We start from the raw sequence: 115,343 nt of genomic DNA, 5'->3' as shown, positions 1-115,343 counted from the left end.
AGCCAGAGAAAGAAGGGTCAGTCCCCATGTGTTGTCTCTTCTCTCGCAGGCTTCTTCTTTTCTGGATTCCCTGATCATGTTTACGCCCAGGAAAAAAAGAAGCAGAAAGGCTACCCAATGATCATAAGCTTCTATTAGAGAGAGTAAACGTATGCCCGCCATCCACCCCGCAAGAGGCATAAGGAACTGAAAACTTCCGCAGGCGATTCCCATTCGAAAAGCCGCCCCAGGGGTTAAAAGAGGCAAACAGGCCCCTACGCCAAGGGAGACAGCAAAGGCATCCATGGAAAGAGCCGCTGCTGTTAAAAAAAGTTCGATTACAGACATGGAATTCCATCCCTTCAACAAATGGCTTATACTATTCTATCCTAAAGCCACATCTAATATCATCATTACTATAAAACCCAATATAACTCCCATGGTGGCCTGGTCGCCATACCCTCCCTGCTGGGATTCAGGTATCACCTCTTCCACCACTACAAAGATCATGGCCCCTGCCGCGAAGGCTAAAGCATAAGGCAGAATGGGACGTGCCATAACCACGGCTACAGCCCCTATTACCCCGGAAATGGGCTCTACTATCCCTGAAAGCTGACCATACCAGAAGCTTCTCATGGGAGAGACCCCATCTCTGCGAAGGGGCAAGGACACAGCCATGCCTTCAGGGAAGTTCTGGATGCCTATGCCTAAAACAAGGGCCATTGCGCCAGCTAAAGATGCAGAAGGAATGCCAGAAGCCACAGCTCCAAAGGCAACGCCCACGGCCATTCCCTCTGGAATGTTATGGAGAGTGATAGCCATGACAAGCAGTGTTGTTCTTTTCCAGGTCGTTTCGATCCCTTCAGCCTCTTCTCGCAGCTGCCCTAAATGGAGGTGGGGCAATATTCGGTCAACAATCCGGAGAAAAACTCCCCCCAAGAGAAAACCTACCGCTGGAGGAAACCAGGGCCACATGCCCATTTCGGCGGACATCTCAATGGCAGGGGCAAGGAGAGACCAGTAACTCGCGGCTATCATTACTCCTGCTGCAAACCCCAGCATGACATCAAGCATTTTTTTACTCGGATCTTTTCTAACAAAAACAGCCGCCGCTCCCAAAGCCGTCAATCCCCATGTAAAGAGTGTTCCTATTAAGGTTTGTACAATAGGGCCGGCAGATGCAAAAAAGTCACCCACGACTTTACCACTCCATTTCTCATGAATATTGCGGATTCTTGTTCCAGTAAAAAGTCCGCTGTAAAAAATAGAAAATATCATTATATATAATAATACTACTCAAGAAAGAAGGCACATAGAATGAAGAAAATTCTTTTTTTATTCGTATTGGGAGTATTTTTTTTCGTTCCTTCTTTATCAGTCCAGGCCGCTGAAGAATTTCTCTACATTTGCGGACCGTGCAGCAGAAACTTTGTTCCTATTGCAGAAGACGTTATTCAGGAACTTGCATTAGAAGACAACGTTCATATAAAACTTGTTTCCTGCCTCGGAGCCTGTACCGCTTCTCCTGTCGTTGAATTTAAAGGAGAAATATATGGCCACATGACAAAGGAAAAGCTCTTTGCGCTGCTTAGATCGTATTTTACCCTCTAATGGAATACTATCACTAGAATACTGTAAGTCCCGCTATTTCTAAATAGATGATAAAGAGGGGAAGAAAGCTTTTAAGCTTTCTTCCCCTCTTTATTTAGCAAAAAACTATATGCCTCTGATTATACGGTGATAATTACTACTTCTTTTTCGCGGCAACCTCTTCGTGGATACGATCAAGTTCGTCAAGAATGACCTGGGTCATATTCTGTCCGGGGTATTTCTTTTCAAGCCATGGCGTGCAAAGCTCTTCCCAGATTCCGGACATGCGGGCCTTGTCTCTGAAGACCTGCCGCTCTTCATCGGTCAGACGAATGATCTCAAAGCCTTCCTGCTTCTCTAATGTCGCTATATAATCTTTTTGAGCCGCTTCCTGAATCTGCAGAAGATACTCATCTGCCTCAAGAGCCGCCTTGCTTACGGCTTCCTTGAGATCGTCAGGAAGAGAGTCCCAAAGCTTCTTGTTCATGACGATATTCTGAGCGTCCCATGCAAATTGAAGGTCTGTATAGTAGGGAGCCACTTCGTAGTGTCTCTCGTCAACCAGTGAGGGCCACATGGTCCAGCAGCCATCTACGACCTTTCTTGCCATGGCGTTATACAGCTCGCTCCATGGAATTGTTTCCAGGGTCATGCCCGTTCCTTCTCCCATGTTCGCGAGGCATCTTACGAAACCAAGAGAAGAAGACACTCGCAGTTTCAAGTTCTTGAAATCTTCGGGAGTGCGAATGGGCCTTTTGCTGTTCGCTATGCCGTAAGGACCCTGGGCAACGTTGAAAAGAACGTGGAAGCCCACTTCTTCCCACGCATCCTCCATAACCTTGAACAAAATGCCGCCGGCTGGAGAGTATGCCAGTCTCGCCTCATCAAAGTTCTCCACTGTCCAGGGCATCCAGTTCAGCATGCCCCCCGGCACCAGATTGACATAGGGAGAGAAAGTGCCAATGGCGATGCTGCCTTCCTGGACGGCGTGATATGACTCGTCGTGGTTGCCAAGCAATCCGTCGGGATAAAATTTGATTTCAATCCGACCGCCTGAATACTCCTTGACCTTATCGCAGAAAAATTCATATCCCTTGTTACTCAGAGGTCTTGACCAGGGTTGAGTAAAACTCCATTCATATTCAGCTTTGGCAAAAGCCTCGCCTCCAACAAGAAGGCTAAAAACACAGAGAATAAGCGCCCAAAAAAGTACGACCTTTTTCACTTTGCCACCTCCACATTTAGTAAATTGCAACATTAATTATAATACACAATTTTTGAAGTATTGGCAAAATATATTTTCATAATTGTTAATTAATTTATATTTTTCCAAAACGGAAATGTTAATAAACTCTTAAAAGCTTCCCGAGGGCCCGAGGAGTAAATAAATCGGAAGGAGACTGATCCGCAAAAAGAGAGTGAGGGCCTACAGAGCCCATGCTATTACTTCTTGACATTTTTTGACTAAACGTGCCATTATAAGCGAACGGCTATATAATATGAACTGTTTTTCAGTCAGGAGGATTAAGAAATGAGCGAAGCTGTTGTTGCTCTTGAAATGAACTATGACGAGTGGCTTGAGTTTTGTACAGAAAAACTCGGGCTTCAAAGATACAGAACTGATCAGATTTGTCAGTGGATATATGAAAAAAAGGTCTTTAATATCTACGATATGACGAATCTCGGAAAGGATCTTCGTGAGGATCTTGCTTATAAAATTTTAATTTTACCGCCAAGCCTCGTGAAACAGGAAACATCAAAAGATGGCACACGAAAATTCTTATGGCAGCTTCAGGACGGTCAGAGAATAGAATCCGTGCTCCTGTCTCACGGAAATCACAACACCGCCTGCATATCGAGTCAGGTTGGTTGCCCTTTGGCTTGCGCCTTCTGCGCTACGGGAAAGGGTGGTTTTGTACGAAACCTTACTCCCGGAGAGATCGTCGGCCAATTTCTGGCCATGGAAAAAGCCGCTGGACAGAACATTACCAATATAGTCTTTATGGGCATGGGTGAACCCCTCCTCAACCAGGAAGCTCTTTTCAAGAGCATAAAGATATTAAACCACCCCAAGATGAGAGGGCTCGGCGCCCGCCACATGACAATTTCTACCGCCGGCATTGTTCCCGGCATAAGAGCTCTTACAGAGCTGGAAATCCCTGTGAGGCTTTCTGTTTCTCTTCATGGCACAAATGACATGTTGAGGAATAAACTTATGCCTATCAATCAACAGTATCCCTTGGGATCCCTTATAGAAGCCCTTCGTGACTATCAGCAAAAAACTGGTGATCGCGTTACCATCGAATACGTGATGATCGATAGGGTAAACGACAATACGGAACAAGCATATGAGCTTGCTGCCCTTATGAATGGACTTTCTATTTACGTGAACCTTATTCCCTATAACCCTGTAGATGCTACATATAGGCGTTCTTCCCAGGAACGCATCAAGGCCTTTGGGAAGATCCTCAGTGAACTGAACATTGAATATGAAATCCGTCGGGAAAAAGGATCTGATATCAATGCCGCATGTGGTCAGTTACGAAGACAAAATGAAAAAAGTTCACGTTTATAACCTCAAAGATCTGCAAAATGGAGTTACTGCCCAGATCGTTCAAATGCCTAGCGGAGAATGCCGCTGTCGCCTGGAGGCCCTTGGGCTTCGGGAGGGAAAGATCATTGAAAAGGTTTCGGGCATGCCTTTTCATGGCCCCATTACCATTATAGTAGACGGCAGGCAGATTGCCATAGGGTGGCGTATCTCATCACGGGTGATAGTTAAACCTCTCAGGGAGTTTGGCCATGGGGCCTGAGAACCCTGCACAAAAAACCCTTCTTCTCATTGGAAACCCCAATGTAGGGAAAAGTGTTATCTTTTCTCGCTTGACCGGAGTACGGGCCATTTCATCTAATTATCCAGGAACCACAGTGGGCTTTTTGGAGGGATGGCTTCGTTACAATTCCGAAGTTTACAGGATTATAGACGTTCCTGGAGCCTACACTCTTGATCCCACGAATGAGGCGGAACAAGTTGCCCGCCGCATGGTAGATGAAGGGGCGGATCTGGCGATTATAGTACTTGATGCCACAGCTCTCGAACGAAACCTCTATCTGGCCTTTCAAGCCATGGAGCGAGGCATCCATACTATTGTGGCCCTTAACATGGTGGATGAGGCCCGGCATCGAGGCATCAGCATTGACGTTGAAAAACTTGAGAAGCTTCTAGGGGTACCTGTCGTTCCTACTGTAGCCTTGTCCGGGCAGGGAATAAATCGCATCATCCAGCGTATTCCCGAAGCCCGAAAAGGGCATATCCCTCCCCTTACGAGTGAGGAACGATGGAAACGAATCGGCCTAATTATAGAACAAACTCAAAAACTAACCCATCGCCATCATACCCTAAGAGACAAACTTGAAGACCTTTCAGTGGATTCATTCTGGGGAGGCGTAATAGGGGTTCTGGTTATCGCCCTGAGCTTTTATGTCATACGCCTTATTGGAGAAGGGCTTATCAACACGTTGCTTAACCCGATAACAGAGAGAGTTTGGATACCAGCCCTGATGAAGTTCTCTCCTATTTTAGGCAAACACCCTATACTGCATCAGCTCCTTATAGGAACCCTGATCCATGGGACTGTGGATATGGAGCAAAGTTTCGGTTTGCTTTCTACAGGACTTTACGTACCCCTTGTTATGGTGCTGCCCTATGTGCTGTCCTTTTACCTGGCTCTCAGCTTTTTGGAAGATGTTGGGTATTTGCCGCGCTTTGCCGTTCTTTTTGACGCCCTGTTCCACCATTTAGGCCTCCATGGCTATGCAATAGTGCCAGCTCTTCTTGGCCTGGGCTGCAACGTTCCTGGCATTTTAGCCACGAGGGTTCTCGAATCAGAGCGAGAAAGATTTATTGCCGCCACCCTTATTTCGATAGCCATCCCCTGCGCCGGCCTGCAGGCAATGATCGTAGGGGTAATAGGACATCTCGGCGGCAAATATGTGATCATAACCTATGGAGTCCTCTTTTCGGCCTGGGTTGTTATAGGGAGGATCCTCCATGCCCTTTTGCCAGGGCATAGTCCTGAGCTCATAGTGGAAATTCCCCCCTACCGGATCCCTTCGGTCCGTGACCTGTTCTTTAAACTCTGGTTTCGTCTGAAAGGATTCATTATGGAGGCCATCCCCCTGGTCATGGGGGGTGTGCTTCTTATTAACCTGCTTTACATGACAGGCGTAATTAACGGAATTACACGCTTTTTCAGGCCTGTTTTCACAGGACTTCTTGGTCTGCCGGCAGAAGCGGCCGGTCCCATTATTATGGGGCTCCTGAGAAAAGACGTTGCTGTTGGAATGCTCTCCACACTCAACCTGACGCCTCAGCAACTTATAGTGGCCACTGTAACGCTGGCCATGACCTTTCCTTGTATAGCGACCTTCATCGTGCTCTGGAAGGAACTTGGGGGCAAGAAACTTGCCGGAAGCCTGGCTATAATGATTTTTTCAGCCCTTACCGCCGGATCCCTTCTTCGGATCGTTCTAAACCTGTGAGTTTAACGCTCCCTTTTATGACGGTGCAAAACCCAAAGGGCGTAGAAAACAAGAGTACTCACTCCAAAAACGATAATGTAGGCCGCGGCGTACCCTTCTTTTGCATAGGATCCTGGTTCAACTCCAGGGAAAAAATCAAGTATGGCTCCTGTCCCCCACTGATAAATAATTACAGACAAATATATAAAGGTATTAACCACGCCCATGACCGCTCCCCGCAAATGAGATGGAGCCACTTCATTGATCTTCGCCGCGTAACATACCGCCCCTCCGCCCGTACACATTCCTAAAAGAAACCCTGCCGATGCCGCAAGATATATGGGAAAATGAAAGAAAAGAAGTCCGGTAATGAGGGCCAGGGAAAGAGAAAAAACAATTGAAAATGCATAAAGCAGAAAATTCCTGATCTTTTCAGAACGACCCAGAAACCCAGACAAAAGGGTTCCCATGACAACTCCCACTCCTATTAGACTCGCCCAGCCTCGGCAATCGGCGAAAGGACGTTCATAAACGGCAGCAAACCAGGAAACAGCCCATAGAGCCTGAAGAGAAAGGATGGATGCCATAGAGAGACTCCATAAAAGGCTTATGGAGCGGCCAACTGGTGAGCCTGTAACAAAACGGAAGGCTTCCTTAAAGTTTTGCAGCAAACTATGGGAAAGGAATCTCTCTTTTGAATAAACAGGGTCGTCTTTTCTTTTCAGAAACAGCAAGGAGGAAAGAAAAAGGCAGAATATAGCGAGGAAAGTTGAAACGACCGGCATACCCCACGTATCAATAGCTGTTCCTAAAGGAGCGACGCCAACCACAGTCCCCATATTGCCAGTGGCTAACGTAATCCCCGAGTAAAAAGCGTAAAGAGTCAAAGGAAAGGCAGCAGCCTGAAAGACCAGAGCTCCCATGAATAGGGGTGAGAAGCCCAATCCCATAAGAAGCCGCCACAGAGAAAGGGTGAAAACTGTCGGTTTGAAAACCATCATAAATCCGCCCAACGCGGTAATAAACAGCCCGGTAGAAGCAACTCTCATGGGGCCGAACTTATCAAGCAGCACTCCACACACAGGCTGCATTGCCCCATAGGCATAAAAATAAAAACTCGCTATAAAACCTGTCATAGCCGCACTAAGACCTAAGGGGGCAGCATAGAGAGGCATGACAACCGCAGGCGCGATACGGAAAAAATAAGACATGAAATAAGCTAATAAGATAATCGCAAAGATGAAGTGAGCATTCCGAACGGTTTTAAGATCTTTTTGAGGATCCAATAGACTCAGCCCCTTCTTCATTTTATAGAAAACGCCCTTTTCAGGTTGCAACAATTATAATGGATTATAAAAGACACTTTTCACATAATAGCACAAAATTATCGGGGCCATCGTAACGACAGCCCCGATAAATGCTGTTTCTATAAACTTACAATTTTATTCGTTCAAATACACTCTCGGCACTCTTTTACCTATCATGTTGGGGAGGGTTGTGAAGATGGTTCCGATCTTGTCAGCGATCTCATCCCCTGTGATCGTTTCTTCTCCCTGCTTTCCAAGGAGAACGACTTCGTCTCCTATTTGGGGGTTCTGAAGAACGCTTACATCCACCAGAGCCTGGTCCATACATATCCGCCCCACTATGGGACATCGTTTCCCGTGTATTAACACTTCCGTACCTTTTCCTGAGAGCTCTCTGGAATAGCCGTCATGATACCCCACCGGTATAACAGCGATTCTTTCATCTGCTGTAGTTTCATATGTCAAACCATAGCTGAGTTTTTTTCCGGCTGGCACGGTACGAATTGCTGATATGGCTGTTTTAAACTCGAAAACAGGCTCTATGGCGATAGAACGTACCACTTCTTTTGACGGGTACATACCCACTACAAGCTGTCCTGGCCTTACGCCGTCCATAACAAACTGGGGCAGCGCAAGAGTAGCGCCAGAATTGCAGCAATGTTTTATAGAAAAAGTAATGCCCCGCTTTTCAAGCTCGCCAATAACTTTTACAAAGGTGGAATGCTGTTCATAAGTGTATGTTAGATCCCTTGCATCTGAAATGGCAAAATGGGTAAAGATCCCCTCCAGGTTAAGCCCTGGCAAATGAGAGATCTCTTCTACCGCATCTGCCGCCTCATGAGGGAAAAAGCCTATTCTTCCCATGCCGGAATCTATCTTGACATGGCCATATGCAGGTTTCTGAAGTCTGACAGATGCATCTGACAGAGCCTTAGCTATTCCTTTATCATTAATGGCAGCTCTTATCCCTAAACGAACATATTCTTCAGCAATGCCATACGGAGAAGGCCCCAGCACCAGTATAGGGGATTCAATGCCCGATTCCCTTAAGGAAATGGCCTCATCACCAGTGGCAACCGCAAAGAAGTCTACCCCCATATCTGCCAAAACCCTGCCTATTTTATCTGCTCCGAGGTTATAGGCGTCACCTTTTACAACGCCAAAGATCCTAACGCTCTCTCCCACATGCTTTCGTATTGCCCGATAGTTATTTCTGACCTTCTCAAGGTCAACTTCCAATCTGGTAGGTCTCCACGACATCTTAAACACCTCCCGCCCATATAATCGTTATGCTGTTTATTTCTTTCTTAAAACCCTACCGGCAGTTTTTCCGGTGCAAACGCCTTTCTCGACGGTTTTAACTCCATTTACAAAGACGTATTCGATCCCTTCCGGATCCTGTTGAGGATTCTCTATAGTCGCCTTGTCCCTTACTGTTTCTGGATCAAATATGACAATATCCGCATCCATTCCTTCTCGAATTATCCCCTTGGTCTGGAGACCATAACGAGCCGCCGGGAACCCAGTCATCTTCCATACTGCCTGCTCAATGGTCAAAACCTTTTCTTCCCTTACATATTTGCAGAGCACCCTTGGGTTCGTCCCAAAGGTCCTGGGATGGGACTTGCCTCCACTTGCTCCAAAAATAGAGTCTGATACGAACATGGCTGCCGGGTGCTTCATAACATACTGCACATCGTCTTCAGACATAGCATTGTAACAAACTGTGTCCGAACCTCCATTGGCCACAATAATGTCGAAAGCCGCTTCTATTGGAGACTTGCCCATAAGCTTCCCGACTTCCGATAGGGTTTTTCCTTCACATTCCGGAGTCTTTGGAGTGTACAACAATGTTATACCTTCACTGCCGCCGCCAAGCAAGTAGTAGTTATCCCAACTTACATCTGTTTTTATTTCTCCCATGACTTGTTTTCTCACAGAAGGATCAGCCAGGCGCTCATTAAGTTTCTGCAAACCGCCCTCTTGAATCCATGCCGGCAATATGGCCCGCAACGTCGTGCTGCTGTAATCATATGGATACAGATCTAACGTCACATCCACCCCATTTGCACGGGCCTCGTCCACTTTCTGCAAGGTAGTTTGTACAAGTCCCCAGTACATCTTACCAGCCGCTTTATGGTGGGAGATTTGTACAGGGATATCATTCTTATGCCCAATGTCTATAGTTTCCATAACGCTTTCTACAACTGCTCCTGATTCACTGCGCATATGAGACAGATACAGGGCATTTTTCTTCTTCAGTGCAGTCGTTAGAGCACAAAGCTCTTCATGGCTCGAGTAAACTCCGGGAGGATAGATCAGGCCGCTGGTAAGACCAAAAGCCCCGCTATCTATGGCCTCTTCCACATAAGCACGCATTTTTTCCATCTCGTCCTGTGTAGGCTGCCTGTTTTCAAAGCCCATGACAGCAAGCCTGACCGTACCTTGCCCGACACATGCGCCTATGTTTGTTCCCAGACTCAATGTTTCCAGCTTATCAAGCCAACCCCCAAAGCTACGCCACGTCCAGTCAAGAGTTGTCCCGCCTTTAAAGAATCCAACATACTGATCAAGCATCTCGACCTTATCATCAGTCACAGGTGCCGGGCTTATGCCGCACTGTCCTATTATTTGCGTAGTTACTCCCTGTTTAAGTTTCGAAAGCATCAGTGGATCCTGCAGCAGAACAAAATCCGCATGGGTATGGCCATCAATAAACCCAGGGCATAGCACCTTGCCTTCGGCATCTACTTCCTCTTTTCCAGTCGCATCAAGAGGTACTTTCCCTACAAAATCAATGCGGCCGTTTGATATTCCGACATCAGCTTTAAACCAGGGACTGTTTGTACCATCAACTACAATGGCATTTCTAATAATGACATCAAAGTTCATTGCTGGTCCGCTCCTTAACTTCTAAAGTGTAGTTAAAAATTGTTATATGCCAATTCCCCATGAAAAAATCTTCTTAATAAAAATCTACCATGGCCCCACCACATTGGGTCCTAAAATAACAGTTGGCAGCCAACATGAAAGAGCTGGGATATACGTCGTCAGAAGAAGAACAGGAATGCCTACGAGTAGAAGAAACTTCATCATGATTGGCACTAATTCTCCATAAGAGCATCCCGACAACCGGGACCCTACAAAAATAGACATGGCAAAGGGAGGCGTTATTACACCAAGACCAACATTAAGAATGACAATAGCGCCTAAATGAACCAGATTAACGTCAAGCTCCTTCATCAGAGGCAGGATAAGGGGCACTGCCAAAATCAAAATGGGAATGCCATCAATGAACATCCCCATGATCAAAAGAAGGATATTGACCATGAGCATGATCATAATCTTGCTCTCGAAAAGCCCCAACATCCAGTTTGCGACTTCCTGAGCCACTCCAAGACGAATCAAATATCGTGCGAAGACGGTTCCAGCTGCTATTAGAACCGCAATGACTCCTATAGAAACAAGGGAACTGAGCGTAGCGTTCCAAAAACCCTTTTTAGTAAGTTCCCTATATGCGAAAAGTCCCACAAAAATACAATAGATAGTAGCTATAGCTCCCGCTTCGTTAGGAGTAAAGATACCGCCGTATATGCCAACCAGAATGATGAGCGGACATCCCAACGCGGGAAGAGCTCCCCATGTAGAACTCATTATCTCCTTCATTCTCTCAGAAAAGGCGGCTGGTGGCAGTTCGTGCTCCGAAGCAATGGCCATATTCATATATTTGGGGCACAAATAAAAATTCAAAACCCCATAACCCAGAGCAATTAAAAGACCGGGGACAACTGTCGCAAGAAAAACAGCCGTCACGGACTGCTGAGCGACAAGACAATAGACGAGGGCTGGAACACTTGGGGGGATAAGATAGCCAAGAAAACTTGAAGAACAAAGGATAGCCGTGGTGTATTGGGGTTCGTATCCATACTTGGCAAGGCGAGGAACCAGCAGAGGAATAAGAGCGGAAATGCAGGGAACTGACGAACCTGTCAAAGCGCTGAGAAAGAGGGTCGCCACGATGGAGACAATTTCCATGCCCCCGCGTATCCTACCAACAAGGGCATAGGAAAAACGAACGATCCGATCAGCCAGCCCCGCTTCAGAAATAAGGCTTCCCGCATACACAAAGAACCCAATTGCCATTAGGACTTCACTAAAGAGAGAGTGGTAAAAAGTTCCTGCTGTAAAAGACAGCGGCATTCCAGCCACTGAAAGTCCAATAAGAGAGCTTCCTATAAACAGCCAACCGAGGGCTACTCCGCCAAAAAGACCTAAGAAGAAAAAAACTAAAGATACAGTTAGACCCAAAGCCATTTATTTTCCCTCCTGTGAAACCGGAATTACGTATTGACGGCGATAATCTATGAACTTAACTACAACATTATGTATAGAGTGAAATATAGAAAGTACAAGCATCATAAACATACACTCAACGAGCCAGCTCGTGTTAAACCACCGTACCAGAGTTCCATACTCCGGATATGTAATTGCGCGCAGCGTAAACTTTAGAACAACTGGCAAAAATGCGAACATAATAACAATCGATATTAAATTCAATATCATAATATATATGGCTCTTGACTTTGCCATGTGTTCTCCCTTAAAAAAGGTTTCTAGAAAGACGTCAACACTTGTGTGACCCTCCACTCTTGTGGTAAGAGCGATAGCCAACAGCATAAAAAACGTAAAAAAGTACAATGCCAAATCTGACAACCACATTATTTCAAAATGCAGCCAATAACGATTTACAACTTGAGCAAAGACAAGAACTGTTGTGAGAACAAGCCCAGCTGCACAAATTGTATTTTCGAATATTTCAATAAGCCTTACAAACCGTAAGTATAAATTCTTCATCCTTACCCCTCCGTGCCCATTAAACTTATAGAAAAAGCTTTTCTATAAAAACGATGACAACACAATATTTACAGATTCCACATGTTAAAGGAATAAAAAGGGGAGAAAGCAGCTCTATATCTCCCCTTTTTATAGCGAAAAGAACTCTTCTAAACTACAAAAACAACAAGGCTAAGAAAAGGCTATTTCTTTGCTTTCGCAGCAACCTCTTCGTGGATACGATCAAGTTCGTCAAGAATGACCTGGGTCATATTCTGTCCGGGGTATTTCTTTTCAAGCCATGGCGTGCAAAGCTCTTCCCAGATTCCGGACATGCGGGCCTTGTCTCTGAAGACCTGCCGCTCTTCATCGGTCAGACGAATGATCTCAAAGCCCTCCTGCTTCTCTAATGTCGCTATATAGTCTTCCTGTGCCGCTTCCTGAATCTGCAGAAGATACTCTTCTGCCTCAAGAGCCGCCTTTTTTATAGCTTCCTTGAGATCGTCAGGAAGAGAGTCCCAGAGTTTCTTGTTCATAGCGATATTCTGAGCATCCCATGCCCATTTAAGGTCTGTAAAGTAAGGAGCCACTTCGTAGTGTCTCTCGTCAACCAGTGAGGGCCACATGGTCCAGCAGCCATCTACGACCTTTCTTGCCATGGCGTTATACAGCTCGCTCCATGGAACAGTTTCCAGGGTCATGCCCGTTCCTTCTCCCATGTTCGCGAGGCATTTTACGAAACCAAGAGAAGAAGACACTCGCAGTTTCAAGTTCTTGAAATCTTCGGGAGTGCGAATAGGCCTTTTGCTGTTCGCTATGCCGTAAGGACCCTGAGCGACATTGAAGAGAATTTTAAAACCAACTTCTGCCCATGCATCCTCCATAACCTTGAACAAAATGCCGCCGGCTGGAGAGTATGCCAGTCTCGCTTCATCAAAGTTCTCCACTGTCCAGGGCATCCAGTTCAGCATGCCGCCAGGAACCAAATTGACGTAGGGTGAAAAAACGCCCATGGCGATGCTGCCTTCCTGAACGGCGTGATATGACTCGTCGTGGTTGCCAAGAAGTCCATCGGAATAAAATTTGATTTCAATCCGACCGCCTGAATACTCCTTGACCTTATCGCAGAAGAACTCATATCCCTTGTTACTCAGAGGCCTTGACCACGGCTGTGTAAAACTCCACTCATATTCAGCTTTGGCAAAAGCCTCGCCCCCAACAAGAAGGCTAAAAACACAAAGTAAAACAAGCGCCCCTAAAAAAATATTCCTTCTCACGTTGCCACCTCCATAATATTAGTTATAATAACAAAATTACTTATAAAACATGCTTTTATAATTATGAATAAATTTAGTATTTAATAACAAATAAGCTACAAATATTTTTTGTTTTTTCATTAATGGATTTTAGGAGTTGATGTGTTGGGGAATATTTGTTGCAGAGCCTAAGGACTTTGGCGCAAAAGCGGGAAAGTGCCTTTTCGTTCTCTACATTCTTCTCCACATTGCCCCGCCCCTGGTACTCTTTGAGGAACGTACAAAGGGCTCCTTTAAAGACCACCTCTTTAGATGCGATGATGTGAACGATGAACCCCCTGACCATTCAGGGGAAAATGCTTTTGTCCGCTCTTTTGTAAAGATTACTTTATATTTGCAGATGTTAAATTTTGCGAGATCCACTTGTTAATGCCGACGTGCTTTTATGATATATGAAGCTTTTCAATTATCAATAGTAAACAAACACAAAACATCTCAAAATGTTTGTGATATAATGCCAAAGCGAAACAGTTCGTTTAGAAAGGAGTTGTTTTAACTGTTATTAAATAACAGCAGCGAAACATTATCCTCCTTTACTGTGGCATCTTTTTTAAAGATAACTCAATTTAATTCCTTCAAGCTCGTCGCTGGCAAATCCGGAATAACACGAGATATAAAAACAGTGACAGTCATAGACAACCTTAGCGGGTGGGAAAACTGGCTATATGGAGGAGAACTGGTGCTGTCTTCTGGTTTTTTCTGGAGGGATAACCCAGAAGAGCTTGAATATTTCATAAGAAAACTTTATACCCATAATGCCGCGTGTCTATGTATAAAAATTGGGCGATTTCTTGATCACATTCCTTCCAATGTGATAAAGGTCAGTGATGAACTTTCCATACCCATAATAACTCACCCCATTAATTATGGTTTTGTTGACATCCTCATTCCTACTCTATCGACTATACTTAAAAACAGAGAACTTGAGCTTCTAAAAAGCTATAAGATTAACAAGTCACTCACAAACATGGTTGCCAATGGGGCCAGCATCTCGCAAATAATAGACGCCCTTCAAATAATGACAAATGTTGATTTTGCCTTTGTCAGTCCATCTAATAATGAATGCTTCCATTCAAGTTTAGACGATAACTTTAAAAACAACATAACAAAATTACCCTTAGAAGAAAATCTCCGCCTTTATAACTGTGAAGAATTAAAATTTGGGCGAAATACCTACGGGTACCTTTTTCAAAACACTTTTAAAAAAGACACCCATTCTACGCCTCTTTTTCTAAAAAACTCTCTTATACATGGCTGCACAATACTTAAGCTCAACCTTCAGCAAAAAGTATCAAATCGCAATATCGAGCGACGTTATAAAGATGAACTTTTTTTTGACCTGCTCTTAAACAGATCAAGTATAAAAGAAGTATCTACGCTCCTTAAAAACTTTTTTGAATGGACACCTGAGGATAAATTTTTCGTGTCTATTATTCGGGTAGAAAGCAATGACGTGACCCTCACTTCTAAAGATGATTTTGACAACATAACAAATGTAGTTTCCTTAAAAATCACAAAGAATATAAAGGAACTGTATGGGAACGCTTTCAGCGCAACCCTGGCCCATTCTATAATTACCATTTCGTCCTCTGAAAAAGAGCTGTCTTTAAACCTTAGGAAAAAATTGGAAGAGCAACTATCTCAACTCTTTAATGAGATCGAGTTAGAGTTTGGCATAAAGCTGATAATGGGAGTGGGCGGAGTTTATGATGACGCCGACAAAATAAGAAAAAGCTATAAAGAGGCACAAGAGGCCTTGAATTTGGGCCACCACTCTTCCATTGTCTTTTTTGATGAACTGGGAGTACAAAAATTACTCCACTCTCTCCCCTTGAATGAGCTCAGATCCTTCTTTAACAATTATTTAGAGGAAGTTTTAGACTACGATAAGAAACACAACCTAGACCTGCTTAAAACGTTGGCAAAGCTTGTCGAAAATAACTGGAACTATAGAAGAACAGCCAAAATTCTGGGCACCCACCATAACACCGTAAAATACAGGGTGGACACTATCCAAAAACTATCAGGCTTAAGCCTCGACGATCACGAAGACCGACTGAACATCGCTTTAAGCATGCGAATTTATCTAAACCACTTATAAACACCAAATAAAGACAAAAGAGCGAGGGCGCCTTGTTATGAAGTGCACCCTCGCTCTTTTTACATCTTAAAAATCAGCTTTTATTTTCTCAGGAGTCTGCCCGCTTTGGCTGGTTTGCAAACTCCTTTTTCAACAACTTGTACGCCATTTACAAAAACATGCTCTATGCCTTCCGGATATTGCTTTGGATTATCATATGTAGCCTTGTCGATCACCGTTTCAGGGTCAAAAACAACCACATCGGCATAATACCCTTCCTTAAGGAGTCCCCTCTTCTCAAGTCTTAATACGGATGCAGGTTTACCTGTCATTTTATGAATAGCCTGACTCATGGTTAGATCTTTATTTTCCCGAACATACTTACCCAGCACCCGTGGGTACGTACCGTAGACCCTAGGATGGGGGTGAGCACCTAAGATGCCATCTGTGCAAAAATTCTGCTCTTCCCTCTGCATTATTTTAGAAATGTGTTCTTCTTTCCCGTAAAAATGCACAAGGCCCGCCGTCATTTCTTCCTCGTATAAAAGGTCGAAAGTAGCATCAAGAGGATCTTTGTTCGCCATTTTTCCTATTTCTAAAAGGGTTTTTCCTACGTACTTCGAATTCTTGTCTGTCTTAACGAAAGTAACATAAATATTTTCGACGCCATTTGCACTTACAAAGTTATCCCAGCCGGGAATTCCCTTTGCGATATCCGTTTTCATTTGTTCACGTTTGTTTTTATCTGCCAATCTTTCTAATGCCTTTTCAGTACCGCCGTTGTGAACCCAGGGTGGCAAGATCACTCCCAGCATTGTACTTCCTGCTATATAAGGATACTGGTCAAAAGAAAGAGGGATGCCGCTTAGATTGGCTTCATCTAATTTCGCCAAAACTGTATCCAGCTTATCCCAATTTCTCTTTCCCCCTACTTTAAAATGGGAAAAATGAACCCTGCACCCTGATTTTGCCCCTATTTCAAAAATTTCATCCATAGCCTCAAGAATGTAATCCGATTCATTCCGCTGGTGGGTCACAAAGAGGCCATCTGCATCTTTGAGAACCTTACATAGCTCAACAAATTCCTGGGTCGGGGCATAACAACAGGGAGGGTATATCATGCCCGTAGACATTCCATAAGCCCCCGCCTCGAGAATCTTGGCTAACAACCTAGACATTTTTGCCATCTCATCATCGGTTGCTTCACGATCATCCAGCCCCATAACACACAGACGTATATTGCCATGGGGAACAAGGTAGGCTATGTTTGGTCCCAAGTCCTGACTATCGATCCGTTCAAAATATTCTTCAGCCGTCTGCCAATCCCATGGTACATCGTAGTGACCTTCCAGTGACCCCATGGTTTTTTTCCACGGTTCCCTGTACTCCGGAATTATAGGGGCCAGAGACATCCCGTCCTGCCCTATCAATTCTGTCGTTACACCCTGCATAACCTTATTTTCTACGGCTGGTTCCTTAAGAACAACAAGGTCAGAATGGCTATGGGTATCAACAAAGCCAGGACAAACCACTTTCCCAGCGGCATCAACACTTAAACCCGTTTGCGCGTCATTCAGATCTCCAATGGCCTCAATACGAGACCCTACTATGCCCACATCGCTTCTTACCGGGTCCCCGCCATCTCCAAGGTAACAAAGTCCACCTTTAATTACTACATCGAAATACATAACCACTACCCCCTTTATGCTTTATAGTCCATGGCGTCGGCATCAACATGGATTTAGCAAAAAATTGTTTTTAAAAGGGGTCTATTTCGCACATTCTTATTATATTTTGAACTCTCACTATATTAGCACGAATAATTTATTTTAGAGCGTACTCTCTATTTGGGTGCCAACTTCACCTTTCAAGGCGGGAATGACCTGATCTAATCTGGCAATGATAGCCCTTCCTCCCCCTTTTTTTACAAAATTGAGTGCTGCCCGCACTTTCGGTCCCATTGAACCAGCCCGGAAATGCCCTTCCTCTATGTATTTTTTCATTTCCTCCAGAGTAACTTTCTTTAAAGGTTTCTGCTGGGGGGTGTTGTAATGAAGAATTGCATGAGAAACATCTGTCAATATTACGAAGATATCCGCCCCTACATCCAGAGCAAGCCGCTCGCCAGCTAAATCTTTGTCTATAACAGCCTCAACTCCATACAATTGTCCCTGATCGTTCCGACAGACAGGGATGCCACCGCCACCAGAGGCAATAACAACCGTTCCCTGGTCTACAAGGGCGCGTATCACTTCTTTTTCTACAATTTCCTTAGGCTCCGGAGAAGGGACTACTTTCCGCCAGCCCCTTCCGGCATCCTCGATCCAGCGTTCACCCCGCTCAGCCATATTCTGTTCCGCTTCTGCCTGAGTATAAAAGGGGCCGACAGGCTTAGTAGGATTTCTGAATGCCTTATCGTGAGGGTCCACTTCAACTTGAGTAACAATACAAACAGCTTCTTTTTTAAGTCCCCGCCCGGCACATTCGTTGCGTATGCTCTGACATAGCATGTATCCGATAAGGCCCTGGCTTTCTGCCCCACAGAAATCAAGGGGCATGGCAGGAATTGCCTCTTTTGCCATCTCGTGCTGTATCAAAATGGCTCCCACCTGAGGGCCATTTCCATGGGTCAAAACTAACTCATACCCTTTTTCAACAACATCTATGAGCTGCTTTACAGTCTTATCAATATTTGTCACCTGTTCCGCCGACGTCCCTTTTTGACCAGGCTGCAAAATTGCGTTGCCTCCCAGTGCGACAAGAATCCTTTTCCCCATGCCCTCACACTCCCGTTTCTCTCATATTTTGAAGGAAATGTCCTCTTTTTTTCATCCCCACATATTCGCAATTTTCTACAATGATCTCCCCCCGGGAAATAGTGCGCCATATTTTCCCAACAACAGAGAAAACTGAGGTTTCATAAAAAGTTGGAGGCCGCAGTGCGCAAGGCGCTTCTCCAGATATAGGGGATAAAATTCAAGAAGAGATGGCAGAAAACCTACCATTAAAGGGAGAAAGGGCCGCCAATATAACAACAGGAATATTGTCCATCATACCAACCGCGATGGTCAATAGCTTTCATCCCAAATTTTCGAGGAAGAGCTTACAAAACATTAGACAACGTCATTCTAGGATAGGGCAGGATATTCAATTAAGCATAGACGTGCGTTGACAAAACGCACGTCTATGCTTTCTCTTTACGTAGATTTGGTTATGTGTTTATCCCAACACAGAACGGATAATTCCCATATAGCCGAGACAGGCCTTCTCAAGCTGGTCTATCTCAATATACTCATCGACCACATGGGCCAGAGATTCCAGGGAACCGCCAAAACCTATGGTTGGGATTCCCGCTTTTCCAGCATAGTAGCTGCCATTGGTACAGAAGGCATAGTGAGAAAGCTCTGGGTTCAAACCTGCCTCGCGCAAACCGCGCATGGCTGCGGCCACAAACCAGTTATCTTCAGGGAAAAGCCATCCTGGCGCGTAACGGGTGGCTTCTATAGAATCGCCTGTATAGCAGGTTTCCCTTCCAACCGCAAGGGATACGTTTGCTTTAAGCTGGGGATTGCGCCCCTTCTCTTCATCAATAATCTTCTGGATCTGGGCCAAAACCTCTGTATCCGTCTCGCCAACCAGAAGCCGGCGGTCATAGGTTACACGGCAGCGTTCAGGCACTACACTGGCTCCAGGATAAGGAGAAGAGATGATATCTGTCAACTCGAGGATTCCCTTGCCAAGGACCGGCTGTTCCTTTGGCTCAAACTCATTCTCTATAGCAGAAAGAAGAGGAACCATAGCCTTGACGGCATTCAAACCTACCTCTGGGTTGGAGGAGTGAGCTGATTTGCCATAAGTTTCCAAAACAACTTCTGCGCGACCACGTTGCCCTCTTTTAAGATTCAGAGAGGACGCCTCGCCGATAACAACACAGTCAGGATTCCAACGCTTGCCTATGGCCTCGGATGCAACCCCTTCAAAACACTCTTCATGGACAGAGCCCGCAACTATGATCTCGCCGTTAAGGTCTGCCTTTTCTTTTTTTATCAAGGCTGCCGCCATGATGGAAGCGGCAAGGTTTCCCTTCATGTCTGATGTTGCCCTTCCATATATACGTCCATCAACTACTTCCGCACCGAAGGGGTCGTGGGTCCACTTGGAGGGATCCACTATATCAACATGGTCCATATGTCCCTCAAAAAGTATTCGACGCCCGCCGCTGCCCAGAACAATGCGCCCTGAAACGTTTCCATAATGATCCCGCTCTACAGAGTCAAATCCTAGTTCTATCATCCTCTGTTCTACAAAATCAGCCATTTCTTTTTCCTGCCCGGAAAGACTGGGCCGGCGTATCATTTCTCTACATAAAGAAACTAAAGACTCACTCCACTCCATAGCCATTGAAATACCTCCTCACAGAAACTGGGACAAAACTATTAAACCAGTTGCCTAACCTTCAAACCTAACCACTCGCCCCGATTTCCCCTTCATAACTACTTCATCATCAACTGCGAGCTTTCCGCCTACCATGACATAAGGAATTCCTTTGGAAAACTGCTTTGGATTTTCGTAAGTCGCGGTGTCGATAACGGTTTCGGGGTCAAAGATTGTGATATCTGCCGCATAACCTTCTTTAAGAAAACCTCTATTTTTCATCTTGAAAATTGAAGCGGGCCGTCCGGTCATTTTGTGAATCGCCGTAGGAAGATCCAGAATCTTACGTTCCCGCACATAACTTCCCAACACTCTGGGGAAAGAACCATATACCCTGGGATGAGGGTGGGCTCCAAGAATGCCATCGGTGCAAACGTTTTGAAGGGGGTGGGCGAGGATTTTTTCAATGTGCTCCTCATAGCCGTAAAAATCGACCAGCCCTACCACCATTTCTTCCTCAAGAAGAACATCAAAAGCCGCGTCAAGTGGATCTTTCCCTCTCAACTTGCCGATCTCGATCATATTCTTGCCTACTACATCGGCATTTTTGTCAGTTTTAACGAAAGTTACAGATATATTTTCCATTCCCGCAAAATCAATGAAGTTATCCCATCCGGGAATGCCATTATGAATATCCTGTTTCATCCGTTCACGGGCCACGGGGTCGGCCAAACGAGCTAGTGCCTTATCTGCGCCTCCGTCATGAACCCAAGGAGGAAGAATGACGCTGAACGTCGTGCTCCCAGCGGTATAAGGGTACTGATCAAAGGAAACTGAGATTTCTCTGGATGCTATTTCCAGTTTCTCCATTACAGCGTCGAAGAGATGAGCATTCTTCTTGCCACAGAGTTTAAAGTGAGAGAAGTGGATGGGGCAGCCAGATTTCCGGCTGATCCTTATTACCTCGTCCATGGACTCCAATATATAATCTGCCTCGCTTCTCTGGTGAATCACCAGAGGAAGACCGTATTTAGTAAGCACCTTTGTAAGCTCGGCTATTTCATCCTCTGACGCGTAACTGCAAGGAGGATAGATCAAACCTGTAGATAAGCCCATCGCTCCATTTAATATGGCTTCTTCCAGGAGATTTTGCATTTTTGCGATTTCGTCCTTTGTAGCTGGACGATTGTCAAGACCCACAGCACACATACGTATATTTCCATAAGGAGCAAGATAGCCAAGATTGGGCCCAAGAGGCTGATCATCTAACCGGGAGAGATAATCGGAGGAACTAAGCCAATCCCACTCCACTTCATATTGCCCTTCCAGGCCAGCCATGACTTTTTTCCATGTTCCGACATACTCCGTCTTAACTGGGGCAAGAGACATTCCATCCTGTCCTATTATGTCTGTGGTTATTCCCTGGGTTGTCTTATTTGCAATTTCAGGTTCTACAAGTGCAACAAGATCAGAGTGGCTGTGGGTGTCGATAAATCCTGGAGCTACTGCTAAATTCCGAGCATCGATCACTCGCTTTGCTTCTGCGTTTTGCAGATTGCCTATTGCCGCTATAACTCCTGCCTCAATAGCCACATCAGAAACAAAACCAGGTTTTCCGTCTCCTGCATAACAGGTACCGTTTTTAATTAAAATATCAAACAAAATAGAACCTCCCCTCAAAAAATTTTCCCATTCTCAGAATTACCATGGTCCCACTATGGATGATCCCAAAAGAATTTCAGGAAGCCAGCATGACAATGCTGGAATATATGTAGTCAGCAACAAAACGGGAATTGAGACCAAAAACAAAAACGGCAACATCGTTTTTGTTAATTCTGCGGCCGGTACCTCTGCCAGTCGTGAACCAACAAAGATTGACATAGCAAAGGGCGGTGTCATGACTCCTATTCCCACATTGACAACCATGATAGCTCCAAGGTGCACCAAGTTTATGCCGAGCTCCTGCATAAGAGGAAGCGCCAAGGGAACAACGAGGATCAAAATAGGAATACCATCAAGGAACATGCCCAGTATCAAAAGGAAGAAGTTTAACATGAGAAGAATGAGATATTTGTTTTCAAACATGTTCAGCATAAAATTGGCCACTTCCTGAGCTACTCCCTGACGGGTAAGGTAGCGGGTAAGGATTGTTCCGCCGGCGAGAAGCAAAGTAGTCATACCAAAAGTACCAATAGTGCTGGAGAGAGCCTTCTTCAGCTTGGCGTTGGTAAGTTCACGATAGACAAACCAGCCTATCAAAAGACAGTATACTGCGGCAATGCCGCCAGCTTCGTTAGGAGTAAAGATTCCGCCATAGATACCAACGAGGATCAGCACTGGACAACCGAGCGCCGGAATGGCAATCTTGCCTGTGTGCAATATATCTTTAACAGATTCTTCAAAAGTGGTGGGAAGCAAAGGTTTTTCTGTGCTTTCAAACGTATAACGCCCCACCATAAAGTAGTTTAGCATCCCGTAACCAATAGCCAGCAAGATCCCCGGAAAGACAGTGGCCAGAAAGAGGGCCGCCACAGACTGCCCCGCCAGAAGACAATAGATCATTGCAGGCACACTGGGAGGAATCAGATATCCCAAATAGCTTGAAGAACAAAGAAGAGCTGTCGTATACACCCTTCTGTAGCCGAACTTCTCCAACCGCGGCACCAGCAATGGAATCAGCGCCGCAATGCAGGGGACGGATGATCCCGTTAAAGCACTAAGGAATAGAGTCGCCACAATACCTACGCCCGTAAGACCGCCTCTGAGGCGCCCAACCAGTGAATAAGAAAAGTTAACTATGCGATCTGCCAATCCTGCCTCTGATATCAACGCTCCTGAAAAAACAAAAAACGCTATAGCCATAATTGTTGATGAATCTAACGAATGAAAAAAAGCATTTGCCATAAAGACCGTAGGGCTCCCCATAACAAAAAGGCCCAAAGCCGTTGAACCTATAAAAAGCCACCCTATGGGGAAACCCAGAACGATCCCCACAAGAAAAGCAATTAGTGTGGTCACCGTACCGAGGTCTAACATCTATTTTGCCTCCCCTTCATTTACTGAAATCCAGCGGAGTTGTTTTAACTCGTAAACATCACAAGCTACATGCCAGCCGTAATGGAGAATCACCAAAACGATCATTACTGCCATTGCGTAAATAAGCCAGCTCATATTGAACCAGCGAACAAGAGTCGCGTACTCCGGGTATCTATACGCTCTTTTAGCAACTCTCATAACAGGACTACTAATAGAAAGCACCATAAGGATGGTGACAGAACTCTTAACGATATCGAAGATCGCCCTTTTCGCCCTGTCATCCCCGCAAAAATGATCGGGGAGAATATCGACAGCAATATGTGTTTTCAGAGCCGCACCATAGGGGATAGCAATATAAATTGTGAAAATGAAGATATAAAGCGCAAAATCAGCAATCCACATAATTTCGAAATGCAACCAGTACCGATTGACTACTTGACAGAACGTAAGAACGATTGCTGTCAAAAGCCCTATAGAACCTAAAATAAACTCTATTTTCTCTACGTGCGAAAAAAATTTTTTCATGGTAACACTTCCTTCTCTATCGAAGTGCAATTCCCCCCAAGATTGCAGAGAGCCTTCCCCCTTGAATAAAAGGGGGTTTCACTGAGGGGAACAGATCTAAAAAAATACAGCAGGTAAATAATGGATAAAACAAGGAGGCAGCCTGAAAGCCGCCTCCTTGTTTTATATCTATTTCTTTCCAGCTAAAACTTTTTCCCTGTTTGCCGCAAGTTCGTCAAGAATCTTTTGAGTCATGTTCTGGCCAGGATAATGTTTGTCAAGCCAAGGAGTGCAAAGTTCTTCCCAAACGCTCAGCATGTTCGCTTTTTCCCGGAATGCGGTTCTCTCTTCATCTGTGGGGTAATAAATTTCAAAATTGGCCTGCTTTTTCAGGAAATCCTGAAATTCATCTGCCATACGCTCTTGAATTGCATACTGATGCTCTTCAGCCTCTAAAGCGGCTTTCTCTATAGCGGCCTTAAGATCATCAGAAAGTCCATCCCAAATGTCTTTATTGATGACAACCTGGTTCGCATCCCACATCCAGTCGAGAGAAGTGTAATATTTCAAAACTTCATAGTGGCGCTCTTCAACAAGTGAAGGCCACATAGACCAGCATCCATCAACTACGCCGCGAGACAGAGCGTTATAAAGCTCTCCCCATGGAACTGTTTCTACAGTCATGCCTGTGCCGGACGCCATATTCTGAAGTCCTCTTACGCAGCCAAGAGAAGAAGAAACTCGCAGTTTCAGGTTTTTAAAATCTTCAGGAGTCTTAATGGGGCGGGTATTGTTTCCAATGCCGTAAGATCCCTGGGATACGGTGAAAAGAACGTGCATGCCAACTTCGTTCATTGCTTCTTCCATAGGCACATACAGGCATCCGTTGGGACGGGAGAAAGCCATCTTGCACTCTTCCCAAGACTCCACTGTCCAGGGCATCCAGTTGAACATTCCACCGGGAACCAGGTTTACATAAGGAGCAACTCCGCATATTTCGACTTCCCCATCCTGTACAGCGTGGAAAATCTCATCAAGAGTACCAAGCTGGTTGTCAGGGAAAAATTCAACCTGAATCCGGCCATCACTGTATTTCTCAATTAATTCGCAGAAAAGCTTGTAGGACTCCCCCTGAGAAGCACGAACTGAAGTCTGTCCAAAACGCCATTTGTATTCCGGCGCTTTCGCGCTTGCCGCAATGGCGCTGCTTAAAAATAAAACAACCAACATGAGAACTAAACACTTACGCAAGAACCCAACCCTAGACATCATATAACGCCTCCTTTTTCTTATGCAGTCCCTCAAGAGGACTGTGGTCCAAGAGCTTTGAAACCCGACAACGCTATTTTTGTGAATTACCACTTGAAACAAATGACATAAAATTCACACATAATCTTCCGGCCCCTTTGTCCTAGGCACGCCCCTTTATATAATCATGGGTAAAGAGGGCTGCCTGGAAAAAGAAGACCGAATATCTTCAGCTCTCTAACTCACATTAAACAAGAAGACCCGTCAATCTGTTGAATTCGTCTATTCTTTCGTCAATGGCGTCAGCCATGCCCTGGATAGAGCCCCAGTACTCATCATAGTCGTACCACTGGGCATTCAGTTCCTCAGACGTGCGCCCCTGCTGCTCGATCCACGTGTAGTACTTTAGGTTATGGACTCGCTTGCGGGCGTAGTAGGAAAGCTCTTCCATGGCATCTATGCCTACTCCAAGAACGTGGCGGTTATGGTCAACAGACGCCATCATCTCTGTGTAGGGCCCTGTCTCGTCGGCCATTTCCTTCACACGGGAACCGTACATCTCCATGGAGTCTGTCAAAACTGTCATGATCACATCGTTCTTGCCAAGTTCATAGTACTTGGCCATCTTGATGGCCATCAGAATGTTTGCCGCACCTGATATGCCTATCAGCGGAAGGCTCTCTATGAACTCTTCGGAAACTCCGTTCTTGCGAAGATACTCATGGCCCGAATCCTCGTTGAAGAGGCGGATCATGGCCATGCTGTCTGCGTCGTCCACATCTATAACCATATCGGTGTTCTTCACGTTATGGATCCAGGGAACGTGCTTGTCGCCTATGCCCTCAAGCCGGTGGGCGCCAAATCCATTCCACAACAGAGTGGGGCACTGAAGAGCCTCCCCTACCGCTATCTTGCTCAGGGGATACTTCTTCTTCAAAAAGTCGCCGCTCGCAAGGGTGCCGCCTGATCCAGATGTAATTACAACGCCAAAATACCGGTCCTTCTCACCGCAAACTTCCTGCAGAACGTCGTACATGGCGTTGCCTGTCACCTCGTAGTGCCAAAGATGGTTCCCAAACTCCTCGAACTGGTTGAAGATCATGATGTTGTCCCGGGTCTTACGAAGCTCCCAGACCTTGTCGTAAATCTCCTTGACGTTGCTCTCCGTGCCCGGAGTACCTATGACCTCTCCTGCCACCGTCTTAAGCCACTCAAAACGTTCAGGGCTCATGCCTTCAGGCAATATGGCAATGGATTCGCACCCAAGAAGCTGGGCGTTATAGGCGCCGCCACGGCAATAGTTGCCCGTGGAGGGCCATACGGCCTTCTGGGCAGTGGGGTCAAACTGTCCCGTCACAAGACGAGGAGCTAGACAGCCAAAGCTCGCTCCAACCTTGTGGGCTCCCGTCGGGAACCATTTGCCGACTATGGCAACTATCCTGGCGTTTACTCCCGTCACTTCACGGGGAATCTCCACGTAGTTGGTCTTGCCGAACAGCCCTCCTTGCTTCTTGGGCTCGTTCTTCCAGGTTATGCGGAAAAGGTTTACTGGGTCTACATCCCAAAGACCGGTGTTCTTAAGACGCTCCTTGATCTTGTCGGGGGTATAACGATCCGGATCCTTCATCTGCTTGAAGGTGGGTATTATTACGTTGCGCTCCTTGGCTCGCTCTATTGCCTTCTTGAGCCCTTTCTCGTGAATGGTCAGATCGATCATTCGCTTTCACTCCTGTTCTAATTATAAATATGCTTACATTCCCGCGTAGAGGGGATATTTGCCACAGAGATCAAGGACCTCGGCGCGGATGCGGGAAAGTACCTTATCGTTCTCTACGTTCTTCGCCACTTCGTCCATCCAGGACGCTATCTGCTCCATCTCGCTGGAACCAAAGCCGCGGGTGGTCACCGCCGGCGTGCCGATTCTCACTCCGCTAGTGATAAAGGGGCTCTGGGTATCGAAAGGCACTGTGTTCTTGTTCACCGTGATGCCTGCCTTGTCAAGGGCTGTCTCAAGGGCCTTACCCGTTACGCCACGGCTCGTGAGGTTGATCAGGATAAGGTGGTTGTCCGTTCCACCGGAAACAAGATGAAAATCATGTTTCAGAAGGGCTTCCGCGAGGGAGGCCGCGTTCTTGACTATTCTGCCCTGGTACTCCTTGAAGGACGGCTGAAGGGCTTCCTCAAAAGCCACTGCCTTGGACGCGATAATGTGCATAAGAGGACCCCCCTGCATACCGGGGAAGATGCTCTTGTCAACTCCCTTGGCAAAGGCCTCTCGGCACATGATCATGCCGCCGCGGGGACCGCGAAGGGTCTTATGGGTGGTGGTGGTGACAAAGTCGCAGAATGGAATGGGGTCTTTGTGAAGCTTCGCCGCCACAAGACCCGCTATGTGCGCAATGTCGAACATCAGCAGAGAGCCTGCCTTGTCCGCTATCTCGCGGAATTTCTCCGCGTCAATCTCACGGGGATAGGCGCTGCCCCCGCAGACGATGAGCTTAGGCCTGTGGGCTAGGGCAAGGCGTTCAACTTCGGCAAAGTCGATGGTCTCTGTATCTTTGCTCACTCCGTAAGGAATGATGTTGTACAGCTGTCCGGAAAAGTTCACCGGGGAGCCATGGGTCAGGTGGCCGCCGTGGGACAAGTTCATGGCCAGAATGGTGTCGCCGGGCTCAAGGCATGTAAAGTAGACTGCCATGTTGGCCTGGGAGCCGGAGTGAGGCTGGACGTTCACGTGGTCGCAGCCAAAAAGCTGTTTCGCTCTGTCACGGGCAAGGTTCTCGGCTTCATCAACTACGTGGCAGCCTCCGTAGTAGCGGTGGGCAGGGTAGCCTTCCGCGTATTTATTGGTCAGCACTGATCCCATGGCGCACATGACGGCGGGGGATACAAAGTTCTCTGAGGCTATAAGCTCGATGCCGTGTTCCTGACGCTCCCGTTCACGGGTTATAACATCGGCTATGGCCCGATCCGTCTTCTCTAATTCTTCCCATGCTTTCTCAAACATATGGTTCCCTCCTACATATAATGAGATGATTTAAACTTTTTAAATAACATTATTACGGATCGAGCGACGCGCCATATCCCTCAAAACCCGTATGGGCCGTTCGATCTCAATACACTCATCAACTACGCGGGCGACCTAAGTCAGAACTTCTTTTGCTATGCCTTCATATCCTTGAAAAGCGAGGAACAAGTCATTTATTTCAATATATTCATCTATGCTGTGAACAAGCCTGCGTCCAGAGGGGCCAAAAACGATAGTAGGAATACCTAGTTCTCCTGCGTAATAACAACCGTTCGTACCAAACCCCGGTGAATCCGATACGCCTCCCTCCATACCCAAAGTTTCAACGGCTCTCAATGCCCTTTTAAGGTAGTCAGACTCTTCGGGCAAGGCCCATGCCCGGGCAAAATGAGTTCCTCTGATAGATGCGCCAGTATAGGTCCGATCTTCTGTTTCTGAGATAAATATTTTCACTTTGATACCGCGCAAAGAATCCTTCGCCCTTTCGATCAGCCCCTTGAACTTTCTTACAACTGATTCAGGAGTATCGTCAGGAAAAACCCGCAAATCAAAGATTGCCCTGCAAATTTCCGGGACAAGCCCTGTTCCCAGGTCTGGGTATGTTCGAAGAGTTGTGAGAACTAAAATGTTTTCGCCAAAGAATGGTTTAAAAGAAGGAGAGTAGGATTGGTGAATAGAAGAAAGAATTGATATCATCGCATCTGCCGCGTTCGAACCAAATTCGGGATTGGAAGAGTGAGTCATTCTACCCTGTGTTTCAATGACTATTTCAGCTCGACCGCGCTGCCCTCTTTTTATTTTCAACTCTGTAGCTTCTCCCAAAACAACAAAATCAGGAGGAAATGCGGACGCTACCGTGCGGGAGGCAACTCCCTCGAATCGTTCCTGAAACACCGTGCCAGCCACAACAAGTTCGCCTTTCAGCTTGTTGTAAAAGTTGTTTTTCAACTCTGCTCCCGCAAGGATCATAGCGGCAAGGCATCCTTTTTGATCCGATGCCCCACGGCCGTAGATGCAGCCATCTTTTATAAATGCCCCGTAAGGATAGTAACTCCAATCCGTAAGGGTGCCCGGATCAATATGATCCATTTGAGACTCTAATAGAAGCCTCTTGCCTGGTGTGGCGAAAAACTGCCTTCCAATGACATTTCCGTAAAGATCTATTGACACCTCATCGTACCCAATAGAACGCATGGTATCAGCGATAAAGGTTGCCACTTCCCGCTCTTTCCCCGAGGGACTTGGTCTTCTTATAAGTTCTTGACATATTCGAACAAGGTCCGATTGCCTTTTTCCGTTAAGAACCATATTGACCCCTCCCTATTTATAAACTAGGATACATCTGTTACTATTTATTTCAATAAACAATAACTAATAACAACCATAATATTTACATTATGTCAAAGAAGGGATGCTTATGAATCTTAATCAGTTGCGGGTTTTTTGCGCTATTGTGGAGGAAGGTTCTTTTCGACAGGCAGGAGAAAAACTTTTCCTTTCCCAACCTTCAGTAAGCCAATATATAGCTGCTCTTGAGAAAAATTACGATGTGAAACTTTTTCTGCGTCGCGGCCGTTCCATTTCTCTCACCCCTGAAGGGCGGACGCTCTACATTCTAGCCCAGGACCTTTTTAAGCTTGTTGACGCTGTTCCGGAAAAGTTTCGGGAAATGCAGCTTCTTAAATACGGAGAGCTGTGCATAGGCACCACCCCTACGTGCGGAAAGACGTTTCTGCCCTTGATTATGTCAGAATATCGCCACAAATTCCCTCACATAAAGGTACAGATCAAAACAGCCAATGAAGAGACACTGCTCACAATGATTGAAAAGGACGAAATAGAGTTGGCTTTCTTTGGCCACAACCCGCTTCTCAGTCCATCGTCAACTCTTACCATGCAGTCTCTCGGCAGAAGTTCTTTTGCCCTTATAGCGCCACCTGATCATCCCTGGGCACAATGGAAAATTATTTCCCCCGCCCAGCTCCTCGAAGAAAATTTTATCTCTTATAGCAAGGATACTGCTCATTATTGTTTTGTAAATGACTTTTTTCTCAATAACAAACTAAAAACCCCTCGCTTAACTCAGGTAGATAACGAGGAATTGCTGCTCCAGCTCGTTACTCAGGGCTTTGGCATGGGGATAGCCATGGAAATAGCCGTACGAAAAGAAGTGAAACAAAAAGAAGTCATCATACTTCCTCTTCAGAATCTTGCTGGGATAAGCCGTGAAATATTTCTTGCCCACTCTACCATTAAGGGACTTACCTACGCCGGGTGGGAGATGGGGAAGATCGCCGAACAGATTACTTTTAGCTTTTTAAACCAGGGCTAAACAATAGCTTTGTATAAAAGGCTAAAAAAACATCTAGGTTGTTCTTTATTTTTGGTTATTAGCCCCATGAATATAAACAATCCTTTATGTACACTATAGATGCTTAAAGATAAAAATCACCACCTCCAGAAGTTACAGAGATTCCCCAGAAATAAGAGAGTTCCCGAAGTGCCCTCGGGAACTCTCTTTTATAATTTCTCCTCTTCAAAAATTTTATAGCAGGTCCTTCAGTTCACCTAACTTTTCTTTAAAGAGATTGAGCGTGTCCTGCAGTGGTTGCGGTGTCGCCATGTCTACGCCAGCGTTTTTAAGAATGTCAATGGAATAGGCGGCCCCCCCCTGCTTAAGGAAATCAAGATAAGATTTTCTCGCCGCTATTCCATCCCCTACGATTCGTTGAGAAAGGGATGTTGCTGCCGCATAGCCTGTTACATACTTATACACATAGAAAGCAGTGTAGAAATGGGGAATACGAGCCCATTCTATGTCAATATGGGCATCTACAGAAATCTCCGGGCCATAGTACGTCACGTTCAGACCATGCCATAATGCTGAAAGCCGTTCTGCTGTCAAAGGTTCCCCTGCCTCCGCCATATTGTGAACCTGCCGTTCAAAATCCGCAAACATGGCCTGTCGATATACTGTTGTTCGAATCTGTTCAAGAGAATAATTCAGCAAATATAGCCGGCTCTGGCGATCAAGAGAACTCTCAAGAAGATGATCTAGCAATAATGCTTCGTTTGTTGTAGAAGCAACTTCCGCGAGAAAAATTGTATAGTCAGCATAAATAAAAGGCTGGTGGCCGTGAGAATACCAAGTGTGAATAGCATGCCCCATCTCGTGGGCGATTGTAAACACATCTTGAATGGTCCCATTGTAGTTCAGCAAAACATAAGGGTGGGTTCCGTAACTGCCCCATGAATAAGCCCCTTTTCGTTTCCCCTGATTTTCGTACACATCAATCCATCCCGCTTCGAAACCATGCTTCAAAACAGAAATATATTCTTCCCCTAGAGGCTCAAGGCCTTTTACAACCATGGCAAGAGCCTCTTCATAGGTGATGTTCTTTTTAATCTCATTGGCGAGGGGGACGTAGAGATCATACATGCAAAGTTCAGGAACATTTAAAATTTCTTTTCTTAAAGCTACATATTCATGAAGAGGCTTCAGGTTGAAACGCACAGTATCCACCACAGAATCATACACAGAGAGGGGAATATGATCGGAATCAAGGGCTGCTTCCAGACAACTCCCATACTTTCTTGACATGGCATAAAATAGATCGCCCTTCACACTAGAACTATACATGGCTGCCAGGGAGTTTCTATATTTACTATAGGTGCCAAAGAGCCCTTCATAGGCTTCTCTGCGAACCTGTCGGTCTTGCGACCGAATAAGCCGTGTATATCTTTCTTCGCTCAGTTCGATCGTATTCCCATCTTCATCGAAGACCTCTGGAAAGACCATATCGGCGTTGGTAAAAAGGGAAAAGATGTTCTCCGGCCCCCTTGCCACCTCGCCAGAACGAGCCAGCAATTCCTCCTCTGACGGAGTAAGGGTATGGGGAGCCATCCTCAAAATATTTTCAAAAAAGAAAGCGTACTGCTTCAAATCTTCAGATTGCCCCAGAAAACCGTCTATGACTCCCTTTCCCCCAGAAAGAATTTCCGGGGTATAAAAGGAAATAGCAGCCGTGAGTTTTGTAAGCAAATAACCAACACGGTCTGCAAGAGCCTGGTAGAATTCTTTTGAAGTGTCTTCATGACTTTTCATCACTGCGTAAGCATAAAGCTTCCCCATTATAATCTCCGCATTTTCCATCAATCGGATTCCATCCAGAAGAGTGGCTGCTGATTCAAGAAGACACCCCTGGTAGGCCTGAAAACGGGGCAATAGTTTTTCCAGGCCATCGAAATCCTTTTCCCACTCATCTATTGAAGGATAAATATCTTCTAATCTCCATATATATGCGCTATCAATTTCTTCTCTTTTTGGCAGAGCGGTAGGAACATCCGGATTTTTTTCTTGCTGATGCCGCATCTTTTTTATCCTCCTATTTAAAAACATCTCCATTAATCAACAAGCACACGAGGGCACTTCACGGAAACGGATACGAAAATATTGCTACTTCATGAAAAATCTACCCATATGGAACGCTTCTCCCAAGTCCGCTCCCAGAGCATAATAACGCCGATATTTTGGGGTGAAGATGATCGGACGGACCTTCTCCGGATCAGGGTAATTATCACAAGTGAGACATTCTTCGTCTGCCAACGTATTTACAACCTTTCCCACTAACATGACATGGGTTCCCAACTCTATCGTTTGCAAAAGTTTGCACTCTATAGAAACAGGGAACTCCTCAATATAGGGAGCGTCAACTTTTTCTCCCCTCATGGGAGTCAAATTCGTTATAGAAAGTTTATCGTGCTCCCGTCCGGAAACCATGCCAAAATAATCAGACTCTTTTACATATTTTTCTGAAGGGATATTCACAGTGAAAGCTTTCCGATCTACAATATTATTGTAGCTATAGCGGATCTTTTGCAAGGAAATAGTAATGCAGGGAGGGACAGAACAACAAATGCCTCCCCACGCCGCGGCCATAACATTTGGCTTGCCTTTTTCATCATAATTTCCGATAATAAGAACAGGAGCTGGATAAACTGGCATATGGATACCTATGGACTTCTTCATTATTACAACCTCCTTAACCTCATCTCGCCTTTCATTATAATAGAGTAAGAGTATATAGAGACCACAAAAAATAAATTTATTCATTAAACTTAGAAAAAACGACTTCATAGCAATTTATCGCCAATAATTCTGTGTATTTACGTTCATATGTACTTAAATCTACTTGCCTAACCAATGCTGACATATATAATAAATACTGAAAGGTCAATTATGGTCAGTAATTAGGAGGTGGAACATTTGAGACGATTTTTAGCGCGTAGACCAATAGAAAGGATGTTTCCAGTAACTCCTTTCGCCACTCCCATGGAAACGATGATGAAGAACATGATGAGGGGTTTTGACGAAATGATGTCGTCCTTTCCATGGAGCGAAGAGCCCTACGAAGCAGCAATGAGCCCTAGGGGGGACATGTACAGAAAAGATGGGAAAATTATCGCGGAACTAGAGCTTCCAGGTATTGATCCTTCTCAGATGGATTTGAAAATATATCCGGACAGGCTTGTTATTACCGCAGAGAAAAAAGACGAACGTCAAATTGAAGAGGAAAATTACTACAGAACAGAACGATATTACGGAAATATTTCGCGGATTTTACAATTCCCTGAAGAGGTTGATCCTGGAACTGCAAAAGCTTCATACAAAAAAGGGATTCTGACAATTGAAGTAACCGAAAAGAAACAACCCGAAGAATGCAAGGTGCTCGAGATAAAGAACGAAGACTTGGAATAAGGGGAGGCGGGCAGGCCATATGGCCTGCCCGCCATTTCTATCTTTGGAGGGGAGTGAAACAATGCAGTATACGGAACCTGTGGAACACCTTGATGATTTGACCCGCAGATGTGCTATGGCATTAAAAAGCATGCAAGAAGAACTGGAAGCTATTAACTGGTATAACCAGCGAGTTGCCGCCACTGAGGACAAAGATCTGAAGGCTCTTCTTGGGCATAACAGAGATGAGGAGATAGAACATGCGGTGATGCTCATAGAATGGCTGCGACGTAACATGCCGGGCTGGGACAAAGAACTCCGCCAGTATCTTTTTACTGAAAGTTCACTGCTCGCAATGGAGGAAGCTGCCACCGAAGATTCCACAGAAAAAAGTGAAATACTTTCGGGAAGCCTCAATATAGGCAGTCTTAAAGAATAGATAAATATACCTTAAAGATTTAATAAGGAGGATTCCTATATGGACATACTCAGAAGATCAACAGTAATGGTAAGTTCTGAAGCGTGGCATGAAATGGATGAACAAGCCAAGCGTGTTCTTGAATCTCACCTTTCAGCCCGAAAGTTTATAGATGTTATCGGCCCTAAGGGTTGGGATTATGCCGCTCACCCCTGCGGCAGGCTCGACATCCCCCATGAAACTTCTGAAGGAAATGTGGCCTACGGAATTCACCAAGTTCTTCCACTTGTAGAATCCCGGGTAACTTTCGACCTTGATCTGTGGGAGCTTGATAACATTACACGGGGCCTGAAAAACCCGGACCTTTCTCCATTGGATGAAGCAGCCCGCCGTATAGCCGCCTTCGAAGAGAAAGCTGTGTACGAAGGCCTCCCATCGGCCGGGATAGAAGGATTATGGGAAACAGCAAAGGATAGAACATTGAAAATAAGAGATACGTCCTCTGCCCGAGGAGTAATGGAGGTTATCAGCTCTGGCATTTATCGTTTCCAGCAAGACGCCATAGAGGGCCCTTATGCCCTTGTTGCCTCCCCAACTCTCTGGAAATCTCTTTATTCTCTCTCTGAATGCTATCCTCTTTTCAAAAATGTCAAGGAGGTTCTTGAGGGTCCCGTTATTCTTTCTACCCATGAAAAAGAATCTTTTCTCGTCTCCATGCGGGGCGGTGATATGGAACTTGTAGTAGGACAGGATCTTTCCCTTGGTTTCATTGGCAATGACTCTCGAAAAGGAACTTTTTTCCTAACAGAGTCCTTTACGTTCAGAGTCATTAACTCAGAAGCCATAATCCCCCTTGCCCTTTCTTAAAAATCTCTTTTGAAAAGGAGCGCGCAGTCGAGTTATATGGAATGAAGGGAGGAGTATATATGGAAATACTGACCAGAGAAGTGTTAAAGGAACTTTTAGAAAAAGGTCAGGGACCTTGCCTCTCTCTGTATATGACAAACCCGTCATCAGGAGACCCCCGACAAGCACAAATACGTTTTAAGTCTTTGCTTCAGGATGGTGAAAAAGCGTTGAAAGACCTTGGAATGAAAGAGCAGGAAGCTGAGGCCTTTCTTGAGCAGGCAAAAAAACTTTTAGTGAACTCTGTTTTTTGGCAGAATCTCGAAAATGGGCTGGCTCTCTTTCTTTCCTCAAATATCTTTAAAATATATAATGAGCCTTTTTCATTTTCAGACCTCGTGGTGGTTGCAGAGAGATTTCACTTGAAACCCCTTTTCCCCCTTTTAAGCGGAGAGGGGAAATTCTTTATCCTCGGCATTAGCCAGAAAGGAGTTCGGCTTCTAGAGGGCACCCGCACAAGCACGAGAGAAATAGATGTGGACAATCTCCCTAAAAATGTATCGGACGCCCTCGGTTTCGACACTCCGCAACGACAACTTCAATACCATGTTGCCGGATCTGGAACCAGCGGCATGAAGGGCACCGTCGTCAGAGGCCAGGTTATGGGAGCGGAAGTAGAAAAAAAATATATTCTCAAATATTTTCAAACAATTGATAAGGGGATTACAGATCTTCTCGAAGGAGAACAGTCTCCTCTCATTTTAGCTGGTGTTGATTATCTCCATTCCATATACAGAGAAGCCAACACTTACCCCCACTTGCTCAACGAAGGCATCTACGGAAACCCCGATGCATACAGCCCTAAAGAACTTGGAGAAAAAGGATGGGAAATTGTTTTTCCCCATTTGAAAAAAGAAGAACAAATCTGGGCAGAACGTTACATCGACATGAGGGGAACGGGCAAAACTTCTTGCGATATCGAAGAAACAGTGACGGCTGCGTTCACTGGAAAAGTTGATACTGTTTTTGTAGCTGTTGGAGAACAAGTCTGGGGCCTTTTTGACGAAAAAACATTCAAGGCCACAGTGCATCCGGAAAAACAACCAGGGGACATAGACCTTCTTGATTTTATAGCCTCCCACACTCTCTTGCGAGGGGGACGAGTCTATGTCCTCACACCAGACCATATGCCTGATGTGACAAATGTCGCATCCCTTTTCAGGTTCTAAAAACAAAGCGGGGCCTGTTCTGGCCCCGCTTTATTCTATGTCATTTTCATATAATTCCCCTATTGTATTTGTACCAAAAAGGAATATAATCCGCTCAAGAACCCACGATTAAATAGCGGCACATCCGCTTAATGGGAGGGAAAAATGAGCCAATAGGCTTACAGAAATTCAGAAAAACTTTTAAGGAAATAGGCCCTTCCTTTGCGGGAAGAAAATCACCATCAAATAGTATCGGGGGTTGAGAACATGGAACGTCGCCATGAGGAGGAACGAGAAAATCCTTTACCGCTGAAGAAGCGGAAAAAAGAAGTTCAAGTTATAGGCATTACCTATAATTTGCGAAAAGATGCTCAGGCCGATGAGCCTGACGATATATATGAAGAATACGATTGCCTGGAAACAGTAGAAGCATTGTCCAACGAAATCGCTTCTCTTGGTTTTCAGGTTTTCTTGTTTGAACAGAATGAGCTCCTTCTACAGAAACTCGACTCTATTGCTCCTGATTTTGTGCTGAATATAGCGGAAGGTCTTGGAAACTACAGGGGGAGAGAATCCCAGGTCCCCTGTATTCTTGAAAGCCTCAACATCCCTTTTAGCGGCTCAGACTCTGCGTCCCTTGCCATAGCTCTGGACAAGGTTCTTACGTCCCATGTCCTTCGGGCTTCAAATATTCCTGCACCCAAAAACTATGTCGCCAAACTGCCACAAGATACGACAGAAAAGAAAGTTATTTTTAACACCTGTCAAAAATATATCATTAAGCCTCGCTGGGAAGGGTCATCAAAGGGAATTTTTCTTGATTCCATTGCGGATACACCAGAGAAAGTAAAGACGTGTATCAAGCGGATATGGGAACGTTACAACCAACCAGCAATTGTAGAGGAATTTTTGCCTGGGATAGAAATAACAGCAGGTGTCGCTGGCAACACTCAGCCCAAATGCATTGGCATGATGTCTATTACACCAGTAACTGAAAATAGCTCTTTTTTGTACTCCCTTGAAGAGAAAAGAAACTATCTGGAACGGATTCGATACTCTGGGCCTGATTCAATGAGCCCTCAACTCAGAAAAAAGATCGGGGATCTTGCTGTCCGCGCTTTCAAGGCCCTCGAACTTCGTGATATAGCACGGATCGATTTCCGTCTCGATGACAAGGGGCAACCCCGGGTTATAGACATCAACCCCCTGCCTGGGCTGTCTCCCGCATATAGCGATCTTCCGATCCTTTATCGGCTCAGCGGAGGGGAATATTCGGAACTCATTCAAACCATCCTTCGCGAGGCCTTCTCAAGATATGGTTTGTGTGCTCCTTGCCTCAACAAACCAGAACTGGTAAGGGAGAAGGCTTGATCATGACCAGTAAGGAACAGCCTACAGAACCTCCAGGTAGCGGTCAACGTCCGGTACTTATTGCCGCAGCCAAAGAATATACCCACCGTCAGGATCTTCTCGACTGCCTTATTTGTCGTGAAGATGTGGGGTGTGTTTTGTCTTCTCAGGGCTACTCTATCTACAATCTTGATATCTTTCCAGCTGACCTTGCTGATCCGAAGCACCTCGTTCAACGCATAAATGAGTACCAACCCCTATGCGTTTTTAACCTCTTTGAGGGTTTTGGTTCAGAGCCGTGGCTTGAAGCTTCTTTTTGTGAAATTCTAGAAAAGAATAACCTCACTTTTACTGGAAATCCTTCTGGAGCTCTGCGGCTTTGCATCGATAAACACACGCTTCATCAACAGTTAAAAACCGCGGGCATTCCTGTGCCCTTAAGCTACTTCTTAAAAGGAAAAGAAACATTGGGAACGTTGGAAAACATCTCTTTTCCCCTTTTTATCAAACCTTGCCGTGAGGATGGCAGTGTAGGCATCGACAAAAAGTCTCTAGTTTTTAACGAAGAGGAATTACAGGAAAGTGTCACAGAAAAACTTGCCAAATTCCCCGACGGCATACTCATCCAGGAGTTTCTTTCTGGACCGGAGTACTGTGTAAGTTTTGTTGACAACGGTCCTTTTAGTCCTGTAGGCCTCTGGACTCTTGATTACAGTCGTTACCCAGAATGTCCAGCGTACCTTTCCTACGATGCAAAGTGGAATGAAAACAGTCCTGAGTGGAATCTCTGGCCAGAAGAAATAGATCTTGACTATTCTCTTAAAGAAACCATTCTCCACATGGCATCCAGGGCAGCTCTGGTGGCAGGCTGCAAAGGTTATTTTCGGGTGGATCTGCGTGAAAATCAGGGACATCTATTCGTGATGGATATTAATCCCAATCCCGCTCTTACCAGAGATAGCGGCATGGCAAGACAGTATATGCAAAAAGGGAAAACTTATGAACAACTTGTAATGAAAATACTTCAACTTGCAATCCTGAATTACAAAAAGAGGGACGATCATGAGAACAACTGATTATACCATCGGTGAACACCTGTCCATAGCAAGGGATACTAAGGCTTTCTCTTCAGAGGAATGTTCCGTTCTCGAAGAAGTGCTTTTTGAGTGGCAAGAAAATCCATCAAAGGACTACTTCCTTTTAGAAGAGCGGCGTAATGGAACCCTCTCCGGATTCATTATTTATGGCCCTACTCCTATGACAGAATTTGCATGGGATCTCTACTGGATCATCGTAAACCCCCGTTCCCAAAGGCAGGGAATCGGCCTGAAGCTTCAGAAAAAAATGGAAGAAGAGATGCTTCAGAACAATAAACAAGCAGTTATACGGGTAGAAACTTCAGGTAAAAGCGGCTACGCCGGTCAGCGCCATTTCTATGAGGTGGCCGGTTATTCAGAAAACGGACGGATCCAAGATTTTTATGGGGAAGGTGATGACCTTGTCATCTACACAAAAAAGATTAAAGCCGCGCGATAGGATGGAAAGAAAACCCTTCCCCCTGCCTAAAGTACGGGACCTCCGAGAAGAGGCCGGGGAAGAACTGTGGAACAACTGGCACTGGCAGATGGCTAACCGTATTACAGAAGCGAAACACCTTGAACAGGTAGTGGATCTCACAAAAAGCGAACTAGCCATGATCAAGCGCAGTCTCAATGTGCTTAGAATGGCTATTACTCCGTACTTCGCTTCTCTCATAAACAGGAACGACCCTTCTTGTCCTATACGGAAGCAGTGCATCCCCACACTGCAAGAAACGCTGATCGTTCAATCCGACCAGCTGGATCCTCTTCATGAAGAAGTGGACTCTCCCGTTCCCGGACTGACCCACCGGTATCCTGACCGCTGCCTGTTACTGGTCACAGACCAATGCTCCATGTACTGCCGACATTGCACTCGCCGGCGGTTCGCCGGGCAAACTGACCTTCCACGAAGTGAAAAAGAAATAGAGGCCTGTATCGACTATATTCGAAAAACTCCTGTCATTCGGGACGTGCTTATTTCAGGCGGAGACCCTTTAACTCTATCAGACGACCGCATTGAAGGGATTTTGAGGGAAATACGGGCCATCCCTCATGTGGAAATCATTCGAATAGGAACCCGTGTGCCAGTTGTCATGCCCATGAGGATTACTGACAATCTCTGCTCTATGCTGAAAAAGTACCATCCCCTCTGGATGAACCTACAATTCAACCATCCACGGGAAATCACTCCAGAGTCAGCAGATGCGTGCCAAAAGTTGGCCAATGCAGGCATTCCTCTTGGGAATCAGTCTGTCCTCTTAAAAGGGATCAACGACTGTCCCTACATCTTTAGGGAACTAAACCAGCAGCTTCTGAAAATTCGCGTTCGCCCATACTATATCTACCAATGCGACCTAAGCCAGGGCATAGAACATTTTCGCACTTCTATAGGCAAAGGTGTAGAAATAATGGAATTTTTGAGAGGGCATACATCAGGACTTGCTGTCCCTACCTTTGTAGTAGATGCACCTGGTGGTGGCGGAAAGATTCCGGTGATGCCAAACTATGTAGTTTCCCGTTCCGATCGAAAAACCGTCTTACGGAATTTTGAGGGAGTCCTTACCGTCTACACTGAACCTGATGACAACCAGAGCCGATGCAACAGGCAATGCCTTTCTTTATGCAACCGGCAAAAGGAATTCTCATCGGGAGGGGTCGCTGCCCTTTTTGAACGGGAAGGAGCCTCCATGGAACCTGAAAACCTCCCTCGCAAAAAACGACGAGGAGAATGGCCCTCTCAGAAAGAAGAAGGGATTTAACCATGTTCAGAATCCGCCGAATCTATGACAACACTCTGCATATCAATAAAGAAGCAGTTGTCCAGGTTCAGGCAATTTTAAAACAGCAATTTCCCGGACTTACCCGAGATGAGATTGAGGCGCTGCCTTTTCCCATTCGAGATCAGCAATTACCTGGCCTCGGCAACGCCCGTTCATTTTTAGTATAAGGTGTTCACGTACCACTACTCAAAATGAATAGAAAAATCCTCAAATTCCTTTAAAAGGGGCTGCCAGATACTTTCAACATTTTCAACACAAGAAAGAAAAGGCCCTTTTTCGCACCACTCCAACAACGAATTCACATCAGTAAGTTCCCCTTGAAAAAGAGCCTCCACACTGCCATCAATGTTGTTTTTTACCCATCCTGTTACATGCAGCCGTCGTGCTGCCCTTCGAACCGAAGTCCGAAATCCTATACCCTGGACATGACCGGTAATGAGGACACGAACCTGTTTTTTCATGACCTTTTTTACTGCGCTCCTCGAAAGGTTTTCAAAAAGACAACGGGTAACGCCAACAATGGAAGCAGAGCTATGAACAACATTGTGGTGGGTATGCCAAAAACGTCAGCAACCTTTCCTAAGGGCCCTGTAAGCAGATTGGCCACACCCCATGAAAGCCCCATCACTATAGAGCTTGCAACACCTCGTGAGTTAGGCACCTGCTCCTGCGCCACAGCTGCGGTTATGGGCATGCTTGAGTTAATGAGGGATGTGCCCAATATATACAAAACAAGAGACATATTGCCCTTCACATAGGTTGCCGGAATCATGATTGCCGGCCCTGCAATGAGAATAAGGGTGAGCACCCGCACTTTTCCCCACCGATCTGAAAGCTTGCCGCTTATCAGCATGGCAATGGTACTGCCCAACATAACTATAAAGAGGACTGTCCCTACCATCCCGATATCGCCGCCCTCTGCGACAATACGAATAGGCAAAAAGAAACGTATTCCCTGACTCGTAGCATCTCGTGCCATAGAAACGATCCAGACTGGGTAGATTACCGCAAAAACGGAAAAAATGGAGTGGAAGAGCCCCCCTTGATCTTTAGGGAATTCCGTCACCTCATCACTCAACACCGGCATGTACCTATAAATGGCAAATGCCAGTATTAAAACTGGGATTATAGCTATATATGGAATTTTCTCTATACCCACTATTTTCGTTAAAGCAACGGCAAAAAGAGGGCTGACCGTCACTCCAATGTTTCCAGCCACGGCAAAAACTGCCAAAGAAACAGTCAGCTTGTCCCTGGGAACAACGTGTCCTACTCCTCCATGCCCCTGAGGATGAAAAGTAGCGCTGCCAATTCCCCAAAGCCCTACAAAAAAGAGGGCCATGCCATAGGTTGGGGAACCAGGGAGAAAGGTTGCACCGAGACACGTCAGTATAGGACCCCACATTATAAGATAGGAACGGGCCGTACGATCAGAAACATACCCTAGCAATGGCTGAAGAAAAATATGCATAACTCCTACCACTGAGTTGAGCGCCCCTGCCTGGGCCATGGTAATCCCAAGCCTAGAAATAATTGTAGGAACAAATGTCGGCAAAAAAGCGGCATAAAGGTCGTTAAAAAAATGCCCTATAGAAAGAAGAGAAAGCTTAAAGTTTGGACGATCTGCAACAGTTACACTTCGTTCACTCATTATTAAATGCCCCCTGAATAGTATAAGAACCTTGAATATCGTAACACGTTATAACTGGAAAAAAAACCCACGGGGCGTATTATTTTTGCCAAAAAAAGGCAAGCCAGATGCAAGGAGGCTTACTTGTTGTGCTATGAACCCTATGTTTTTCATGAGGCGGAACAAAAACCCAATCTCCTGGCTTTAAAATGTTCCGGGAACCGTTTTGCCACTCAATAACCCCCTCCCCCTGTAGGACACAGACCCATTCATTTTCCGCCTGATCGTACCAAAAATTGTTGGGCGAACACTGGCCTGTTGAAATAATGCGCTCTATTCGAACCGCTCCCTGAGAAATAAGAGTTTCTGTTATCTCTTTATCAAGAAATCTCGCTGCACGATTATAAAGATTTCCGTTTTCTATCATCCTGTTCACCTCCGCCAACCTATAATACATGAAAGGCGAAACCATTCCAGGTTTCGCCTTTCAACATTACGTTATTAAAAATTTGTTATGCTCTAAACATCAAAAAATGATGTTATTTCTTTTTGTTGTTATTGTACTTTGAAATAAGATCCCAGTTAAGCTGCCACCAGGCTTTTTCAGCTTTTTCCATGCAATCGCTTGTAAATTTCGTCAAATACTCCTGAGCCTTCGCCGGATCTTTTTTCGCAAGCTCTAGTGCCTTTTTATCTGCTTCAAGAACCTGCTTGGCAAAACCCTGCTCAAGAGGATCTCGAACAGCTTTCAGATCTTCCATAGCTTCCTGGTAACGATGATTTACAAGATCGTCAGCCAAGATAAATGCCCACTGGGCTGAATCAAGGCTAAAGGTATTGCGGTCAAAGGTTCTCCAGCTTTTCTTTGTTTCAAGAACACCGGAATAGATAGGAACATAGCATGTTGTGTGAGGATTGTCATAGCCAAACCAAAGGACTGTTCTTACTGGTGCGGGATAGCCTGAACGAACCTGAGAAACGAAGCTATACGCACAGTCCCATTTTGATATGGGTCTGTTATAGGGGATTCCAAGAAGGTTGCGAACGTCTTTTGTTGCAAATGGTGTTGCGAGGGGGCTCTTTACCATATTGTCGCCTTCGCGAACGTTCCATGCATTTTCAGCTTCCATATCAAAGGGAGTTCCTGCCATATGCCCACGAAGCATTGTCATTACGTCCTGCACAGAAAGTTTCTTCTGGGGCTTAACTGCAAAGGGGTAACTCATAGTTTCTGCATAGGGATCCCATTCGCGGGAGGGGTCGAGCTGGCTGTAAAGAGTGTAAAGTCTATTGCGGATCCACATGGAGGAAAGGGACCAGTCTTCGTTTCCGGTAAGGGGAGAGTAAGCCTCCTGCCAGATAAAGGGCTTTCCGCTATTGGGATCGTACCAACCGTTGTCGATGGCCAACTGCATGTAATCCTTTGAAGCCATAAAATTCTTTTTGTCGTTAACATCGATCTCTCTGATACGGCTCATGTTAGGGATTACAACTACGCCATCATCGGGAACTCTCTGAGCTACCCATACAGCACCGGGCTTGCCACTTTCGGGAGTCCACATAAAGCCAGCGCTGCGAATCTCAAAAAGCCAGGCTTCCTCAGCGTCGGTGATGGTGAGACTTTCTCCCTCTGTTCCGCATGAAGGAAGAAACCCGTGCTTCTCTGCAAGTTCTCCAATAACAGTGATTGCTTCACGGGCTGTTTTTGCTCTCTGAAGGGCAAAGACTTCAAGCTGTTCAATGGTCAAAAGTGCTTTTGCATCTGGTCGGAAAGTTTTCAATTCATCTTTCTGGCCAATGGTGCTTTCTCCAATAGCTACACCATGCTCATTCATGAAGGGGTAGCCTACGTGGAAATAGGTATATGTCTTTTCAACCTGAGGAATCTCGCCAATTTTTACAGGCTCAAAATCTTCATCCATACCGATATTCCAGAAGACATCTACCTTGCTTCCTGCTGGGAAAGTCTTACCAGGAATAGTGCGGACTCTTGCATCGTAAAAAGCCCCGTCTGCTGTATGGGATGTAATTACAGAACCATCTGCGGAAGCATCTTTACCTACTACTATATCCGTGCAACCCCAAGCAGACATCGCCATTAAGGCTATAAGTAAGAACGAAAAAACTACCAACATTCCATGGCGCAACTTCTTCATCTTAACCATCCTCTCTTTTATTAGTTTCATACACGCTTTTTGTTACTATCTTGCTGAATCTGTTTCGTAAAAATAAATACAAGCTTAAGGATTCTTTCTCCTCCCGTACCTCTTTTATTTCATCCCCCCTATTTGTTAGTCGTAAAACACTTTATGCTCTGGAGCCTCTTCCGGATTGTACAAATATGCTCCCAATGTGTTCTCTATAACCTCCGTATAGCCCGGCACCCCTGAAATGACGATAGGACGGTCGGGTGACTCCAAAGAGTAGAATTCAAGCATCTTCTGGAAGGTCGAGGAATGACGCCCCACCCGCACATCGATGGGCCAGCCCCGCTCGTCGATGGGAGCATAGAGCAACTTGTGCTCTCCGGCCTTCATCACAAACTCGTCCCGGCCAGTCATGAGCAGATATTCATCTGTAATGCCCCGGATACGGTCTATCATGGGTTCCGCCACCTCAACCAGCAGAGACATTGCGTCCGTATGGTCACCGATCTCCCGGTGGGAGAGGCCATGAAGGGCTTGAGGCGAGAACTCCATGCTCAGGGGCACTTCGAAGAGTTCCGCCGTGAGCACCATGGAGGTCATGGCCGCGACAGATTGCCCCTTCTCATGGGTTACGATGGTGTTTTCCACCGGATACTCGAGCTCCGCTTCATGAAGGTCAACAGCCATATCCACCTTCTCCCGGCGTATAAGCTGTGTCATTGCCCATGTCGTGCGCTCGGTGATAGCTCCATTGGGCCGTCCAGGCCACGTCCGGTTCAAATTCCGTATATCCATATAGGCCAGCATCTGGCGGCTTGGGTAGTGGAGGTAGACCTCAGGGTCAGGCCACGAGTCCAGGGGGTTGGTACACCGGTCTCCCATACGGAAACGCTTGTCGCCCCATGGGGTCTTTACATGGTAAAAGTCAGGATAGGCTTCGCCCATACGAGTGCAGGTGGAAGCGCTCCGGCTCGACCGTATGATCACGAAGAGCCGTCCCTGTTCGACCTTCACGTTTTCGGCGACAAGGGAAGCCGTGAGGTTTGCAGCAGGCTCTTCGGGATGGCTTCCTCCAATAAGCAGGGCCGTCCCTCCAGGCACGCCGCTGTCGAAAACGTACACGTTGCTGTCGTTGACTGTTCCCTTGAGGCTCGGTTCGTAATCAGAGAGCTTCTTCACTTCAGTTAAAGACGGCGATGGAACCACCGGCTCCATAAAATGCCGGTGCTCGTAAAAATCTCGTCCGGCTATGGCCGCAAAGGCCAGGGCTATGACTAAAGAAATGATCTTGATGATTTTCAGATTGTTTTTCATTCTCCCCACCTCACTTCTACTTCAACCGAAGGAGCCTCAGCACGAAGGGCATGAGGATGATGCAGTAGAGCACCGCGTCCTGGGCTTTTTCTGTCTTGATGAGGTTGTACACTATTGCCCCCCCGAAGAAGAGGGTTATGGCGTAATACAGGTACATAACGATGGTATTTGTAAGTATCATGGTCATCTAGCCTCCAAGAAATGACAATCTGGTGCTAAATATGAGAAAGAGGGTCCCCAGCATGGCGATGAAGGCCATGGGCACCAGGCAGGCCTTCACAAAATCCTGAAAGTACCGCCCCGTATATCCCAGCTCCATTACTGTGGCCCGTCCCACAACGGCGGTGGGAGGCAGACAGTCGCCCAGAGGCCATATGACGGCCATGGCCGACAGGGCTATGATGGGATCTAAACCCCGCATGTTGAAAAGCATGATGAGGGGCACGCCGATAAGGGGGGCCACCGCATACTGCACCAGCCCTTCCGAAAGGGGCAGGATAATGAAGAGGGTGGCAAAGAGCACGCCCAGGGGAAGGGTGACCACCGCCAGGGAGATGAGCCCCCGGGCTCCGCTCAGGGCCATGATCTGGATCAGGATGCCCACCACCACCATGATCCCCACGAGGGTGGTCAGGTTATGGACGGTTGCGCAGGCGACTGACCAGACATGAAGGCGTTTGGGGCTCAGCAGCACGACGGCAAAGGACGCGATCATGAAAAGCAGGGGCAGTCCCAATACGGGCATGGAGAAAGGCCAGATCCGTCCCGCCAGAACAAGGGCCAGCAGCAGGGCGAAGGGGAAGGTCACCCTGAACCAGCTCTGCCCCTCCTGAACTTCAGGCAGGTTCGCCAGAGCCTTGTCGAGGTCCACCTGTCCCTCTCCCCGTCCCGCGAGCCAGAACATTGAGAAAAGGGCTCCCGCCACTGAAAGGACAAGAAGGGGTTTCCCAAACCCCACATAGGGCATGTTGGCGCCTGCGGCGGCCATCATGGCCCAGAGGTTGATGGGAGGCGCCGCGGCGCTCATGGCCGCTCCTAAAAAGATGATGGCGGCCCGTTTCGTCTCATCCACGCCCATAGCTGAAAGCACTGCTCCCACAAGGGCGCCTACGGTAAGAACCGTTGTCGCTCCCGACCCGGTAAGGGCTCCGGGAAGAAGGAGAACGAAAGTAAGGAGCAGAAGGCAGATTGTTCGTCTTTTGTGGAAGGTAGAAACGATCTTCCGTACAATGAAGGCCACCCCGCCGCTTTCACGAAGAAGGGCCATGAAGAAGGTGGCGGTGAGGAAGATGAGGCAGACGTCAAAGTAGGTGAAGGCCCCTTCCACAATATGCCGGATGGGAAGAATGGATACGGGATTGTGAGGGCTTCCTGTGACGCGGAGCATTACAGAGTGGGCGGCCGCTCCCGCAAGGGCGGCAACGAACATGGAAAGCTCCGTGCTCAGCTTCATGGCCTTCGGGAGAAAGAAGGCCACGGCAATTACAAGTAAAATCACTTCTGCATGTATAAACATGAGGTCATTTCCTTTCTTGATCTCTCGTTGTAGAGGAAACTAGCCCCCGATTCCATCGGGGGCTATGATGCTACTTATTCAATTCCTTCAGGCTTGATCCAATGGAAAGAGCGTCCTTTGCTTCAATAAGGGGCTTGTCATTGTCCTGCGCGAGCTTCGTGAAGTAACCGTCCGGGTTGCTGCCGGCCACGATGAGTATGGCGTCGCCAAGAGGCATTATTTCATCTATGGAAGCCTGGTCAGCGCTGTCTGTCCGCCGGGCCATTCCTTCCACGTGGGCTGTGATGACAACTATGCCCTCAGCTTTGGCGGCTTCTATGAGTTCTTTGCAGCGGGCTATTTCTTTGTTGACGTCTGTGCCCGCGGCCCCCATTCCCTTTCCGCTGGTTCCAGTGGTGACGATGAGGGTCTTATACCCTTTCCCGGCGAGATCGCTGGCGATAATGGTGTTCTTATTCTCTGCAGGGGTTATCTGAGACTGCATAAGAGACATTTTTACCATGACGGCGCCCGGACTCTGTCCACAGGTAGTTACAATAACAGGTGCTTCCACAGCAGGCATTTCAGCAGCACTTGCTGCGCCTGCAAAAAAAAGAGCGGCAGAAAGGAATACCACTCCAAAAAGCAAGAAGCTTTTTGGGTTCATTGTCTTAAGTTTCATATGTTTCCCTCCTCAATAGATAAATAAGTTCAATTTTTCGCATGAAATGGTAGCTTGAAGAGGGCAGGACAACAAGATTTTAGTTTTTTTCGTTCACGAGTGTAATGTTTTGTTTAAAATTAAAGAATAAAAAAAGATCCTCAATATAGTCTACGTCTGGCTTTATAGATTTGAACTAAATGAACAAAACAATAGGGGGGCTTTAAGCCCCCCTATAACGTCTAAATTAATCTGTAGCTATGTTTAAATGAGTTTATATTTGTTAATAGGACGTCCTACATCCTGATATTCCCTTTTCATTATAGCTTTCCCAGAAGCTACAAAATATTCCAAATACCGCCTTGCGGTTATTCGCGAAACATTAAGGGATTCCGCCACTTCCACAGCAGAAAGGGAATCGCTGGTTCGCCGCAAAAGGCTCTCCACCTTTTTCAGCATTTCCGGATTCAAACCTTTAGGAAGTGATGATTGGTAATTTTTATAGCTTTTAACCTGAAAAAGGCTGTCTATATCTGCTTGATCCACGTCTCGTGGCCCTCTTTTAAGCTTAACTTCCATTTGTCTGAAAGATTCCAAAGAGGCTTTCAACCGTTCATATACAAAGGGCTTTACAATATAATCGAATGCTCCAGCCTGAATAGCTTCGTTTACAGTGCTTACATCTCTGGATGCTGAAACGATAATTACGTCAACATTCTTTTGCAGTTCTCGTATTTTACGCAGAGTATTCAAACCGTCAAGACCTGGAAGAAAGATATCAAGGATTAAAAGGCGAATCGGCAACACATCTAACAGCTCAAGAGCTTTTGCGCCATCTCCAGCCACTGCAACAACGCGAAAATCTTCTAAGCTATTAATAAAATTTTGGTGTATCTCCGCCACCATAGGATCATCCTCAACTACGAGAACCTCTATCTTATTCAAAAAAATCTCCTCCTTCTCTATTGGGAAGGGTAACAATAAACTCAGTAAATTCATCAAAACTGAAATCTAAAGAGATGTCTCCCCCCAGCGCATCCACCATTCTCCTGATGTTGTAAAGTCCATATCCAGAAGTACGGGGACGGGCTTTGGTGGAAAACCCTTTCTCAAAAATTTTACTTGCCTTTTCTTTAGAAAGTTTTCCCCCGTTATCCCAAACACATAGCATTATCTGATTCGACTCGTCAAAAATAGAAAAAGATATTTTACCTTTCCGGTCACGAAGATTGAGTACAGCTTCTATGGCATTTTCCATGAGGTTCCCGATGATAATGACAAGTGCCTGGTCGCTGATTGCTGCAAGCTCGCCGCAATAACTATCGGGAGTAATCTCGCACTCTATACCCAACTCTCGGCATCGCCCTAATTTCCCCAAAAGGATACCCCCTACCGCGGGGTTCTTAATTCTTTCTGCAATCAAAGAAGCCGTTATTTGTCCCGGAGCTTGTTCCTGAGCGATAAAAGTCAAAGCCCGCTCATATTTGCCCAGCTGTATAAGACCGGAGATGGCCTGGAGTTTATTTACAAACTCATGGTTCTGGACCCGTAAGGAATCCACGTACATACGAACGCCTGTCATCTCTTCTGCCATCGCATGAATTTCAGACATGTCACGAAAACTGGCAATGGCCCCAGCCACTTGATTATTTAACACCACAGGAATTTTGTTTATTACCAGGGGGGTTCCCCCAACGTTCTGTTCGAGGTCATAGGCTGTTTCCCCAGACGTTAGAACCCCTGTGAGGTTGATTTCAGGCACAAGGCTGTCTACATCCTGCCCTTCTACATCAGAAGTCATATTCAGAAGCTTGCGCGCAGAACGGTTAATAAGGGTGATACGACCGCGATTATCTATAGCTAAAATACCATCACGAATAAAGTCTATCAGCCTCTCTCTCTCTCTTACAATCCTGGTCACCTGTCTTTTAAGGGACAAGTTCCATAAGAGAATAAGGATTATAGCAATGGCAAAGCCGCCTACTACTTTTATTATCAGTCCTTTATCGATTCTCCCATCCTGCCTGTATTCATCAAACCACTTGCGATAGAGCCTGTCGTAAGTACCATTGCGGCGGGAATCAGCAAGGCCTTCTCGTAATATCCCCGCCAAAGATATATCCCCATGGGCAACAGTGTATCCCCAATCTTTGCTAAAAAGGTTCAAAGACGTGGCGACCACATTTGCAATAGAAATTTTTTTACAGATAGCCAATCCCTGATAAAGGTTCATGAGGGCAAAGTCATATTGCCCCGATGAAAGAAGATGAACGATCTCCACCGGATGGCTTGCCAATACGATCTCTGAAGCCAGGCCGCTCAAGCGGAGATATTCTTCTTCAGCGCTGCCCTGCTCTACAACAATGGCTTTACCGGAAACGTCACTCAAGCGGCTGCCGCCCAAGCCTTTTCGTGTAAAAATGGAATAGGGAACTTTAAGCACTGGAAGGGAGAAATAATATTGTCCTATTTCTTTTCCAGAAACATTAGGCAACCCAACTCCACGCTGGTCTGTTTGTGAAGAAGACGGTGGAATATTTACCACAGGCGCTAAACGAGGCAATATGGCATCATTGCCACGAGCATCTGCCACTCCTAGCAACAGATCCACATGGGAAGAATAAAGAAGCGCTGGAACTTCTTGCCAACGTACCATTCTGAAGTTTAAAGAAAGCTCTTTCTGTCTGGCGATAGATTGTAAAAGCTCAACAAGGAACCCCGTCGGTACTTGTGTTTCGCTAATAAATTCAAAGGGATCCAGTGCCCGGTCCCCTACCGCATAAATAACTCGGCCTCCCGCGCCAGCCCCCCGGCTCGGAGAAAGAGAGATAAAAACAATCAGAAAAGCGGTAAAAAGAAAAGCTGCTATCCGAAACCTTTTTCTCATTCTCACCAGACCCTGCCCCACATATATTTGGAGATGAGAAGGGTACAGAGATCCCACCATTTTTCCATGGCATCTTTCATCCCATTGTTAGAAATCTCATTCAAATAAGCGGTACCCAACTCTGGAGAAGAGCTCCACAATTTCACTGCCTTTTTTTCAATCTCTGCCTGTTTCTCAAACAATTCCCTTTCAAAGGGAACGCGAACCTGCTCCATATCTCGAAAAGCTAATTGATAACGCCGATTCACCAGATCAGCAGCCAAATAGAATACCCATCTGGCAGAAGATTGGTCAAAACGGCCTATCTTGAAATTTTGCCATTCTTTCGGGATAATGGTGGTTCCAGCATAAACCGGCACATAAACTCCCATATGGGGATGTCCCATAGAAAACCACAATATTCCGCCTACAGGGGCAGGAAGCCAGCTTCTGGATTGTGAAACAAAACTATAGGATGTTTTAGCCGAAATAGGCCGGTGATATGGAATATTCAAGAGGTCACGCATAGAGTTGTCTGGGAAGGGAGTTGCCAACTCGCTTTTTACAAGTTTGCCATTAACATCGGGAACAAGCCAGGCTGGATTATCCTCCATGTTGAAAGGCGTTCCTTCAAGGGTAGAACGTTGCATGGTCATCACATCTTGAACGGATATTTTTTTCTTTGGCTTAATAGAAAAGGGATAAAAAGAAACATCTGCGTTCGGATCCCATTCCTTGGAAGGATCCAGTGTTTTAAAAAGATAATGGAGCCTTTGCCGAATCCAGTCGCTATACATAGACCAATACCCAGAACGGGGGGAGTAGGCTTCCCTCCAGTTAAAAGGGCATCCGGAGCCTGGCTTGTACCAGCCATGCTGTATAGCTACATCCTGATAATTCTTAGAAGCCATAAAATAGCTGGGCTGACTCAGATCAATCTCTGTAATAACGCTTCCGTTGGTTACCACAGCAACTTCATCGTCAGGCACTCGCTGAGCTGCCCAGACAGCCCCCGGGATGCCGCTTCCCGGTTTCCACATGAAACCAACACTGCGAATCTCAAAAATCCAGGCCTCATTGGGATCGGCAATGGTAAGAGCCTCGCCCTGACCAACACAGGAAGGAAGAAATCCATAGGTTTCAGCAAGCTCCCCCATAAGTTTAATGGCTTCGCGAGCAGTTTTTGTTCGTTGAAGAGCTATAATTTCCAACTGCTCAATGGTAAGAATCCCTTTCGCATCAGGAAGGAAAGCGCTTAATTCGTCTTTCTGCCCAACAGTACTCTCACCGATGGAGAGCTGATGCTCGTTGAAGCAGGAATAGCCTATGTGGAAATATGTGTAGGTTTCTTCAGCCTGAGGAATTTGGCCGATCACCCGAGGCGGGTTCGCGTCTTCTCCTAAAAGGTTGATGTAAACATCCATCATCGTTCCCGGAGAGTATTTTTGTCCTTTTACCACCCTTAGATTTGCATCATACCAATTATCAGCAGTATGAGAATTGATCACAGAACCATCCGCGCTCGCGGATCTCCCCACAAGAACAGCTGTACAAGCCCAGGAAGGAGTGGAAACGAGTACTAATAAGCAACAGAAAGGCACCGCCCACGCAAGCCCAAGGCATTTTTTTCTCCGATTCACGTTGTCAGCCCCTTTGAAAAGAGTTAAAAGCAATTTTCCCTAGACTATAGAGGTTCCATTATACGATACAAACGGGCCTGGAAAATCCCGGCCCGTTTATGTATACCCAATTAATATAACGAAGGTTGCCAACTCTCTGCTTTAACAGTCAGGATGGGGAGGATTCGTTTGAAATGCAAGGGCCTTGTCTTTCACTGTGACATATACCTTGCTCCCTTCCCGAACCTCTCCAGCCACAAGAGATCGTGCCATTCTGGTTTCCAGCTGTTTTACGATGAAACGCTTCAAGGGACGGGCTCCAAAAACTGGATCGTACCCTGCATCGGCAATATAGTCTACCGCTTCTTCTGACAATTCAAGATCAATCCTATGATCTTTCAAACGCTTCTGAAGCTCTTGTGCTAATAGCTTGACAATCTGGCGTATCTCATGCCTCTGGAGTGGCTTGAATAGAACCACATCATCAACCCTGTTCAGAAATTCCGGCCGAAAGGCCTGGCGCAGCTCTTTCATCACAGCCTCGCGAGCATCTTCTTTGATCTGCCCGTCTCCAGTGATCCCCTCAAGAAGAAGGGGAGCCCCTATATTACTCGTCATGATGATTACTGTATTCTTAAAATCCACCACATGGCCCTGACTGTCTGTAACCCTGCCATCGTCAAGGATTTGAAGCAAAACATTGAAAACATCGTGGTGAGCTTTCTCTATCTCATCAAAAAGAATCACAGAATAGGGGCGACGCCGCACCGCCTCAGTAAGCTGACCACCTTCCTCATATCCAACATAGCCAGGGGGGGCTCCGATAAGCCTTGATACAGAGAATTTTTCCATGTATTCCGACATATCGATACGGATCATATTATCTTCACTATCGAACAACGCCTCGGCAAGGGTCTTAGCCAGCTCAGTCTTTCCCACCCCTGTGGGACCAAGAAAAATAAAGGACCCTACAGGCCTGCGGGGATCCTTGATGCCTGACCGTGCCCGTATCACCGCATCAGCCACAAGTTCAACAGCCTCGTCTTGTCCAATAACCCGCTGATGGAGAATCTCGTCGAGCTTCAAAAGTTTCTCCCGCTCCCCCTCCATAAGGCGAGTCACAGGAATGCCTGTCCAGCGGCTAACGATCTCGGCAATCTCATCTTCAGTAACTTCTTCCCGCAAAAGCTGATCCCCTTCTTGTCCAGCGGCATGAGCCCCCTCTTCTTTTTTCAACTGCTGCTGTAATTCTGGAAGGCGCCCGTGTTTTAATTCCGCCGCCTTATTCAAATCATATTCCCGCTCAGCCTTTTCTATCTCTCTTTTTACAGCGTCAATTTCTTCGCGCATCTTGCGAACTTTAGAGATGACTTCTTTTTCGCTCTCATACTGAGCACGAAGGGCATCTGCTTCTTCCCGGGCCTCCTGAAGTTCCTTCTGGAGAACACTCAGACGTTCAAGACTGGCCGCGTCTTTTTCTTTTTTGAGCGCCGCCTCCTCTATCTCAAGCTGCATCACCTTTCGGGATGCCGCGTCGAGTTCAGCGGGCAAAGAATCGATCTCCGTCCGGATCATGGCACAGGCCTCATCAACAAGATCAATGGCTTTATCAGGCAAAAAGCGATCAGTTATATAACGGTTTGAAAGTACCGCCGCCCCCACAAGGGCATTGTCCCGAATACGCACGCCGTGATGGACCTCCAGTCGTTCTTTCAAACCCCTCAAAATAGAAATGGTATCTTCCACATCAGGCTGTTCTACCAAAACCGGCTGGAAACGCCGGGCCAGAGCCGCGTCCTTTTCGATACGCTTCCGATATTCATCGATAGTTGTAGCGCCAATACAGTGAAGCTCTCCCCTGGCCAGCATGGGCTTCAGCATGTTCCCCGCATCAATAGCCCCTTCCGCCGCGCCTGCTCCTACTATGGTATGCAGTTCATCAATAAAAAGAATAATCCGCCCCTCGCTGGTCTTTATTTCATTCAAAACAGCCTTAAGGCGTTCTTCAAACTCCCCTCTATATTTAGCTCCGGCCACAAGAGACCCCATATCGAGGGCAAAAATGCTTCGATCCTTTAGCCCTTCCGGAACGTCCCCCCGAACAATCCGCTGGGCAAGCCCTTCAACAATGGCTGTTTTACCCACGCCCGGATCGCCTATCAGCACAGGATTGTTCTTCGTTTTTCGGCTGAGTATCCGAATAACCCTCCGCACTTCCTCATCCCTGCCTATCACAGGATCCAGCTTTCCAAGGCGTGCCATTTTTACCAGGTCTCGACCGTATTTATCAAGGGCCTCGTAGGTTTCTTCCGGATTTTCGCTGCTTACCCGCTGAGATCCCCGAACCGCGGTCAATGTTTCAAGAAAAGACTCTATGGTTATGTTGTATCCGGCAATAATCCGACCCGCTGCTGTAGCGGAACCCTCTTCTAAAAAGCATGAAAAAATGTGCTCCACAGAAACATATTCATCTTTCAATCGCTCTGCCCGTTCCTGCGCCTGTACAAGAATTTGAGAAACACGGCGAGAAATATAGATCTTCCCCGGCTCCAATCCCGGCCCGGAAACTCGCGGACGTTTTTCTAGTTCCCGCTCCACATCCTTTTTCAAGGCATCAACAGGCACGTTCATTTTCTGAAGTATACGGGGAATCAGCCCTTCAGACTGCTCGAGAAGGGCCAGAAGCAAATGTTCACCATCTACTTCCTGCTGCCCCCAGCGAAGGGCCATGTCTTGAGCTGAAGACAGTGCTTCTTGTGATTTTTTTGTAAATTTTGAAATATCCATTATCATATACCTCCCCGTGAAACCGCCCTTCGATCCTGGCGTGTTTGACCTTTACTAACCATTAAGTATTATAAAGGTCAGCATTGGTCATTCAAGAGGGCTTAATGTTGCTGAAAGTGCTTTATTCTCTATTTCTGTCATTTTAATCTTAATTTCTCTTTTTATCTTCTAATTACTTCTATTTTATAAGAAAACTCTTATGGTGAGAACAAAAGAAGAAGATATAATATGTATGGTATGAAAAGACTTTTTTAATGGAGGGAAAACCATGAAGAAGAAAAATATTCCTCTTCTGACTTTTGTCATCCTCGTTCTCTTTTTGGTTTCGGGACACCTTTGGGCCGCTGAAGACTTTGTAGTCACAGATTTCAAGCCGCAAGGATCAATAGAAGAAAGAGCGCCCCTTATAACTGTTGTTTTTTCGGCCCCAGTCACGCCTTCTGAAACATGGCCCTTATCCATATACCCTGCCATTCCGGCTGAAGGAACATGGAACGATCCTCAAACCTTCACACTGAAACTCATCAAACCTCTTTCTTCCGCCACTCAATATACTGTAGAAATGAAAGAAGACCTGCGTGATGAAAAAGGACGGCTATTGGCGGGCCGCCACTCTTTCCGCTTCCAGACCCCGTCTTTGACTTTTGTTGAGTGCCGTCAAATTGATCTTACAGAGGATGGCCTCGCTACCCTCGAACTTCTTTTTTCCGCTCCTGTTTCTCCCATTCGAATTCGCGGATTCGCAACCCTCAAAGACTCCTATGGAAGAATGGTACCCTACTCTGTTTCAGGGGAACATCCCTCCACCTCAATTACTCTTACAACCCGACCCTTTGACGGAAATGAGCTTCTTCTTTCCATTGCCAGTGGGCTGACCAGCGAAGCAGGCCCCCTCGGCCTCGAAAAGCCCATTGAGCAAAAAATACTGCTATCCTCTGCTTTGGCCGTTCGTGGATCATGGAATTATCTTCAGGGACCGAACCGCGGATCTATTATGATCCAGACATCCTCGCCGATAGATATGGCAAAAGCCAGCAATTTCATATCTCTTGAGCCTAAGATCCCCTTTACAGTAAACCCTGAATACAACGGATTTACAATTGATGGTCCCTTTCAACCCCGCCAGCGCTATGTCCTCACCTTGAAAAAGGAACTCTCCACCCGAACTGGAAGTCAGTTAGGCGAAGAATTCAAAAAAGCGTTTGTTTTTTCAGATGTTGAACCTTCTATTGCCTTTCCCACGGGAGGAATGTTCCTCTCCCCCGCGGAAGACTCTCGAATCCCTCTTGAAACAGTCAATATAGATGAAGTGGAAATGAGCCTGTGGCGTCTTTACGAAAATAACATACCCTATGCGGTGATGACAGGCATTAATTCTGTCCCACGGGAACTTTCAAACCTTACGGCTCAGAAAAAAGCAAAAATCCAGGGCACCCCCAATATTGCTGAAAGGCGGGCCATAGACCTTCGAGAACTGGCAAAGGACGAGAAGGGGGTTTTTCTGCTCACTGCAAGAAACACCGCTCCAAACACATGGCAGGAAGCCCAGCAAGTGGTGGCCCTCACCGATATAGGAATTATGGCAAGAACCTATTCTGAGGGGATCATGGTCTGGGCCAACTCCATTCGGAAACTCGAAGCTTTGGTGAAAGCTGAAGTGCGCGTCTATTCCCGAAGCAACCAACTCATAGCAGAAGGAAAAACAGGACGGGACGGCATTTTTATGCTTCACCGCACAGCGCCATGGAACGATGAACTCCGCCCCTTCCTTATTACCGTAGAGAAAGACGGGGATATGTCTTTTCTGCCTTTGGATAGAAACGTCGTCGCTGACAACGGTTTTGACATTTCTGGCCGCCCCTATCTTCGAAAGGGATACGAAGCTTTCTGTTTCGCTCCTCGCAATATTTTCAGACCGGGAGAAACCGCCCAATTCAAGGCAATTGTGAGAGATGGAGCACACCAGGCGCCATCTTCCTTCCCTCTCCTTCTTACCATCACTTCCAGCCATGGGAAAGAACTCTCCCGTTCCACAGCGAAACTTTCTCAAGAAGGAACGCTCCTCTACTCATGGGAAATCCCTGAAAACATTATGACAGGAGCCTATCAGCTGGCCCTTCTTATGCCAGGAAATGAAAAAACCCCCCTTGGAACCATGACCTTCTATGTTGAAGAGTTTGCCCCTCCACGCCTCGAGGTCCTCATTGAAGAAAGTGTCAAGGCCCTCAAGCCAGAAGAGGAATTACTGCTTTCATTTTCTTCCCGCTACCTTTTCGGAGCCCCTGCCTCTGATCTCCCCTGGGAAGGAGAGGTAAGGGCTGTTTCTTCTTCCTTTGCTCACCCCAAATGGAAAGCCTACATTTTTGGAGATCCGGAAAAAAAATCGGAACCTGTCAATGAATTCATTGGACAAGGCAATCTCGATGAAACAGGCAAGGGATCTCTCTCTTATAAAGCGAGGGGAGAACTCATGGCTCCGTCAGTCTTAAACTTTCTTTTTACCATCAGGGTGAGGGAAGAGGGTGGACGGTGGGTCCCCCAAACAGTTTCCATACCCTGCTATCCCGCCCCCTACATGATTGGCATAGAGAAAAGCAAAGACGCCCCGCTCCCACAAAAACCTTATGAAATCAGAGTGGCAGCAGTGATCCCTGACGGAACCCCGGCTCCTCTTCACTCCCTCACCGTGTCTGTGTCAAAGATCATGAAACATTACACCTTGAAACGGTATGCTGACCAGACCCGCATGGAAGAACAGGAAGAAATTGGCACACCTGAAGTCAAAGAAGTCGCTCTTTCCCAGGGAATCGGCCTTTTTACCTTCACTCCCCAGGAGCCTGGAGAGTACCTTCTGCAATTTGAAGATCAGGAAACGGGCAGTTCAGCGTCAACAAGGCTGCAAGTCTGGTACTCTTTTGGATCCGGGGAAGGGGGCTCTCCCCTTATCGACAGGGTTATCATCTCCACCGATAAAGAAAAATATGTCCCTGGGGAAACTGCCACTGTCAACATCCAATCCCCTTTCCAGGGACTGCTTCTCTTTACAGTGGATACAGATAGACAGCTTATTCGAAAAATAGAAGAAATGAAATCCGGAGAAACCTCTCTCAAGGTTAAGATTACGGAAGATATGGTTCCCAACGCCTATTGCACTGCCTGGGTCATTCGTTCTGTTTCAGATAAAGATTACGACGCATGGGGGGCGCACCGCGCTTTAGGAACAATCCCCCTTTTCGTCGATAAACCAGAATCTCACTTATCCGTTTCAATAGAAAGCCCACAGGAAATAGAACCTGGCTCCCGTCTTCCCGTAACGGTCTGGCTCAAAGATTTCAAGCAAAGACCTGTGGAGGGGTACGTTGCCCTGGCTTTAGTTGATGAGGGCATTTTAGGGCTAACCGGATATGAAACTCCTGCCCCGGATACATTCTTTTTGGGCAAAAGAGAGCTGTCAGCTTTCACAAACGACATGTACGACCAGCTTATGCCCCTTGAATCCCGGAAAACTCCTCTTCTTCATCCCTCGGGAGGAGACAGCGCTGAAGCTATGTATGACGCTGCAATGGGCGGCCTGCTCTCACCCCTCCTTACAGGACGATCCTTTACCATCCTCTCTCTTTTTGAAGGGGAGGCAGGGACAAACCATGAAGGCAAGGCGGTCATAGACCTTGACATCCCCGAATTCAGCGGCAAAGGGCGCCTCATGGCTGTAGCTGTGGCAGGTTCTGCTTTTGGATCTTTTGCGCAATCAGTGGTCATTCAGCGTGACATAGTTGTAGAACCTTCCCTTCCACGGGCTGTTGCCCCTGGGGATCATTTTATAATGCCTGTCACCCTTTTCTCCCAGGGGGATGTTGAACAAAAAGTGACCCTTCGGGTCAAGGAGGTCCAGGGCATGACCATAGATGACAATAAAGTGGTCACCCTTTCTGTCCCGGCAAAGGGCAGAATTAGCACGGCAATGCCCGTAACCGCAGGGGCAAAAGCCGGAACAGGAAGCCTTGACATTGAAGCTCAGTGGGGAGAGAAAAGCTTCACCCTTTCTAAAGAGATAACAATCCGTCCGCCCTATCCCAAAATCACCACAACTCAAAGCGGCGTTATCACAGAAGAAGGAGACCATACTCTTCCAGTTTCCGGTGGATGGTTCTCTGGAACACAAAAGGGAACGCTGATTCTATCGGCCCTTCCCACGGCCAACCTCACCGGCGCTTTCAATTTCGTGCATTATTATCCCTACAGCTGTCTTGAACAAACCGTATCGAGGGGCTGGCCACTGCTTGTGATGCCTAATTTGGCAAAACACATTGATCCTCTTCTCTCCTCTAAAAAAGAGGTGGAGAAGCAGCTAGAATCCATTCTTCGCCGCCTTGGAAACCTTCAGCTTTTTGACGGCAGTTTCGTTTCGTGGAGCGGTGAGGGCATTCCCCACTTATGGGGCAGCGTCTACGCCTCCCATTTTCTTGTAGAAACAGCCAAAAAGAATATTCCTCTTCCAGAAGGTCTGCTGGAAGGGGCTTTGTCCTATCTGCGCCAGATTCTTTCTCTTAGCGATGAAGAAGGGCCTGAAAAACTAGCAGTCAGAGCCTATGCCTCTTATGTTCTTACATTGAACGGGGAACCTCCCTTGGGCTGGATGGAGCACCTGAAAGGGCACAGACAGGCAATGACTGATTCAGGGCGGATCTTTCTGGCCGGAGCCTACTCTCTTTATCAGAAAAACACCGCCCCATTAAAAGAGCTCGGCCAAGTACTTTTTTCAACAGAAGAAGGGGTGGGGGGCCCTACCTACGAACTGTACTGGAGAAACAAAGCCCTGCTGCTGCTAATGTGGAACGCTCTCGACCCTCTGGCGCCAGAAACAATAGCCCTTGCATCCGAACTTACTGAACAGCTTTATAAAGAAACGTGGGAAACAACTCAGGAAAACGCCTTAGTCCTTCTCGCACTGGGACGATATATGGAAAGCACTTTGCCTCTTCAAAAGAAGCCTTTTACTGCAGAAGTGTTTCTTTCTGAGGGATCGCCCCTTGCAAAAATCTCAGAGAAAGAAGAGATCGCCCTTCCTTTAGACGCTGTTTCTCACGACCTGATCCTTCGCCTTAAAGGGGAAGGACCCCTTTATTACGGCCTGTCCCTTTCGGGAGTGCCAGAGGCAGCGGTAGAAGCTTACAATAAGGGAATTGAAGTACGGCGGGTTGTAAACAGCAGCGCCTCCCTCGGGCAGAAGCTTTCTGTGGAGCTTTATGTCACTCCCTTGGCCCCAACGACAACCCTTGTGCTCTCAGATCTTCTTCCCGGCGGGTTGGAAATAGAATCCACAGGAGAAATCTACTATATGCCCGCTGACGGGGGCGAGATCAGGGCAGAAAAAAGGGACGACCGCCTTATCCTTTTCATTACAAACCTTAAAGGCCCCCTTATATATCGATACACAACAAGAGCTGTAACCCGGGGCACCTTTGCCCTTCCGCCAGTGTCAGTGGAAGACATGTATAATCCGGGCATAAGGAGCCTGAGCCATGGAGGCACGCTCACCATTGAATAAAAAATGGCGTAAAGGGCTGGTCCTGGGCGGAGCTCTCCTTTTTCTCCTCTGGGTCAGCCCTCTTCTCATACCATTACATATTGAAAAGGTCAGAGAATGGCCAACTTCACCTATCCTTCTCGATGAAAAGCTGCGTCCTTTTTTCGTGAGCCTTTCTTCCTCTTCAGAATGGTGCATTCCCATATCTTACGAACAAATGGGCGCTTGGCTCCCCCATATCGCCGTAGCTATTGAAGACCGCAAATTCTGGTCTCACCATGGCGTAGATTTTTTTGCCATTGCCCGGGCAGGATTGCAAAACATCCGAGCTAAGAAAGTCGTTTCCGGTGCCTCTACTATCACAAGCCAGGTCATCCGCCTCTCTATTTCAAGGCCGCGAACCATCCCCATGAAAATAGCGGAGTTCCTTCAGGCCATGAAACTGGAAAGACTTCTTTCAAAAAAAGAAATTCTTGAAATCTATCTCAATAGAGCGCCTTTCGGAAGCAACATTCGAGGGGTAGAAGCAGCGAGCCGAATCTGGTTTGGCAAGCCGGCCGCCACCCTTAACGTAGAAGAAGCGGCCCTCCTCATCGGCATGCTCCGAGGCCCCTCCCTATTCAGGCCGGACAGAAACCCCAAGAGAGCCATGACGCTCCGAAACCAGATATTGGCCGCTATTGCGGATCAAAAACTCATATCAAAAAGTTTCGCCGCGAAAAGGGCTGGAACCCCACTTCCAGACCAAACCTATTCCATGCCAGCCTTGGCCTTCCATTTTGCCCACCAAGTGCTCTCTCAGTCTGAAGCTCTTGTCATTACAACAACCCTGGACATGCAACTTCAGAAGCGAGCAGAGCATGTTATTCAGAGAACCCTTAGCGGCCTCCCCCCTTCTATTACTGGAGCCGCCATGGTCGTTCATAATCCCACTGGCGCTATCCTGGCCTATGTAGGGAATGGGCGGCTGGGAACAAAACAGTGGGGGAGCTGGATTGACTGCTGTCAGGCTCTGCGTTCACCAGGTTCAGCCCTTAAACCCTTTGTCTATCTCGAAGCTTTCAGAAGAGGTCTTCTTACCCCTTCTTCCCTTCTTGTGGACTCGCCTCTTTCCTTCGGCGGCCTCGCTCCCCGAAACTTTGACCTTACCTACCGGGGTCCCGTTTCAGCAAGAAAAGCCCTCGCCCTTTCACTGAACGTTCCGGCTGTGAGAGTTCTTCGCACCGTAGGGACAGAGACTCTTCTTCAAACACTGCGAGCTGCCGGCATTGCATCCCTCACTCACGAACCGTCCCATTATGGGGATTCCCTGATTCTCGGAGGGTGCGAAACCACTGTAACCCAAATGGCCCTGGCCTACGAAACCCTGGCCAATTTAGGCATTCAACGCCCCCTTCAAATGGTAAAGGAAAATGATGCTCCCTACGAAAAACGGATTTTTGACGAGGCGAGCTGCTTTCTTATTGCAGATATATTAAGGGATCCAGGCCGTTTACTTCCTGTACATCAGGAGGGAATGGCCAACCAGAATATGTCCATAGCCTTTAAAACGGGAACATCCTACGGATTGAGGGATGCCTGGACCGCAGCCTATACCCCTGAACATACGATAGTTGTCTGGTTTGGAGACCCCGCGGGTTTCCCCCATCCTCTTCTTACGGGGTTAAAAATTGCGTCTTCCGCCGCCATAGAAATGATCCAGGCCGCCACAAAAGGAAAATGTAAGTGGTACATGCCCCCTGCCGCTCTTGCCCAACGAGAGGTCTGCGCCCTTTCAGGCCTTCCTCCCACAAAAAATTGCCCCGCCCACAGAATGGACTGGTACATTCCAGGCATTTCAAGAAACGACCGCTGCTCCATTCACCAAAAAGGCAAAGGACAGCCAGATATACCCCTTACTCAAGAACCGCAGAAACTAACTATCACATCGCCTCTGCCCCAATCTCAATTCTTTCTCACCCCCGAAGGAAGGGGACAAAAGATAGCCCTCCGATGTGAAGGAAGCAAGGATATTCTTTTCTGGTATTTGGATAATGAGTTTTTCGGGCAAAGCAAAGCCCCGAAAGAGCTCTTCTGGAAGCTCTCTCCGGGGCGTCATAGTATTTCTGTAATGGATGAGCAGGGGCGAAGCGATTCCATATCTATTGAAGTTCTTTCTCTTTCTTCTCCCAAACCTCAGTCTGCCCCTCTCCTTGAACTTCATTGATCTTTCATGCCGCGAGGGTTAAAGGATGAAACTTTCGCCAACTCTTCAAAGAGCTCCCGCTCCTTTTGTGACAAGCTTTTAGGAACAGCGATCTCTACGATCACATATAAGTTTCCAGGCTGAGCTCCTTTCCTTCGCGGCAGTCCTTTCCCCCTCAAGCGAAGACGCTGCCCGCTCTGTGTTCCTGCCGGAAGCTTCATACTCACCACTCCCTGAAGAGTTTTCACCGAAAGGGAGGTTCCTAATGCCGCTTCCCAGGGTGAAACGCGCATGACAGTGGTCAAATCATATTGATCCACTTGAAAGTGTGGATCCTTTCTCAGCTTTATCGTGATATAGAGATCTCCATTTGGCCCCTCGCCCATTCCCTGGCCCCCTTTTCCGGGAAGGCGTATCCGGCTGCCGTCGGTAATACCCTGGGGGAAGTTGATAGTAAGAGTCTGAGTTCGAGGAATCCGCCGGCCATCAGCCCCAATCTCATACCGTTCTAGCGAAATAGTCTTGGAATCACGGCAAATCACATCTGAGAGAGTCAGCTCCATCTGAACTTCAATATCTTCCCCCTTGCGGCGCCGAGGCGCACCTCTGAAGAAAAAGTCCTCAGCCCCGCCCTGGACACCTCCAAAACCTCCAAAAATGGTCTTGAAGAATTCACTGAAGTCAGAGCCCCCTCCTTCACCAAAATCCATGCGGAAAGTGCCACCCTGTCCCCATTCTGGCGGAGGAGTAAAGGTTTGGCCCTCTCTCCACTGATTGCCTAAAGTATCGTACCTCTGACGTTTATCAGAATCCTTAAGCACTTCATAGGCTTCGTTGATCTCTTTGTACCGCTCTTCACTTCCCGGCGATTTGTTTACATCAGGATGGTACTTTTTCGCTAAATTACGATAGGCCTTGCGAACATCATCCTGGGTGGCGTTGCGATCAATCCCGAGAACAGCGTAGTAATCTTTATATGTTACAGGCATGCCATCACCCTTCCCTGACCTTTGCTAACCAATTATTATACGACAAAGGAAAAGCCCGGGCAACCTATGTACCCGGGCCTCAGATTTCTTATTTAATGGGGGTGGTTCGGATGTTCCGACACGTGGTCATCAACGTGATCTTTCCCTCTTTCCGGAAGAGGTTCAACATGAAGGGAGATGAGGGTTTCCGGCCCAAACTCCTGATGAAGCCTGTCTTCCACCACTGAGGCTATATAATGGGCTTCCACCAGGCTCATAGACCTATCGACGAGAACATGGGTTTCCATGGCAATATAGGGACCGACCCGACGAGTTCGCAAATGGTGGACTTCGCGAATCTCCTTCGACTCCCTTATAAGGGCTATGATCCGCTCTTCCGTTTCTCTATCGAGAGCTCCCTCAAGAAGTTCATTCAAGCTCTCAAGCATTATCGGCAGCGAGACTCGAATGATAAAAAAACTTACAGCAGCTGCCGCAATGGGATCGAGGATGCGGCCTCCGCCTCCTAAAAAACGGGCCCCTGCGATGCCAAAAAGAACGCCTATGGACGAAAAAGCATCGGAACGATGGTCCCAAGCCTTGGCCAAAAGAGCCGGGCTGTTTATATTTTTGGCCCAGTGGGCTGTATATCGGTATAGAAGTTCTTTTACCACAATGGACAAAAAGGCAGCCCCCAAGGCAAGCATTCCAGGCCGGGGAAGAGCCTCTCCTCTCAAGATCATAATAATTTTATGAGCGGCTTCAAGCAAAATCCCTGTGCCTGCCACAAATAAGACCACTCCGCATAAAGAAGCTAAAAGAGTTTCCACCTTTCCATGGCCATACCGATGATCTTTATCTGCAGGCTTGTTGACCACTTTAAAACCGAAAAATACCACTACATCGGTAACAAGATCTGAGAGAGAATGGGTAGCGTCAGCAATCATGGCTCCGCTATGAGCGGTGAATCCTGCCGCATATTTTACAATGGTAAGAATCAGATTAATCCAAAAACCTACGGATGTCACTAATAGGGCACGTTCCCCTCGGTTGAATTCCATGAAAGCAGGGCTCCTTTTTGTTGTAATAATAAATGCTCAAGAAATATTTGCAGTATATAATGAAAAGAGTAAAAAAGGCAATAAAGGGGGAGATTGGTTATGAAAATGCAAATGGTCCATATCGATCTTTCCACTGGGACAATAGATACGTTCTCAGTGGAAGAGGGGGTAGCTCGCCGTTTCATAGGAGGTTCAGGCCTCGGCACCTATTTTTACTTCAAATATTCCCGTCCGGAAATTGACCCTTTAGGGGCGGAAAACCCGCTTATTTTTATGAATGGACCCTTTCAGGGCACTGGAATACCCACCAGCGGCCGACATCAGATCGTTTCAAAATCTCCCCTGACAGGGGCCCACGGCGAATCAGACGCTGGCGGAACTTTTGGATTTCATCTTTTGCGAGGGGGCTTTTACGGCCTTATTGTGGAGGGGAAAGCTGAAAAGCCTGTCTATATAGTCATTCGCAACGGAGAAGTTTCTCTTCGCGACGCATCTCTTTTATGGGGAAAAGATTCCTTTGAAACCGAACAGATGCTTAAAGAGGAGTTTGGAGGAGCTTGCGGTGTTTCATGCATAGGCCCGGCAGGAGAAAAAATGGCCCTCATAGCAGGAATAATGCACGACGGACCCCATGCTCGAGCTGCTGGTCGATGCGGCCTTGGCGCAGTCATGGGAAGTAAAAATCTAAAAGCCATTGTCGCTGGGGGGACTTTTAGACCAGGCCTGTTCGACGAAGAAAAAGTGCGGGCCCTCTCAAAAGAAAAACACCTTTTATTTTCTCAGAAATTGGCAGGTATGACCCGTTTTGGAACTGCCGGCGGAGTATCCTTGGCCGAAGAATACGGGGATTTGCCCATTAAAAACTGGCAGCAAGGCTCATGGAAACCAGAAGTCTTGTCTATTACGGGTGAAGCCATGGCCGACACAATCCTCACAGAAAATTACGGCTGCGTTGCGTGTCCCATCCGTTGCGGGAGAGAAGTTGCCTTCGATAATATTGCTGGGGCAGGGCCTGAGTACGAAACCATCGGCATGTTGGGAAGCAACTGTCTTGTCAACGATCTGAAAGATATAGCCCGGGCTGCCGATATCTGTAACCGCTACGGCCTCGACACCATCTCGACAGGGGCAGCAGTAGCCTTTGCCATGGAGCTTTTTGAACGGGGCATCGTTACAGAGAAAGAAATCGGATTTCCCCTTAATTGGGGAGACGGAAAGGCCATGATCCGAATAGTGGAAGCCATGGGAAAAAGAGAAGGCTTCGGCGCTATTCTCAGCCTAGGAACCCGCAAGGCAGCTGAAATAATAGGACATGGGGCTGAGCGATATGCAATTCACGTAAAAGGCCTTGACCTTCCTGCCCACGATCCTCGCTGCTACAAAAGCCTGGCTGCCGGATATGCCACATCAAGCCGCGGAGCCTGCCATCTTTCAGGCTACACATACGCCTGTGAACGAAACGCTACTTATAAGGATTTTGGAATTACAGAGGTCCTCGACAGGACCATCGATGACGGGAAAGGAGAACTGAACGTTCCTTTCCAGAACTTTATGGGCGTTCTCGACTCTCTAAAAATATGCAAATTTCCAATCCTTGCCTGTGTCTCCATTGATGATCTCCTTACATGGATTCACGGCGTTACAGGCTGGGAGATGACCAGAGAAGAGCTAGAAGAGACAGGTAAGCGCATCTTTACACTGAAGCGGCTTTTCAACTCCCGGTGCGGCTTCACAAAGGATGACGATACTTTACCAGAACGGATTCTTCACGAACCGCGCGGAACAGGAGGAGCCGCGGACACACTTCCCGACCTTCAGAAACAACTTGAATGCTACTATGCAGCCAGAGGCTGGGACGAAAAGGGCATTCCTACCTATGAGCAATTGAAAAAACTGGGGATTGAAGAATTCGCATTATAGACATTAAAAAGATTTTCCATGACAAAAGCAATGGATGAGATGGTCATTGACCATCCCCACTGCCTGCATATAGGAATAGCAGATGATGGGGCCGACGAAGGTAAATCCTCTTTTTTTCAGCTCCCCGCTCAAGCGGGCAGAAAGAGGGGTGGAAGCCGGTACGTCTGACGGATTTTTCCAGTGATTGGTTATGGGTTTGTTATCTACAAAACTCCATAAAAAGCGCGAAAAAGAACCATGCTTTTCAGCAATGGCAATGAATTGGCGCGCATTGTTCACCGCCGCCGCGATCTTTCGCCTGTTTTGTATGATGTGGGGGCTCTGACAGAGCCCCTCTATTTTTTGCTGATCAAAGGCCGCCACTTTTTCAACATCGAACTGGGCAAAGGCATCTCGATAGCCTTCTCTCTTCTTGAGAACAGTGAGCCAGCTCAATCCCGCCTGGGCCGATTCTAGAATCAACAGTTCGAAAAGGCGCTCTTCGTCGTATTGAGGAACACCCCATTCTTCATCGTGATACGCAGTGAGCAATGGATGGGTTTCCGCCCAGGGACAGCGCTTCATTTCCTCATTGGCTATCATAGTTCCAAAGTCTCCATAGACATGATGGCAAGATCTACAAGCGTAAGAGTTCCCCACCGTATCTCTTCCACCTCCGCCAGATATTTAATGGCCTCTGCCGCTTCAAGGGCACCGATAACATAAGGGGTGAAACTTGGAGTTCCCGCCGCAACCTCAATGCCCGCGTCAGGGAGACTCCCTTCAAAAACATCAAAATGAGTTTTTTCCCATGGTCTATATCGTCCCACCTGCCCAATCATCCCCCCAAGAGCGCCATGGATGACAGGAACTTTCGCCTCCTTGCACCCTTTATAGAGAACAGCCCTTGCCAAATTGCTATCAAGGGCATCAATTGCCAAATCCACTCCTGCCAGAAGTGACTGACAATTATCCTCAGTCAACATGTGAGGAACCGCCCACACGTTGACATGGCCATTGATCTCTTTTACTCTCGCCTCAGCCGCTTCAGCCTTTAATCGCCCAAAATTGTCTTCCTTTGCCAAGAGCTGACGATTTAAATTACTCTCTGAAAACACATCCCCATCTACAAGGGTGAGCGTTCCTACCCCTGCCCGGGCCAGAATTTCAACAACCACCCCGCCGAGTCCTCCGCAACCAGCTACAAGAACGTGGCATCGAAAGAGGCGTTCCTGTCCCTCCATTCCTAAACTTGCTATGTTCCGGTCATAACGGCGGGGAATCATTGTTATCCCTGATGATGAAAGTGGTGGGAGTGCTCGTCCACCAGTTCATCATGGCTTTTGTCTTCCCAGGGTTCAAGGCCCTGACGCCGGCGATAGTCGTTTATTGCCCCATGAATGGCCTCCTCTGCCAGTACAGAGCAATGCATTTTTATCGGTGGAAGTCCATCAAGAGCTTTCGCCACAGCGCTGTTCGTTATATTCCATGCTTCCTCTATAGTCTTTCCCATTACAAGCTCTGTGGCCATACTTGAAGAAGCGATGGCTGACGCGCAGCCGAAGGTCTTAAACTTAATATCCACAATATGGTCATTCTCAACCTTGATATATATCTTCATAATATCGCCGCATCTTGGGTTTCCCGCTTCCCCAACGCCGTCTGCATCCTTTATCTCTCCCACATTGCGGGGATTCTGAAAGTGATCCATTACTATTTCACTATAGAGCATTCTTCTCGCTCCTTTCCTCTGCCTTCAGAAAATCTTCCCATAAAGGCGACATGTTTCTACGCCGCTCTACTATTCCTGCAAGTTTTTCAACAACATAGGCCACATCTTCTTCTGTGGTGGATTCCCCAAGGGTGAGACGAAGGGAACCGTGAGCCTGTTCGTGGGTCAGCCCTATTGCCATAAGCACATGGGATGGATCGAGGGAACCGGAAGAACAGGCGCTTCCTGTAGACGCCGCTATGTCGAACATGTCAAGATCCATGAGAAGTGTCTCACCTTCTACCCCTATTAGGCTTACATTCACATTATTGGGCAGCCTGCCATCCCCCGCTGCACCATTGAGTTTTGCATAAGGGATCCGAGCCATGATTTCTTCTATTAAACCATCCCTCAAAGCGGTAAGACGACTTTTTTCCGAGCTTATCTTCCCTGCTGCCCGCTCTATGGCGATGCCCAGGCCCACAATGCCTGCCACATTCTCAGTTGTGGCCCTGCGGCCTTTTTCCTGGCCGCCTCCATGGATAAAGTTATCGAGCTTTACGCCTTTCCGAATATACATGACGCCCGTTCCCTTGGGGCCGTAAAATTTATGGGCTGAAAGAGAGAGCAGGTCAATATCCATGGCTTTCACATCAATAGGTATGTGAGCTACCGCCTGAACAGCGTCTGTGTGAAAGAGCACGCCCTTTTCCCGGCATAGCCTTCCGATCTCGGCAATGGGCTGAATGGTCCCTATCTCGTTGTTTGCAAACATCACCGAAACAAGAACCGTCTTCTCTGTGATGGCCTTTCTTACATCATCTACAGAGACACGACCCTCTTCATCTACGCCGAGGTAGGTAATATCATAGCCAAGGCCAGCAAGATACTCTGCTGAATGAAGCACCGCGTGATGTTCTATTTTTGTTGTGATAATGTGATTCCCTTTATTTCGATAGGTAAAAGCCACTCCTTTCAAAGCCCAATTATCCGATTCTGTACCGCCGCTCGTAAAATATATCTCATCGGGCGATGCGTTCAGCACCTCGGCAACCTTTTCGCGGGCAGCTCTCACAACCTCTTTGTTCTGCTGTCCCAGCGTATAAAGAGATGAAGGGTTCCCAAAAGACTCAGTGAAATAGGGCATCATCTCTTTGAGAACTTCGGAAGCCACTGGAGTAGTAGCCGCATGATCCATATAGACCTGTCGCATCATATTAATAGCCTGCCTTTCTCTCAAACTATTTCTGAAGATCATGATCTTCTATAAGATCTTTCAGCGTTGTTGAGACCAATACATTATCAATACTGTCGCGCAGCCTCAGCCAGAGCTTCCTGGCCGGGCACGCACTCTCTCTCATGCACTCCGGTCCTTCGAGACAATCAGCTATCTGAATGTTTCCCTCCAGAACCTCCACAACCTCAGCAACAGTAATTTCCATGGGAGCCCTGCTGAGGAGGTATCCTCCTTGAGGACCACGAACACTCTCAATAAGCCCATCTCTCCGCAGCTTCAAAAAAAGCTGTTCGAGATAACGCTCTGAAATGTTTTCTTTCGATGCAATATCTGTTATGCTCAGCGGTGTACGGCCATCATACTGACGGACAAGCTCTAGCAACGCCCTGAGCCCATATCGTGTCTTTGTAGACAGTTTCATTACGTTTCACCTTCTTTTTATAAGCTTGCATTATAAGTATTCATACTATACCCTACTGGATTTGTCAAGAATAAAACAGCTGCTATTTGCATTCTTTCAGGCGAAAAAAGATAATAAGGCTGAAGCAGACAATTAAAAAGGAGGAGGACTGCCCATGAAGCTCCGTGTCCATGCCTTTCTTATTTATGCTACTGGAGAAAAAGAATTTGACATGAAAGCTCCTGCCACCATCAGGCAGCTCTTGGAGGACTTTTCTAACCGTTTCGGAGAACCCTTTGATAAATGGATCTGGTCAAGCAACGAAGTTCCCCACCGTCTTATGGCAGGTACTATTATTATGGTCAATGGCAAACATATAGCCCATCTTAACGGTCTTGATACACCTCTTTGTGACGAAGACGTGGTCAATATTTTTCCACCGGTAGGGGGCGGTTAAAAGAATGAGGAGGAAGACACCATGAAACTGCCAGCTTTTAAAATTGAACGCTATTTCGCCCGCTACGAATTTAAAACCGAGTTTCTACTTTGCCCATCGGATTGCGAGAGCTTTTCTCTCTCCGAACTATTGCAAATGGCCGATACTGAAAGTCTTTCCCTCTGGAAAAACCTCCGGCTCGGATACACGGAATCCTTGGGACACCCTCTACTGAGAGAAGAAATAGCCGCTCTCTATACTGGTCTCTCGAAGGAAGATGTGCTGCTTGCCGTTCCAGAAGAAGGAATATTTTTGGCTTTCAACGGAATACTCGAACCTGGAGATCATGTTATAGCCATCTCTCCAGCCTATCAGTCCCTTTATTCCATCCCGGAAGGGATGGGCTGCGAAGTCTCCTATTGGTCTGTAAAGGAAAAAAATGGGGAGTGGACCCTAGACCTTGATGAACTAGAAGGGATGATCAGACCCGCAACAAAAATGATCGTCGTGAATTTTCCCCACAATCCAACGGGGTATCTGCCAGAGAAAAAAGATTTTCTTAAAATAGTGGATATAGCATCTCGCCACGATCTCTATCTTTTCTCTGATGAAATGTATCGATTCCTTGAGTTTGACGAAATGTCCCGTCTTCCTTCTGCATGCACTGTTTATGAAAAAGCTGTTACACTAGGCGGACTTTCCAAGGCTTTTGGCCTTCCAGGGCTGCGAATGGGATGGCTAGCAGCTCAGGACCGTGAGATCCTCAATATTACAGCCCAGTTGAAAGACTACACCACTATTTGCGGAAGTTCTCCTTCTGAAATTCTTTCTCTCATGAGCCTTCGGGCAAAAGAAAAAATCCTGCAGCGGAACAGGGCTCTTATAGCAAGCAACCTTGAAGAAATTGAAACCCTTTTCCACAAACATGATGACCTTCTCCACTGGGTTCCTCCCAAGGGAGGGTCTATAGCCTTCCCCGCCCTGAAAGGGAACATCCCTATAGAGGCCTTTTGTCAGGAGGCTATAGATCAATACGGAGTATTAATAATACCCGGCACTCTATTCGGATCAAAGGAAAATCGTTTTAGGGTGGGGTTCGGGCGAGCCACCTTTTCAGAAGCCCTCAAACAGTTTGAAGTCTTTCTGAACAATCGCAAAGGGTAATCTGCTTTCAGTAAAAAAATCAGGAGCCTCTCCTCTCTACAAAGATTGGCTCCTGAATCTTATAAATAAAGCCTTCCTGCAAATTCATAGCAAACTACAGAAGGCCCTTTTTTCGTCCCGCTCCTAAATAGGCATTCCTGATATCTGCGCTATTCAGCAAATCTTCTGATGTTCCTGCCATAATAATGCTTCCTGTCTGCAGCACATAGCCTCGGTGGGAAAGCAACAGAGCCTGTCGGGCATTTTGCTCAACCAGTAAAATGGTAACTCCCTCAGAGTTTATCCGGCGGAGCTCCTTAAAAATATCCCTAATGATAATAGGGGCAAGGCCCAGAGAAGGCTCATCTAAAAGCAAAAGGCGGGGGCGGGACATAAGGGCCCGTCCGATGGCCAGCATCTGCTGTTCACCCCCTGAGAGAGTTCCGGCATATTGGTCACGCCGCTCTTCAAGGCGAGGGAAGAGGGAGAAGACCCACTGAAGGTCCTGTTTCACCTTTTCCGGCTCCTTACGGGGAAAAGCCCCCATCATCAAATTTTCGTAGACGGTGAGAGGGGCGAATACCCGCCGCCCCTCCGGGACGAGGGATATGCCCTGTTTCACCACATCATAACTTCGCTGGGCCAAAGGCGCTCCCGAAAAATTAATGAGCCCTTTTTCCCTGCGAACTTCGCTCATAAGTGCGTTCATCAACGTTGATTTTCCCGCGCCATTAGCCCCAATGACACAGACTATTTCGCCTTCTTTAACCTGAAGTGAAATGCCGCGAAGAGCGCGAATGGCACCATAGCTTACTTGAAGGTTCTGCACGTCCAGGAGGATATTTTCTACATCGCTCATTCTTCGTCCTCCTCTCCCAGATAGGCTTTTAATACTTCAGAATTGGCCTGTATCTCCTCAGGGGACCCCTCCGCGATCTTCGCCCCGAAGTTCATGCAGATGATCCGGGGGCAAATTTCCATCACCAGGTCCATATGATGTTCTATCACGAGAATGGCTAGCTGGAATTCCATATGAATAGACTTTATAAGCTCGTTCAACGCCATAACTTCTTCAGGATTCATTCCTGCTGCCGGTTCGTCAAGAAGCAACAAACGGGGATCAAGGGCCAGGGCCCGTGCTATCTCAAGACGGCGCTGATACCCATAGGGCAGGGTCCCTGCAGGTTGAAGGGCCCGATCCGCAAGGCCTACTCGGTTGAGCAATTCCATACTTCGATCCCGTATGGATGTTTCTTTCATCCTCCACTTGCCAAAATGAGTCACAGCCTCTACAAAAGAATAGGCTTCATGCTGTTGTGCTGCTGTCATAACGTTCTCAAGAACTGAAGAACGGGGGAAGAGCCGCAAATTCTGAAAAGTCCGCGCGATCCCTTTTCGAATCACTTCGTAGGTCTTGAGAGGGGTAATATCTTCCCCATCGAAAAGTATCCGGCCCCCATCAGGATCATAGACACCCGTTACCACATTGAAAATTGTTGTTTTCCCCGCGCCGTTTGGGCCGATGAGACCAACAATCTCTTTTTCGTTCAAAGCAAAACTCATACTCTGAACAGCATGGACTCCGCCAAAGAATTTATCCACTCCGTTCAGCTCAAGCAGTGCCGCCATTATCTTTCCTCCTGAAAATCTTGTTCAGTAGCCCCCCGCCATTGAGTCCACCCATAATACCCTCGGGGCGAATCACCATAATGATTACGAGAACGGCCCCGTAAATAAGCATTCGATATTGCGAAATAGGCCTGAAAAGCTCGGTAACCAGAGTTATTACGAGAGTTCCTACCATGGTCCCGGCCATAGATCCAAGGCCTCCAAAAACCACCACGGCCGTTAACTCTGTGGACTTCAGCATATCGAACATAATGGGTTGTATAAAAGAAAGAAAACCGGCAAGAAGAGCTCCGGCCACTCCACAATAAAAAGCGGAGATCATCAGGCTGAGCACCCGCAGCCTGGCTGTATGGAAACCAAGCAATGAGGCCGCCACATAGTCATCGCGACAGGCTTTAAAGGCTCGTCCATACCGGCTATTGATCAGATTGAACATGCAGAGGGCCATGATGACAAAAAAAGTCAGGGCTACCGGCAATGTCGTATAGGGTTCAATGCCGGGATACCCCCGGGCTCCACGAGTTAGCGACTGCCAGTTTTCGAGGATAAGACGAATCGCTTCTCCCAAACCTATGGAAGCAATGGCAAAATAGTCGCCCATAAGCCGAAGGGTCGGAATTCCTATACCATAAGCCACTATAACCGCTACTCCGCCGCCAAGGAGTATAGCCGGCAGCCAGTGTACCCCATAATGCACTGTCAGAATGGCAGAGGTATAGGCGCCAAGAGCCATGTAGGCCGCATGCCCCAGGGAAAAAATGCCAGTAAAACCAGTGAGAAGAGAAACTCCCATAGCAGCAATAGCGTTAATGCACAAAAGCGTTATGATTCCCTCAGTATATCCAGACATGGGGAAACACCTATATCTTTTCGCTCATTTGCTTGCCAAAAAGACCTGAGGGCTTGATAAGCAAAGTGATGACAAGCAATGAGAAAACCACTAGATCCCTCATTTGGCTCGAAATAAAACCAGCAGCCAGCATTTCCGCCAAACCAAGAATCAGGCTCCCCACGACTGCGCCGGGAAGAGACCCTAACCCTCCAATAACTGCGGCGACAAAGGCTTTGATGGTAATGGCCCCTAGCTGGGGATAGAGAGTATACCGAACTGAAAGAAATATTCCCCCAATAGCCGCCAAGGCTCCGGCGGTAAAAAAGACAATAGAAATAAGAAGGTTAACATTTACACCCATAAGGCCAGCCGTACGCAGATCGCAGGCTGCCGCCCGAATAGCAAGCCCCCACTTCGTTCTGGAAAGAAATAACTGAAGACATCCAAGAGCAATAAGGGCTATGAGAAAGGAAAGGAGATCGAAAGCACTCGTGGTAGCAAGACCGAACAATTGAACTGGGTAGGTGGGTATCACCGGGGGGAGGGCTCTGAAACGCCCGCCGGCTACGATAACAAAAATATTTTCAATTACAATACTCATGCCCATAGAAGCAATGAGCAAATAAAGGGTTACATTGGTCCGCTCACGGATGGGCTTATAGGCTATCCTCTCCGTCAAAGCCGCTGCTATGCCAGCTCCCGCAAGAGAAAGCATGCCAGCCAGCCAGATATTGACCCCCATAGATTTCAAGGCCCCATAACAAATGTACCCTCCGATCACAAGAAACCCGCCGTGGGCAAAATTTGAAAAAAGCAATACGGAATAAACAAGAGAGTAACCAACGGCAATGAGGGCATACACAGAACCAAGGGAAAGTCCGTTAATCACTTGCTGCAAAAAAGTGGCCACCTATGATCTCACCTCTTTCCTGAGAATACGAGGCGGAAACAACCCCTCCGCCTCGTATTGCCTGACCTGTGTTTTGTTTTTTAAGGTTTAATCTTCTTGTAGAATTGCCCTCTGCCTTCTTTGGCCACCAATACAACGCCATCTTTATCCTTCGGCGTATTGTTTGCTGGATCTATAGTAATAGTAGCATGGTGAAGGGCAAGATTAGATGTAGCGGCAAGAGCGTCACGGATAGCCTTGGGATCGTCGCTGCCTGCGCGGGCGATAGCGTCCACAAGCCAGTAGACGGAATCATAGCCAAGTACACCGTTTACAAACTCCTTACATTCATCATTCCATTTCTCTTTGTATGCTTTGAAGAAAAGCTGCATGGCTGGGTCTTCCGGTGCTACGTGGTTGATCCAGTAGGAATTTTCCATTGCGTCCCCTGCGATCTCCCACATAAATTCGCCGTATCCGTCACCGCCAACAAAAACAATTTCGTTCATGCCAAGTTCACGTGCCTGTTTCATAATAAGGGCCATTTCCTTTCCCATATTGGGGAGGATCAGCACATCTGCTTTTTTGTCGCGAATTTCCGTAAGCTGAGCCCTGAAGTCCACATCCTGACCTCCTCTAAAGCCGAGGTCTGCCACCACGGTTCCTCCATATCCACCGTAGCTCGCCATGAAGAACTCCCGAAGGCCATGGGAATAATCGTTTCCTACGTCGTAAAGAATCGCCGCGTTCATTCTTCCAAGTTCTTTCGCTGCAAAATACGCAATGAGCTTGCCTTGGTAGGGATCAGTGAAACATATTCTGAAGGAAAAGGGACGAACATTACCTTTTTCATCTACAGTCACCAGGGGGTTGGTAGAAACAGTTCCGATCTGAGCCACGCCATATCTGTTGACCAGCGGAGCCGTAGCAATATTTATTCCGCTGCCGTTCGCACCGACAAGAGCGACAACCTTATCTTCTTCAATCATACGCCGCACTGCGTTCACAGCATCTTCTGCCCGGGTTCTAAAATCGTACACTACGAGTTCTATCTTTCTTCCCAGCACCCCGCCTTTAGCATTGATCTCATCAACAGCCAGCTTTGCGGATTTTTCTTCGGTCTGGCCATAGGCTGCCCAGTCGCCGGTCAATGCCGCCAGGTACCCAATTTTTATAGGTTTTTCTTGCGCTGATATAGGGGTAACACCCACAACTCCAATTAAAAGAGCCACGAATAAAAAACCTATAAGCCCCTTACGCCATATATTGCCTCTTTTCACCACCTACCACCTCCTAAATGATTTATGATATAGGTTATAATCAGTATGTTCATTGTACAGACAAAGCATTAAGTGATGCAATCAGAAATTGTAGCAATTTTGCTTATTTTACATAATCATCTTGAGGAGGAATATGAAATGGCTTTTCAGTTGCCAATATATGTCGAACCAAACTTCGATAAAGAGCCTTTTGTTTCAGCTCCTGATGCGGGAATATGCAAAGTTGAAGCGGAAGGAGTAGCACCACCAGGTTATCATGCCTTATCTATTTATCCTGAATATTTTAAAGTCAACAGCCAATGGTCCCTTGTAAGGGAAAGTCGCATGGACTGTGTTCCTGTCGTGCGAAACGAGGGAATAATCGAAGCTGTCGAGTTTCGTAATCTTCATGTAGGGGACAAAGTCATCGTAGGCCGCTCAGAAGATGGCCGTTACGGAATTTACCTCCATGCAACCCCCTTTGCCATGCCCGAAGAAAGCGGCGACGTCTTTTCTTTCCGCACCGGGCGTTCCCGTGAAACGGCCTATTCCCGGGATTACGACAACCTTTACGAACTCATGCGATACGAGCGTGACCACGGTTATATTATCTGGGTCCTTGGCCCAGCTGTGATATTCGATCACGACTCCAAAAAGGCTCTATCTGAACTTATCGAACACGGATATGCCCATGCGCTACTCTCCGGAAACGCCATGGCAACCCACGATCTGGAAGGAAGCATGAAGAGAACGGCCTTGGGACAAGATATCTATACCCAGGAACAGCGTCCCCTCGGCCATTATCACCATCTTGATCTTATAAACACTGTTTTGCAATACGGTTCCATTGAAAAATTCATAGAAGAGGAAAATATTAATGACGGCGTTATGTATTCAGCCATAAAAAAAGGCATCCCGGTAATCCTTGCCGGATCTATCCGTGACGACGGCCCGCTGCCAACCGTTATTGGCAATGTCTACGACGCTCAGGATGCCATGAGAGCCTGTACAAAAAAAGCTACCACCGTCATAGCCCTGGCTACTCAGCTCCACACTATTGCCACTGGAAATATCACTCCCTGTTATGTCAATAGGGAAGGGCGCATCCGGCCTGTATACTTCTACTCCATTGACGTTTCAGAATTTGCAGTGAACAAACTCCGCGACAGGGGAAGCCTGTCCGTAACACCTATCGTTACCAACGTACAGGATTTTCTGGTTCACCTGCGCAATAATCTCGTTCCCTAAAGTGAGGAACATGCCATGACATGGAAGAAATGGATCGGGCGATGCCCACCCTGACTCTTTCTACATCTTCTCCTGGCCCTTGTGCTGGGAATCATGTACATAATGCGGTTTTTCAAAAGCTAAAGTAAAGAAGAGCGGCCTCAATATAAAAGAGACCTGTAGACCTTTGGAATTCTCTCTATAGCCTTCACAAAAAGGGGTGGAAGCACGTGAAGAGCATAAGAGAGATTAATTCGTTCTGTATACTGATGGACATCTTTTCCAATAGGCCCAAGATTCATCACGGGCACATCCAGAGAAAGCAAATCTTCTGCGGGGAAATGATAATCCGCTCCCCATAGAGGCATATTTGCGGCAACGGCCTCCATATCATGTTCTTCTCCCTGAAACCCCATGTAGCTGAGGTCCATTATCCCTTCAAAGACCTCTTTTATCTCCAGAGGTTCTTCGGTTAAATCTGCGCTCTCCTCCACAATTTCCTGGGCTACCATGCGTATGACCCTATCTCCCCGGCTTGCATCCCTGTTGCACCGGGGAGGATACCACGGCGGGAGAAAACCCGTAATGATAAGGGGACCTCGTCTGTTCGATTCCCGCAAAAGAAGGCGAACTGCTTCTATTCCACGATCATGTATGGTTTTTCCAGAATGGATTCCTGAAAGGATCGGTCCCAGCACATCCTGAGGCAAACAACCCTTTTGCCCGGCCACATCTTGAATAAGCTCTTGAATGGTCAGAACTACACCTTGCTCTTTTTCTTCTTGATCGAAACTGAAAGACAGTTTTTGCCTCTCGCCCTCCCTAAGGGCAAGAGCCCTCGATAAGGCCTCTTCTGCTCTCTTATTCATATACTCGAGAACTTGACCGGGTGTTTTCTGCACTACCAGACTATTAAAGAAGACCACCGCCATCTCCGGTAAAGTAACGGCATACTGTTCTCTGAGATCGGCTAGTTTTAAACACGCCATTGGAGGAAAAACTCTGTCTTTCCACCTGTCCGCGCTTTCAGCATCTCCCTCAACAAGCGTCATAAGGCACGACGCTATTAGAGGCGCGCTGATGCCCTTAAAATATTCCCCCACATGGGCTTCTCTTCCAACACAGAAGAAAAGGGGCATTATTTTTCCGATGGTTCCTAAATAAAGGTAACCCCTCTCCGCTGACTCCCCCACTGAGGGTTCCGTATTGATGCAGACAAGATATTCCAGGTTTTTCTTTTTTTGAAGCCCCCTGAGCCAGGGTACTGCGCTTCGCATTCCGGCAGACATCCCCTCTTCATCGCAAACAGCCAGAAAAAGCAGGTTCGCCTGCATTTTTTCAGGGCTCTCCGAGAATTTCTCCATACAAGCCATTTCCAGGGCCAGGCCATATTTCATATCGGCCATGCCCCGGCCAAAAAGGTACTGTCCGCTTTCGAGGTCTGCGCGAGCATCTTTGGGAAGTGCCTCTTTCTTCAACCGCTCTGTATAGTTTTGGGGCTGAAAGGCCAGGGATTCCAGTGAACCATATCCCTTCGCATCCACCACATCAAAATGTCCAGTGATAATAATTGTCTCCTTGCATGGAGGATCGGCCTCCACAAGGGCAGCTATACAATGTCGTTTGAGCCCATCGTTCTGTACGGGAATTAAAAAAATATTCTCTGGCCGCTCATGAAAATAGGGCAGGTCGCCCAGCCACCGATATATAGAGTAAGCTGCCTCATTTTCCCTTCCGGGAAGCCCCGTTACGCTTGGTATAGAAGCCAGGTCAATACACAAAGAGAAAAGTCTCTCTGGAGAGGGGGGATGGGTCATTCCCTTGACGCCTCCTTGCCTTGTGGGTGGTTGACAATGGCCATATTATGAGAAACATCTTTATCAAAGTGAATATCCAGCTGGGGAAAGGCTATTGTTATATTACGTTCTTCAAAAAGCTCTATAATCTTATACCGAAGATCACTCTGAGCTACAAAACGAGATGCTTTTCTCATATCCACCCAAAAGTAAAGATCGAAATCAAGGGAGCTTGAACCAAAATCATTGAAAATAACGTAGGGTTCAGGCATAGTAAGAATATCTTTGTGGGAGGAAGCCGCTACGAGGAGTAGCCGCTCCACCTCCCTGGCTGGCGAGCCGTAGGCCACCCCCACTTTCACTTTGCCGCGAATGACCTGATCGGTGCGCGTCCAGTTCACAATACGATTCTCGAGAAAATATCGGTTGGGTACAAGAACGTCCACATTATCAAATGTGCGAATTCGGGTGGAACGGGATTCTATCTCCTCAACTGTTCCCACAATGTCTTCGATCTCAACAATATCGTGAACTCTGAAGGGTTTACTGAAAAACAGGATGAGACCGCTTATGAGGTTGCTAAATATATTCTGAGCCCCGATACCAACACCGAGAGCAAGGGCACCACCCAAGAAGGCAAAGGCCGTCAATGGGATGTTGACCATATCGAGAGCCGCAAGAATACATATGAATACAAGGATAGCAAAAAGGCCCTTCTGTATAGCCATGGCTGCTGTAGGATCCATTTCAAAGCGACGGAGGAGATACTGCTTGACGCCCTTTGTCGCTTTTCTGCTGGCTATAAATCCAAGGAGTACGATAATAACGGCTAAAATCAACTTCTTAACAGAAACAGAGAACCCGTCACCCGACCAGAGCTGAAAATTTAAAAAGGCTCGCAGCCGCTCAAGGCTGGCCACCGAAACCTTTTCAGTAATGGTTACTGACGATAACAGTGATTCAAGCTCTTCAAGCAATCGGGTGTTAAGCATAGAGATGCTCAGCAGGCTCGTCATATATTGCCCATTGAGTTCTATCTGTTTTTTCAACCCTTCGCTCTCCTGCCGCAGTACGCGATATAGAGGAGAGGACTCGCTTTCCGATGCCATAGAGCTATCGAGGGTCAGCAGCCTTGATTGCAATGAGACCTGCATCTTCTGCAACCCTAGCAGGACGTTGTCGAGATCCTTTTTTCGCATCTCTGTTTCAGTACGTCTTTTTATCAGCTCTGCCGTAGGTAATTTTTTTTCGAGGAGGGAATAGCGTGTTTCCCAAATTTCCCGCGTCTCTTCCGCCCATACCTGTGCCTGTTCCGCCTGGTCCATGGCAGCCTGATAATAGACGTACCACGTTTCTTTTTCGCTTTGCTGGGCACGATATAATGAAAGATTCTCAGCATCCGATGCCGACTCGGCCCTTGCCTGGGCATTCATAAACTCCTCCCTCGCCTTCTCTGATTCTTGGCGAAGGGTCTCTGCCTGTTCCTGAAGCTGCCTTTCTCTCTCCTTGATCAAGGACACCTGACGCTTAAGGTCTGCTTCATCATATTGCAAATGCTGGGCAATCCACTTCATCCCTTCGGTTACATTTTTCCGTTCCATTTCGAGCATATCGAAACGAAGACGGCTTTCTTCCACATTCTTTTCACGAAAGGCAAGGGAAAGACGGTTCTTCTCGGTTTCTAGTTCCACTTCCTGTTGAACCCATTCTGAGAATTTTGAGGGAGTTTGTTCCTCTTTCAGCATGGCTAAATGCTGTTCATTCTGGCGAATTTTTTCTTTAAGGGAAACAATGGCACTCTCAGACAGGCGGATGGCGTAGGTCACTGTATCTATTTCCTGAGATAGAGTCTCAAGACGACCTCGGTAGTTTTCGTAGAAGCTCAGAGAGTAGGGGGGATTGTCTGGAACAAGGGCGGCTATATCCTTTTGACTTTCCGCCTTCTGCTTCTCAAAATCACTCTGCGTTTTTTTTGCCCGTTCAGCAACAGAAAGATACCGCTGATAGAGAGCGATAAGGGATTCAAGCCCTTTCAGTCGACTGTTTATTTCCCCTTCTGTTAGCCCCACCTGCTCAGAAGTAAGCAGAGGCTGGGAAGACTGAAGAGTTTCTATGGTTTTCTCTATTTCAACAATACGCTGCTTTATCTTTTCTGGAGTGAAAAAAGACTCCTCCTGAGCAACTCCCTCACCGCTGCTGCTCAAAGGCACTGAGCCTGGCAAGGGCAACACCGCACCACAGCCTGCAGTGGGCAAAGCCATGAATATAGACATTAAAAGCAACAAAATCCACGCCCTTGGCAACCTTGCGGGCCATGTCTTTTTCATCTTCTCATCACTCCCGGATAATAAAAGGCGGGCTTTTCAGCCCGCTCATTATTATCTCATAGTCTTTTTACAGAGAAAAAGAAATTTTACTTATTTTCTTGCGGACCAAATAGTTCTGCAATAATATCCGCTACGTATTCTTTTTTGGTAATTCTCGTTACATTTGTACCGCAGAAGAATAACCCTTCTTCCCAATTACCGAAAAAAGCATCGATAAGGGCCTGTGCGATACAGAAAGTCTTCCGCTCAGTTCGATATCGGCAATGGGTCAGGCAGTTTGCAATGCAGGGCTTGTTTCCAACGGTGCCTTCACGCAAATACTTATCTATAAAGGGAGACCGTAGGGCACGACCTGGAAGGCCGGCCGGGCTCTGGATGATCACCACATCTTCTTCTGTTGCATCAATATAGGCCTGCTTGAAACGATCTGATGCGTCTCCCTCATAGGTGCAGGCAAAACGGGTTCCCATCTGCACGCCACTGGCTCCAAGGTCAAAAGCATGCTCAATATCTTCGCGAGTCCATATTCCTCCCGCTGCAATAACTGGGGTCGGGGTTTTTAGCTCTTTCTCCACATACTCAACAACCTCTGGTACAACTTTCTCAAGAGAGAACTCTTCATTTTCAACCTGCTCCATCTTTGTTACGCCAAGATGGCCGCCGGCATACAGCGGTGTTTCAACCACAAACCCATCAGGCAAGCGATTGTAGAGCCTTTCCCATCGCCGGGCGATGAGGCTGGCTGCTTTCGCAGAACTTACGATAGGAACAAGAGCCACTTCTGGAAAATCTTTCGTATAGTCGGGAAGCTTGATAGGCAATCCGGCTCCGGAAATAATGATATTCACCCCGCCCTCACAGGCTGAGCGCACGTGAAGTTCATAATCGGTCAGGGCAACCATACAGTTTACAGCGAGAACTCCTTTTTCGCCGGCAATCTCACGAGCCTTGATCAAACCTTCTCGTACGGCTCTCTGATTCGCCTCAAAATAGTTGCGCCCCGTGTAGTAAGGCTGATTACAGGCCAGCCCTACACTGGCTATGGTGCCGACCCCTCCATGTAGCGCCACATTTCCAGCCAGATTAGGACCGGATATGCCAACGCCCATACCCCCCTGGATCAGGGGATAACGCGGTTGATATTTCCCTATTTTTAAAACTGGAATGGAACGGCTCAACAACATCTCTCCTCTTTATATACATTGATCTTGTCTCATTTTAAAACAAGCTTGTTTATTCTATCTCAAAAAGGAGATAACCTTCAAGAAAATAAATCAAAAAGGCTGCCAAAAGAAGAAAATTCTTCTGACAGCCTTCATATTCGACACAACAGTTTCGCTATTTTGTTAAAACAACCTTATATCCACCCTCATACTGCTCAATTGCCACATCCCATTTTTGGCTCCGTGCGAAACGGGCAACATTTTCTCGAGATGTTACTGTATCAACAAGAATTTCAACTTGCCCTCCAGAAAGATCTTTAAGGGCTTTTCGGGTTTCCAGCACAGGTTGAGGACAAGAAAGGCCTCGTGCATCCACAATAATTGACTCACTCATTATCCATGCCTCCTAATTAAGACGCTGCCTCATGATCAAGCCAACGGCCAAACAAAAAACCAGACCCACTATTGTTGCTGAAGGGCCAAAGGCAGCTGGGCCTGCTCCAGAACTCGCCAAACTGAAATTATGGCTCACAGCCGCTCCCACAAGCATGCCAAACACAAAGACTGCCGCATCGCCGTCACCTTCGCCGCTCATAATCAACTGACGGCCAGGACAACCGCCAGCTAAAGTAAAGGCCAATCCTGAAAGCACCATCCCCATGAAATTCCAGAGAGTATTGGTATGGGCTATAGGCTGACCTTCAAAGCCAGGATGAAACTTGCCAATAACAATATTCGTTGCAAAAGCTATAACAATAAAGGCTAAAACGCCATTGAAAAGGTGAGAATCCCGCACCATGACAAGGTCACGGATAGCTCCTACGGTGCAAAAACGGCTTCTCTGAGCCATCCAGCCCACAAGCAGGCCAACGATGAGGGAAATGATTATGGGAGCGTGAGCGGAGCCAGGACCGCTCTCTGAGAAAAAGATGGGACCAGTCCCATCTTTGCCAAAGGCAGGAGCCATGATCACAAGAACAAGCAGCGCAATAGCAGCTACTGGCATAAAGTAACCAGTCCCCTTGGGAGCTTCATAAGAACGTCCCAGGCTGAATCCCTTCCACAGAAAAACAATTCCAATGCCTATACCCGCAACCAATCCCGCAATACCTGCAATAGCATTCCAGTCTCCGCCGGCAAGACGAAGATAGGCACGCCAGGGGCAACCAAGGAAGACAAGGGCCCCGATCATGGCGAACATTCCTAAAAAGAATCGAATGACAGGAGCTGAACCACTTCGGGGAACATACTCACGATACACAAGAGCAGAAACAAACGAACCAAGAATAAAACCAGCTATTTCAGGGCGAAGATATTGAACAACCGCAGCCCTGTGCAAACCGAGAGCTCCGGCAATATCTCTGGTGAAACAAGCGACGCAGATTCCCATGTTTCCCGGATTCCCCCACCGAACGAGTAGAGCAGCCAGAAGACCTACCACTCCACCTGTAATAATGGGGCCCAGACGTGACATGAGAAGGGAATTAAAACCTTTCAACACAAACACCTCACTTAAATAGAATAAGCCTATTATACTTAGTAATAATAATTATTACCATTGTTTTGACCTTCATGCAACAACAAAATAAAGATTGGCTAAAATACCATGTTTCTTTTCTCGTTGACTGAGATAGAATAGAAAAGGACATATTGACAAAATTTTAGAAAGGAGTGCTGAGTAATGAGAAAAAACCACATACTTATGCTTGCCATATTTTTTCTGCTTGTCTTCACCCTTCCAGGTCTAGCAGCAGAGAAAGAGCCGCTTTGGCAATTTGAAGCAGGGATGCCCCTTACCGGAACTCCAACCTATGATAAAGGTGTTGTATATATAGGAGATCAGGGGGGAGCAGTCTACGCTCTTAATGCCGAAACAGGCGAACTGATATGGCAGTATGATGCTGGAACTTCCATTAATGGCGCCGCCGCTATGAATGAAAAAACTATTTTTGTAGGGGGAACAGATGGACGTGTCTTTGCCATTGAAAGATCTTCAGGCAATTTGCTCTGGCAAACTCTTCTCGGCCTGGACCTGGCTCCCGGCGCTATATGGGGCTCTCCCATATATGGAGCAGAACGTCTTTTTGCTGGCAGCGCAGACGGCAGAATCTATGCTTTTGACCCAGAAACAGGAGTGGTTCTCTGGACTTTCGACACTGGGCGGGAGCTTCGCTCTACCCCTCTCTATCATGAGGGGCTGATCTTTGTAGGAGATCATATAGGCCGTTTTCACGCCCTGGATCCCAAAACGGGCAATAGACAGTGGGGTGGCGGTTCTGGCGGTCCCATCGATACGGCTACAACCACATGGAAGGGATTCATCTATTTTGGAAGCTGGGACGGATTGCTCTCCTGTGTAAAGATAAAAGGCATTATCCCCCAATGGAAATATAACGCCAAGTCGGCTATTACCACTTCCGCAACTCCAGAAGATGGCCGGCTGTTCTTTGGCACACAGAAAGGAATTCTCCACGCTGTGGACGCTATTACCGGCCAGATGCTCTGGACCTATGAAACCGAAGGAGCCATGCAAGCGACCCCTATAGCCTTCAATAACATTGTCTATATAGGAACAGCTACCGGCAAAGTAGCGGCCATCTCTGCAATAGACGGAAATATGATCTGGGAATATCAGACAGACAGAGAGATCCTGGCATCTCCAGCCCTGGGAGACGGCAGAGTGTTCCTTGGCAGCATGGATGGGAAAGTTTACGCTTTTTCCACAGAATAAAAACAAAAAATTAAGGGCCGGTACAAAGCCGGCCCTTTTTCTTTATCTTGTTATTTACAGCCTTTTAGCGTCTCTTGCCAAGGCATCCGCACGGTCCGTTCTCTCCCATTGAGGAAGGGGGTCAAGGTCAATACGCCCCATGTGCCCATAGGCAGCGAGACGGCGATACTGTGGTTTCCTCAAATCGAGGTCTCGAATGATAGCAGCAGGCCTGAAATCGAAATGCCGTTCAATAAGATCTGTAAGGGCCTCGTCTGAAATCTTGCCGGTTCCAAAGGTATCCACCATAAGAGAAACAGGTTCGGCCACTCCAATAGCATAGGCGATCTGGATCATACATTTTTCGGCTAACCCTGCAGCGACTATATTCTTAGCCGCGTAACGGGTCATATATGCACCGGAGCGGTCTACTTTAGTGGGGTCTTTGCCTGAAAAAGCACCCCCGCCGTGAGACACCCAGCCACCGTATGTATCAACAATAATCTTTCGGCCGGTGAGCCCTGTGTCAGCCATAGGGCCTCCCTTGACAAACCGTCCCGTAGGGTTGACAAGAATTGTCGTATCAGGCCTCAAAAGGTGTTCTGGCACCACGGGCTTTATAACGTGCTCTATGATATCACCACGAATCTGAGCTTCTGTCGCTCCTGGATGATGCTGAGCAGACACAACAAGGTTTTCTGCCCTAATTGCCTGACCGTCTACATACTCAAGAGACACCTGGGTCTTTCCATCGGGGCGAAGATAGGGAATGGTCCCATTTTTACGAACCAGGGCCAAACGCCGTGCCAACCGGTGGGCCAATGCGATAGGCATAGGCAAATATTCCTCAGTTTCGGTACAAGCATACCCAATCATCATGCCTTGGTCACCCGCACCGACCTTAGCCACTTCAGCCTCTCCCATTTCTGTATGGGATCGAACTTCAAGGGCCGTATCAACACCCTGGGCAATATCAGAAGACTGTTCATCTATGGCTGTAAGAACCGCACACGTATCACCGTCGAAACCATATTTCGCTCTGGTGTACCCTATCTCTTTTACAATATCTCTCGCCAATTTGGGAATATCCACGTATGTGGATGTACTAATCTCTCCCGCCACCATAACCATGCCTGTGGTCACAAGAGTTTCACACGCCACTCGCCCCATGGGGTCATCTGCCAGAATCGCATCGAGAACTCCATCAGAGATCTGGTCTGCAATTTTGTCAGGGTGTCCTTCTGTTACGGATTCAGACGTAATCAAAAACTTTCTGTCTGCCATTTAGCAACCTCCAATTCAACAGATATAGATAAAAAAAGAACCCTTTCCAAGAGGAAGGGCTCTTTTCACACGCAAAAAGTCACACATTCCTCTCTTATCATCCAGCCATAAGGCTGCAGGTATTGGCACCATGCCTTGCTGCTATTGGCAGGTTGCCGGGCTTCATCGGGCCAGTCCCTCCACCTCTCAGGATAAGAGATACATTTGTAAAGTTTTAAAACACCAGCTTTAGAATTATAGAGGAAATTCAAAAAGTGTCAACTGGCGGATCAAAATCTGTTGTAGACGGCCAAGCCATCTTAACTTATAACCTCTTTGCAAATTCTTCAATAAGCTCCTTGGTAGGAGCTTTCATATTCTGAGCAGAAACATTTATTATAAGCTTATAAAGATCAACGGAACTCGCTTCTGCTACTCCCTTAAACAAGGGAAGAAAACTTGAGTGACATCCAGAAAGACCAAGTATCAATTGCTCCGGTGGATTAGGATTGTGATAGCAATGTTGGAGATCTTGCGCAAGGTCTTTATCTATAAAGGACAAAAGCGAAAAGAGATCATATTCCACACTCTCTCCAGAACGAAGCAGGGCAGCAATAAAAACCTCTGTCGGAATATTCCCTACGCTGCGGGCCATCCCCATTACTCCACAATCAATAGAAGTAGCACCGGCCTGTAATGCCGCAAGTCCATTTGCTACCGCAAGTCCCAGATTATTATGGCCATGAAATCCAATGGGAATTGAAACTTTCTTTATCATAGCCTCAACATACTTTTTAACTTCATCAGGAAGCATATAGCCGGCAGAATCCATTATAGTTACAGCCTGAGCACCATATCTTTCAAGAGAACGTGCTTCCTCAGCCAGTTCATCTGGAGGGAGAATGTAGCCTTTCATAAGGCTTGTACGTACTTTTATTCCACACCCTCTTATTTCTTTAATCAAATCCTTAGCTTTTGCAGAATCCCCAGCATTTATACCTACGCGAAGAAATCCCAACCCTTTCTGAGCAGCTAGTTTAATCTCACTTATAGTGGCATGTTTCGGTTGGCAAAACATTCCCACCTCTGCCTGTGAAAAATAAGGCGAGCCAATCTCCAGATACTCCTCATCAGACAAAGGCGCATTTTTTACACCGGCTTTGTTCCCTCCTAATCCACTAGGATGCCCGTATTCTATAACTTTTATATTGCTATCAATGAGACCTTTCATTATTTTTTCAGTAAGCTCTTTTGGGAAGCCTGCGCCTACTACGTTGCCGCCATCCCGTAGAGTACAGTCAAGCAGTTCCACCATATAAATACACCACCCCTTATTTTTCGCTCGCTAATTGCCTTTCCCTTCTTAATTCCCTCACCAACGGAAAAACAACCGAAATAATTATCAAAACTATAATGAAAAGGCTGATCGGCCTGAAGAGAACAGGGACAAGACTCCCTTGAAAGAGAGTAAGAGTTCGTCTAAACTCCGCTTCCACCATAGGGCCAAGGATAAGGGCAAGAACTATGGGAGTGGGTGAAAACTCAAACCTCTCCATAAAATATCCAAGAATACCGAATCCAAAAAGCAGCCAGACATCGAGAAAATTGTTTCTGATCGAATACGCCCCTATAATGCTTAGAACACAAATTATTGGGGCAAGCACTTTCGTAGGGGTTTTGACAATCTTCACAAACTGCTTGGCAAAAGCAAGTCCTATAATTGCAAACATTATGTTTGCAACAAAGAGAGAGAGCAGAAGGGTATACGTTATCTCTCCATATTTTGTGAAAAGATTCGGACCTGGTATCAATCCCTGGATAGTAAGGCCTCCTATAAAAACTGCCGTTACCGCATTGCCAGGGATACCTAATGTAAGAGCTGGGACAAGAGATCCTCCCGTTACTGCATTATTAGCAGCTTCCGGGGCTGCAACTCCCTCGATATTTCCCTTTCCAAATGACTCCGGGTTTTTAGAAGCTCTTTTAGCCTCATTATAGCTAAGAAAGGCCGCTATACCTGTTCCCGCTCCAGGCATTATTCCTACTATCACTCCAATGATAGAAGATCGCAACATGGTTTTCCAAGTGCGCTTCATGTCTTCTTTCTCTGGAAGGATGCGATCTGTAAATTTTAGATTCTCTGGATTGTCAATTATTGAAGTTTTATCGCTCACAGAAATCTTTATCGCCTGAGAAAGAGAAAAAAGACCAATAAGGGCAGGCAGAATAGGAATACCGTCGAGCAAAGAATCATTATTAAAAATAAAACGGGGGAACCCTGTAAAATTATCCATACCAGTTGTTGCAATCAACAAACCAAAAGCTCCTGTCATCAGCCCTTTCAGGTAACTCCCTGAAGAAACGCTAATAATCACTGACAAGCCAAACAAGCCTACGAGGAAATATTCTGAGGGCCCAAATTTCAAAGCCATTTTCGCAAGGAAAGGGGCAATACAAAGAAGAGCCATAGCGCTAATAATACCGCCCACTAAAGAAGATATGGTCGAAATACCAATTGCCTTTCCTGCCAGCCCTTGCTGTGTCAATGGGAAACCGTCAAAGGTAGTTGCAATAGATGCATCAGTACCAGGCGTGCGAATAAGTATAGCTGTCAAAGAGCCGCCATAAACAGAGCTGCAATAGACTGCCCCAAGAAGCATCAATCCCATTTTGGGATCCATGCCAAAGGTTAGTGGGATAGCCAGAGCGACTCCCATTGTTGATGACAGGCCTGGAAGCGATCCGACAATAAGACCAGCTATTGTCCCTACAAATAGGATAAAAATGGCTTCTGGTTCAAAAATATTTCCCAAAGCTGGGAGAAGATATTCCATCATTGTCATTCAACCTTCCTTAAAAAAAGATTCCTTTGGGTATAGGAATGTTGAGCAAAGTTTCAAAAAATAAATAGATAACCGTAGTCGTCACCAATGAGACAAGAGTGGTAACTACCCATGAGGCAGCGCGCATCAAAAACATGAACGAAAGCAAAAAAAGGATCGTCGAGGAAAAGAACCCAAGTATTTGTATAGATGCTATATAAGCAAAAATAATGCTTCCTACCAAAAAAACCCTTGAAAGCGGTTCTTCTGTCCGCACAACATTCTCTTCAGAAGAGTTTTCTTTTCTGATCGTTCGTAATCCCAGAAGAAAAGATAGGATAATTAATGCGACACTGTAAATGATTGGCATCATTTTTGTTTGAGCAGGATAGCTTAAAGCTCTTGCCAAGGCAGCGATTCCAACAAAAAACATCAAGAAAGAGACTCCAAAATCAGCTTTTTTCAATCCCTGACTCTCCCTTCTTACCAGAGATAGAAACCGAGGGAGTTGACCCCGGAGGAACTACTCCCTCGTTGTGTTCCTTGAAATTCTATTCTGACATCATGGAATAAACATGAATTTATTCCTACTTTTTAATCCAAGGGGATGTTTTCCAAAGATCGGACCAGAGTTTATCTTGCTCTATCAACAGCGTCGTAAACTCTTCCCCAGGAATGAAATCGATGGGCATATTTAAGTTTTTAAGTTCGCTCTGATATTCTGGCGTAGCCACTATTTTTTTCATTGCTTCTACCAGAATATCAAGTGCTTCTGCAGGAATGTCTTTGGGTGCAGCAAAACCCCGAGACGCTGTCCCTTGCATTACGGTGGGGTATCCAAGTTCTGAGAAGGTAGGAACATCTGGCAATTCTGCAGAACGCTTCGTATCCTGGACAGCTAAGGCGTGTAGCTGTCCTGCCTTTACCATTTCAGCCACTTCTGAAACATTCACAGCAATAACATCGATATGGCCGCCAAGAAGAGCCGCTTTGGCAGGAGCATCCCCTTCGTAAAGAACAGGATTAAGTTCTACTCCAGCCTGTTTCATGAACTCTGCAACTCCAAGATGATCCCCTGCGCCAAAGCCTTCGTGGGAAATGGATAACTTTCCTGGGTTAGCTTTTGCTTCTTTTACAAGATCTTCTAACGTCTTAATCGGGCTATCTGGACTCACGCAGAAAATGCCGGGGTCAGTTACAACATTAGCAATGCCAACAAAATCGGTAATTCTATAACGCACTACATCAGGTTGAACAATAGGATTTACGATAACCCCGCTAAGATTGATCAGCCCTATTGTGTAGCCATCAGGATTAGCTTTTGCAATGGAAGTAAATCCTACACTTCCACCAGCACCTGGTTTATTGACGACTACAAAAGGCTGCTTGAGTTCAGCCTCAAGATACTTGGCTGTAATCCGTGCAAGGATATCCGTACTTCCGCCAGCCGCATATGCAACTATCATGTTGACTGGTTTCGTGGGATATGCAGCAAAGGCCGTTCCAGAAAAAACGACCAGGAATATCAGAACAACGGCAACAAGAATCTTCTTCATAAAGACCACTCTCCTTTTGAAAGCAACTTCTTGACCAGGATACATACTGGAGACGTTCATTCTGCGCATATTAATTCACTGCATGGATTTCTTCCAAATATTCGATGAAACGCTTCACCCCCTCACAAATATCTTCTTTTGAACAGGAATAAGAAATACGTACAAAACCAGGAGACAAAAATGCGGTTCCCGGTACCATAGCTACATTTTTACGTTCTAGAAGCCCTTCACAAAAAGCAACGTCATTTTCTAAATAAATGCCATTCTCTCTTTTCAGACATGAAGAAATATCTACAAAAACATAAAAGGCTCCCTGAGGTTTCACAAAATTGATGTATTCAATCTGTGATAGCAAATCTACAATAAGATTTCTTCGTTCAAAAAAACCTTTACGCATGGTTTCGCAGTATTCTTGCGACTTAACCAGTGCCCCTACAGAGGCCCATTGGGAAATGGTGCTCGTTCCCGAAGTAAGATGACCCTGGAAGTCTGAGATCGCTTTTATGAGCTTTCCAGGACCAAGGGCATAGCCTATCCTCCATCCCGTCATTGCAAAGGCTTTGCTAACGCCATTGACATTCAGCACCCAATTTCTTGCTTCAGGGCAAACCTTCAATATCTGGGGGCATTCTTCTTGATCAAAGACAAGCCGTTCATAGATCTCATCATTAATAATCATGATGCCCTTTTTACAAGCTAGTTCAGCCAACCCTCTCAAACACTCTTCTGGGTAGATAGCCCCTGTTGGATTGTTAGGGGAATTTATGATCATTGCCACCGTCCTGGGGGTTATAGCCTTTTCTGTCCTCTCAATATCTGGAATGAAATTCGTATCTGACGTTTCCACTTCCACCGGGACACCTTCAAAAAGCCTGATTTGCTCTACATAGCTCACCCATGCCGGCGGAAAAACTATTACTTCATCACCTGGGTTGACAAGAGCACCCAGCGCTTCATAAATTAACTGTTTAGCACCGGTTCCTACAACAATTTCACGCGATGGATCATAGATCAGCCCCATATGATCGCGATAATACTCCCCTACTGCTTCGCGAAGTGAGGTTATTCCACTTGTCGGAGGATAATGTGTTTGTCTTTCATCCATGGCCTTCCGCGCAGCTATCACTGCTTCTGACGGTGAATCGTAATCGGGTTCTCCGGTTGTAAAAGAAATTACCTTAAATCCCTGGCTTCTTTTTTCACGGGCTTTTGCTGCCATTAAAGATGTAGCTGAAGGTTTCATACGGGCAATTCTGTCACTTATTCTCATAATCTTTCCCCCATACTTTCTCCAGAGTTTTCTTGATAGAATGCGTTCCAATTCAATGCTACTTCGCTGAATTTCCCCACCCGCTCACGCGCGTGCTCCCAATCTTCCATAGCAACAGATGTTGCAAGAGCATTAAGAACAGCCATAACCGCGACATTCGAGTTGAAAAAACTCATGCTTTCGTATTCAACTTGCAATACAATATCCGCCAATATTCCCGTAGGAGAAATCTCGCTATCTGTTATCGCTATGATTTTGCAACCGGTTTTTTCAGCTTCTTGTGCCGCATGAACTGTAAAACGACTGTAACGTGGCAAACATATAGGGAGGAGAACGTCCCTTGAGGATATTCTGGAAAAACAGTCAAAATACTCTGTTGTTTCATGAGAAATCAACGTCACACGATCTCGAATCTGTTTCATAACACCGCTAAAATACATTGCTGAAGGGTGCTGAGTCCCCAAGCCAACAACAAATACCTCATTTGCCTTCGATAGCAAAGTTACGGCATCGTTAAACAAAGTGTCGGGAATTCTTGAGAGAGTTTTTTTAACATTTTCAATATCGTTGCGCACAGAATCGCGAAATGTGAAATTACCGTCTTTGGTGACAGCTCTTTCCATACGTTCAGTAGGGAGTATTCTCCGCCGCAAATGTTGCTGGATCTCCTTTTGCATCTCAGGAAATCCAGAATATCCCATATCCACTGCCGCACGAGAAATAGAGGATGTGCTTATGCCTATTTTTTCTGCGAGATCGCCAATTGCGAGAAAAGCAGCAACATCTGGATAATCAAGGATAAATCGAATCAACTTTTCTTGAGTTCCCTTACTTTTGGGATAGGCCATTTTAATACGTTTCATGTTCCCTCCCACCTCTCTTTGAAAATATATTACCATATTTCTATTGGAATATAAAAATAAATTTTTATCTTTTTGAAAAGGCTGACCATTAGGATCATTTTTTATGTTGACTTTTGCTTTCATTAAGAGGGTTACTAACGCAATCATTTTCTAGGGTTCACTAAGGTATACTTATATGTGGAAAAGACCAACAACATGGAGAAAAAACATGAGAATATTCAGGAGAAAGAAAAAAATAGGACTAGCCCTTGGGGGAGGCGCCGTTCTTGGCGCTGCTCATATCGGGGTGTTAAAAGCAATCGAAGAGTTCAACATCCCATCAGCTATATTGCTGGAACAAGCATTGGAGCAATCATCTCTGCCTTTTACGCCTTTGGCAAAAACTGGGAAGAAATGGCAATCCTTCTGAAAGGGTTGAACTGGCTGGACATTTCAAGAATCTCTCTATCACAATTCGGGCTGCTATCAAATAAAAAACTCGGCAAACTCATAACAGACAATCTCGGAGATGTTACCTTTGACGAAGCCTGTATTCCCCTCGCGATGATAGCAACGGATATTACAAGCGGTGAAAAAGTGGCGCTTAAAAATGGAAATGTGGCAGCTGCCGTAATGGCAAGCTCGTGCATCCCAGGTATTTTTATTCCTGTGGAGATAGACAATCGGCTCCTCGTCGACGGCGAACTTGTGGAAAATGTCCCCATAACACCCCTTAAGGATATGGGAGCTAACTTCATCATCAGCGTTGATCTCTTTGGCAAATTAAAGCAAAAAAAACCAGAGAATATCATAGAAGTGCTATTCAAATCCTTCCACATCGCGCTGGAAACCGCTACAAAACTGCAGACAGAGGAAAGCGATATTCTTATAAGGCCAGACCTTTCCCCTTTCAACACATTCGATATCAGCAAAGCTGAGAATATAATTGAAATAGGATACCTGGAAGCAAAAAGAATGTTGGGAGAAAATAAAGTTGTGCATTAGTTGGACAAAGTCACTATCTAAGGTTATCTTTACGGGGGATTATATATTGTTCTTTTAAGCCCTAAATTGGTGGCCGTCCCTTTTTCAGAATTAGAATATTCGTAATTATAATGGGAGGTCTAGACATGAAATGTCATCTTTGCAAAGAAAAATCATGCTACATAGGTGATCCCTGTAAAAAGACAGATAGCATTTCTCTTTACGACGATCCTCTCGACCGCAAGCTTTTGGTTGTTGCAGCAGAGATCGAAGCTCTTTTCTATAAAGAAATATGCCGAGTAGACGAAACCCTTGAATTTACGAGAAGAATGAATTTTAAAAAAATTGGCATTGCCTTTTGCCTCGGCATGAGAAAAGAAGCAAAAATACTTGGTGAAATTTTTTCAAAAGAATTTGAAGTGCACTCCGTGTGTTGCAAGGTAGGGAGCATAAAAAAAGATGAATTTGAAATGGCAAAAAACCCTCGGATAGGGGAATATTCATGTAATCCTATCGAACAAGCAAGAATTCTTAACAACGAAGGCACAGAGTTTAATATAGTTTTAGGGCTATGTGTTGGTCACGACTCTCTTTTTTATAAGTACTCAAAAGCCCCTGTCACAACAATAGTAACAAAAGACCGAAAATTGGGTCATAATCCTGTGGCAGCTCTTTATTGCCCTTATATACGCTCAGATCTCGGCAAGGAGCTAAAATAAAATGTTCGTTTTTCAAATAACCGTTGTAAAAAACACCTAGGAACCCCCATCCTATTTTATGGTGGGGGCCCAGATGTTTTCTATAAATACCTTTAAAAATTAAGTACGGGCCATTATTCCAAATTAAACAAAAAAGTTCTTTAGATTATCGCAATCTTCAATAGAACGACATTTATGCAATAATTCAAGGGCTTTTGATTTTTCTACTTTAAGGGTCGCCAACTCGAGATATTTATCTTCTATTTCGGCATCCGTCATGGTGTTTTCAGGATCGCCCTTTGGATACTCGATAAAAGAGCTATATAAATCACCTTGTATTGTTTTAACTGTGATCCTCGAAGCCCATTTCGAAGGGTATAAAGAATTCATTTCGTCAGTGGGCATGATTTTAACTACGGGAACAATTCTCTTAATACGAGGATCCTTTAGTTTTTCTTCTTGAAATTCTGTAACCCCAACCTTCCCGAACACTAAGGCACTAGCCAGACAATAAGGAAGGCAAAATTTTGCCGCTGGTGACGTGGAAAAATCCGTGTTTCCGACAAGTCTTAACGCTGTATCGTAGGTTTCTACAGTTATATCTTCAACATCTTCGTACGAAAAACCTTTTTGATTACGGAGCTCCAACGTAGCGTTAATTGGACCGTGGGTGTGACGGCAAGAAGCATAGGGCTTATAAACAGTCTCATTTATTCTGTAATTCTGTCCCATATCTTTAAAACTCTCACTAAAATTCGTCTCAGTAGAACAAGCTCTAAAAAAACCTCTATCCCCTTCTAGTATTCTTGTCGCTCCTGTAAAACCTTTTTTTGACATGAGAGAAGAGATAAGCCCGTTATAGGCCGCTTTACCACAGTGAAGATACTTTGTCATAGCCTTATCGGTTGCAAACTCCCAAAAACCCGCAGCCTGAGTACCTGCGTTGCCCAAAGAATAAAGGGTTTCTACTTCATCCAGATGCAAAAGCTTTGCCGTTGCAGCTGCTGCACCAAATGCACCACAGGTAGAAGTTGTATGCCAAATAGCATAATGGGAAGGGGATACTGCCTCTCCAATCCGTATCATTACGTCATAACCAGCCACTATGGCTTCTATTAAATCTTTTCCGGAACTCTCCAAATACTCCGCAAGGGAAAAAGCGGCAGAAATTACAGGTGCAGCAGGATGGGATATGGAGCTTTTATGAACGTCATCCATTTCAAGAATATGGCAGTTATAAGCATTCACCATAGCTGCTTGAAGGGTCGTTCCCTTATTGAAACTCCCTATAAATGTGGCTTGTGACTTTCCTCCCATATCTGCCATAAGACTTTCAATAATAGAAGCTGCCGGAGTAGAGGAACCCCCAAGAACACATCCCAACCAGTCTATAATGCATTTCTTAGTAATAGATACTGTTTTCTGCTCCAAATCAGAAAAGGAAAGAAAAGATACGAAATCAGCGCATTGCCTGCTGATTCCCTTTGTAATACTGGCCATATCCAACACTCCTTCGTTTCTATTTATCTCTCCCGCTTTTTTACATAATACTAAGACAACAGAAGTCGGTGGCAAATTTCTTTGCCACTGACTCCTGTATCGATCTTAGTTTATTTTAGGGCATCTTTATGAAATTATTTTCGGTGAGGCACTTTGTCATGTTCTGGGCGTACTGAATCTTTTCAGTAGCCATCTTCAGCAGTTCTTCTCTAGAGAAGACCTTTCTGGCTATTCCCTGCTCAATTGCCTTCAACGCCACTGCTGTAGCGACTTCCGGGTAAACCCAGGCTTCATCCATTGTGGGGATCAGATACTCTTCTGAGAGTCCTTTTTTCTCTGCACATTTTGAGAGAGTCTGAGCTGCGGCAATACACATTTCATCTGTTATCGTTCTCGCCTGGACATCTAGCGTCCCTCGGAATATGCCGGGGAATCCAAGGGAGTTGTTTACCTGGTTGGGGAAGTCAGATCTTCCCGTGGCGACTATTCTAGCACCCGCTTCTTTGGCTTCCCAAGGCCAAATCTCGGGGATCGGGTTTGCGCATGCGAAAAGAATGGCATCCTTGGCCATGCGGGAAACCCATTCTTTCTTAACTACGCCGGGACCCGGTTTAGTGTAGCAATAAACCGCATCTGCACCTTCGAATAGCACCTCGGGGCCGCCCTCTATCCCTTCGGGATTTGTGATCTGGGCAAGATGCCACTTCGCGTCGAACTCTCCCTTGAGCTCTGTCCTTCCCTTATGAAGGGTTCCCTTGCTATCTGACATTATGATATTTTCAGGCTTTACTCCAGCACTAATTAATATTCTCGCTGTGGCAACACTTGCTGCCCCTGCTCCAAAGAAACGGACTTTCGCTTCCTCTATCTTTTTCCCTACAATCTTCAACGCGCTATATAGACCAGCGAGGTTTACCGCCGCTGTTCCCTGCTGGTCATCATGCCACACAGGAATTTTACAATCTTTGCGAAGCTCGTCTAAAATGTAAAAGCACTTGGGCTGAGCAATGTCTTCGAGATTAATACCGCCAAAACTTGGAGCTATAAGCCTAACTGCTTCAATGATCTTGTCAGGGTCTTTAGTATCAAGACAAATTGCCACAGCATCTACTCCGCCAAGATACTTAAAGAGAAGAGCCTTACCTTCCATGACAGGCATTCCTGCTTCAGGACCTATATCGCCAAGACCAAGAACTCTTGTGCCGTCACTAACAACAGCAACAGTGTTTGCCCGGTTAGTAAATTCATAAGACAAATCAATGTCTTCTTTAATCGCCTTACAAGGCGCCGCAACGCCTGGAGTGTACCAAATCGCAAAATCGTCAACATTCCTGATGCAGCATTTTAGTGATGTCTGCATCTTTCCCTTATAGAAGGGGTGAAGCTTCATGGCATCTTCTGCTGGTTTCTTCGCTTTTTTGAGAAGATCTTCTTTGCTGAGCATAATTTTGGCCTCCTTAATGTCTTCCACGTCAAAAATTCGAATAGGTGCTTCTTTTACTCTTTTACCTTTACTGTTTTAGGCGCACACATGGCCTTGAGGTCCATATATTTATCGAACTCTTCCTCGGAAAGATACCCTAGTGCCAAAGCTGCTTCTTTTAAAGTAGAACCGTCTTTATGGGCCTTTTTAGCGATCTCTGCCGATTTGTCATAGCCGATGTAAGGGTTGAGAGCCGTGACATTCATGAGAGAGTTGGTTACGAAATGGCTGATCCTTTCCTCATCTGCCTCAAGTCCAGACGCACAATGATCATTAAAAGATCTCATGCAATCGGCAAGAAGGCGGGAGGACTGCAAGAAGTTAAGGATAAGAACGGGCATATAGACATTAAGTTCAAAGTTCCCCTGGCTAGCTGCAAATCCTACAGTGACATCATTGCCCATTACCTGGGCAACCACCATGGAAACTGCTTCACACTGGGTAGGATTGACTTTTCCCGGCATTATAGAGCTTCCCGGCTCGTTTTCTGGAATTAAAAGCTCCCCAATGCTGCATCGTGGTCCGGCAGCAAGCCACCTAATGTCATTCACTATCTTTAAAAGATCTGCTGCCAATGCTTTCAAAGCTCCATGAGCAAAGACAAGCTCATCCTTGCTAGTAAGTGAATGGAATTTATTGGGTGCTGTCTTGAAATTCTTTCCTGTAAGGGCACTTATCTGGGCTGCGACCTCTACATCAAAGCCAACGGCAGCATTCAGACCTGTACCCACAGCCGTACCACCAAGAGCCAGATCCTTAAGGAAAGATACGCCGGAGAGAATCATTTCTTCACTTCTTTCAAGCATCCTCACCCAGCCGCTAATTTCCTGCCCCAACGTCAAGGGTGTTGCATCCTGAAGATGGGTTCTGCCTGTCTTAACGATATCCATATATTGGACAGATTTTTCATGTAGTGTATCTTTCAATTGTTTTAAAGAAGGAAGAAGATCATTTTCCAAAGTTAAAACAGCTGTTATATGCATAGCTGTGGGGAAAGTATCGTTTGAGCTTTGAGACTTATTCACATGGTTGTTTGGGTGAACCTTATGTTCGGGATCATTCAGTATCTGGTTCGCTCTATTCGCAAGAACTTCGTTCACGTTCATATTAGACTGCGTTCCACTTCCAGTCTGCCATACTGCAAGGCCAAAGTTACCTTCCAGTTTGCCTTCCAGAACTTCATCTGCTGCCTTGGCGATAGCCTTAGCTCTCACATCATCAAGAACACCAAGCTTGTTATTGGCAAGTGCAGCAGCCTTTTTGAGGATCGCAAAGGCTTCGATAACTTCTTTAGGCATTTTCTCTATGCCTATTTTGAAATTATCAATGCTCCGTTGAGATTGAGCCCCATATAATTTATCTACCGGAACTTTTACTTCACCCATCGAATCTTTCTCGATTCTATATTCCATAAGACTGCCTCCTTAGAACATTTTTACCTATATAAAAAAACACCAGGCTTAACCGTATAGTTCTTTGTTTCTCGTTTCTGCTTTTTCCCTCAGTTCCTTATAGACACTTGTGCCATGGGAGTCCATTCCAACAACAAGAGGACCAAATTTGTGTGCGTCTAGTACCCATAAGGCCTCAGGAACCCCTAGCTCAAGCCAATGCACTTCTTTAATTTTAGATATTCCCTCGGCAAGTACCACAGCACAGCCGGGAGCGGCCTGAAGATACACCTGTCCTGTTTCAGCAAACTGCCTCAAACTGTCTTCAGCTAACCCCCCCTTGCCAATAATGGCCCTGACCCCCAGATCGGCAACCATCTTATAGTAGGGTTCCATACGGATGCTGGTGGTAGGACCGATAACTACCAATTCGTACGTCCCGTCTTCTTTCTTATTAACGACTGGTCCTGCATGAAAAATGGCTGAACCATTAAAGTCTACTGGCAGCTTTTCGTTCTTTTCCAGAAGCTGCTTTATATTGATGTGTCCCATATCTCTGGAGGTGAAGATGGGGCCCTTAAGGTAAACTACGTCCCCCGCCTTTAACTCTCGTACTTCTTCTTCTTTAAGCGGTACAGTCAATAATTTCTCTGCCATTTCACATAGCCCCCCTTATAAAAGAATTTCTTTTCTGCCATCAGGGTAAAGCCTTACATGGGTGCGCCGCGCTGCCCAGCAATGAAAAGAGATAGCCGCGGGGGCTATGGCTGTGTGGGTAGATACGGCTGCTATCTTTACCGCGAGAAGGGTCGTATCTCCACCTGTGCCTGCGGCACCTAAACCAAGGCTGTTTATGTTCTCAAGAAGTTCTTTTTCAAGGGCGGCATACCGGGGGTCCGGGTGAACATCGTTCCACCTGCGAGTACTTACCGCTTTTCTGGCAAGTTTGCAAGCAACGTCCATCTGACCACCCAGACCTATGCCTATGGCACCTGGAGGGCAGGGTTTGCCTCCTCCTTTAATTACTGTGTCAAGAACCCACCTCTTCAAACCAGCGAAGTCTTTATCTTTTTCTAGCTGAGCAACAGTGAAGATCTTCATAGCGTTGGCCAACTCTGCCCCACATCCCTTAAAACTCAAAAGCATATCGAGATACTCTTGGTCTGGACAATAGTCGAATTCAAAGTTTGGTACCCCAACACCAGAGTTATCCCCCGGGTTTTCTCGTGTGAGTGTATCAACCATACTCGGCCGAAGAAGATGATTCTTGGTTCCCTCAACAAGAGCATTTGCCCAAATTTTTTTAATATCCTCTCTCGGAGAAGATTTGTCTCCAAAACTTACGTATATGGTGGGAAATCCTGGAGACTGGCATAAAGGCTTTACTTTCTCCCCCGCCATTTTCGCGTCGTCAAGCATGGCCTGCATCATGCTTTTGGCCGTATCATTTGTTTCTCTCTCCAGAGCGGCTTGCATCATTTCTTTAACATCCGATGAAATAGATGTAGTAGAACGATAAATCATATCGTAAACATCTTGATAAAGATTTGGATACCGTACCAAATTAACCCCCTCCTTGTAATAATTCGAGCCCTCGTAAGGGCAAATGACTGTGCGATATTTTCTTCATATATACAAACAGCCACGCCACTATCAATCTAAAAGGTAATGCGGAAGGAAGGTGATGATTCCCGGCACAAGCAGCAATATGACTATTGCTATAAATGAAACTACTAAAAAGGGAACCAATGCCCTGTTTGTCTCATCAAACGACGCACCAGCTATTCTAGACGCAACATACGAAGTTACTGCCACTGGTGGGGTATACATACCTATAGAAAGGTTCGCCACCATCAAGCCGCCGAAGTAGACTGGGTCTATTCCATACTGTCGCACTGTGGGAAGAAAAAGGGGCACCAAAAGCATTATTGCAGCTGAGCCATTCATAAGCATTCCAGCCACAACCAGGATCACCTGGGATACTATAAGGAACATGATAGGAGTTTTTATAATAGAGGTAGCTGCTATCGTCAGCTGCTGAGGAATCCCCTCCCTCGTAATGACGTAACCAAAAGCAGCCACGGTACCAAGCACAAATAAAATCGCTCCAGAAGTAACACCACTTCGGAGAAGTATCGAAGGGAGGTTTTTCAGCTTTATGGTTCGGTTCACAACCATTCCAACAAACAGGCTATAGAAAACTGTTACAGCGGCTGCCTCCGTCGGAGTAAAAATCCCTGAATATATCCCACCCAAAATTATCACTGGAGCAATAAGCGCCCATACTCCCTTCCTTAAAGCAACAAGAAATTGAGATAAGGAAAATGGAGACACACTGCCATATTGCGCTCTTCTGCCAACGTGTATCTCATAAACCATGAAAAGAACGCCAAATAGAATGCCAGGGCCAATCCCAGACATGAGCATCTTTGCTATTGAGGCCCCTGAGGCAGCACCATAAACTACCATAAGGATACTCGGAGGAATAAGAGAGCCCAACGGCGACGAAGCCGCAATCACCGCACTTGTGTACGCCCTCGGGTAACCTTCTTCTGCCATTGGCTCAGCTACTATTGATCCAATAGCGGAAGCTGTGGCAGGTCCTGATCCAGACACAGCACCGAAAAGCATGGATCCCAGCGTAGTTGTCAACGCTAGGTTTCCACGCACCCAGCCAAACATGCTTTTTGCCAGATCTACTAATGCTTTAGAAATTGCACCGTCAAGCATGAGATCCCCTGATAGGACAAACAATGGAATAGCTATGAGTTCAAAAGAGTTGCATCCAGCAAAAAGTCTCTGAGCAACCAAAAAGAGAAAAGAAGCCTGGCCTTTGAGCAAAAAATAGCCAACCGCGGTAAGCCCAAGAGAAACAGCTATCGGAGCACCAACGGCGATGCTTATAGCCAAAATTGCTAGCAACCACGCCGTTAACATTTGCAGTCCCCCGCTTCCTTGTCGTTATGTTTAACGATAACGCGATGTATATGTTCTGCAGTAAATATCAGCATCAAGATCGCGCTCACAGGAACTATTACTTGTATGTAAAGCATTGGTATATCCATACTGTCCGCCAAAACGTTAATTCCACTAGTTTTGACCCAATATAGGCCCTGGTAGCCCAGGACTCCAAAGAAAATCAAGCAGAATATATCACTTGCCAACATGAGAATACGCCGAAAACTACCTTTAACTGCATTCTGAACAATTTCTACATTTAAATGGGCGCCCTTACGGACCCCGCTGACAGCACCCAATAATGAAGCCCATACAAACAGGTACCGACCCATTTCCTCAGTCCATGCGGCTGGAATGTGAAGAATAAACCTGTTGATCACCTGAAAAAAGACTATAAATGCAAGGCTTGCCATTAGGAGGGGAACCAGAAAACGATCCAATACTGCCTCAATACCATCACATAGGTACGTAATAGCAGATCTCGTAGAACTCGCCCCCATTGTTGCTTTCTTTGTCATTTTGCATCACCCCTACATTAATCTATTCGCCAACACTGCCACTATGAGGAGCGGGTGGCCCCATACAAAGTTTGACCACCCGCTCTGAGCAATAATCTAGTTACTTGACTTCTGCAATTTCATCCATTAGGGGCTTGTGCTGCTCGAATTTATTGTAGTAGCCTGCATCTTCTAATGCCTTTTTCCATTCTGCTGCGTCGCCTGCGTTAAACTTCACGCCTAGCTTGGTGAGTTCAGGTATAAACGTTTCGTGCATATTACTTCTGTAGTAGTTCCACTGCCAGTCCGCTGCTTCGACAGCACATTCCAAAATAGCTTCCTGAATATCCTTGGGTAAGCCATCGTAAACCTTCTTGCTCATTAAAAGCGGTTCAAGGTAGACAAAAAGTGTTACATCGTTCATATTCTTTGCAACTTCGTAATGTTTATCAAATAGAACGTTGGCCACACATTGAACTTCAGCGTCTACAGTGTTAAGTTGAAGGGCCGTATAGACCTCCCCATACGGCATTGGGCTCACTACGCAGCCAAGCGCTTTTCCGAATTCAATCATTGTGGGGGCTTGCTGGGTTCTCAGCTTGATACCCTTCATGTCTGCTGGGCTGCCGATTTCCATTGTTGATGTTACATGCTTAGGGCCATTGAGGAGGAAGGAGGGCACCATAATGCCTTTTGCCTCGAACCAGCTGCCCATCTTTTTACCAAAGTCTCCGAACATTGTTTTATGGGCATGATCCAAGTCTCTAAAAACAAAGGGAAGCTGTACCACCTCAGCTCGAGGGTCATATCTTTCTAAAACAGCACCTGACACCAATGAAAACTCCAAAGCGCCCATGGCCACTGCCTCCGCAGTATCCTTCTGCGTACCAAGCTGACCACTTGGATAGATATCTATCTTGACACGTCCTCCAGTTTTCTCCTGCAACAACTCGTTAAATTTAGTAGCTCCCATCCAATAGGGGTGCCTCTCCGGCATCTCGATGGCAAGCTTAAAAACATACGTATCAGAACTAGCAAAAGCGCTTCCCATTCCAAGAGTGCCAACCAGTCCGAAAATCAGGCCCATTACGACAAACAAAGCAAGTCCTCGTAGAAACCTTTTCATATGTTAAACCTCCTCCTTTTGGCCATATCAGCCACCTGCATAAATTATTAAGACTTCTTCCAACAGGCAATAATAACGACCCATCAATTTATCACCCTTGACATCTCGCTTATTGCTTCTTGTTGATTAACATCCCCCCCTCGAATACAGCTCGTTGGTTCGAACTAACTTCCCGAACAGCTAGCACACCACGTGATAAGGGTGAACTATCGATGTATATTGCATGGAAACGCAATAATGCGAACTTTTAAAACCTGCCCTAGACCTTTTGCTTTTAATGTTGCACAATAGGTTCTTAAAAATGATCATGAAATACTTTGTCATTTCTCTTGATAGGGCAAAATAAATGTCACTTGGTCAAGGTGACTCCTCATTAGCTCTTCTGCTAATTTGCGGTCCTTTTCTTGAATCGCCTTGAAAATCTCTTTATGGTCTTTGACTATGCCAATTGGATCACTATGAATTCTCTTTGAATATTTACGGCTGCGTTGTTGAAGATCGTGAAAAAAAAGATAAACCAAAGACAGGATTCTATTCTTAGCCGCTTCGACAATTGCCATGTGGAAACGAAGAGATAGTACTTGAAGCTTTTCCACTTCTTTATATTCCTTCTCCATCTGTTCAACCAACTCTTCCAACCTCTTTAAATCATCTTTGTCCCTTCTTTGAGATGCCAAACCTGCTGCTTCTACTTCAAGAATCAGTCTTATCTCTTTTAGCTGATTAACTGTTTCAATTTCATCCCCGCTGTCAGAAATTATTTCAATAATTTCCGTAATGGGAATGCCTCCAAGCCCTTTGATCAAGGTTCTTCTCCCATGCTGCCTTTCAACCACACCAAGAACTTGGAGCTTGTTAAGCGCTTCCCTAAGGGGAATTCGGCTCACTCCAAGTGTCTTTGCTAAATCTCTCTCAGAAGGTAAAAATTGGCCCGCCTTTAGCGACCCATCTTTTATGAGGTCTTTTAACTTTTCTAAAATTTGCTCTTGCAACGTACGAGTTTTTATTTCCTCAAACATAGAAAGCGACATGGCGTCTTTACCTCTCTACTATTAGGAATAGGAATTCAAGTGGGAAGTTAAGTGGGAAGTTTGAAAAATGTTTTATTTGTTTGGTACATGGTATACCACATACCATGATTTGTCAATTGTCACGGGTAACCCTTCTGTAGATGGTCCAGAGTTTCGTTCCGTTTACTTAGGTAAAGTGAAAGAGATATTGAAAAAGGCGGGCACCTCTCCTTTATACTGGTGTTGCTCACACAACCAAAATAAAGGAAACAGGAGGTAACCCGCCATGACATCATGATAGCAACGCTTGTGGCAATCTGGGAATCCCGCGGCCGCGCTGGAAATCGTAACAGACCTCATGGAGAAAGAAAAAAATAGGACTAGCCCTTGGGGGAGGCGCCGTTCTTGGCACTGCTCATAACAGACAATCTCGGAGATGTTACCTTTGACGAAGCCTGTATTCCCCTCGCGATGATAGCAACGGATATTACAAGCGGTGAAAAAGTGGCGCTTAAAAATGGAAATGTGGCAGCTGCCGTAATGGCAAGCTCGTGCATCCCAGGTATTTTTATTCCTGTGGAGATAGACAATCGGCTCCTCGTCGACGGCGAACTTGTTGAAAATGTCCCCATAACACCCCTTAAGGATATGGGAGCTAACTTCATCATCAGCGTTGATCTCTTTGGCAAATTAAAGCAAAAAAACCAGAGAATATCATAGAAGTGCTATTCAAATCCTTCCACATCGCACTGGAAACCGCTACAAAACTGCAAACAGAGGAAAGCGATATTCTTATCAGGCCAGACCTTTCCCCTTTCAACACATTCGATATCAGCAAAGCTGAGAATATAATCGAAATAGGGTATATGGAAGCAAAAAGAATGTTGGGGGAAAATAAAATTGTGGGTTAGTTAAAGAAACTAAAACAAAGGATGAAATCTCGCTTTTTGTTACTATGAAAGTCCTGACCAACAAGTTTCTCTAAGAAACAATGTCAACCCGAAAAGACCTAAGAGCGGGAAAAGAATTATGCCCATGAAAATCCCGATCCAAACTAGGCTATCTTACAATATCGAAAACCTCATCACACGATCTTTCAAATCTTTAGATTATCGACAAGACTCAAGCCCAACCAATATCAATATAATTGCCCGCAAATAAGCAACTTATTTTTGCGACATCCGTTAAAAATTTCGCTATAAACTAATAATTTTTGCTCAGAAATTATTATATGGTATATTTAATTTAGAAATTCAAGATGAACCTTTTTTAAGCAGTTTCTGATGAAAAAATGATAACAATACCTTTGCCTGCTGTTCTTCGCTAACATTCGTTGGGTAAAGATTTTATATATTACAAGAAGCATTCCTTAATTTGCGAACTCGTTTCTTTAAAAAAACAACAAAAAGACGGGCCAACAATTCTGAAATTGCAGATACTTTTGTTGCTAAAAAATAATGAAGGAGTTGAGTCAATTGGTCGATTTGGAGTTTCAACTCCATGGCAAAACCATTGATGCGGACCATGGTTATCAACTGTACAGCGCTATTACAGATATACTCCCCTCCATTCATCATGCTGAACACAGAAGAAATATCTCCATTCATCCAATAAACGGAGCACCATGCGGTGAAAGGAAAATCGCATTAAACAACAAAAGTCGTCTTACACTTCGCATTCCCGTTGACAAAGTTCCCGATTTTCTTTTTCTTTGCGGAAAATTTTTGAGAATTGGTACTCATAATGTTACTGTCGGAATTCCCGTTTCGAGAAAGCTCGTTCCTTATCCTATTTTAGGAAGCAGGCTCGTTACCATTAAAGGCTTTACTGAACCAGACCAATTTCTGGATGCAGTTCAAAGACAACTTGATACCCTTAATATTTTGGGAACTCCGCACCTTTTATTACGATCCCATCTTAAATCTATAGAAGGAAAGACAGATAACAGAATATCATCTCCTTTCATCAAACGAACTCTGTGCATTAAAGATAAAAATATTGTCGGCTTTCCCCTTCTCGTAAGTAAATTAACAGCTGAAGAATCACTTCGCCTTCAAAGAACTGGTTTGGGAGGGCGACGAATGATGGGATGCGGTGTTTTTATTCCACAGAGACGTGAATAATACCATGACAATCTTGGCAAAAAAGGGTATTGCGGTAGGCAACGTCACAATTCAAAAAACCCTTTTAGAACACACACAAGACGTACTTAATGCTTCATTTTCTCTTTTTGGGAAAGAACATGAACCTAAACACCTTGGAGAAAAATGGTTGTCCTTTTTTAAAATCCATGAAACGGAGTTCTTCAATTTCTCTCAAAACCTGAAAGCAGCGATTGTTTTTCACGATATAGGGAAATCAAACGATCAATTTCAAAAGGCTCTCCAAGGAAACGCACCACAATCCCTTCGGCATGAATTTCTTGGTGGTTGGATTCTCAGCCAAGAGCTTTGCAGAAAGTTTATCGAATCTCAAGGAATTGATTTTCATATCATTCGGGCATCCGTCATGGGACACCACCTCAAATTGAAAAAAGGGATTCTTAATTCTTCAGATTATGACAATCCGCTCATCAAGATTTTAGCTAACGGGGTACAAGATATTCTTGATCTTTTCTCCTCTGAATTCAACTCTAAGGAATCGTGCCTCCTCAACCATGCCATCCCACAACGAATAAACATAAAAGAAGAAAAAATCGCTTTAGACTTCGATTCCATTGAAAAAGAACTTCGCCGTTCTTTCCCCGCCCAAGAGCCACAAAAACTACGCTTATTACGAGCTGTCAGAACAGCTCTTATTCTCGCTGATGCGGCAGGTTCCGGACTTGCCAGAGAGATGAATCAATCAGTAGATGTCCCTATGACAAGATGGATAGATAATGCCTTCGACAAAAATAATCTTCTATCAAAAGAGAAAATTGAGTACGATGTTATCGCTCCTCGATGCACTCAGATCGAGACAACAGGAGAAAAAAAGCCTTTTTTATTCTCAGAATTTCAACTAGCCTCAAGCACTCTGCCTGACCGAACCTGTCTTCTTGCCCCTTGCGGGAGCGGAAAAACTCTAGCTGCATGGAAATGGGGCAGTGGTGTCGCTTCACGCCATCCTATCAGCCGCTTCATCTTTCTCTACCCCACCCGAGCTACTGCCACCGAAGGGTTCCGGGATTACGTCTCATGGGCCCCAGAAACAGACGGAACTCTTTTACACGGTACTTCTAACTACGAACTCCAAGGAATGTTCGATAATCCCGACCCTCGGTCAGAAAAAGAATTTCTTACTAACGACCGTCTTTTTGCAGTAGGTTTATGGCAGAAAAGACTCTTTAGCGCTACTGTAGATCAATTTCTTGGTTTCATGCGCCATGATTATCGATCATCGTGTCTCTTGCCACTTCTCGCTGACAGTGCTGTAGTGTTTGACGAAATTCACAGCTTTGACCAAACTCTTTTTTCTGCTTTACTCGGTTTTCTTCGCGAATTTAATGTTCCCGCCTTATGCATGACAGCTAGTCTCCCCATCAATAGATTAGATCAGCTTCGTGAAGCCGGATTAAAAATCTTCCCGGAATCCATAGCGAGCTTCCCCGACCTGAAGGAAAAAGCTTCTGCGATGCGATATCGAGTTAAACAATGCAAGAAGGAAGAAGCTCTAGAAGAAGCGCTAAAAGCTTATAAAAATGGAGAAAAGGTACTCTGGGTTGTCAACACAGTCAAACGATGCCAAGAAATCGCAATGGAATTACAAGAGAGTTTCGCAGAAAATCTACTTTGCTATCATAGTAGATTTCGTCTCAAAGACCGGCAAAAGTGGCATAAAAAACTTATCGAAAAATTTCGAGATCCAGAACCGATGATCGCCATTACTACACAAGTCTGTGAAATGAGTCTCGATTTAAGTGCTTCACTGCTCATTTCTGAGTTTGCTCCTGTAACGTCTCTCATACAGCGCATGGGAAGATGCAACAGATATCTTGAAATATGCGAAGGAGGACGAATCCTTCTCTACCCTCCTGCAAAAAATCTTCCTTACTCCAAAGAGGATATAGAAATTGCTGAAGCCTTTGTACGAAACATCAACAATAAAACTATAAATCAGGAGGACTTACAATCTCTTTTAGAAGAATTCTCTCCTCAAAACAGGGAAATGGAAAAGCTGCTTCCATTCCTCAACTCCGACGCTTTTGCCTTCACTTTCGGAGGAGGAATACGAGATGGAGATGTCTACACTGTCTCCGCAATCCTAGAGAGCAACATCAACAATTATTGGAACCTTCGCAAACAATTTCAACCTATTGATGGACTGATTCTCCCTGCTCCACAAAACTGTGTAGAGAGAGGGAATGGCCTCCCCTCATACCTTTACATCGCAAAGGGACGATATGTAGAAAGTTTGGGACTATTAGTCTAACAAAAAATAAGAAAGGAGGGGAGCTTATAGTGAAAACAAAAAATGCAAAAGAAAAAAACGAAACAATTCTGGAACTGGAATACAGTCTTGATAACCTTCCATCAGCGCAACATAAAACAGGACTTGCAGGGTTAGTTCTTTTACTTGAAACCATGGAAGAAAGAGAAATGGCACCATTACCAGAATACAAGGAGAACATTGATGGAACCTGGACATTTCAATTCACACGTAAAAGTTTCCAAGCTGTTTTCGATGAACTATACGATGGAGAAAATATCATCGTCGAAAGTCCATCAAAATGGTCTGGAGCATCCCCTATAGAAATTCGGGAAAAGGAGGTAGAAAAGAACGGAAAAAAAAAGACAGAAAGAGTATTCGTTTACGAAATCACAGTTCCTAAAGGCTCATTTTTCAAAGGACTTTTTTCCGAAGGACCGGAAGGGAAAAAGCGGCTTGAACTCTGGCGAGATGCACTTTGGTCAACCTACAAGGGAAAACCTGCTTCCAGAGGAGTTTATTCTGAGCGAGTTCAAAACAACCCCTGTTCCTTTGTGGAGAAGTTATGGAGTTCTCTTATTCGAAAAAAAGGAGGAATTGAAGATCTTGCAGGCTCTCTTTTGCTCGGTGCTGAAGGCTTCAATGCAGAAGGTATCCCTTTCAAAGGGCTGCTACATGAAAATGTCCTTCTACACTTTACTCCCATAGCATGCGCTCTTTTCGTTGTTCGAAATTTCATGGTAAAGAAGGGGAATAGAGATAATAAGGGCACTTATTCTGTTGAATGGGATGAAAATGGGTATGTTTTTGTCATGCCGGAAATAACAAAAATTAAACCCTATCTAGGAGAACTCAGAAAATGGTTTCAAAATGATCCTGAAAAAGAAACGAAATCATTTCGCCCCTCATCATCAATCATTGATTTGCCAGAGGAAAGTGGTTTGGAATTCCTTTCCGCTATCTCTGGACGTCGCCTGGAAACAGAAGGTGTATTCGATAGAGTAGAAGGCGTTGAATATTACCACATGACAAAAAAAGGCAATTCTGTAAAACTCCTTTCATCATCTCGAATCCCCGTTAGTGTCCCCATATTGAATGAATATAACAGCATTGTCTCTGCGGGAGGAAGAAAAAAACCCCTGAATTTCTTATATAAAACACTACGGATAAGAAATCTATTAAACGGTACTCATTGGCATGTTGGAATGGAGGGTATCCTTGAAACATACCCCTCTGAGTTTTTCATATGGTCTCGAGAAGGTAGTCCTCGAAACATCCCCTTTTTCGGACTGGATATAAACAAAAAATTTAAAGAAATAGCCCAAAAACTATATTACATCGAACAGGAGGCGAAAGAAATGGAAGAAAATGGTGTAAATTCTAACTTAATAGACCATACGGAACGATTAGCGGCAAAAGTCCGAAACATCGTACGTAATTTCGTCATCTCAGAGTTGAAAAGTCGTCCGAAAATAAAGATCCCCGGCGGGAAAACTCATCTTGAGCAAACAAAAGAAGATAGTTTTCTTGCTTATCCCGAAGATTATTTAGCGGAACTCAAAAAAATATGCACAGGAGCTTTTCTTGCTCTTCGGGGACGCAGCGGTACAGATATTGCAGAGTTTTTCACAGGGACACTATGCGCAATTCCTCAATTTCTCAAAAATGACTTTAAAAACGAAGGAAAGGACGACTATCTTCTTATGGCCAAAAGCTTGGTAGACCCCAAAGAACGGGAAAAAATAAAACTTTTTGCCATGCTTGCTCTTTCTGCATGTTCATATGTTTATTATCCAAAAGAAAGGCAATCTCAGCCTGAAATAGAAACAGAATAATACTTCCATGAAGGAGGAAGGTTCAATGAATTTATTTGCAACTGTGTTAACAAACGCTGCTCCCAGTGCAAACTATCGTGGAGAATCAGCTGAAAATCGTGCTATTCTCCAAAAAATCACCAAAGGACGTCTACAGTATGCCATAGTGTCTCCCGAATCAATGAGAAATGCTATTCGCGAAGGCTTGCGTAGTATGGGACTTCCGTGCAACCGAAGTAGGTTACATGATGAAGAGCAACTTGCTGTCAAATTTGAGGACTATCCCGATGCAAACGTTTATGCCGACGACTTTTTCATGGGATGGCTTATTGCCGCTGGCAAAAAGGACCGGGAAAAGATTAAAAAAGAAATCAAAGAAAAAGGACGTGACGTAACACTTTTTACCTTTAAACGCGACTCCGTTTTGCGCATGAACCTGGCAGTAGCTCTCGAACCATATAGGCATGACACTGTTTTTACTCAGTCTCCTCAGCATTTAGAAAGTCCTTGGAAAAATGCGGACTCATCGCAACTTCTTCACAGAGAAACAATATTTACCTCTTTTCAGTACCCCTTTGCACTCAACCTTGAGGATTGCAAAGAAAAAGCAGAGTGGACAAAGACTCTTCTCTCTGTCATAGGACAACTCGGTGGAGTCGCAGGAAATCACGCACGTAGCCTTTTCGATATGGCTCCATCAAGTATCATTATTCGCATGACACACAAGCTTGCTGCAGGATACGATACTTATGGATTCAAAACAGAAGAAAACGGAACACACACATTCCCTGAAATAATGGAAGGCATTCTCCATGACAATCTACCTGGTTCTGAGTTTCTCATCGGGGGTAAAATTGTCTGCGATATGAATGAAATTAAACAAAACGCCCTATTGGAGAAAGGAACAACTCTAAATCGCAATGCGGGGAAAATTTTAGAGATGGCGGGCAACCGCGCGTTCGGATAAAAGCCATGATTCGTCTTCGTGTAACGGCTCCCTTCGCAACCTTTCGCCATTTTGCGACAGGCAGCTTTCGCCCTACCATAGACTTTATCACTCCTTCAGCAGCATTCGGACTGCTGCTGAACATTGCTGGCGTGGAGATGCGTGGAGGAGAAGGAAAGAACGGTACTACCCTCATACAAAAAGGCCTTCCCCCGATAAAACTGGCAATCGGCGCAATTAAATTCCCCGAGCAACAGGAAATTTTGCAACAACTCCACAACTACCCCGTGGGAACAACGAGAAAAGAATGGAAGCCTTTCACAAAAGGAAGCAAATACAACATTCTCCCCGTAACGAGAGCTTTTCTTTCGGGCATTGATGCCATCATCGCCATAGATTCTCCTGATTTTGAAGAAAAACTGCGAAACAGCCTTGAGGGAAAAACTCAAAGAAAATACGGACTTCCTTTTTTAGGCGACAATTCATTTATTCTAGATCGAATTGAAGAAACAACACCTTCTCTTCCTGCATACTGGTATTGCTGTTTAGAAGAACCATTGATCGAATTAGATAAACAACGTATTAATAGGTTTACCATCACAATTGACAGGGAAGACATGTCGAAAACTCGGACAGCTCTTTTCGCTCCGACAAAAGAAAGAATCAGTGAAATACCTTCAGGAGCATGGGTGGAGGTGATTTATTGACTATAACGTCAGAAAATGAAGCTCTCCTGCGCATAAGCTCTCTTCATGCTCTGCTTTATTGCGAACGTCTTTTTTACTTAGAGGAAGTAGAGGAAATTCGCATAGCAGATGCAAGTGTCTATGCGGGAAGAACTCTCCACGAGGAACTGGCCAAGGAAGAAGGGGAGGAATTCCGCTCCTTCTTCCTTTCTAGCGAAACTCTTGGACTTACAGGAAAGGCTGATGCTATCAGGCACAGGAACGGAAATTGGGTACCCTATGAACATAAAAAGGGGAAACCCGTGCTGAGAAAAGGCGAGGAACCTCAAGCCTGGGAAACTGACATCGTTCAGGTTACAGCATATGCCCTCCTTCTTGAAGAATATTTTGGACGAGAGCTTCAAGAAGCAAGAATTCGATATCATGGGACAAACACAACCATCACCATTAAGCTCTCAAATGAAAACAGGGAAAAGGTTTATAATGCGATTCAGAGAGCGCAAACTCTTCGCCAAAGAACAGAACGTCCTCCTATCTCTGATTCCCCGCGCAAATGCCTTCGCTGCTCCTTAGCACCTGTTTGCCTCCCTGAAGAAGAAAGATTCTCTCGAACTCCAGAATGGGAACCTATACGCCTCTTCCCTCAAGAAATAGAAGGGGCAGCACTCCATGTAACTGGCCACAGCACTCGCATCGGGAGAAGTGGCGAGAGTTTTAAGCTGGAAGAAAGTGATACTCCACCACAAAAAATACCTTCTGGAAACCTTCATTCCATAACCATTCACGGGAATGCCCAGGTTACCACACAAGCACTCCGTCTTTGCTCCGACAAAGGAATCCATCTTCACTGGTACACCGGAGGCGGAACACACCTTGGTAGTTTTGTCCCCGGTCCTGGTCCTGTTCAAAGGAGAATCAGGCAATATCAAGCCCTTATCAATCCAGGGCAGTGCCTCAAGCTCGCCCGACGCACTGTTTTGGCTAAAGTCGAAAGTCAACTCCGTTTTCTCCTCCGATCAACCCGAGGCAAAGAACGAGACTCCGAAATGGAAAAGGGCCTTAACGAAATGCGCTCGTTACTAAAAGCAATCCCTGCTGCGGAAGGTGTTGACATACTGCGTGGCATAGAAGGAAATGCTGCCCACCTGTACTTTTCTTTAATACCCAAAATACTGAGCAAAGACGTTCCTCCCGAAATGATCCCTTCCGGAAGAACTAGACGTCCCCCAAAAGATCGATTCAATGCCATTCTGAGCTTTGGGTACTCTATGCTCTACCGTGCAATCATACAAAGTATAATTGTAGTAGGACTTGAGCCAGCTTTCGGTTTTCTCCACTCTCCTCGCTCAAGTGCCCACCCATTGGCCATGGATATCATCGAACTATTCAGAGTCCCGGTCTGGGACATTACAACCATAGCATCCATAAATCGCAAACAATGGAATCCAGAAAGCGATTTTTCAGCAACAAAAGAAAAAGTTTGGCTCTCAAACGAAGGGCGAAAAAAAGCTTTAATTCTCTTTGAACGTCGTATTCAGGAAAAGTGGAAACATCCTGTACTAGAATACTCCCTTTCATGGCAAAGAGCTATGGAACTTGAAGTCCGTCTCTTGGAAAAGGAATGGACTGATGCTCCAGGCCTTTACGCTCGCTCCAGAATTCGATAACCAGGGGGAAGGGCTGATGAAAAAATGGTTTATTATTTCTTACGACATCCGAAATGAAAAACGGCTTCGCAAGGTTGCGAAACTTATGGAAGGCTATGGTCAACGCATTCAATACAGCGTATTTCGTCTTCATCTCAACGAAAGAGGGCTAGAACATCTTCGATGGAAACTTAGTAAATGTACAACAGCAGAAGATGGCCTCCTCATAACAGAGCTTTGTGAAAAATGCATTTCTCGACTAAGGATGCGAAATGGAGAAAATGCTTGGCCTGATGAACCCGAAAAATGGATTGTACTATAAAATGATTCAAGCACCTTCTTTTGAAATTATTTTTTTAAAGGTGCACTTCCTTCAATCCCTTATAAGAACTAGAAAAGGACAACTTATAAAAGTCTAAAAGTGCATGAGAAATACTATAACCTACTAATTCTAAGGGGTGACATCGGATACCTTAGGTAAAAAAACCAGAGAGAACTAAATTATAAAGCTATTCAGCTTCCATCATGAAAGGAGAAGAAACAAACGCTTGCAGGAACGGTGATTCCAATAGACGGAGTGATATAACCTCTGATGCCGTAAGGCGTTGAGCACATCAGCCAGCAGGCGAAAGGGCTTACTGGGGAACTATGTGATATAACCTCTGATGCCGTAAGGCGTTGAGCACCGTACGGGGACTTGAGATCTGAAATCCTCAGCTATGTGATATAACCTCTGATGCCGTAAGGCGTTGAGCACTGCCTTTTGCAAAGTTTGCTCCACAGCCTCTGACAATGTGATATAACCTCTGATGCCGTAAGGCGTTGAGCACTAGATGGCCCCCCCTGTATCTACTCGCTCCCCCAGGTGATATAACCTCTGATGCCGTAAGGCGTTGAGCACTTGAAGGGCAAATTGGACTTGAAGAAACACCTGAAAGTGATATAACCTCTGATGCCGTAAGGCGTTGAGCACACCTAGGCAGCGATGAGCCCTTTGTAGACAGCTTCGGTGATATAACCTCTGATGCCGTAAGGCGTTGAGCACAAAATACTCTGGTGTTCTGGGAAATTGCCTACCACGTGATATAACCTCTGATGCCGTAAGGCGTTGAGCACAAAGCGCAATTCCTGAAATATGTGCTTGTGGGCGTGTGATATAACCTCTGATGCCGTAAGGCGTTGAGCACTCTATCAACGAAGTCCGTGCGCTTGAGAATCTGAAGTGATATAACCTCTGATGCCGTAAGGCGTTGAGCACGAGGGTGATTTTATGAAAAAAATACCGGTTTAC

At 46.0% G+C, this 115,343-nt stretch carries 99 protein-coding genes, 1 CRISPR repeat array and 1 riboswitch (2 of these 101 cut by a window edge); of the genes, 33 read left to right on the top strand and 66 right to left on the bottom strand.

Annotated features, from left to right (window positions below):
* Window positions 1–327 carry the 5' portion of a manganese efflux pump MntP gene (locus tag AMICO_RS01070; protein WP_013047632.1) on the bottom strand. The gene continues 228 nt to the left of window position 1, outside the view, so 327 of the gene's 555 nt are visible here — the first part of the coding sequence; the start codon lies at window positions 325–327; its stop codon lies beyond the left edge, outside the window.
* 36 nt (window positions 328–363) lie between these two features.
* A complete protein-coding gene (locus tag AMICO_RS01065; protein ID WP_013047631.1) occupies window positions 364–1,176 on the bottom strand; it encodes a ZIP family metal transporter in 813 nt (270 codons plus the stop codon).
* 120 nt (window positions 1,177–1,296) lie between these two features.
* On the opposite strand from AMICO_RS01065, the gene AMICO_RS01060 reads away from it, so the two are divergent.
* Window positions 1,297–1,590 carry an NAD(P)H-dependent oxidoreductase subunit E gene (locus AMICO_RS01060; protein WP_013047630.1) on the top strand — a complete coding sequence of 98 codons (294 nt, stop codon included), beginning with the start codon at window positions 1,297–1,299 and terminating at the stop codon, window positions 1,588–1,590.
* 136 nt (window positions 1,591–1,726) lie between these two features.
* Here the strand turns inward: AMICO_RS01060 and AMICO_RS01055 are convergent, their stop codons facing one another.
* A complete protein-coding gene (locus AMICO_RS01055) occupies window positions 1,727–2,794 on the bottom strand; it encodes a TRAP transporter substrate-binding protein (RefSeq protein ID WP_013047629.1) in 1,068 nt (355 codons plus the stop codon).
* Between the two features lie 306 nt (window positions 2,795–3,100).
* Between AMICO_RS01055 and rlmN the strand changes: the two genes are divergently transcribed.
* Genes rlmN through AMICO_RS01040 form a run of 3 tightly spaced genes read left to right on the top strand, consistent with a single transcriptional unit; the run spans window position 3,101 to window position 6,111 of the window.
* Window positions 3,101–4,144, top strand: coding sequence for a dual-specificity RNA methyltransferase RlmN (gene rlmN, locus AMICO_RS01050; RefSeq protein WP_013047628.1), 1,044 nt, complete (start codon window positions 3,101–3,103; stop codon window positions 4,142–4,144).
* Window positions 4,122–4,382: a FeoA family protein gene (locus AMICO_RS01045; RefSeq protein WP_013047627.1), complete on the top strand. Its 261-nt coding sequence runs from the start codon at window positions 4,122–4,124 to the stop codon at window positions 4,380–4,382. Before rlmN ends, AMICO_RS01045 begins: the two co-directional genes overlap by 23 nt.
* Complete coding sequence (locus tag AMICO_RS01040) at window positions 4,372–6,111, top strand: ferrous iron transporter B (RefSeq protein WP_013047626.1); 1,740 nt, start codon at window positions 4,372–4,374, stop codon at window positions 6,109–6,111. The genes AMICO_RS01045 and AMICO_RS01040 overlap by 11 nt, the downstream gene beginning before the upstream one ends.
* A 2-nt stretch (window positions 6,112–6,113) precedes the next feature.
* Here the strand turns inward: AMICO_RS01040 and AMICO_RS01035 are convergent, their stop codons facing one another.
* From AMICO_RS01035 to AMICO_RS01010, 6 genes are all read right to left on the bottom strand, one after another.
* Window positions 6,114–7,397: an MFS transporter gene (locus AMICO_RS01035; RefSeq protein ID WP_083775735.1), complete on the bottom strand. Its 1,284-nt coding sequence runs from the start codon at window positions 7,395–7,397 to the stop codon at window positions 6,114–6,116.
* A 135-nt stretch (window positions 7,398–7,532) separates the two neighbouring features.
* Window positions 7,533–8,657 carry an alanine racemase gene (gene alr, locus AMICO_RS01030; protein WP_013047624.1) on the bottom strand — a complete coding sequence of 375 codons (1,125 nt, stop codon included), beginning with the start codon at window positions 8,655–8,657 and terminating at the stop codon, window positions 7,533–7,535.
* Window positions 8,658–8,693: 36 nt separating this feature from the next.
* Window positions 8,694–10,289 (bottom strand): N-acyl-D-amino-acid deacylase family protein, encoded by a 1,596-nt coding sequence (locus tag AMICO_RS01025; protein WP_013047623.1) that lies wholly within the window; start codon window positions 10,287–10,289, stop codon window positions 8,694–8,696.
* Between the two features lie 84 nt (window positions 10,290–10,373).
* Window positions 10,374–11,711, bottom strand: a complete 1,338-nt coding sequence (locus AMICO_RS01020; RefSeq protein WP_013047622.1) for a TRAP transporter large permease — start codon at window positions 11,709–11,711, stop codon at window positions 10,374–10,376.
* Window positions 11,712–12,251: a TRAP transporter small permease gene (locus AMICO_RS01015; RefSeq protein WP_013047621.1), complete on the bottom strand. Its 540-nt coding sequence runs from the start codon at window positions 12,249–12,251 to the stop codon at window positions 11,712–11,714.
* Window positions 12,252–12,433: 182 nt separating this feature from the next.
* Entirely contained in the window at window positions 12,434–13,507 is a 1,074-nt protein-coding gene (locus AMICO_RS01010; RefSeq protein ID WP_013047620.1) for a TRAP transporter substrate-binding protein, read from the bottom strand.
* Between the two features lie 577 nt (window positions 13,508–14,084).
* Here AMICO_RS01010 and AMICO_RS01000 point away from each other — a divergent pair.
* Window positions 14,085–15,647, top strand: a complete 1,563-nt coding sequence (locus AMICO_RS01000; protein ID WP_013047619.1) for a PucR family transcriptional regulator — start codon at window positions 14,085–14,087, stop codon at window positions 15,645–15,647.
* Window positions 15,648–15,727: 80 nt separating this feature from the next.
* On the opposite strand, the gene AMICO_RS00995 is transcribed toward AMICO_RS01000, so the two are convergent.
* The 10 genes from AMICO_RS00995 to AMICO_RS00950 form a co-directional block, all read right to left on the bottom strand.
* A complete protein-coding gene (locus tag AMICO_RS00995; RefSeq protein WP_013047618.1) occupies window positions 15,728–17,314 on the bottom strand; it encodes an N-acyl-D-amino-acid deacylase family protein in 1,587 nt (528 codons plus the stop codon).
* 141 nt (window positions 17,315–17,455) lie between these two features.
* Window positions 17,456–18,403, bottom strand: coding sequence for a carbamate kinase (arcC, locus tag AMICO_RS00990; protein WP_013047617.1), 948 nt, complete (start codon window positions 18,401–18,403; stop codon window positions 17,456–17,458).
* A gap of 442 nt (window positions 18,404–18,845) precedes the next feature.
* Window positions 18,846–20,027, bottom strand: a complete 1,182-nt coding sequence (locus tag AMICO_RS00985; RefSeq protein WP_013047616.1) for a YgeY family selenium metabolism-linked hydrolase — start codon at window positions 20,025–20,027, stop codon at window positions 18,846–18,848.
* Window positions 20,028–20,075: 48 nt separating this feature from the next.
* Window positions 20,076–21,662, bottom strand: a complete 1,587-nt coding sequence (locus tag AMICO_RS00980; protein ID WP_013047615.1) for an N-acyl-D-amino-acid deacylase family protein — start codon at window positions 21,660–21,662, stop codon at window positions 20,076–20,078.
* 39 nt (window positions 21,663–21,701) lie between these two features.
* Window positions 21,702–23,036, bottom strand: coding sequence for a TRAP transporter large permease (locus AMICO_RS00975; RefSeq protein WP_013047614.1), 1,335 nt, complete (start codon window positions 23,034–23,036; stop codon window positions 21,702–21,704).
* Window positions 23,037–23,561 carry a TRAP transporter small permease gene (locus AMICO_RS00970; protein ID WP_013047613.1) on the bottom strand — a complete coding sequence of 175 codons (525 nt, stop codon included), beginning with the start codon at window positions 23,559–23,561 and terminating at the stop codon, window positions 23,037–23,039.
* A 168-nt stretch (window positions 23,562–23,729) separates the two neighbouring features.
* Complete coding sequence (locus AMICO_RS00965; protein WP_013047612.1) at window positions 23,730–24,812, bottom strand: TRAP transporter substrate-binding protein; 1,083 nt, start codon at window positions 24,810–24,812, stop codon at window positions 23,730–23,732.
* Between the two features lie 223 nt (window positions 24,813–25,035).
* Complete coding sequence (locus tag AMICO_RS00960) at window positions 25,036–26,505, bottom strand: pyridoxal-phosphate dependent enzyme (protein WP_013047611.1); 1,470 nt, start codon at window positions 26,503–26,505, stop codon at window positions 25,036–25,038.
* Window positions 26,506–26,538: 33 nt separating this feature from the next.
* Window positions 26,539–27,795, bottom strand: a complete 1,257-nt coding sequence (locus AMICO_RS00955) for a serine hydroxymethyltransferase (protein ID WP_013047610.1) — start codon at window positions 27,793–27,795, stop codon at window positions 26,539–26,541.
* A gap of 135 nt (window positions 27,796–27,930) precedes the next feature.
* Window positions 27,931–29,124, bottom strand: coding sequence for a YgeY family selenium metabolism-linked hydrolase (locus AMICO_RS00950; protein WP_013047609.1), 1,194 nt, complete (start codon window positions 29,122–29,124; stop codon window positions 27,931–27,933).
* Between the two features lie 109 nt (window positions 29,125–29,233).
* Between AMICO_RS00950 and AMICO_RS00945 the strand changes: the two genes are divergently transcribed.
* Complete coding sequence (locus tag AMICO_RS00945; RefSeq protein ID WP_013047608.1) at window positions 29,234–30,148, top strand: LysR family transcriptional regulator; 915 nt, start codon at window positions 29,234–29,236, stop codon at window positions 30,146–30,148.
* 213 nt (window positions 30,149–30,361) lie between these two features.
* Here AMICO_RS00945 and pepF read toward each other — a convergent pair whose 3' ends face one another.
* Together pepF and AMICO_RS00935 are read right to left on the bottom strand one after the other, a co-directional pair.
* Window positions 30,362–32,188, bottom strand: a complete 1,827-nt coding sequence (gene pepF, locus AMICO_RS00940; RefSeq protein ID WP_013047607.1) for an oligoendopeptidase F — start codon at window positions 32,186–32,188, stop codon at window positions 30,362–30,364.
* An 84-nt stretch (window positions 32,189–32,272) separates the two neighbouring features.
* Window positions 32,273–32,845 (bottom strand): flavin reductase family protein, encoded by a 573-nt coding sequence (locus tag AMICO_RS00935; RefSeq protein WP_013047606.1) that lies wholly within the window; start codon window positions 32,843–32,845, stop codon window positions 32,273–32,275.
* A gap of 237 nt (window positions 32,846–33,082) precedes the next feature.
* Here AMICO_RS00935 and AMICO_RS00930 point away from each other — a divergent pair, with 237 nt between their 5' ends.
* The 9 genes from AMICO_RS00930 to AMICO_RS00890 all read left to right on the top strand — a co-directional run bounded on the left by AMICO_RS00930 (window position 33,083) and on the right by AMICO_RS00890 (window position 40,402).
* A complete protein-coding gene (locus AMICO_RS00930) occupies window positions 33,083–33,574 on the top strand; it encodes an Hsp20/alpha crystallin family protein (RefSeq protein WP_013047605.1) in 492 nt (163 codons plus the stop codon).
* 61 nt (window positions 33,575–33,635) lie between these two features.
* Window positions 33,636–33,992, top strand: a complete 357-nt coding sequence (locus AMICO_RS00925; protein WP_041459427.1) for an encapsulin-associated ferritin-like protein — start codon at window positions 33,636–33,638, stop codon at window positions 33,990–33,992.
* A gap of 39 nt (window positions 33,993–34,031) precedes the next feature.
* Window positions 34,032–34,838, top strand: a complete 807-nt coding sequence (locus AMICO_RS00920; RefSeq protein ID WP_013047603.1) for a family 1 encapsulin nanocompartment shell protein — start codon at window positions 34,032–34,034, stop codon at window positions 34,836–34,838.
* 59 nt (window positions 34,839–34,897) lie between these two features.
* A complete protein-coding gene (locus AMICO_RS00915) occupies window positions 34,898–36,046 on the top strand; it encodes a baeRF7 domain-containing protein (RefSeq protein WP_013047602.1) in 1,149 nt (382 codons plus the stop codon).
* Window positions 36,047–36,292: 246 nt separating this feature from the next.
* Window positions 36,293–37,396 (top strand): D-alanine--D-alanine ligase family protein, encoded by a 1,104-nt coding sequence (locus AMICO_RS00910; RefSeq protein WP_013047601.1) that lies wholly within the window; start codon window positions 36,293–36,295, stop codon window positions 37,394–37,396.
* 2 nt (window positions 37,397–37,398) lie between these two features.
* A complete protein-coding gene (locus AMICO_RS00905) occupies window positions 37,399–38,451 on the top strand; it encodes a D-alanine--D-alanine ligase family protein (RefSeq protein ID WP_013047600.1) in 1,053 nt (350 codons plus the stop codon).
* Entirely contained in the window at window positions 38,438–38,911 is a 474-nt protein-coding gene (locus AMICO_RS00900) for a GNAT family N-acetyltransferase (protein WP_013047599.1), read from the top strand. Before AMICO_RS00905 ends, AMICO_RS00900 begins: the two co-directional genes overlap by 14 nt.
* 1 nt (window position 38,912) lies before the next feature.
* Complete coding sequence (gene kamA / locus AMICO_RS00895) at window positions 38,913–40,214, top strand: lysine 2,3-aminomutase (RefSeq protein ID WP_013047598.1); 1,302 nt, start codon at window positions 38,913–38,915, stop codon at window positions 40,212–40,214.
* 2 nt (window positions 40,215–40,216) lie between these two features.
* Window positions 40,217–40,402, top strand: coding sequence for a hypothetical protein (locus tag AMICO_RS00890; RefSeq protein ID WP_013047597.1), 186 nt, complete (start codon window positions 40,217–40,219; stop codon window positions 40,400–40,402).
* Between the two features lie 15 nt (window positions 40,403–40,417).
* Here the strand turns inward: AMICO_RS00890 and AMICO_RS00885 are convergent, their stop codons facing one another.
* From AMICO_RS00885 to clpB, 12 genes are all read right to left on the bottom strand, one after another.
* On the bottom strand, window positions 40,418–40,696 hold the full coding sequence (locus AMICO_RS00885; RefSeq protein WP_013047596.1) for an acylphosphatase: 279 nt from the start codon (window positions 40,694–40,696) through the stop codon (window positions 40,418–40,420).
* 8 nt (window positions 40,697–40,704) lie between these two features.
* Window positions 40,705–41,886 (bottom strand): MFS transporter, encoded by a 1,182-nt coding sequence (locus AMICO_RS00880; protein ID WP_013047595.1) that lies wholly within the window; start codon window positions 41,884–41,886, stop codon window positions 40,705–40,707.
* A 79-nt stretch (window positions 41,887–41,965) separates the two neighbouring features.
* Window positions 41,966–42,292, bottom strand: coding sequence for a cupin domain-containing protein (locus tag AMICO_RS00875; RefSeq protein WP_013047594.1), 327 nt, complete (start codon window positions 42,290–42,292; stop codon window positions 41,966–41,968).
* Window positions 42,293–42,404: 112 nt separating this feature from the next.
* Window positions 42,405–44,021, bottom strand: a complete 1,617-nt coding sequence (locus AMICO_RS00870; protein ID WP_013047593.1) for a dipeptidase — start codon at window positions 44,019–44,021, stop codon at window positions 42,405–42,407.
* Window positions 44,022–44,156: 135 nt separating this feature from the next.
* On the bottom strand, window positions 44,157–45,326 hold the full coding sequence (locus AMICO_RS00865) for a M14 family metallopeptidase (RefSeq protein WP_013047592.1): 1,170 nt from the start codon (window positions 45,324–45,326) through the stop codon (window positions 44,157–44,159).
* Window positions 45,327–45,342: 16 nt separating this feature from the next.
* Window positions 45,343–45,507: a hypothetical protein gene (locus AMICO_RS10130; protein ID WP_013047591.1), complete on the bottom strand. Its 165-nt coding sequence runs from the start codon at window positions 45,505–45,507 to the stop codon at window positions 45,343–45,345.
* A gap of 6 nt (window positions 45,508–45,513) precedes the next feature.
* Entirely contained in the window at window positions 45,514–46,842 is a 1,329-nt protein-coding gene (locus tag AMICO_RS00855; protein ID WP_013047590.1) for a hypothetical protein, read from the bottom strand.
* Window positions 46,843–46,912: 70 nt separating this feature from the next.
* Window positions 46,913–47,503 carry a DUF6305 family protein gene (locus AMICO_RS00850; protein WP_013047589.1) on the bottom strand — a complete coding sequence of 197 codons (591 nt, stop codon included), beginning with the start codon at window positions 47,501–47,503 and terminating at the stop codon, window positions 46,913–46,915.
* A gap of 243 nt (window positions 47,504–47,746) precedes the next feature.
* Window positions 47,747–48,427 carry a response regulator gene (locus tag AMICO_RS00845; RefSeq protein ID WP_013047588.1) on the bottom strand — a complete coding sequence of 227 codons (681 nt, stop codon included), beginning with the start codon at window positions 48,425–48,427 and terminating at the stop codon, window positions 47,747–47,749.
* Window positions 48,420–50,369 carry an ATP-binding protein gene (locus AMICO_RS00840; protein ID WP_013047587.1) on the bottom strand — a complete coding sequence of 650 codons (1,950 nt, stop codon included), beginning with the start codon at window positions 50,367–50,369 and terminating at the stop codon, window positions 48,420–48,422. Before AMICO_RS00840 ends, AMICO_RS00845 begins: the two co-directional genes overlap by 8 nt.
* A gap of 2 nt (window positions 50,370–50,371) precedes the next feature.
* Entirely contained in the window at window positions 50,372–51,988 is a 1,617-nt protein-coding gene (locus tag AMICO_RS00835) for a dipeptidase (protein WP_052292779.1), read from the bottom strand.
* A gap of 141 nt (window positions 51,989–52,129) precedes the next feature.
* On the bottom strand, window positions 52,130–54,754 hold the full coding sequence (gene clpB / locus AMICO_RS00830) for an ATP-dependent chaperone ClpB (protein WP_013047585.1): 2,625 nt from the start codon (window positions 54,752–54,754) through the stop codon (window positions 52,130–52,132).
* A 268-nt stretch (window positions 54,755–55,022) separates the two neighbouring features.
* Here clpB and AMICO_RS00825 point away from each other — a divergent pair, with 268 nt between their 5' ends.
* Together AMICO_RS00825 and pbpC are read left to right on the top strand one after the other, a co-directional pair.
* Entirely contained in the window at window positions 55,023–60,302 is a 5,280-nt protein-coding gene (locus AMICO_RS00825) for an Ig-like domain-containing alpha-2-macroglobulin family protein (RefSeq protein WP_013047584.1), read from the top strand.
* Window positions 60,277–62,487: a penicillin-binding protein 1C gene (gene pbpC / locus AMICO_RS00820; protein WP_013047583.1), complete on the top strand. Its 2,211-nt coding sequence runs from the start codon at window positions 60,277–60,279 to the stop codon at window positions 62,485–62,487. The genes AMICO_RS00825 and pbpC overlap by 26 nt, the downstream gene beginning before the upstream one ends.
* Here pbpC and AMICO_RS00815 read toward each other — a convergent pair.
* Together AMICO_RS00815 and AMICO_RS00810 are read right to left on the bottom strand one after the other, a co-directional pair.
* On the bottom strand, window positions 62,481–63,455 hold the full coding sequence (locus tag AMICO_RS00815; protein ID WP_013047582.1) for a DnaJ C-terminal domain-containing protein: 975 nt from the start codon (window positions 63,453–63,455) through the stop codon (window positions 62,481–62,483). The two genes, pbpC and AMICO_RS00815, sit on opposite strands and share 7 nt — an antisense overlap.
* A gap of 92 nt (window positions 63,456–63,547) precedes the next feature.
* Entirely contained in the window at window positions 63,548–64,495 is a 948-nt protein-coding gene (locus AMICO_RS00810) for a cation diffusion facilitator family transporter (RefSeq protein WP_013047581.1), read from the bottom strand.
* A 99-nt stretch (window positions 64,496–64,594) separates the two neighbouring features.
* Between AMICO_RS00810 and AMICO_RS00805 the strand changes: the two genes are divergently transcribed.
* Window positions 64,595–66,415: an aldehyde ferredoxin oxidoreductase family protein gene (locus AMICO_RS00805; RefSeq protein WP_013047580.1), complete on the top strand. Its 1,821-nt coding sequence runs from the start codon at window positions 64,595–64,597 to the stop codon at window positions 66,413–66,415.
* 3 nt (window positions 66,416–66,418) lie between these two features.
* On the opposite strand, the gene AMICO_RS00800 is transcribed toward AMICO_RS00805, so the two are convergent.
* From AMICO_RS00800 to AMICO_RS00780, 5 genes are read right to left on the bottom strand one after another with little or no spacing between them, the layout of a single operon-like run.
* Entirely contained in the window at window positions 66,419–66,997 is a 579-nt protein-coding gene (locus tag AMICO_RS00800; protein ID WP_041459293.1) for a DNA-3-methyladenine glycosylase I, read from the bottom strand.
* Window positions 66,994–67,680, bottom strand: coding sequence for a HesA/MoeB/ThiF family protein (locus tag AMICO_RS00795; RefSeq protein ID WP_013047578.1), 687 nt, complete (start codon window positions 67,678–67,680; stop codon window positions 66,994–66,996). Before AMICO_RS00795 ends, AMICO_RS00800 begins: the two co-directional genes overlap by 4 nt.
* Window positions 67,681–67,682: 2 nt before the next feature.
* Entirely contained in the window at window positions 67,683–68,126 is a 444-nt protein-coding gene (gene nifU / locus AMICO_RS00790; protein ID WP_013047577.1) for a Fe-S cluster assembly scaffold protein NifU, read from the bottom strand.
* A complete protein-coding gene (gene nifS, locus AMICO_RS00785; protein WP_013047576.1) occupies window positions 68,116–69,318 on the bottom strand; it encodes a cysteine desulfurase NifS in 1,203 nt (400 codons plus the stop codon). Before nifS ends, nifU begins: the two co-directional genes overlap by 11 nt.
* 28 nt (window positions 69,319–69,346) lie before the next feature.
* Complete coding sequence (locus AMICO_RS00780) at window positions 69,347–69,763, bottom strand: RrF2 family transcriptional regulator (RefSeq protein ID WP_013047575.1); 417 nt, start codon at window positions 69,761–69,763, stop codon at window positions 69,347–69,349.
* A gap of 154 nt (window positions 69,764–69,917) precedes the next feature.
* On the opposite strand from AMICO_RS00780, the gene AMICO_RS00775 reads away from it, so the two are divergent.
* Together AMICO_RS00775 and AMICO_RS00770 are read left to right on the top strand one after the other, a co-directional pair.
* Window positions 69,918–70,199 carry a MoaD family protein gene (locus AMICO_RS00775; RefSeq protein WP_013047574.1) on the top strand — a complete coding sequence of 94 codons (282 nt, stop codon included), beginning with the start codon at window positions 69,918–69,920 and terminating at the stop codon, window positions 70,197–70,199.
* Window positions 70,200–70,220: 21 nt separating this feature from the next.
* Window positions 70,221–71,342, top strand: coding sequence for an aminotransferase class I/II-fold pyridoxal phosphate-dependent enzyme (locus tag AMICO_RS00770; protein WP_013047573.1), 1,122 nt, complete (start codon window positions 70,221–70,223; stop codon window positions 71,340–71,342).
* A gap of 94 nt (window positions 71,343–71,436) precedes the next feature.
* Here AMICO_RS00770 and AMICO_RS00765 read toward each other — a convergent pair whose 3' ends face one another.
* The 5 genes from AMICO_RS00765 to AMICO_RS00745 form a co-directional block, all read right to left on the bottom strand.
* The gene (locus AMICO_RS00765; RefSeq protein WP_013047572.1) at window positions 71,437–72,180 is read right to left on the bottom strand and encodes an ABC transporter ATP-binding protein; all 744 of its coding nucleotides are present in this window, start codon (window positions 72,178–72,180) and stop codon (window positions 71,437–71,439) included.
* Entirely contained in the window at window positions 72,177–72,950 is a 774-nt protein-coding gene (locus AMICO_RS00760) for an ABC transporter ATP-binding protein (protein ID WP_013047571.1), read from the bottom strand. The genes AMICO_RS00765 and AMICO_RS00760 overlap by 4 nt, the downstream gene beginning before the upstream one ends.
* On the bottom strand, window positions 72,934–73,800 hold the full coding sequence (locus AMICO_RS00755) for a branched-chain amino acid ABC transporter permease (RefSeq protein WP_013047570.1): 867 nt from the start codon (window positions 73,798–73,800) through the stop codon (window positions 72,934–72,936). The genes AMICO_RS00760 and AMICO_RS00755 overlap by 17 nt, the downstream gene beginning before the upstream one ends.
* A 10-nt stretch (window positions 73,801–73,810) precedes the next feature.
* Entirely contained in the window at window positions 73,811–74,692 is an 882-nt protein-coding gene (locus AMICO_RS00750; RefSeq protein ID WP_041459292.1) for a branched-chain amino acid ABC transporter permease, read from the bottom strand.
* Between the two features lie 80 nt (window positions 74,693–74,772).
* On the bottom strand, window positions 74,773–75,954 hold the full coding sequence (locus tag AMICO_RS00745) for an ABC transporter substrate-binding protein (protein ID WP_013047568.1): 1,182 nt from the start codon (window positions 75,952–75,954) through the stop codon (window positions 74,773–74,775).
* Between the two features lie 135 nt (window positions 75,955–76,089).
* Here AMICO_RS00745 and AMICO_RS00740 point away from each other — a divergent pair, with 135 nt between their 5' ends.
* Window positions 76,090–77,178, top strand: a complete 1,089-nt coding sequence (locus AMICO_RS00740) for a putative NPN-dependent ornithine cyclodeaminase (protein ID WP_013047567.1) — start codon at window positions 76,090–76,092, stop codon at window positions 77,176–77,178.
* Window positions 77,179–77,318: 140 nt separating this feature from the next.
* On the opposite strand, the gene AMICO_RS00735 is transcribed toward AMICO_RS00740, so the two are convergent.
* The 5 genes from AMICO_RS00735 to yedE all read right to left on the bottom strand — a co-directional run bounded on the left by AMICO_RS00735 (window position 77,319) and on the right by yedE (window position 83,917).
* Entirely contained in the window at window positions 77,319–78,974 is a 1,656-nt protein-coding gene (locus tag AMICO_RS00735; protein ID WP_013047566.1) for a M20/M25/M40 family metallo-hydrolase, read from the bottom strand.
* The gene (locus tag AMICO_RS09750; protein WP_013047565.1) at window positions 78,971–81,280 is read right to left on the bottom strand and encodes a mechanosensitive ion channel domain-containing protein; all 2,310 of its coding nucleotides are present in this window, start codon (window positions 81,278–81,280) and stop codon (window positions 78,971–78,973) included. The genes AMICO_RS00735 and AMICO_RS09750 overlap by 4 nt, the downstream gene beginning before the upstream one ends.
* Before the next feature lie 86 nt (window positions 81,281–81,366).
* Window positions 81,367–82,464 carry an NAD(P)H-dependent flavin oxidoreductase gene (locus AMICO_RS00725; RefSeq protein WP_041459291.1) on the bottom strand — a complete coding sequence of 366 codons (1,098 nt, stop codon included), beginning with the start codon at window positions 82,462–82,464 and terminating at the stop codon, window positions 81,367–81,369.
* 154 nt (window positions 82,465–82,618) lie between these two features.
* A complete protein-coding gene (locus AMICO_RS00720) occupies window positions 82,619–82,837 on the bottom strand; it encodes a sulfurtransferase TusA family protein (RefSeq protein WP_013047563.1) in 219 nt (72 codons plus the stop codon).
* A gap of 12 nt (window positions 82,838–82,849) precedes the next feature.
* Window positions 82,850–83,917: a YedE family putative selenium transporter gene (gene yedE, locus AMICO_RS00715; protein WP_041459416.1), complete on the bottom strand. Its 1,068-nt coding sequence runs from the start codon at window positions 83,915–83,917 to the stop codon at window positions 82,850–82,852.
* Between the two features lie 207 nt (window positions 83,918–84,124).
* Here yedE and AMICO_RS00710 point away from each other — a divergent pair, with 207 nt between their 5' ends.
* A complete protein-coding gene (locus AMICO_RS00710) occupies window positions 84,125–85,174 on the top strand; it encodes an outer membrane protein assembly factor BamB family protein (RefSeq protein ID WP_013047561.1) in 1,050 nt (349 codons plus the stop codon).
* Window positions 85,175–85,228: 54 nt separating this feature from the next.
* Here AMICO_RS00710 and metK read toward each other — a convergent pair whose 3' ends face one another.
* From metK to AMICO_RS00675, 7 genes are all read right to left on the bottom strand, one after another.
* Window positions 85,229–86,437 (bottom strand): methionine adenosyltransferase, encoded by a 1,209-nt coding sequence (metK, locus tag AMICO_RS00705; protein ID WP_013047560.1) that lies wholly within the window; start codon window positions 86,435–86,437, stop codon window positions 85,229–85,231.
* A gap of 91 nt (window positions 86,438–86,528) precedes the next feature.
* Window positions 86,529–86,635, bottom strand: a riboswitch (SAM riboswitch).
* Between the two features lie 106 nt (window positions 86,636–86,741).
* On the bottom strand, window positions 86,742–87,731 hold the full coding sequence (locus AMICO_RS00700; RefSeq protein WP_013047559.1) for a hydroxymethylglutaryl-CoA lyase-like TIM-barrel protein: 990 nt from the start codon (window positions 87,729–87,731) through the stop codon (window positions 86,742–86,744).
* A 16-nt stretch (window positions 87,732–87,747) separates the two neighbouring features.
* Entirely contained in the window at window positions 87,748–89,253 is a 1,506-nt protein-coding gene (locus AMICO_RS00695) for a tripartite tricarboxylate transporter permease (protein ID WP_211204283.1), read from the bottom strand.
* 16 nt (window positions 89,254–89,269) lie between these two features.
* On the bottom strand, window positions 89,270–89,704 hold the full coding sequence (locus AMICO_RS00690; protein ID WP_041459290.1) for a tripartite tricarboxylate transporter TctB family protein: 435 nt from the start codon (window positions 89,702–89,704) through the stop codon (window positions 89,270–89,272).
* Window positions 89,705–89,825: 121 nt separating this feature from the next.
* Window positions 89,826–90,794 carry a tripartite tricarboxylate transporter substrate binding protein gene (locus AMICO_RS00685; RefSeq protein WP_013047556.1) on the bottom strand — a complete coding sequence of 323 codons (969 nt, stop codon included), beginning with the start codon at window positions 90,792–90,794 and terminating at the stop codon, window positions 89,826–89,828.
* 70 nt (window positions 90,795–90,864) lie between these two features.
* Complete coding sequence (locus AMICO_RS00680; protein ID WP_013047555.1) at window positions 90,865–92,064, bottom strand: pyridoxal phosphate-dependent aminotransferase; 1,200 nt, start codon at window positions 92,062–92,064, stop codon at window positions 90,865–90,867.
* Window positions 92,061–92,927 (bottom strand): MurR/RpiR family transcriptional regulator, encoded by an 867-nt coding sequence (locus AMICO_RS00675; RefSeq protein ID WP_013047554.1) that lies wholly within the window; start codon window positions 92,925–92,927, stop codon window positions 92,061–92,063. The genes AMICO_RS00680 and AMICO_RS00675 overlap by 4 nt, the downstream gene beginning before the upstream one ends.
* 195 nt (window positions 92,928–93,122) lie before the next feature.
* Here AMICO_RS00675 and AMICO_RS00670 point away from each other — a divergent pair, with 195 nt between their 5' ends.
* Entirely contained in the window at window positions 93,123–93,911 is a 789-nt protein-coding gene (locus tag AMICO_RS00670; RefSeq protein WP_211204282.1) for a patatin-like phospholipase family protein, read from the top strand.
* A 125-nt stretch (window positions 93,912–94,036) separates the two neighbouring features.
* Complete coding sequence (locus AMICO_RS00665) at window positions 94,037–94,609, top strand: DUF1847 domain-containing protein (RefSeq protein ID WP_013047552.1); 573 nt, start codon at window positions 94,037–94,039, stop codon at window positions 94,607–94,609.
* A 123-nt stretch (window positions 94,610–94,732) separates the two neighbouring features.
* Here the strand turns inward: AMICO_RS00665 and AMICO_RS00660 are convergent, their stop codons facing one another.
* The 9 genes from AMICO_RS00660 to AMICO_RS00620 all read right to left on the bottom strand — a co-directional run bounded on the left by AMICO_RS00660 (window position 94,733) and on the right by AMICO_RS00620 (window position 104,562).
* The gene (locus AMICO_RS00660; RefSeq protein WP_013047551.1) at window positions 94,733–96,088 is read right to left on the bottom strand and encodes an MmgE/PrpD family protein; all 1,356 of its coding nucleotides are present in this window, start codon (window positions 96,086–96,088) and stop codon (window positions 94,733–94,735) included.
* 115 nt (window positions 96,089–96,203) lie between these two features.
* On the bottom strand, window positions 96,204–97,532 hold the full coding sequence (locus tag AMICO_RS00655; protein WP_013047550.1) for an NAD(P)-dependent malic enzyme: 1,329 nt from the start codon (window positions 97,530–97,532) through the stop codon (window positions 96,204–96,206).
* Between the two features lie 53 nt (window positions 97,533–97,585).
* Entirely contained in the window at window positions 97,586–98,983 is a 1,398-nt protein-coding gene (gene fumC / locus AMICO_RS00650; protein WP_013047549.1) for a class II fumarate hydratase, read from the bottom strand.
* A 48-nt stretch (window positions 98,984–99,031) separates the two neighbouring features.
* Entirely contained in the window at window positions 99,032–99,619 is a 588-nt protein-coding gene (locus tag AMICO_RS00645) for a FumA C-terminus/TtdB family hydratase beta subunit (RefSeq protein WP_013047548.1), read from the bottom strand.
* A gap of 15 nt (window positions 99,620–99,634) precedes the next feature.
* On the bottom strand, window positions 99,635–100,525 hold the full coding sequence (locus AMICO_RS00640; RefSeq protein WP_013047547.1) for a fumarate hydratase: 891 nt from the start codon (window positions 100,523–100,525) through the stop codon (window positions 99,635–99,637).
* A gap of 90 nt (window positions 100,526–100,615) precedes the next feature.
* Complete coding sequence (locus AMICO_RS00635; protein WP_013047546.1) at window positions 100,616–101,899, bottom strand: TRAP transporter large permease; 1,284 nt, start codon at window positions 101,897–101,899, stop codon at window positions 100,616–100,618.
* Entirely contained in the window at window positions 101,893–102,438 is a 546-nt protein-coding gene (locus AMICO_RS00630) for a TRAP transporter small permease (protein WP_013047545.1), read from the bottom strand. Before AMICO_RS00630 ends, AMICO_RS00635 begins: the two co-directional genes overlap by 7 nt.
* 100 nt (window positions 102,439–102,538) lie before the next feature.
* Window positions 102,539–103,543, bottom strand: coding sequence for a TRAP transporter substrate-binding protein (locus AMICO_RS00625; RefSeq protein ID WP_013047544.1), 1,005 nt, complete (start codon window positions 103,541–103,543; stop codon window positions 102,539–102,541).
* A gap of 320 nt (window positions 103,544–103,863) precedes the next feature.
* Window positions 103,864–104,562, bottom strand: coding sequence for a FadR/GntR family transcriptional regulator (locus tag AMICO_RS00620; RefSeq protein ID WP_169302785.1), 699 nt, complete (start codon window positions 104,560–104,562; stop codon window positions 103,864–103,866).
* A gap of 396 nt (window positions 104,563–104,958) precedes the next feature.
* Between AMICO_RS00620 and AMICO_RS09745 the strand changes: the two genes are divergently transcribed.
* The 9 genes from AMICO_RS09745 (at window position 104,959) to cas2 (ending at window position 114,374) form a co-directional block, all read left to right on the top strand.
* The gene (locus AMICO_RS09745) at window positions 104,959–105,273 is read left to right on the top strand and encodes a patatin-like phospholipase family protein (RefSeq protein WP_052292777.1); all 315 of its coding nucleotides are present in this window, start codon (window positions 104,959–104,961) and stop codon (window positions 105,271–105,273) included.
* Between the two features lie 2 nt (window positions 105,274–105,275).
* Window positions 105,276–105,464 carry a patatin-like phospholipase family protein gene (locus tag AMICO_RS10125; protein WP_052292776.1) on the top strand — a complete coding sequence of 63 codons (189 nt, stop codon included), beginning with the start codon at window positions 105,276–105,278 and terminating at the stop codon, window positions 105,462–105,464.
* Window positions 105,465–106,028: 564 nt separating this feature from the next.
* On the top strand, window positions 106,029–106,676 hold the full coding sequence (gene cas6, locus AMICO_RS00610) for a type I-MYXAN CRISPR-associated protein Cas6/Cmx6 (protein WP_013047542.1): 648 nt from the start codon (window positions 106,029–106,031) through the stop codon (window positions 106,674–106,676).
* 4 nt (window positions 106,677–106,680) lie between these two features.
* Window positions 106,681–108,963, top strand: coding sequence for a CRISPR-associated helicase/endonuclease Cas3 (locus tag AMICO_RS00605; protein WP_013047541.1), 2,283 nt, complete (start codon window positions 106,681–106,683; stop codon window positions 108,961–108,963).
* A gap of 29 nt (window positions 108,964–108,992) precedes the next feature.
* Entirely contained in the window at window positions 108,993–110,795 is a 1,803-nt protein-coding gene (cmx8, locus tag AMICO_RS00600) for a type I-MYXAN CRISPR-associated protein Cmx8 (RefSeq protein WP_013047540.1), read from the top strand.
* A 25-nt stretch (window positions 110,796–110,820) separates the two neighbouring features.
* The gene (locus AMICO_RS00595) at window positions 110,821–111,741 is read left to right on the top strand and encodes a hypothetical protein (protein ID WP_013047539.1); all 921 of its coding nucleotides are present in this window, start codon (window positions 110,821–110,823) and stop codon (window positions 111,739–111,741) included.
* A gap of 5 nt (window positions 111,742–111,746) precedes the next feature.
* Window positions 111,747–112,427 carry a CRISPR-associated protein Cas5 gene (locus AMICO_RS00590; protein ID WP_013047538.1) on the top strand — a complete coding sequence of 227 codons (681 nt, stop codon included), beginning with the start codon at window positions 111,747–111,749 and terminating at the stop codon, window positions 112,425–112,427.
* Window positions 112,424–114,073, top strand: coding sequence for a type I-MYXAN CRISPR-associated endonuclease Cas4/Cas1 (locus AMICO_RS00585; RefSeq protein WP_013047537.1), 1,650 nt, complete (start codon window positions 112,424–112,426; stop codon window positions 114,071–114,073). The genes AMICO_RS00590 and AMICO_RS00585 overlap by 4 nt, the downstream gene beginning before the upstream one ends.
* Window positions 114,074–114,089: 16 nt before the next feature.
* A complete protein-coding gene (cas2, locus tag AMICO_RS00580) occupies window positions 114,090–114,374 on the top strand; it encodes a CRISPR-associated endonuclease Cas2 (RefSeq protein WP_013047536.1) in 285 nt (94 codons plus the stop codon).
* Between the two features lie 255 nt (window positions 114,375–114,629).
* Window positions 114,630–115,343: direct repeats of the CRISPR family, unit length 36 nt; unit sequence GTGATATAACCTCTGATGCCGTAAGGCGTTGAGCAC (it continues 1,746 nt past the right edge of the window).

Origin of the sequence: Aminobacterium colombiense DSM 12261, assembly GCF_000025885.1 — a bacterium.
Lineage (GTDB): Bacteria > Synergistota > Synergistia > Synergistales > Aminobacteriaceae > Aminobacterium > Aminobacterium colombiense.
The sequence above is the reverse complement of the archived record's forward strand: the minus strand, read 5'-3'. Positions and strand labels throughout refer to the sequence as shown.

Excerpts from the sequence above, each read along its gene's own strand:
- AMICO_RS00635 (WP_013047546.1), bottom strand. The coding sequence starts at position 101,899 with ATGTTAACGGCGTGGTTGCTAGCAATTTTGGCTATAAGCATCGCCGTT.
- AMICO_RS00970 (WP_013047613.1), bottom strand. The coding sequence starts at position 23,561 with ATGAAAAAATTTTTTTCGCACGTAGAGAAAATAGAGTTTATTTTAGGT.
- AMICO_RS00595 (WP_013047539.1), top strand. The coding sequence starts at position 110,821 with ATGAATTTATTTGCAACTGTGTTAACAAACGCTGCTCCCAGTGCAAAC.
- AMICO_RS01020 (WP_013047622.1), bottom strand. The coding sequence starts at position 11,711 with ATGGCTTTGGGTCTAACTGTATCTTTAGTTTTTTTCTTCTTAGGTCTT.
- AMICO_RS00695 (WP_211204283.1), bottom strand. The coding sequence starts at position 89,253 with ATGATGGAATATCTTCTCCCAGCTTTGGGAAATATTTTTGAACCAGAA.
- nifU (WP_013047577.1), bottom strand. The coding sequence starts at position 68,126 with ATGCTCTATAGTGAAATAGTAATGGATCACTTTCAGAATCCCCGCAAT.
- AMICO_RS09750 (WP_013047565.1), bottom strand. The coding sequence starts at position 81,280 with ATGAAAAAGACATGGCCCGCAAGGTTGCCAAGGGCGTGGATTTTGTTG.
- AMICO_RS00900 (WP_013047599.1), top strand. The coding sequence starts at position 38,438 with ATGAGAACAACTGATTATACCATCGGTGAACACCTGTCCATAGCAAGG.
- AMICO_RS00965 (WP_013047612.1), bottom strand. The coding sequence starts at position 24,812 with ATGATGTCTAGGGTTGGGTTCTTGCGTAAGTGTTTAGTTCTCATGTTG.
- AMICO_RS00880 (WP_013047595.1), bottom strand. The coding sequence starts at position 41,886 with ATGAGTGAACGAAGTGTAACTGTTGCAGATCGTCCAAACTTTAAGCTT.
- AMICO_RS00770 (WP_013047573.1), top strand. The coding sequence starts at position 70,221 with ATGAAACTGCCAGCTTTTAAAATTGAACGCTATTTCGCCCGCTACGAA.
- AMICO_RS00875 (WP_013047594.1), bottom strand. The coding sequence starts at position 42,292 with ATGATAGAAAACGGAAATCTTTATAATCGTGCAGCGAGATTTCTTGAT.
- AMICO_RS00760 (WP_013047571.1), bottom strand. The coding sequence starts at position 72,950 with ATGGCGGCACTGCTTGAGCTGAACGGAGTGGATAAATTCTTTGGCGGA.
- AMICO_RS00870 (WP_013047593.1), bottom strand. The coding sequence starts at position 44,021 with ATGAAGAAGTTGCGCCATGGAATGTTGGTAGTTTTTTCGTTCTTACTT.
- AMICO_RS00625 (WP_013047544.1), bottom strand. The coding sequence starts at position 103,543 with ATGAAAAGGTTTCTACGAGGACTTGCTTTGTTTGTCGTAATGGGCCTG.
- nifS (WP_013047576.1), bottom strand. The coding sequence starts at position 69,318 with ATGCGACAGGTCTATATGGATCATGCGGCTACTACTCCAGTGGCTTCC.
- fumC (WP_013047549.1), bottom strand. The coding sequence starts at position 98,983 with ATGGAATATAGAATCGAGAAAGATTCGATGGGTGAAGTAAAAGTTCCG.
- AMICO_RS00735 (WP_013047566.1), bottom strand. The coding sequence starts at position 78,974 with ATGACCCATCCCCCCTCTCCAGAGAGACTTTTCTCTTTGTGTATTGAC.
- AMICO_RS00765 (WP_013047572.1), bottom strand. The coding sequence starts at position 72,180 with ATGAGCGATGTAGAAAATATCCTCCTGGACGTGCAGAACCTTCAAGTA.
- AMICO_RS00855 (WP_013047590.1), bottom strand. The coding sequence starts at position 46,842 with ATGTTTATACATGCAGAAGTGATTTTACTTGTAATTGCCGTGGCCTTC.
- AMICO_RS00590 (WP_013047538.1), top strand. The coding sequence starts at position 111,747 with ATGATTCGTCTTCGTGTAACGGCTCCCTTCGCAACCTTTCGCCATTTT.
- AMICO_RS00840 (WP_013047587.1), bottom strand. The coding sequence starts at position 50,369 with ATGAGAAAAAGGTTTCGGATAGCAGCTTTTCTTTTTACCGCTTTTCTG.
- AMICO_RS01015 (WP_013047621.1), bottom strand. The coding sequence starts at position 12,251 with ATGAAGAATTTATACTTACGGTTTGTAAGGCTTATTGAAATATTCGAA.
- AMICO_RS01025 (WP_013047623.1), bottom strand. The coding sequence starts at position 10,289 with ATGAACTTTGATGTCATTATTAGAAATGCCATTGTAGTTGATGGTACA.
- AMICO_RS00950 (WP_013047609.1), bottom strand. The coding sequence starts at position 29,124 with ATGGTTCTTAACGGAAAAAGGCAATCGGACCTTGTTCGAATATGTCAA.
- pbpC (WP_013047583.1), top strand. The coding sequence starts at position 60,277 with ATGGAGGCACGCTCACCATTGAATAAAAAATGGCGTAAAGGGCTGGTC.
- AMICO_RS00905 (WP_013047600.1), top strand. The coding sequence starts at position 37,399 with ATGACCAGTAAGGAACAGCCTACAGAACCTCCAGGTAGCGGTCAACGT.
- AMICO_RS00850 (WP_013047589.1), bottom strand. The coding sequence starts at position 47,503 with ATGAAACTTAAGACAATGAACCCAAAAAGCTTCTTGCTTTTTGGAGTG.
- AMICO_RS00800 (WP_041459293.1), bottom strand. The coding sequence starts at position 66,997 with ATGATAGCCAATGAGGAAATGAAGCGCTGTCCCTGGGCGGAAACCCAT.
- AMICO_RS01035 (WP_083775735.1), bottom strand. The coding sequence starts at position 7,397 with ATGAAGAAGGGGCTGAGTCTATTGGATCCTCAAAAAGATCTTAAAACC.
- AMICO_RS00655 (WP_013047550.1), bottom strand. The coding sequence starts at position 97,532 with ATGCTCAGCAAAGAAGATCTTCTCAAAAAAGCGAAGAAACCAGCAGAA.
- AMICO_RS00975 (WP_013047614.1), bottom strand. The coding sequence starts at position 23,036 with ATGTTAGACCTCGGTACGGTGACCACACTAATTGCTTTTCTTGTGGGG.
- AMICO_RS01040 (WP_013047626.1), top strand. The coding sequence starts at position 4,372 with ATGGGGCCTGAGAACCCTGCACAAAAAACCCTTCTTCTCATTGGAAAC.
- AMICO_RS00945 (WP_013047608.1), top strand. The coding sequence starts at position 29,234 with ATGAATCTTAATCAGTTGCGGGTTTTTTGCGCTATTGTGGAGGAAGGT.
- AMICO_RS00890 (WP_013047597.1), top strand. The coding sequence starts at position 40,217 with ATGTTCAGAATCCGCCGAATCTATGACAACACTCTGCATATCAATAAA.
- AMICO_RS00645 (WP_013047548.1), bottom strand. The coding sequence starts at position 99,619 with ATGGCAGAGAAATTATTGACTGTACCGCTTAAAGAAGAAGAAGTACGA.
- AMICO_RS00665 (WP_013047552.1), top strand. The coding sequence starts at position 94,037 with ATGAAATGTCATCTTTGCAAAGAAAAATCATGCTACATAGGTGATCCC.
- metK (WP_013047560.1), bottom strand. The coding sequence starts at position 86,437 with ATGGCAGACAGAAAGTTTTTGATTACGTCTGAATCCGTAACAGAAGGA.
- AMICO_RS00925 (WP_041459427.1), top strand. The coding sequence starts at position 33,636 with ATGCAGTATACGGAACCTGTGGAACACCTTGATGATTTGACCCGCAGA.
- AMICO_RS10130 (WP_013047591.1), bottom strand. The coding sequence starts at position 45,507 with ATGATACTTACAAATACCATCGTTATGTACCTGTATTACGCCATAACC.
- AMICO_RS00725 (WP_041459291.1), bottom strand. The coding sequence starts at position 82,464 with ATGTTGTTGAGCCGTTCCATTCCAGTTTTAAAAATAGGGAAATATCAA.
- pepF (WP_013047607.1), bottom strand. The coding sequence starts at position 32,188 with ATGCGGCATCAGCAAGAAAAAAATCCGGATGTTCCTACCGCTCTGCCA.
- AMICO_RS00915 (WP_013047602.1), top strand. The coding sequence starts at position 34,898 with ATGGAAATACTGACCAGAGAAGTGTTAAAGGAACTTTTAGAAAAAGGT.
- AMICO_RS00630 (WP_013047545.1), bottom strand. The coding sequence starts at position 102,438 with ATGACAAAGAAAGCAACAATGGGGGCGAGTTCTACGAGATCTGCTATT.
- AMICO_RS00675 (WP_013047554.1), bottom strand. The coding sequence starts at position 92,927 with ATGAAACGTATTAAAATGGCCTATCCCAAAAGTAAGGGAACTCAAGAA.
- AMICO_RS00755 (WP_013047570.1), bottom strand. The coding sequence starts at position 73,800 with ATGTCTGGATATACTGAGGGAATCATAACGCTTTTGTGCATTAACGCT.
- kamA (WP_013047598.1), top strand. The coding sequence starts at position 38,913 with ATGGAAAGAAAACCCTTCCCCCTGCCTAAAGTACGGGACCTCCGAGAA.
- AMICO_RS00805 (WP_013047580.1), top strand. The coding sequence starts at position 64,595 with ATGAAAATGCAAATGGTCCATATCGATCTTTCCACTGGGACAATAGAT.
- AMICO_RS00740 (WP_013047567.1), top strand. The coding sequence starts at position 76,090 with ATGGCTTTTCAGTTGCCAATATATGTCGAACCAAACTTCGATAAAGAG.
- AMICO_RS00775 (WP_013047574.1), top strand. The coding sequence starts at position 69,918 with ATGAAGCTCCGTGTCCATGCCTTTCTTATTTATGCTACTGGAGAAAAA.
- rlmN (WP_013047628.1), top strand. The coding sequence starts at position 3,101 with ATGAGCGAAGCTGTTGTTGCTCTTGAAATGAACTATGACGAGTGGCTT.
- AMICO_RS00910 (WP_013047601.1), top strand. The coding sequence starts at position 36,293 with ATGGAACGTCGCCATGAGGAGGAACGAGAAAATCCTTTACCGCTGAAG.
- AMICO_RS00935 (WP_013047606.1), bottom strand. The coding sequence starts at position 32,845 with ATGAAGAAGTCCATAGGTATCCATATGCCAGTTTATCCAGCTCCTGTT.
- AMICO_RS00680 (WP_013047555.1), bottom strand. The coding sequence starts at position 92,064 with ATGAGAATAAGTGACAGAATTGCCCGTATGAAACCTTCAGCTACATCT.
- clpB (WP_013047585.1), bottom strand. The coding sequence starts at position 54,754 with ATGGATATTTCAAAATTTACAAAAAAATCACAAGAAGCACTGTCTTCA.
- AMICO_RS00700 (WP_013047559.1), bottom strand. The coding sequence starts at position 87,731 with ATGGTGGAACTGCTTGACTGTACTCTACGGGATGGCGGCAACGTAGTA.
- alr (WP_013047624.1), bottom strand. The coding sequence starts at position 8,657 with ATGTCGTGGAGACCTACCAGATTGGAAGTTGACCTTGAGAAGGTCAGA.
- AMICO_RS00795 (WP_013047578.1), bottom strand. The coding sequence starts at position 67,680 with ATGATTCCCCGCCGTTATGACCGGAACATAGCAAGTTTAGGAATGGAG.
- AMICO_RS01045 (WP_013047627.1), top strand. The coding sequence starts at position 4,122 with ATGAAAAAAGTTCACGTTTATAACCTCAAAGATCTGCAAAATGGAGTT.
- arcC (WP_013047617.1), bottom strand. The coding sequence starts at position 18,403 with ATGGGGAAAAGGATTCTTGTCGCACTGGGAGGCAACGCAATTTTGCAG.
- AMICO_RS00605 (WP_013047541.1), top strand. The coding sequence starts at position 106,681 with ATGACAATCTTGGCAAAAAAGGGTATTGCGGTAGGCAACGTCACAATT.
- AMICO_RS00825 (WP_013047584.1), top strand. The coding sequence starts at position 55,023 with ATGAAGAAGAAAAATATTCCTCTTCTGACTTTTGTCATCCTCGTTCTC.
- AMICO_RS00710 (WP_013047561.1), top strand. The coding sequence starts at position 84,125 with ATGAGAAAAAACCACATACTTATGCTTGCCATATTTTTTCTGCTTGTC.
- AMICO_RS00960 (WP_013047611.1), bottom strand. The coding sequence starts at position 26,505 with ATGATCGATCTGACCATTCACGAGAAAGGGCTCAAGAAGGCAATAGAG.
- AMICO_RS00810 (WP_013047581.1), bottom strand. The coding sequence starts at position 64,495 with ATGGAATTCAACCGAGGGGAACGTGCCCTATTAGTGACATCCGTAGGT.
- AMICO_RS00620 (WP_169302785.1), bottom strand. The coding sequence starts at position 104,562 with ATGTTTGAGGAAATAAAAACTCGTACGTTGCAAGAGCAAATTTTAGAA.
- AMICO_RS00670 (WP_211204282.1), top strand. The coding sequence starts at position 93,123 with ATGGAGAAAAAACATGAGAATATTCAGGAGAAAGAAAAAAATAGGACT.
- AMICO_RS00885 (WP_013047596.1), bottom strand. The coding sequence starts at position 40,696 with ATGAAAAAACAGGTTCGTGTCCTCATTACCGGTCATGTCCAGGGTATA.
- AMICO_RS00780 (WP_013047575.1), bottom strand. The coding sequence starts at position 69,763 with ATGAAACTGTCTACAAAGACACGATATGGGCTCAGGGCGTTGCTAGAG.
- AMICO_RS00955 (WP_013047610.1), bottom strand. The coding sequence starts at position 27,795 with ATGTTTGAGAAAGCATGGGAAGAATTAGAGAAGACGGATCGGGCCATA.
- AMICO_RS00685 (WP_013047556.1), bottom strand. The coding sequence starts at position 90,794 with ATGAAGAAGATTCTTGTTGCCGTTGTTCTGATATTCCTGGTCGTTTTT.
- AMICO_RS00660 (WP_013047551.1), bottom strand. The coding sequence starts at position 96,088 with ATGGCCAGTATTACAAAGGGAATCAGCAGGCAATGCGCTGATTTCGTA.
- yedE (WP_041459416.1), bottom strand. The coding sequence starts at position 83,917 with ATGTCACGTCTGGGCCCCATTATTACAGGTGGAGTGGTAGGTCTTCTG.
- AMICO_RS00865 (WP_013047592.1), bottom strand. The coding sequence starts at position 45,326 with ATGAAAAACAATCTGAAAATCATCAAGATCATTTCTTTAGTCATAGCC.
- AMICO_RS01060 (WP_013047630.1), top strand. The coding sequence starts at position 1,297 with ATGAAGAAAATTCTTTTTTTATTCGTATTGGGAGTATTTTTTTTCGTT.
- cas2 (WP_013047536.1), top strand. The coding sequence starts at position 114,090 with ATGAAAAAATGGTTTATTATTTCTTACGACATCCGAAATGAAAAACGG.
- AMICO_RS00985 (WP_013047616.1), bottom strand. The coding sequence starts at position 20,027 with ATGGCTATGGAGTGGAGTGAGTCTTTAGTTTCTTTATGTAGAGAAATG.
- AMICO_RS00920 (WP_013047603.1), top strand. The coding sequence starts at position 34,032 with ATGGACATACTCAGAAGATCAACAGTAATGGTAAGTTCTGAAGCGTGG.
- AMICO_RS00720 (WP_013047563.1), bottom strand. The coding sequence starts at position 82,837 with ATGAGTGAGTCAATTATTGTGGATGCACGAGGCCTTTCTTGTCCTCAA.
- AMICO_RS00815 (WP_013047582.1), bottom strand. The coding sequence starts at position 63,455 with ATGCCTGTAACATATAAAGATTACTACGCTGTTCTCGGGATTGATCGC.
- AMICO_RS00995 (WP_013047618.1), bottom strand. The coding sequence starts at position 17,314 with ATGTATTTCGATGTAGTAATTAAAGGTGGACTTTGTTACCTTGGAGAT.